The organism is Halomonas sp. HMF6819, assembly GCF_044335525.1.
In the GTDB taxonomy this organism is placed as follows: Bacteria; Pseudomonadota; Gammaproteobacteria; order Pseudomonadales; family Halomonadaceae; genus Vreelandella.
On sequence record NZ_JBIQVY010000008.1, the window covers coordinates 1 to 95,346 of the forward strand.

The following is a 95,346-nucleotide window of genomic DNA, read 5'->3' on the forward strand; positions in this document are numbered from 1 at the left end:
AAGCGACGCGGTGCGCCGCGTCGCTGGCTAAAGCCTGCTCCTACAAGAGCGGGTTGAAATGGCTATCACCAGTTAACGACAAATGCTTTCCAGCGCTTCCATCAGGCTATCCATTTCATCGTCGGTGCCGATAGTGATGCGCAGGAAATTGCCCAGAATATCCGTGTTGAAGTGGCGTACCAGAATGCCGCGCTCGCGAAGGCCTGCGAAGAGCTGGGCGCCTTGAAAGTCGGGGTGCTGCGTCAGCACGAAGTTGGCTTTTGACGGCAGTACGTCGAAACCAAGCGCTTCCAGGCGTTCGCGAGTACGCTCGCGAGTGGCGATCACATGGTTACGGCAGGCGTCGAAGTGCGCCTGATCCTTGAGCGCCTCGATGCCTAAAAGACTGGCCAGGCTATCCACCGGGAAGGAGTTGAAGGAGTCCTTGACGCGCTGCAACCCCTTGATCAGCTCCGGCGAGCCGATAGCGTAGCCCAGCCGCAGGCCGGCAAGGCTTCTTGATTTGGAAAACGTACCGGTGACCAGCAGGTTCGGATAGCGCCTGGTGAGCGCGACGGCGCTGTCGGCGCCGAAATCGACGTAAGCTTCATCGATCAGCACTACGCGATCCGGTACCCGCTCTAGAAGTGCCTCGATGCTTTCGAGCGAGTGGGCGTGGCCGGTGGGGGCATTAGGGTTGGCCAGAATCACGCCGCTACGCTCGGCGCTCGCGGTCAGGGCGTCGAGGTCGACTTCCCACTGAGCGTTGAGCGGGTGCTGGCGAAGTTCGATCCCGTACAGCTTCGCGTAGACCGGGTAAAAGCTATAGGTAATGGCCGGCGCATCGAGCGGCGCGCCGTGACAGAAAAAGGCCTGGAAGGCGAAGGCCAGCACCTCATCGGAGCCGTTGCCGACAAAGGTCTGCTCCAGATCGACGTCGAACGTATCGGCCAGAGTTTGTCTGAGCGCGCGCGAGGTCGGGTCCGGGTAGAGGCGCAAGTGGTCGGTGGCGTAATCGCGCAGCGCCTGACCCACGCCCGGGGCCGGCGGGTAAGGGTTTTCGTTGGTGTTGAGCTTGATTAGACGCTCGACGGGCTGTTCGCCGGGCACGTACGGGGTCAGCGACCGAACGGCGGGGCTCCAGAATTGGCTCATGAGGGACACCTGGTGGCTCTTGCAAGGAGCATTATGGTGGCCCGAGCCACGATCAAGCGCAAGATGCCTGCATGACTATTGCAGGCGGCTGTTTTGTCTGGCGATTATTTGACACGATTGCAACGCATCGAGGGGTGGGCGTCGCACCTTGTAGCGGTTATGCTGTCATAAGCGCACGAAAGAAATGTATGTCCAACACGAGAAGGAGACACCCAATGCAATTTCGGAGTTTGCTAGCCGGTTCGGCTATGTTGGCACTACTGGCGGGCTGCGCATCGGGCCAGACCGACCAGCAAGGCCAGGATGCCCCCGCCATGAGCGCGTCTCAGGCCACCTACCAGGGAACGCTGCCGTGCCGTAACTGTGACGGCATCGACCTGAACGTGACCATGGAAGGCGAGGAGACTAGCGCCCCGCAGGAGCGGACGTTCGATCTGACGGCAAGCTATCGTAACCACCCCCAGACCCCGCCGGACGAAAATTACTCCGGTAACTGGGAAGTGCTGACCGGTACGCCGTCGGATGCCAACGCGACCGTCTATGAGCTGACGCCCAACGGCGATGGCCAGATTTACTACTTCCAGAAGATCAGCGAGCAAACCCTCGAGCTGATCGACCCGGAACGTCGTCGCTTCGAAAACGGCGAAATGCTGCAGCTGCAGCGCCGGTAAGCGCTTAGGCGATCAACGTCACGGCGTATGCGCCGTGAGTGTGAAAGGCGGCCCAGAGCCGCCTTTCGTGTATTTGCCCGGCACCGGAAAGTGGCCACCGGGCGGTAAGCAAGACAGGAGCAGCGCGGCGTGGCCAAAGTCAAAAGCGCTTATGTGTGCACCGAGTGCGGAGCCGAATACCGCAAGTGGCAGGGGCAGTGCTCGAGCTGCCAGGAATGGAATACCCTGAGCGAGGTACGTTTGGCGAGCGCCCGGCCCGGCGCCGGCGCGCCCGCTCAGGGGCGAAGCGGCTACGCCGGAGATCTTTCCCGCGACGTGGTCGATCTGAGCAAGGTCGATTTGAGCGAGGTGCCGCGGCTAAGCTCCACCTTCGCCGAGTTCGACCGCGTACTGGGCGGCGGGCTCGTGCCAGGCTCGGCGGTGCTGCTGGGCGGAAACCCGGGGGCGGGCAAGTCGACACTGCTTTTACAAACCGCCTGCAAGCTCGCTCAAACGCGGCGCATCATGTACGTCACCGGTGAGGAGTCGCTCTCCCAGGTCGCCATGCGCGCCCACCGCCTGCAGCTTCCCACCAGCGGGCTCAAGATGCTGGCCGAAACCAGCGTAGAGACGATTCTCGCCGTTGCCGAGCGTGAAAAGCCGGAAATACTGGTGATCGACTCGATTCAGACCATGCACCTCGAGGATATTAGTTCCGCCCCCGGCGGCGTCGCCCAGGTGCGCGAATCCTCGGCGGCGCTGACCCGCTTTGCCAAGCAGAGTAATACGGTGCTGCTGCTGGTCGGCCACGTGACAAAAGATGGCACCCTGGCCGGCCCCAAGGTGCTCGAGCACATGATCGACGCCTCGCTGCTGCTCGAAGGCGGCGCCGACTCGCGCTTTAGAACCCTGCGCGGGCAAAAAAACCGCTTCGGTGCGGTCAACGAGCTCGGTGTATTTGCGATGCTCGAGCAGGGCATGAAAGAGGTCAAAAACCCCAGCGCGATCTTTCTCTCCCGCCAGGAGGAGCAGGCGCCAGGGAGCCTGGTCATGGTGGTGTGGGAAGGCACGCGGCCGATTCTGGTCGAGGTGCAGGCGCTGGTGGATGAGTCGGCACTCGGTAATCCGCGCCGCGTGGCGGTGGGGGTCGATCAGAACCGGCTGGCGATGCTGCTCGCCGTGCTCAACCGCCATGGTGGGCTCTTCACTGGCGACCAGGACGTGTTTTTGAACGTGGTCGGCGGGGTCAAGGTGCTGGAAACCAGCGCGGATCTCGCGGTGCTGCTGGCGGTGGTGTCGAGCCTGCAAAATCGGGCGCTGCCGAAGGAGCTGGTGGTGTTCGGCGAGGTAGGGCTTTCCGGCGAGATTCGCCCGGTACCCAGCGGCCAGGAGCGCATCAGCGAGGCGGCCAAACACGGCTTTTTGCGCGCCATCGTGCCCCGCGCCAACGCGCCGAAGCAGCCGCCCAAGGGCATGGAGGTCATCGCCGTGGACAAGCTCAGCGACGCGCTCGAAGCGCTTTGACGTCAAAGCCTTTGGATCAGGCTGTGCTATTTTTTCAGTATCCGCCTTTTATCAGCGGCTTATAAAAACGAATGATGACGGGGCCTTTGGCGGGCGCCGATCAGTTTCAAGGAGAGATACGATGAGCACCATTCGACTCACTCAGTACAGCCACGGCGCCGGCTGCGGCTGTAAGATCGCCCCGGACGTGCTCGACAGCATTCTGGCCAAGGCGGGCCCGAGCGCCGGCCACAAGCAGCTCATCGTGGGCAACCAGGGCCGTGAAGACGCCGCCGTGTTCGATTTGGGCGACGGCCGGGGCATGATCTCGACCACCGACTTCTTCATGCCGATCGTCGATGACCCCTTCGATTTTGGCCGTATCGCCGCGACCAACGCGATCAGCGATATCTACGCCATGGGCGGAACGCCGGTCATGGCGCTGAGCATTCTTGGCTGGCCGGTCGACAAGCTCGCCCCGGAAATCGCCGGCGACGTGGTGGCCGGCGCCCAGGGCGTGTGCCGCGAACACGGCGTGGCGCTGGCCGGCGGTCACTCCATCGACTCCACCGAGCCCATTTTCGGCCTCGCGGTCAACGGGCTGATCGAGCTCGACCAGCTCAAGCTCAATAGCGGCGCCAAACCCGGCGACCTGCTCTTTTTGACCAAGCCGCTGGGCGTGGGCCTTTTAACCACCGCCGAAAAGCGCGGCCTGCTGGAAGCGGGCCACCACGGCCTGGCCCGCGAAACCATGCTCAAATCCAACCGTATCGGCGTGGAGCTTGCCGGGGTGAAGGGGCTCAACGCCATGACCGACGTCACCGGGTTTGGCCTGGCCGGCCATCTCAGCGAAATCTGCAGTGCCAGCAACGTCATGGCACAGATCGATTTTCGCCGTCTGCCGCGTCTTTCCGAGGCCGAAGCCTATCGCCGCCAAGGCGCAGTGCCCGGCGGAACGCTCAGAAATCACGAAGCGCTGGGTGGGCAGCTCAAGCCGATGGACGAAGCCCACTGGCAGTGGCTGTGTGACCCGCAAACCTCCGGCGGGCTTCTGCTCAGCGTCGACCCGGCCTGGGAGGACGATGTGAAGCGCATTGGTCGCGAGCACGGGATCGAGCTTCAGCCCTTCGGCACCATGAAGGCGCGGGAAAGCGACGCGCTGATCGATGTGGTCGGCTAAATGAGCAGCGATGTACCCGCCACGACCCATCTGATTAACACGGGCACGCCGCTAATCGACGTGCGTGCCCCGATCGAATTCGCCCAGGGGAGCCTTCCCGGGGCGGTCAACCTGCCGCTGATGGTCAACGAGGAGCGCCATCAGGTCGGTATCGCCTACAAGGAGCAGGGGCAACAAGCGGCGATCGCCCTTGGCGAGCGTTTAGTGAGCGGCGAGGTCAAGCGCGCACGTATTGCGGCCTGGCGCGAGTATCTGTCACGCCACCCGAACGCGGTTATTTACTGCTTTCGTGGCGGCCTACGCTCGCAGATCGCCAAGACGTGGCTTGCCGAGGAGGGCGTCGACGTGCCCCGTATTACGGGGGGCTGGAAAGAGATGCGCCGCACACTTTGCGAGCGTATCGACCAGGCCGCCGAGCAGCCCATGCTGGTGGTGGCGGGCTTGACCGGCTCCGCCAAGACGGTCTTGATCAACCGTCTCGCAAACGGTATCGACCTTGAAGCGTGTGCCAATCACAAGGGGTCGGCGTTTGGCCGTCAGGTCGAGGCGCCCACGACGCAGATCGATTTCGAACACGCCCTGGCGTCCCAACTGCTGAGCCGGCCCGACAAGCTGGTGATGGAAGACGAGTCGCGCCAGATTGGCAACGCCAACATCCCGCTCACCTTCTGGCACGCCATGGAAAAAGCGCCGCGCATCCGCGTCGAGATGCCGCTGGACTGGCGGCTGGATCAGCTTCGCCATGATTATATCGAAGCGCTGGAAGCGGCCTTCGTGGCCCGGTTCGGCTTCGAGCAAGGCCGCGCGCGAATGAAAGAGCAGCTTTCCAACAGCCTGAAGCGGCTGGCCAAGCGGCTGGGTAACGCCCGACTGCAGCGCCTTCAGCGCCTACAGGCGCTGGCGTTCGACGCCCACGACCGGGGCAACACCCAGGCCCACGAAGCCTGGCTCGGCCCGCTTCTGACCGAATACTACGACCCGCTCTACCGCTATCACTTGGAGCGGCGCCAGGACGCCCCGGCAGAGCTTCACGTGGGCGACTGGGAAAGCTGTCTGGACGCCGCCCGGCATTGGAGCGTCTAGGCGCGGGCCAGCCACTGCAGCATGACGCGATCAAGCAGCGGCGCCAGGTCGTGAAAGCGCTTGGGTATCTCCAGAATGGCCGCTTCGCTTTGCAGGTAGCGCTGGCCGGCGGCCGTGGCTGGTGCGGCGGGCGGGTACTCGAAAAGCTCGGTGGCGCTTTTGGCGGTGACCTCGAAGTGACACAAAAGCCCCACCACTCGCCCGGCGTCCCAGGCAAAGCCTTGAAGCGGCGCGGCGTCACTGCCGCCCAGCGGCAGGGCGGCATCCGGCAGGCTGAACACGTAGCGGTGCCACATGAACGCCTCGAAGCGCTCGGGAAGATCGAACGGGCTTTCCGGGGCGAGCGTCACGCCGTGCCAGCCGGTTTCCGGATAGGTGCCCGGGGCGATCACTGCCTCCAGCGCCTCGGCAATCCATAGCGCTCCCAGGCCGATGCCGAGCACCGGGCGCTGGCCGTCCAGGTAGCGGTTCAGAAGTTTTTTCTCCGCCCGGGCCCAGTCGGGTGGGGTTTGAATCAACTCATCCGGGCCGTCCAGCACGATGAGCGCGTCGCACTCGCCGGGGCGCGGGGTCAGCTCGCCGTCGAACAGATGAAAAACCGTATAGCTGTGGCCCATGCTGTCGAGCCAGTCGGTCAGGCGGGCGGGGCCGTGTTGCGGGCCGTGCTGTAGCAGATGAATATGCATGGTAATCTCCTCGCCGGCCGGTCGTCGCGTCATGGTCGCGTTTGCGAATGTGCGACGATAACGTATCGCCTTATCTTCACCAACACCGTTTTCACCGATATCTTTTTCATCCCTACCATTTTCACCGATATAAAGGCTCAGGAAATCAACATGGTGGCCAAACCCTCCGGATTTTATCAGCTTCTTCAAACGCTTCCGCTGACTGCCCAGCAGGCCTTCATGGCTGCGCTTTGCGAGCGCTTGATCCCCAACTATGCGCTGTACGAGCAAACCACCGGCCACGGCGACAGCCACACGCTTAAAACCGTGCTGAGCCTGGTGTGGGAGCGCCTGCAGGTGCCGGGTGCCAGCATCGACTTCGCCCGCCAGGCCGAGAAGCTGGCCGAGTGCGAGCCGCCGGAAGACGACGACAGCTTCGGCGCGCGACGAGCGCTGGATGCGGTGGTCGCGGTGAATGCGCTGCTCGATACGCTACAGGGCGACGCGGGGGAGGCGGTGCTGGATGTCAGCCGCACCTCGCGGGCCGGCGTGCGCGCCTTCATCGAGCTGACCGAAGGCGAAGTGGACGCCCAGAAGCTTGCGCTGATCATCCGCGACCACCCGCTCATGGAGGACGAAAACGACTTTCAGGACGCGGTGCTCGAGGCGGTCAGCGCGCCGCTCGACAGGGCCGCGCTCAAGGAGCTGCGCGTGCTCGGACGCAACGGCGGGGTCAGCAACCTGGGGCTGAGTCTGGAGGACGACGACGCCTGACACTTAAGCCAAACGCGCTTGAGTAAGGCAAAAAGCCCAGAGCGTTGCGGTGGCAAGGGCTCTGGGCAGGGGCGTGAGAAAGATGTGAGAGAGGCGTGAGGCGGATAGCGAAACCTGCGCTAAAGGCGCATTTCGATACCGCGCTCGGCCATGTAGCGCTTGGCTTCGGGAATGGTGTATTCGCTGAAGTGGAAGATGCTCGCCGCCAGCACCGCGTCGGCGCCGCCTTCGAGCACGCCATCCACCAGGTGCTGCAGGTTGCCCACCCCGCCGGAGGCGATCACCGGCACGCTCACCGCCTCGGAAATGGCGTGGGTCACGCCCAAATCGAAGCCGCTTTTGGTGCCGTCGCGGTCCATGCTGGTTAAAAGCAGCTCACCGGCGCCGAGTGCGACCATCTTCTTCGCCCACTCGACGGCGTCGAGCCCGGTGGGCTTGCGCCCGCCGTGGGTGAAGATTTCCCAGCGCGGCGCCTCACCTTCGTTTGATACCTTCTTGGCGTCGATGGCGACCACGATGCACTGGCTGCCGAAACGTTCGGCAGCCTCGAAGACGAACTCCGGATTGGTCACCGCGGCGGTGTTGATCGACACCTTGTCGGCGCCGGCGTTGAGCATGGTGCGAATGTCGTCGCAGGTACGGATACCGCCGCCCACGGTGAGCGGGATGAACACCTCGCCAGCGATGCGCGAAACCATGTCGACGGTGGTGGCGCGCTCGTCAGAGCTTGCGGTGATGTCCAGAAAGGTGATCTCGTCGGCGCCTTGCTGGTTATAGCGCTTGGCGATCTCCACCGGGTCGCCGGCATCGCGGATGCCGACGAAATTCACGCCCTTGACGACGCGGCCGGCGTCGACGTCCAGACACGGGATGATGCGCTTGGCCAGGCTCATGTTCGACCTCCGGTCAGTTCATCGCTCAGACGCTGGGCGTCGCGCACGTCAAGGCTCCCCTCGTAGATGGCGCGCCCGGTAATCGCCCCGAGAATGCCGCTGTCGGCGACGTCGCACAGCGCCTTGATATCGTCGAGGTTGGTCACTCCGCCGGAGGCGATCACCGGAAGGCCGCCTTCGCGGGCAAGCTCGGCGGTCGCTTCGATGTTCACCCCCTGCATCATGCCATCTCTTGCGATGTCGGTATAAACGATGCTGGAGACGCCGTCACCGGCGAAGCGCTTGGCAAGCTCGGTAGCCTTGATGGTGGAGACTTCCGCCCAGCCGTCGGTGGCCACGAACCCGTCCTTGGCGTCGAGCCCAACGATGATGTTGCCGGGAAAGGCGCGGCACATCTCGCCGACGAACTCGGGCTCCTTCACTGCCTTGGTGCCGATGATCACGTAGGAGACGCCGGCGCTCAAATAGTGCTCGATGGTGTCAGCGCTTCGAATGCCGCCGCCGATCTGAATCGGCAGGTTCGGGTAGGCGCGGGCGATGGCGGTGACCGCTTCACCGTTGACCGGTTTGCCCTCGAAGGCGCCGTTGAGATCCACCAGGTGTAGGCGGCGCGCGCCGGCCTCTACCCAGCGACCGGCCATGGCGACCGGGTCGTCGCCGTAGGAGGTCGAATCCTCCATGCGGCCCTGCTTCAAGCGTACGCACTGGCCGTCTTTGAGATCAATGGCGGGAATGACTAGCATGATGAATCCTCTCAGGGCGTCCAGGTAACGAAGTTTTCGAGCAGGCGAAGACCGGCCCGCGCGCTTTTTTCCGGGTGAAACTGCACGGCGAAGGTGGCGTCGCGCCCAATGGCCACGTGCGCCTTCACGCCGCCGTACTGGGTCGTACCGAACACGTGGTCGTCAACCGTGGCGTTGACGTAGTAGCCGTGCACGAAGTAGAAACGCTCGCCGTCCTCGATGCCTTCCCACAGCGGGTGGTCGTGGTGCTGGGTGAGCCGGTTCCAGCCCATGTGGGGCACCTTCAGGCGCTGCTCCTGCTCATCGCGCATATCCAGCGGGAAGCGGTCGACGCTGCCCTGGAAAAAGCCCAGGCAGTCGACGCCGCCGTTCTCCTCGCTTTTCTCCATCAGCATCTGCTGACCCACGCAGATGCCTAGAAGCGGCTTTGCCTGGCGGGTCAGAATATCGTCGACCAAACCGCGTAGCTCGGTGCGCTCAAGCTCGCCGATGCAGTCGCGAATCGCGCCCTGACCTGGCAGCACCACGCGGGTGGCGCCCAGAATACGGCGCGCATCGCGGGTGATGATGACGTTTTCGTGAGTTACGTGTTCAAGCGCCTTGGCCACGGAATGCAGGTTGCCCATTCCATAATCGATAACGGCAATGGTCATATTGCGCTCCTTACAGGGGTGGGCGGATAACGGTGGGCGAGGGCGTCTGGCGAGAAGCGCTCAGCATCAAAGCGTTCCCTTGGTCGAGGGCATTTTACCCGCCATGCGCGGGTCCTCGGAAAGCGCCATGCGCAGCGCCCGGCCAAAGGCCTTGAAGATGGTTTCCGCCTGGTGGTGGGCGTTTTCGCCCTTGAGATTGTCGATGTGTAGCGTTACACGGGCGTGATTGACGAAGCCGTGGAAGAACTCGCTGAACAGCTGTGTGTCCATCGACCCGATGTTTGCCCGCGTAAAGGTGGCGTTCATGAATAGCCCGGCGCGGCCGGAAAAGTCGATCACCACGCGCGAAAGCGCTTCATCGAGCGGAACGTAAGCGTTGCCGTAGCGCACGATGCCGCGCTTGTCGCCCACTGCCTTGTCGAACGCCTGGCCCAGTGTAATGCCCAAATCCTCGACCGTGTGGTGGTCGTCGATGTGCAGGTCGCCTTTGACGTCCATGGTGATGTCGATCATGCCATGACGCGCGACCTGATCCAGCATGTGATCAAGAAACGCCACGCCAGACTCGCCCTTCAAATGGCCTTCGCCGTCGAGGTCGATGGTAACGGTGATCTGCGTTTCGTTGGTGTCACGGCTGACCGTGGCAGTTCGCGCTGACATGTTGCATCTCCTGCGCTTGCGCGCATAGTGGGGCGGCGAGGCGTGAACGTCCACGCCCGACCTTGGACATAATAGCGAGCCAAACGGCCATTATAGAGAATCGATGACCCCATCCGCTACAATGCGCGAAAGGTCGCCGATTTCAGCGGGCAAGGGCGGCGCAAACGCAGCCAGGAGGATTGATCATGCCGGTGACGCTTTTGTATGTCGATCAGACCCGCTGGGAGGCGGACGGCGCCGTACGCCAGGACCTGGCGCGTATTTATGCCGATGCTCCCCTGGAGCGGATACGCACTCAGACGGTCACGCCGTTCATCGAGCAGCACCTGGCCCAGCCGCCGCGCCAGTTCTTCGCCTGCGCCCGGTTCAACGGCCATCTGCTGGGCGCGGTGGCCATCCATGAAGCTGATGATCGCGCCTGGTGGCTTTCGGAGCTTTGCGTGAAAAGCTCGGCCAGGCGGCGTGGCGTCGGCTCCCGCCTTATGGCACTGTTGGGCGAGCAGGCTAAAGAGGATGGTCGCACGCTTCGCATCGATGCCGGCTCGCTGCCGCTGGCCGATCGTATCCTGTTGTCCAAAATCGGCTATCGGCCTTTTTCTACGCCACAGGCGGCCGGTAGCGGTGCCTTGGGTGGCAGCGGTATTCATGAGTATGTCGAGCTAGACCCACAAGGGAACGGGTGATGAAACAGTTATTGCGTATTTTGCTGGCCGCGGTCGGCATTCTGGCCATGGTGGCCGTCGCCGCCGTGGTGTATGTCACCACCTTTTTGGATCCCGAGGATTTCAAACCGCGCCTGGTCGAGGTGGTCAAGGAGCAAACCGGGCTCAATTTGGCGCTGGAAGGGCCGATCACCTGGTCGTTCTACCCGCGCATCGGCGTCAGCGTCTCCCAAGCCCGCGCCTGGCTTCCCGAGCAGCCCGTCGAGGAGACCTCCTTCGCCGCCGTGGATAGCGCCGAGGTCAGCGTCGCCTTTGCCCCGCTGTTGCGCGGTGAAATCGCCATCGATGGCCTGACACTGGACAGCGTACGCCTGAACCTCGAGCGAGACGCCGACGGAGAAGGCAACTGGCAGCCGCTCGTGGAGCGCCTGGCCGAGCAGAACAGCGAATCCGCCGAAACCGTGCTGGCGCCGGCCAGCGCCGGGCCCCACGTCGACGCGGGCAATCTCTCGGTGGTGCTCAACATCGCAAGCGTTGAGGTGCGAAACGCCGACATTCGCTATCGCGATGCGCCCAATCAGGCGCTTTGGCGGCTGCAGTCGCTCGATATCAACGGCAGCAACGTCAACCCGTCGCGCGCGTTTCCGCTCAAGGCGATGTTCACCCTGACCCGGCACAACCGGCTGGACGCCGAAGCGCTCGAGCGCGCCCCGGCCTTTACCAGCGAAATGAGCCTCGAGACCCGCGTGCTGCTGGGCCTCGACGACGAACGCGTTACCTTCGAGAATTTTCAGCTCTCTACCCGCTCGACCACCGCAAGCGAAGAAGAGCCGCAGCAGCTCAGCCTAAAAGCCGCCGAAATGATTGGCTGGCTTGGTGAGCAGCGCTTTAGCGTCAGCGACGGGTTAATCGAAACCGGCCTGCGCCACCCGGAAAACTGGCAGGGGGGGCTGGCGATGGCGCTGGCGTTCGCCCTGGAAGGCGACTGGGGCGCGCAAACCGCGCAGCTTCGCGACGCCGAGCTCACTGGCCCCGATGGTTTGCGCCTGAGCGGCCATCTCAACGTCGAGCAGTTTTTGGACGCCCCGCAGTATCAGGGCCAGCTCAACGCCGCGCCCTTTACGCTGCGCCCCTGGCTTTCGCGCATGGGCGTGTCGCTCAACACTGCCAGTGAAGCCGCGCTGAGCGATGTCGCCATGACCAGCCCCATCGAGGGCAACCTCGAGCAGATCGCGCTGCCCCAGCTCTCGCTGGTGCTCGACAACAACACCTTTACCGGCGAGTTGGCCGCGGCGCTGGACGGCAGCGCCCTGCGTTTCGATCTTGCCGGTGATCACCTCGATCTGGATTACTACCTGCCGGGGCCGGTCACCGCTCAGCAGGCGAGTCACGGCCTCATTCGCCGCGCCTTCGCCCAGGAAGAGAACCCGCTGCTGCCCCAGGCGTGGCTTGCCGCGCTGGATCTGGAAGGCGACCTGGAAGTAGACCGGCTCGAGCTTGCCGGGCTCACCTTTGACGATACCCGGCTAGCGCTTCGCGGCGAGCAGGGCCTTCACCGGCTGACCGGGTTCGAGTCGCGCTTCTACGACGGCACGCTCGAAGCGACGGGCTCGATCGACGCCCGCGAGCCGGTACTCGCGTGGCAGCTCGCGCCCACTATCAGCGGCGTGCAGGTCGCGCCCATGATCGAGGCGTTCAGCGAAGAGCAGTCGCCGCTTCGCGGGCGCTTCAACCTGCAGGGCGAGCTCACCACGCGCGGCAACACGCGCGACGTGCTGACCAGTAACCTCAACGGCGAGCTCGACGCGCGCCTCAACGACGGCGCAATCCTGCAAACCAACATTTCGCAGCAGGTGTGCGAGCTCGTCGCCAAACTCGAAGGTGAGGGCACGCTACGCGACTGGAATCCGGATACCCGCTTCGATCGTTTCGACGCCACCTTCAACGTGCGCAACGGCGTCGTGACCAGCGACGACCTGATGGTGACGCTGCCGGGCATCGACATGCAGGGCAGCGGCGAGCTGAACCTCACCAGCATGAACTTTCTGACTCACGCCAACGCCCGGCTGGTGGATACCGCCGACGCCGCCTGCAACGTCAACCCGCGCCTTCAAGCGCTGGCGCTGCCGGTACTGTGCGAAGGCCACCTCGATGACGACAAGTCTCAGTGGTGCCGGCTCGACCGTGACGCCTTCCAGGCTTCAGTCGTGTCGCTCTTGCAAGACGAGGCCGGCGCGCAGATCGAAGAGCGCCTTGGCGAGACCCTGGACGGGCTCAACGACCGCCTCGGCGAAGAGAACGTGCGCGAACTGCGAAACGGCATTCGCAGCCTCTTCGACTGATTGCTCTATCCTTTTGGAGCGCCGGCCTCTGCGCCGGCGCTTTTTTTCCTGCATTACCCGCGGAGTGTTTTCACCCCATGGCCGAGACGCCGACGCCGTGTTTGACGGCTTTTGAGTTCCAACGCCGGCTGCTGGCCTGGTTCGACCAGTACGGCCGCCACGACCTGCCCTGGCAGTCGCCGCGCAGCGCCTACCGCGTGTGGATTTCCGAGATCATGCTGCAGCAAACCCAGGTCACGACCGTCATTCCCTACTTCGAGCGCTTCATGGAGCGCTTCCCCACGCTAATCGCACTGGCCAACGCCGACCAGGACGAGGTGCTGCACCTATGGACCGGGCTTGGCTACTACGCCCGCGCCCGCAACCTGCACAAGGCCGCCCAAACCGCGCGTGACGAACACGAAGGCGAGCTGCCCGTCGAGAGCGTCGAGGCGCTTATGGCGCTGCCCGGTATCGGCCGCTCGACCGCGGGCGCCATCATCGCCCAAAGCCAGGGCGCTCGCGCGCCCATTCTGGATGGCAACGTCAAACGCTCGCTCACAAGGCTTCACGCCGTGCCCGGCTGGCCCGGTAAGCCCGCCGTCGAGCGCGCGCTGTGGTCACTAGCCGACTACTTTACCCCCTTTGATCGCCTTGCCGACTACACCCAGGCGATCATGGACTTCGGCGCCACGCTCTGCACCCGCGCCCGGCCGGACTGCGTGATCTGCCCGTTCAACGACGTGTGCGCTGCCTATAAAGAGGGGGCGCCGCAGCGCTATCCCGAGTCCAAGCCGAAAAAGACCTTGCCCACCCGCGACACGCTGATGCTGGTGCTGCGCGACGAAGAGGGCCGCGTATGGCTCGAGCAGCGCCCGTCGACCGGGCTTTGGGGCGGGCTTTGGAGCTTGCCCCAGTTCGACGACCGCGCCGCGCTCAGCGATTGGCTCGAGGCCTTTACCGACAGCGCGATTATCGAGCCTGCGCTTCCCGGCTTTACCCACACCTTCAGCCACTTTCGTTTGGCGATCATCCCGCAGCCGGCGCGCTGCGCAGGAATCAGCGGCGTGCGCGAGAAGGGCGTCTGGTTCGACCCGATGGACCCGCCGGCGCTGGGCCTGGCCGCGCCGGTCAAATCGCTTTTGAAACAGCTCGCGCCGTTTTCGCTTGATCCCACCCCGGGGCCCTGACCCATACTCAGGGGCAACTCACCCATCAAGGAGCACCTTCATGAGCAACACCGTTTTCTGCCGCAAGTACCAGCAGGAACTCCCGGCACTCGCCTTTCCGCCGCTGCCCGGCAAGAAAGGCCAGGAGATTCAGGCCACGGTTTCCCAAAAGGCTTGGGAAGAGTGGCAGGCGCTTCAGACCCGCCTGATCAATGAAAAGCATCTCAACATGCTCGAGCCGGAATCGCGCCAATACCTGATGACGCAGATGGAGCGCTTTCTGGACAACGAAGACACCGACCAGGCCGAAGGCTACGTGCCGCCCAGCCAGCCCTAAAGGCCACTCCAGCGCCCGCCGGGCGGGCGTTTGCCGGCCTAGGCCGGGCAGGGCGAAAAGAGCGGGGTGTGCCCTAACCTCGTGAACGGAAAGAAAGTTTCACAAAGGTGTTGACGAAAAGCGGCGTTTTTAGTTTAATACGCACCGTTGGCAGCGGCCAGATAGCTCAGTTGGTAGAGCAGGGGATTGAAAATCCCCGTGTCGGCGGTTCGATTCCGTCTCTGGCCACCACACTGCTGGGGTATCGCCAAGTGGTAAGGCACCGGTTTTTGGTATCGGCATTCCCAGGTTCGAATCCTGGTACCCCAGCCATTGCCAACAAGATTTCTTGTTGACTGACTCGCTTCACGCAAGCCAGTCAAATGTTCAAGAAAACGTGAAGCGCCGACATAGCTCAGTTGGTAGAGCAACTGACTTGTAATCAGTAGGTCCCGGGTTCGACTCCTGGTGTCGGCACCATTTAAAACAATGGTAAAGCTAAAACGTTAAAGAACACGAAAAGCCGCCTTATAAGGCGGCTTTTTTGTATGCGCAATTCATGCCCTTCAAGCGATAAACCCTCCTGCACGAATGTTTCTTCTCCTCTCGCGGTTTTGGAAGGTCGCTAAAGATAACGCCTTATCTTAGTGTAATCAGTGTGTCTGCGGCGCTTTCAAGCGCTTGTGTAGCCCACGCCTACGAGTCCACCTATCAGGTTTTCAGTCGTCCTCAGAAGCCCGATATACCCCCATTTTGACTCTGTTTCGTCTACGATTGTGTGATATCTTCGAGTTGAATCTTAATTAGCCTCTGTGCTGGTCTTCGGGAGCCAATGTGGGATAGCTAACCATTTGCTAAAAGTGGCCGAAGAACACGCTATGGCTGATGACAGGCGAGACGAACGAGGAATGCGGTCAAGTGAGCCCCTGGATCGAGAGGGCGCGAAGCATGTTGAAGAAAGCGGGGACAGATACCGATTATCAAAGCGGGCAGTGAATAACTGGTTTCACAGCGGCAAGGGTTGTGGGTAAGGGGGCAAGGGGGATGGGAACAGGAGAAGCAGCACAAGACCTATTTAGTCATCTTATAAAATTGGCCATCCTGTTCGCTGGGGTGGCCATTTTGTATATATGGCTTGAAAACAAATTACTAAAGAAGCTCAAGAAAAAAAGAGGTAAACGATAATGCAAGGGAATGACCAGAGTTTTGCTAACGCATGGGGAGAGCTTGAGGCAAGCTTGCAGCAAGTCTTGTACTACGCGCTGCTAAGCGATCTTTTTATGTTTATAGCAATATCAGTTTTTGTTGGTTGCTGTTGTGTAATCGCGGTGAACTTTAAACGATATGTTAGTGAAAGCTCTAAAGTTAAACGGGTAGAAAAACAGTATTATTCAATTCGTACTGAGCGTGAAAGACTTGAGGCTAAAAAGTTAAAGCTCGAACTCGGGCTAATTGACGATATAAATAAGCTAACCTCATAAAAACTAAACAGGTGAGTTGCTATGAACAAGAAAGATGTAGTTGTTATGGGGTCTAATGAGCCTCAGAAAAAAACAGCTTTTATAGTCACACCTATCGGAAATGATAATACGAGTGTGAGAAGGGCGACAGATGGCTTAATAAAGTCTGTGCTAGAGCCAGTTCTTTTAGAGTTTGATTATGAGTCAAAAGCCTCACATCAAGAAAATGATTTAGGCTCAATATCGGTAAAAGTAATAAAGCATTTGCTAGAAGATGATTTAGTTATTGTTAATCTTTCTCACTTAAATGCTAACGTGATGTATGAGTTAGGAATCAGGCATGCTACTGGGAAGCCAGTAATCCTTATCTCTGATAAAGATACCGAGCTTCCATTCGATACAAGAGATCAAAGAACCATATTTTATAGCAATGATATGATGGGCGGCATTGAACTAACAAAGCGTTTACACGCAATTCTAAGCGATGAGCAGAAGTTGTTAAGTAATGAAAGTAATCCTATATATATGGCGGCTTATGATAGTGTTGTTACAAAATCAATTATGGATAAAGTTAATAAAGCTAGTGTTAGTAGTGAAGAAAAAGATTTAGTTGAGCTTGTCTTAAGCAAAATGGATAAGATAGAGAAAAATATTAATGGTAGACATGCTAATTATCCTATAAATGAAAGTAAATTTGATGGTGTTTTTTCATCTTTTATAAGTTATGTAAAAAACTCTATTGATAATTTAGGCTTTATTCGACATAACGGGTATTTATATGCAGGCTGTGACTTTAAAACTATATTGGATATATCCAGTAAAGAATTAATGAAAGAAGGTTTTGTCGTAGGTGATACATATGAGTTTGAGGGTGTTTACGTATTAAAAGTGAAAAGTTCCGATGTTCAAGAGGCATTCAAGTTTGAAAGAATTATAAGAGAGAACATATTGCCATTCTGATGGCACGACAGTGTCCACAGAAACATGCCAAAACGATTTTTCGACTGTACGTAAGTGACTGAATAATGCGTTTTTGTGCTAGTGTGTGCCGCTAGGGCAGGTTCTTGTAATCAGTAGGTCCCGGATTCGACTCCTGTGTCGGTACCATTGAAAATTTTTACAAAGCAAAGCGTTACAGAACATGATTAAGCCGCCCTTAGGGGCGGCTTTTTCGTATGTGTCTACAAAGTGTCCACGGTGTGGATACCCCATCTTTCAGTTTCAGAAAATTTCGACGTGCGATTCATGGTCGCGATAAATCACGGCCACCACCAAAGATTGGGCGCTCCTTTCATGGCCGTACTGAGCGCTCGCTGGTACATCCGAGTTAAATGCGTTAAAAAATCCCAAAAGCAAAGGAGGGCGAGTATGCAGTGGAAAAAAGCATTGGTGATGAGCGCGGTATATCTATGTTCCGGAGCCGCTATAGCCGATATGCCAGAGCAGTATGAAACCGTGGAAGAACTGATGGAGGCCCATCAGGATTACACGGCTGCAAACCACACCTTCCATATGTGGTTCCCTCAATATCCTCGTTTTCGGCTTTCGAGCTTAACGACCGCGAACGAGCCCGAAAGCGTCACCTACTATAACAACTGGCGTGCGGCGGCTTATGGGATCTATGACGTCTTTGCGCATACGTCCATACCGCGCGTGACCGTCACCGCTGTACCTTATCGGGAGGCGTCTTCTGAAAAAGCCGATGACGACGACTTTTTGAACGATTACTCCATCCTCATTCAGATAGACCGCGACCAGGCGCTCGACGCCCTTTCAGGGCTTATCGACGTGGACTCGCTGACCGCTGTGAAGACCAAAACCGAGCAGGGCTGGGAGTGGTCCGAAGACTTTCTCGACGTCTACTACGAAGACAGAAGCCCCGGACTCGACGCGCTGATCGCCGAGTTAAAACCTTACTGTAATAACGCTTGTGAATAGCCCTGTGAACGGCCGTTTCATGACACGCCTGGCGTTGGCCTAAGGGTTCAGGCCAACGCTCTCAAAACCTAAATCTTGATGTCGTAGTCGACGTACTTGTGCATCAACTCATCGTAGGTGCCGTCTTCCTTGATGGCGCGCAGCGCCTGATTGAACTGCTCGGCCAGGGCTTCGTTGCGGCGGTTGAAAGCGGCCGCCACGCCGTGGCCAAAGTAGCTTTTGGGTTCGCGGACCAGGTCTGAGCTGGTCACGAACTCGCTTTCATCGCCGTTCACGTTGAGCGAGGAAAGCGCGAGAGGGTAGTACATGAACGCGGCATCCAGGCGGCCCGCCCTCATATCCACCGCGATGTCCTCTCCCGTGGTGTAGCGGGTCACGTCGACCAGGTCACCGTACGTATCGGTAATGTACTCATCGCGGATGGTTCCCCGTTGTACGCCCACCTTGAGTCCGTTCAGCGCGTCGCGGTCGTTAACATCGATCTCGTGTCCTTCGGCGGTCACCCATACGCTGGGATTGCTGTAGTACGGTTCGGAAAACAGAATGCGCTCCTGACGCTCTTCCGTAATCGCCATGGACGACATCACTACGTCGTACTTACGCGCCATCAGGCCCGGGATGATGCCATCCCAGTTCTGCTCCACCCACTCGCACTCACGTTCGATACGTCGGCATACTTCGTTACCCAGATCGACTTCGAAGCCGGTGATGGTGCCGTCAGGCAGGCGGTATTGAAAAGGTTCGAACGGCACATCCACCGCTATCCGTAAAGGATCATCGGCGTACGTTGGCGCGCCAACGGCGAGCGATGCCAACAGGGCAACCACACAAACGGGTCTGCGTAACATGGGCCTATCCTCGTTATAGTCGTTATGAGAGCTGGCTGAATAAGTTATCACGCTAATTTTTGAGTCGCCATGCTCGAAAAGGCAAGCCTCTTTTCAGGTGCCGCTAGTCGCTTACCGATGAAGCAACACCACGATACCGGCAGTGCAGCTCATATACCGCCCGAGCCAGCGCCTCATCCGGCCCGCTGACCGGCATTTTCGGCGCTACCTGCTCGATGGTCAGCGGCGCCACCGGCGGACTTTCGAGCCCCCACGCTTTGTGCCAGGCAGCAAGCTGTTTGGAAGAGCTGGCGTAGACGATGGGGCCAAGGCCGGCCCAAGCGTGGGCGGCGGCGCACATGGGGCAGTGTTCACCGGAGGTGAACACCGTAGCCGTGCGCCGCGCTTCAGCGTCCAGGTGCTGCGCTGCCCAGCGGGCGAGCTCGAATTCCGGGTGCTGGGTGGCGTCAACGCTGTTGATCTGGTTTCGGGCCTCGCGCAGCACAACGCCCTGCGCGTCGGCGAGCACCGAGCCAAAGGGCTCGTCGCCGGCCTCGAGGGCCTGCTCGGCGAGGGCGACGGCGCGCTGGAGTAACTGATGGCGCTGGGTGGCATTCATGGAAAGCTCCTGTTCGAACGGGCCATTAGGCCAAGCGTAGCACCTGAGCGTTGCCTTGAAGCGAAGGGGGCGATTTCGACCCGCACGTTGGGATATTTCGACTATCTTTCATGTTCCACCGCGAGCTTGGGGTTGGCTCTCCAGCCTTGCGGTAAAGGCTTCAAAAGCGCTTGGCCACACGTGGGCAAGGTCGTTGAGGAGCGGTTGGCGAACAGGATGTTTACCTCGATAGATCAAAAGGAATCGAAGACCCCATGACTCAAACACACACGCCCGAAACCCTTATCCAGCGTAGCGTCGAGCTGGCGCTTAATAACGTCGAATCAGGGGGAAAACCCTTCGCCTGCATCGTCGTGGATCGACACTCCGGCGAGATCGTGCATGAAGCGACCAATCAGGTGTCGCAAAGCGGTGATCTCACCGCGCATGCCGAGATAACCGCCATCCGTGAGCTGGCCTCCAAGGGTAGAACCGATCTTAACGGGTGCGATGTCTACATTACCGCTTACCCGTGCCCCATGTGTCTTGGGGCGCTGTATTACGCGGCCCCGGAACAGGTGTACTTTGCCGCCACGCGCGAGCAGGAAGGCGAGCACTACGAAGACGGCGGGCGCTACATGACGCTCGAAACGTTTTATGACGAGTTCGCCAAACCCATTGCCCAGCAGAACCTGCCTTTCACGCAGATGAGCGTCGAGGACCCCACGGCGCCGTTTCGGCTCTGGACTCATCGCCATAAGGGCTGAAATCGGCAGTGGCCAAGCGCTGCTGGCCACTGTTGCTTGAAAATGTTGCCCGGGTAGCGAGGCGCTGTCCGGACGCTGTAACTAAGGAGAGGGCGGCTTGCGCCCTCTGCGTCGCCAAGTGGCGATGAGCGCTACAAGCAGGCAGGTCAGCGCCGGCGCCAGTACGTCCAGTATCGAATCCAGGTGCCACCCTTTGTACACACCTTCGAACAGGCCCACCGGCTGGGTCTGGCCCCACTCCCAGCCGCGCGCAACGGCCAGCCGGTACTCGTGCTGGGCGATCTCGTGGCCCAGAAACATCGCCACGGCCAGCGCCCCGGACACCCACAGCGTGACGCGAGGCAGCAGCGCGAGCAGAAGCTGAATGCCGAGGCCGATCAGCACGTGTTCCAGGTGGCTCATGTTCATAAGACGACCGTTAACGGTGAGGCAGGCTTCAGGCATCAATGCGATCACACAGTGAAAGGCATTCGGGTGACATGAAGCGCCGGGATAAAGATGTTGAAAGCATCGCGTGCAATCGGTTCGCCTGATCCATGTGCTTGGCGGGCGCCGCACGATACAAAAAAACCGGCTCCTGAAAGAGCCGGTTGCGTGATGGAAGCGAGCCTCAGGAGTTAAAGCGCTTCGATCTTAGACTTCTGCTCTTGCAGCAGCGTTTTGGCCGACTGGAACTCGGCGAGCTTGGCGCGCTCTTTGTCGATGACCGCGGCCGGCGCCTTGGCGGTGAAGCCTTCATTACCCAGCTTCTTCTCGACGCCGCCGATCAGCTTGTCCTGCTTCTCGATCTCTTTGTTCAGGCGCGCAAGCTCCGCGTCCTTATCGATGAGATCCGCCATCGGCACCAGCACTTCCATATCGCCGACCAGTTGGGTGGCGGACAGCGGCGCCTCACTCGGGTTGGCAAGCCAGGTCACGCTTTCGAGCTTGGCCAGTTTCGACAGGAATAGGCGGTTGTTATCGAGGCGCTCCGCGTCCGCCGGCTGGCCCTTGGTGAGCAGCACGTCCAGCGGCTTGCCCGGGGCGATGTTCATCTCGGCGCGGATGTTGCGCACGGCGATGATCACACCCTTGAGCCACTCGATGTCGCGCCCGGCCTGCTCGTCGATGCGGCTTTCGTCCGCCTGCGGCCAGGCTTGCGTCATGATCGAGGCGTCACCGCCCGGATGACGGCCGGCCAAGGGGGCCACGCGCTGCCAGATCTCTTCGGAAATGTAGGGCATCATCGGATGCGCCAGGCGCAGGATGGTTTCGAGCACGCGCACCAGCGTACGGCGAGTGCCACGTTTGGCCTCGAGCGTGGCACTTTCATCCCACAGTACCGGTTTGGAAAGCTCCAGATACCAGTCGCAGTACTCGTTCCAGACGAACTCGTAAAGCGCCTGGGAGGCGTGGTCAAAACGATACTCGTCCATCGCTTTGGTAACCTGGGCCTCGGTCTTTTGCAGCTCGGAGATGATCCAGCGGTCCGCCAGCGAGAGCGTCACGGCTTCGTCACCGGCGCCGCAGTCTTCGCCTTCGGCGTTCATCAGCACGTAGCGCGAGGCGTTCCACAGCTTGTTGCAGAAGTTGCGGTAGCCGTCCAGACGGTTCATGTCGAACTTGATGTCGCGCCCGGTGGTGGCCTGGGACAAAAACGTGAAGCGCAGCGCGTCGGTGCCGTGGGGCTCGATGCCGTCCTTGAACTCGTCCTTCGTCGCCTTGGCGATCGCCTTGGCTTTCTGCGGCTGCATCATGTTGCCGGTGCGCTTTTCCAGAAGCGCGTCAAGGCTGATGCCGTCGATCAAATCGATCGGGTCGAGCACGTTGCCCTTGGATTTCGACATCTTCTGGCCTTGGCCGTCGCGCACCAGGCCATGCACGTAGACGGTCTTGAAGGGCACCTCGCCGGTGAACTTGAGCGTCATCATGATCATCCGGGCAACCCAGAAGAAGATGATGTCGAAACCGGTCACCAGCACGCTGGTGGGGTGGAAGGTCTCGAGTTCCGGCGTCTTCTCCGGCCAGCCCAGCGTGCCGAAGGTCCAGAGGCCCGAACTGAACCAGGTGTCCAGCACGTCCTCGTCCTGTGTCAGCGTGATATCGCCGCCCAAGCCGTGTTTCTCGCGAGCTTCCTCTTCGGTGCGCGCCACATAAACGTTGCCCTGCTCGTCGTACCAGGCGGGAATGCGGTGACCCCACCAGAGCTGGCGCGAGATGCACCAGTCCTGCAGGTCACGCATCCAGGCGAAGTACATGTTCTCGTAGTTCTTCGGCACGAACTGGATGTCGCCGTTCTCGACCGCCTCGATGGCGGGTTTGGCGAGCTGATCGACGGCCACGAACCACTGATCGGTCAACAGCGGCTCGATGACATCCCCGGAGCGGTCGCCATAGGGCAGGGTGTTGTTGACGCTTTCCACCTCGACCAGCAGGCCGAGGGCATCCATGTCGGCGACGATCTGCTTGCGCGCTTCAAAACGATCCAGGCCTGCGTACTTGGCGGGCAGGGTGGCGTCTTCGTTCGGCTGGGGCTGGCCCTTGAGATCGAAGATCTCGGCGCGCTCCAGAATGGTCGCATCCTTGGAGAACACGTTGATCAACAGATGGTTCTGGCGCTTACCGACTTCGTAGTCGTTGAAGTCGTGGGCCGGCGTGATCTTGACGCAGCCCGAGCCCTTTTCCATGTCCGCGTGCTCGTCCGCAACGATCGGAATGCGCCGGCCCACTAGCGGAAGCTCGATGAACTGACCGATCAGCGAGGCGTAGCGGGCGTCGTCCGGGTTCACCGCCACGCCGGTATCGCCTAAAAGCGTTTCCGGGCGAGTGGTGGCGACGACGATATGATCGTGGCCGTCGGCGGTTTGCACGCCGTTGGCCAGCGGGTAGCGGAAGTGCCAGAAGCTGCCCTGCTGCTCCTTGTTCTCGACTTCCAGATCCGAGATCGCAGTGTGCAGCGTCGGGTCCCAGTTGACCAGGCGCTTGCCGCGATAGACGAGCTTCTCCTCATGCAGGCGCACGAAGACTTCCTGCACCGCCTTGTAGAAGCCGTCGTCCATGGTGAAGCGCTCGCGCGACCAGTCAACGCTGGCGCCCATGCGGCGCAGCTGGCGGGTAATGTGGCCGCCGGACTCCGCCTTCCACTCCCAGATCTTGTCGGTGAACGCCTCGCGCCCGAGATCATGGCGCGTCTTGCCCTCTTCGGCGGCGACCTTGCGCTCGACCAGCATCTGGGTCGCGATCCCCGCGTGGTCGGTGCCCACCTGCCAGAGCGTGTTGTTGCCCTGCATCCGTTTCCAGCGCGTCAGGGTATCCATGATGGTGTCCTGGAACGCGTGGCCCATGTGCAGGCTGCCGGTCACGTTGGGCGGCGGAATCATGATGGAGAAGGGCGCGCCCTGGCCTGACGGCGCGAAGCGGTTGTCCGCTTCCCAGCGCGCGTACCAGCGGGTTTCGATCTGTTCGGGTTGGTAGGTCTTTTCCATGGAGCGACTCACAAACGATGCCTTCTCGAGCCACGCCCGAGGTAAGCATGAAATTCATAAAGGGAGCGAAAAATGGCGGCCAGTATAGCGCGATATGGAGGTGGGCGTCAGGCGTGCGTCCCCAGCAGAAACTCGGTGACGTTGCGCACCAGCACCTCGGGTGAACGTTCAGCGGCCGCTTTCAGCCTGCCCAGAGAAGCAAGGGTATGTGCCAAGGTAATTGTCCAACAGTCTGTTGGACAATTACCTTGCTTAACCAGGCCCTAACTCAAAACGGTATCAGCCGATCTTGTGCGGCACCACCTCGTGGCCAAGCTCCTTGTAACGCTGCCAGCAGGCGCGCTTGGCGATGAGCACCTGCTGGTGCTGGTTGATGATCTCCGCTACGCGGGTAAAGCGCTCGATACCCTCGGGAATCTCCGGGTGCAGGTTCAAAAGCGCGGTCTCTTCACGGGGGGAAGGCAGTTCGCCAAAGCCAAGCGTGATGGGGACGCTCGCGGCCAGGTCGCTGCCTTCGATCGCGTGGGGCAGGTAGGCATCATCGCGGAAGGTCCAGAGCGCGTCGTCGGCCTGTTCGGCGAGTGCCTGGTCTTCACAGTGCAGGTGCAGCCGGTAGCCCTTGCGGTGGATGGTGTCTGCCAGTTTGCAGGCAAAGGCGAGCCGCGCCTCCAGGGTGGTGTCCTGAAGAATGTAGAAGTCGATTCGCGCCATGGGGCTTCTGCCTTGCAAGGGTCGGTAGGAGTGAAGCGCCGCCGCGCGAGGCGGCGGCGGGAGGGGTTACACCAGTTGGGTCAGCCAGCCGTGTTTGTCGTCGCTGCGGCCATACTGGATGTCCAAAAGCGCCTTGCGGATGCGCATGGCCACCTCGGAACCACCGTCGCCCTTAACGCGGATGCGCTCGTGCTCGGTTACCAGCTCGCCTACCGGGGTGATGACCGCGGCGGTACCGCAGGCGAACACCTCGGTGATCTCGCCGGACTCGGCGCCTTCGCGCCACTCGTCGATGCTGATGGGGCGCTCTTCCGGCGTCAGGCCCATGTCTTTAGCCAGCGTGAGCACCGAGTCGCGGGTCACGCCTTCGAGGATGGTGTCGGTCAGGCGCGGGGTGACCAGGCGGCCATCCTTGTAAACGAAGAACAGGTTCATGCCGCCAAGCTCTTCGAGCCACTTGCTCTCGGCGGCGTCCAGAAACGCGACTTGGCCGCAGCCGTGGCTTTCGGCTTCCTTTTGCGCGGCAAGCGAGGCCGCGTAGTTGCCGCCGCATTTGGCAAAGCCGGTGCCGCCGGGGGCGGCGCGCTTGTAGGTCGACGACAGCCAGATCGACACCGGATTCACGCCGCCCTTGAAGTAGGAGGCCGCGGGTGAGGCGATAACGTAGTAGTCGACCTCGTGGCTCGGGCGCACGCCAAGAAACGCCTCCGAGGCGATCATGAACGGGCGCAGGTACAGGCTGCACTCGTCGGCGTCGCTTTGCGGCGTGGGCACCCAGGCGCTGTCCTGGGCGAGCAGCGCCTGAACCGAACCGATGAAATCCTCATCCGAGAGTTCGGGCAGGGCCAGGCGGCGGGCACTACGGCGCATGCGCTCGGCGTTTTTCTCCGGGCGGAAGGTCCAGACCGAGCCATCTGCGTGGCGGTAGGCCTTGATACCCTCGAAGATTTCCTGGCCATAGTGCAGCACCGCGGCGGCCGGGTCCAGCGTGAGCGGGCCGTAGGGGCGCACCTGGTGGCCGTGCCAGTCGGCGTCGACGGTCCAGCGGACGTGGGCCATGTGGTCGGTGAAGTGGCGGCCGAACCCCGGGTTTTGAAGAATGCTTTCGCGAATGTTCTCCGCCGTGGGCAGGTTGGACGGCAGGATTTCGAAACGATTGGCTGAACTGGCAGTGGGCACGGCGTGTGGTCTCCGCAAAATACCCCCGCAGGGGCTGACATTAAAAAGAGGGAAGGCGCCCGGGCTTGCGGGCGCCTTATGGCCTTCAGGTTTAACGGTTGTGATCGCGAAAGGCAACCGTTAGGCGATCGAGGCGGGTTATTTCACCCCGGTTTCGATCTGGGCATCGGTTTCGCGATCCAGCAGGTACTGGGTCAAAAGCCCGACCGGCCGACCGGTGGCGCCTTTCTGCTTGCCCGAGTGCCAGGCGGTGCCGGCAATATCCAGGTGCGCCCAGGGGAAGTGATCGGCAAAGCGCGAGAGAAAACACGCCGCGGTGATCGTCCCCGCCGGGCGCCCGCCGATGTTGGCCAGATCCGCGAAGTTGGAGTCGAGCTGCTCCTGGTACTCGTCCCAAAGCGGCAGATGCCAGGCGCGATCCCAGGCGCCTTCGCCGGCTTCCAGCACGTCGAGGGCCAGGTCGTCGTCGTTGGATAAAAGCCCGGTGGCGTGGTGGCCCAGGGCAACGATAGCGGCACCGGTGAGCGTGGCGATATCGATGACGCTGGCAGGCGTAAAGCGCTCGGCGTAGGTGAGCGCGTCGCACAGCACAAGGCGCCCTTCGGCGTCGGTGTTGAGCACTTCCACCGTCAGGCCCTTGAGCGTTTTGACGATATCGCCGGGCTTGGTCGCCGCGCCGTCGGGCATGTTCTCGGCGGCGGCGACGATGAACACTGCGTTGATCTTCGGCTTGATCTCAAGCACCGCCTTGACGGTGCCGAACACGCCGGCCGCGCCGCCCATGTCAAACTTCATCTCGTCCATGCCCTCGCCGGGCTTGAGCGAAATGCCGCCGGTATCGAAGGTGATGCCCTTGCCAACCAGCACGTGCGGCGCCTCGTCGGCATCTTCGGCGCCCTGGTAGCGCATCACGATCAGCCGCGAGGGCTCAACGCTTCCCCGGCCGACGGAAAGCAGCGCGCCGGCGCCGAGCGCCTCTTCGTCCAGAATCTCGACCGATAATGCGCCTTTGGAATCCCGCCCCAGGGTTTCGGCCTGCTCGGCCAGGTAGCGCGGTGTACAGACGTTGCCTGGAAGATTACCCAGCGTACGCGTGAAGTTGATGCCCTGGCCGATAGCCGTGCCGACTCGCGCGCCGTATTTGGCGCTTTCCACCTCGGCGCTGTCGGTAACGATCAGGTGAAGCGCGGTCAGCGTCGCCTTCGGTGCCGGCTGGGATTTGAACTGGTCGAAGCGATAAAGCGCGCGCTCGGCGGCTTCCAGCGTCTTGCGTGCCTTCCAGGCGGTGTCGCGCTCAAGTACCACGTCGGTAAAGGCCACGCTCGCATCGTCGATGGGCAGCTTTACCAGCGCCGTCATGGCGGCGTCGAGCGCCTTGAGAAAGGCCGCTTCCTGGCATTTTTCGCGCGCGCCAAGGCCCACTAGCAAGAGCCGCTCGGCGCCCAGGCCCGGGGCGAAGGGAATCAGTTGAACGTTACCCAGAGCCGCATCGAAGTCGCCGCGTTCGAGGAGTTGACCGATCAGCCGCTCGCTCGCGTCGTCGAGTTTCGCCACACACGGCAGTAACTCGCTATCTTTATAGACGGGCAGCACCAGGCAGGCCGTCTCGGCTTTGGCGGGATTGGCCGTTTGAACGGAAAATTCCATGACGTCTCCAACAAGACAAGCATCGAGGGATTCGCGATAATACCGCGATCGTACGTCGCTATCGTACGCTGGATTAGTGTACCCAAGCCATGGGCTCATTGCATGGCAACCTTGCAGGACTGGCCGGAGAGCGCGTTGATTTTATTTCGGTACTTGACTCGTGAAGTGTTACTCACCATGTCGGCGGTCGCCGGCATTTTGCTGCTGGTCATCATGGGTAGCCGCTTTATTCGCTACTTCGCCGATGCCGCCGAAGGCGACTTCCCGGTCACCATTCTGGGCAGTTTGATGTTCTATCATTTGCCAGGATTCATGGAGCTGATCCTGCCGTTGGCGTTCTTTCTCGGCATCCTGCTCGCCTACGGCCAGCTCTACATGAACAGCGAAATCACCGTGATGGTCGCCTGCGGCATGAGCCCCACGCGGCTTTTACGCGTGACGCTGTTGCCAGCGTCGATCGTGGCCATTCTGGTGGGGCTTTGCAGCCTGTGGCTGACCCCGGCGGGTTCGCTTCTGACCGAGGCGACCATCGAAGAGCAGCAGAGCCGCCTCGACGTGTCGGTGCTGGCGCCGGGGCGCTTTCAATCCTTTGGCAGCGGGCGCACCGCCTACATCAGCGGCTTCAGCGATAACGGCAACCGCATGCAGGAAGTGCTGGTCCACGAGCAGGCCCAGGCCGAAGAGGGCACGCACAGCTACGTAACCCGGGCGCGCTCGGGGTATCAGGAAACCAGCGTCGACACCGGCAGCCGCTTTCTGGTGCTGGAAGAGGGCGAGCGCTACGGCGTTACCCCCGGCGTGCAGGCAGCGGAGCGGCTGGTGTTCGATCGCTATACGCTGCGTCTGGGCCTGAGCCGCGACCGCCAGGAGCTCGACTCGCTGGAGTTCGCCACGACGCCGGAGCTTTGGCGCGATCCCGCCCCCCGCGCCCAGGCGCAGTTTCAGTGGCGCGCCGGGCTTCCGCTGATGGTGTTCGTGCTGGCGCTTCTGGCCCAGCCGCTTTCTCAGGTCAATCCGCGCCAGGGGCGCTTTGCCAAGCTCTTGCCCGCGGTCTTTTTGTACGTCGCCTATTTGAGCCTGCTGCTGGCCGCGGTGGACGCCATCGGCAGCCAAACGCTTGCCGCTACGATCGGCGTGTGGCCCGTTCACGGGCTGTTCTTGCTTCTGGGGGGCCTGCTGATCTGGCGCTCGCAACGTAAAGGAATGCGCTAATGTTTAGTGCCTTGAACCCTTTCGATCGACTGGATCGCTACATTGCCCGCAACGTGTTGGGCGCCATCATCATCGTGCAGTTCGTGCTGCTCGGTCTCGATATCACGATCGCCTACATTGGGGATCTCGGCGACACCCAAGGCAACTACTCGGCGCTGGACGTATTGGTCTATCTGGGCATGCGCCTGCCTTGGCGGTTTTATCAGTACGCGCCGGTGGCAGTGCTGATCGGCGCGCTGATAGGACTTGGCACCATGGCCTCGAGCAACGAGCTAACCGTGATGCGCGCCGCTGGGCGCTCGCTGGGGCGCATTTTGTGGGGTGTGATGAAGCCGGTGCTGGTCGTGGTCGCGGTGGTGCTTTTGGTGGCCGAGTTCGTCAGCCCCCGCACCGAGCAGTTCGCCGAGGCCTGGCGGCTGGAGCAGCGCCAGGGCGAGGGAACGCTGCTGCAAAGCCGCAGCGGCTGGCAGTTCGAAGGCGACAGCGTCTACCGCTTCGGCGCCATTCGCGCCGACGACGTGGTGCTCGATTTGACCCGCTACCGCTTTGAGGATCGCCGCCTGGTCGAGGCCACCCGTGCCGATCGCGCCAGCTGGGAGCAGGGCGCCTGGCAGCTCGAAGGCGTCAGCACCACGCGCATTTTCGAGGACCGTACCGAATCCGAGTATTTTGAACAAATGCCGTGGGAGACCGATCTAACCCCGACCCAGCTCGAACGCCTGTTGCGCGACATCGAAAGTCAGGCGCCCAGCGAGCTGTGGGCCTACGCCAATTTCCTGCAAAGCCAGGGCCAGAGCGCCGAGCAGCCGCTGCTTTACTTCTGGCAGAAGGTGCTGATGCCGCTCACCATGGGTTCGCTGGTGCTGATCGCCGCCTCCTTCGTGTTCGGCCCATTACGCACCGTTGCTGCCGGAACGCGGGTGTTCTATGGCGTCGTCACGGGGCTGGTGTTCAAGTACGTGCAGGACCTGCTGGCGCCGGCTTCGAGCATTTTCGGCTTCTCGCCGGTGTGGGCGGTGCTGGTGCCGACGCTCGTGTGCGCCGTGGTCGGACTCTTCTTCCTGCGCCGTAACGGCTAGCGCCCAACAGTCTGTACTGGCCGGGCCGTTTTGAAGCGGCCCGGCTTTTTTTTGCAATTTTTTTGGCCCCGTCGAAGCTCCTAACTTCCTGTATTAGTGCCATTAAAAAAGGGTCCGTTAAAAACTGCTGCTAAAGGGCATTGGATGACACTTGATAACTCCTATGCGAATCATTTACATTCACCTCACGCTTTTGTTGAGGTGATGTCATGTACGTATGTATGTGCAAGGGAGTTACCGACCACCAGATTCGCCGGGAAGTCAGCGACGGTGCGCGCAGCTGGCGCGACGTGCGTGAAGCCACCGGCTGCGCCACCCAGTGCGGCAAGTGCGCCTGCCTTGGAAAATCGATTACCCGTGAAGCGCTTCAAATAGAGCGTGAACAGGCCGATATGGGTCTCGCTTACGCCGTATGACGCGAATCACTATTGTTTGATTTGCCTTTAGCAAACGTTTGATTTGCTTGAATTTTTAATATCCTCGTCTATACTCTCATTCAACTGGGAGTACGCCCTTTATGCCGCTGCTCCTTTACTAACGTAACTGCTTGATTGATCGAAAAACCTTTGACGACAAAAAAGCGGTTCAGCTAAATAAAGGTGATACATGAAAGGCGATCCCAAGGTCATCCAGCATCTCAACATCGCGCTCGGCAACGAGCTCGTTGCGATCAATCAATACTTCCTGCACGCCAAAATGTACAAGGACTGGGGCCTCAAGGCGCTGGCCAAATGGGAGTACGATGAGTCCATCGAAGAGATGCAGCACGCTGATAAAATCATCGAGCGCATTCTGTTCCTGGAAGGCCTGCCCAACCTGCAAGACCTTGGCAAGCTGCACATCGGTGAAAACGTCAAGGAAATGCTCGAGTGCGATCTCAAGATCGAGCACGACGGCCGCAACGACTACATCGAAGCGATCACCTACTGTGAAAGCGTGAAGGACTACGTGACCCGCGACATGCTGCGTGATCTGCTGGCCGATGAAGAAGAGCACATTGACCACATCGAAACCGAACTCAGCTTGATCGACAAGGTCGGTATCCAGAACTACATGCAGCGCCAGATGCAAATGGCCGGCGAAAACGAATAATCCTTCGCCCGCCCAATAAAAAACCCCGAACCTGATTCGGGGTTTTTTTATGCCTGAAGAATGGGTGGGGGCGTGCCCCGGTGGCGATGCCGCCGGGGCTGGTGGTTAACGCTCGCCAGAGACGAACCCGGCAAAGCCGTGGCTCGATTCGGGCACCGGCTCGTCCACCGTGAAGGTGGCGCGGCTCAGGCGGCGTACGCGTTTCATGAACAGCGCGATGCATACTAGCGTGCCGAGCGCTGCCACGACGTAGCTAATCTGCAGCGGCAGGCCAAAACCGATCGGCGCGAAGGCAAGATAGGTAAAGGTCGCCATGGTCATGAACACGGCAGGAATCGCCGTGATCAGGTAGGGCTTGCGCGACAGCACCAGGTACATGGTGCCCACCCACAGCGCGATGACCGCGGTGGTCTGGTTCGCCCAGGAGAAGTAGCGCCACAAGAGCGTGAAGTCCATGTGGGTCAGCGCGTAGGAGATTACGAACAGTGGCAGGGCGATCATCAAGCGCTTGGCGATCGGCTTTTGTCCGATTTTCAGGTAGTCGGCGATGATCATGCGCGCGCTGCGAAACGCGGTGTCGCCAGAGGTAATCGGCAGTACGATGACGCCCAGAATGGCCAGCGTGCCGCCCACGGCGCCCAGCATGACAGTAGAGACTTCGCTCACGACCGCGGCCGGACCGCCGGCTGCCAGCACATCGGACAGCGACTGGTCACCGTAGAACAGGCTCATGGCGGCGGCGGCCCAGATCATCGCAATCACGCCTTCGGTAATCATCATGCCGTAGAAGATGCGACGGCCGCTGATTTCGTTCTCCGTGGTGCGCGAGATGATCGGCGTTTGGGTGGCGTGAAAGCCAGAGAGCGCGCCGCAGGAGATGGTTAAAAACAGCAGCGGGAAGATCGGTGCGCCGTCAGGGTGCATGTTCTGGAAGGAAAGCTCCGGAATCGGCGCGCCGGTGACGACCAGGCCGATGCCGATACCGGCGGCGCTGAAAAGCAGCAGCGCGCCGAAGTAGGGGTAGATGCGCCCGATCACCTTGTCGATCGGTAACAGCGTGGCGATCAGGTAGTAGGCGAAGATCGCCATCGTAATGCCGACCAGCGACATCGAGGTCATGTTCGCCAACAGCGTCGCCGGCGAGGTCACGAACACCGTACCGACCAGTAGCAGCAGTAGTAGGGCAAAACCGTTGACCACGTGCTTCATCGCCTTACCGAGGAACTTGCCCGCCAGCTGCGGCAGGTGCGCGCCGTGGTTACGAATCGAGATCATGCCGGTCAGGTAGTCGTGTACCGCACCGGCAAAGATGCAGCCGACCACGATCCAGACGAACGCCACGGGGCCGTATAGAGCGCCCAAAATCGGGCCGAAGATCGGGCCTACCCCGGCAATATTGAGTAGCTGAATGAGCGAGTTGCGCGTGGGGTTCATCGGCACGTAGTCGATGTTGTCGCGCATGCTAAAGGCCGGTGTCGGACGCTTTCGGTCGGCGACGAACACCCGATCCACGAACTTGCCGTAGGTGAAATACCCGACTATTAGCAGCAGTATCGATGCGATGAAAGTGATCATTGGGGTTACCCGGTGGTGGTCGGTGGCGAGGGGCAGATCGCGCGGGCGCTCGACCCGCGTGTCCAAACCCGCTGAATGTATCTGGTCGTGCGTGGATACGCTCTACGACTTTAGTTTCCCTTCGGGCAAATTGACCCATTGAGTGCCCACAAAAAAACGGGCAGCCTTTGGGCTGCCCGTTTCATGCGCGCTTCGTGGGTCGTTTGGGGTCAGGAAGTGGCCGAGGTGGTGCCGCACAGCATACGCGTGCCGCCGCCGCCCAAGTGCGGCTCGTCTTCATAGGTGTCGCCGCCTTCATGGATGATCAGCGCGCGGTCGGTCATGTCGTCCATGCTCAGGCGCGGTGCGAGTACCGGCAGGTTGGCTTCGCCGTCTTCGTTCACCGTCAGTACCGGCAGATCACCCAGGTGGCCGTCACCGTAAGGGCCCTGGTGAGTGTCGGTGCCTTCCGGGTCGTAGTGGCCGCCGGCGCTCTGGGCGGCGGTCATTTCACCATCATCGTTTTCGGCAGGTTCACAGCTTGAATTCTGGTGCAGGTGGAAGCCATAAACGCCAGGCTCGAGCCCGGTGATGGACGGGGTGAGCATGACGCCGCCGAACTCGGAGCTTTCGATGGTCACGGTACCCATGGCGTCCTGAACGCCTTCAGCGGTGACTTCGTGCATGTTCACTTCGAGCGCGGCGTCCGCGTCGTTGGTCTGTGCCTGGGCGGTCGTTGCCAGCAAAAGCGCGGCGGCGATACCGGTCAAAGGGGTCGCTAAACGCATGTCGTTTCTCTCCTTTCCTGTTCCGTGGAAGCCCCCGAAGGGGGTTCATAAAAGGTAGCTTCTTAAGCGTGCGAACGCCAACGACGAGCGCTAGTGACAACCGCTGGCGAAGCCGCGACAATGGCGCAACTTTTTTCGCGGGGAAGGCCATGGCGGCGCTACGCATTCTTTATCAGGACGAGCATCTGGTGGCCGTGCACAAGCCAGCCGGGCTTTTAGTACACCGCTCCAAGCTCGCCCGGGGCGAAACCACCTTCCTGCTACAGACGCTGCGCGACCAGCTGGGCCAGCGGGTTTACCCGGTTCACCGGCTGGACCGGCCGACCTCCGGCGTGATGGTCATGGCGCTCTCTTCCGAGGCCGCCAGCAAGCTAAGCCTGGCGTTCAACGAGCGCGAGGTCGAAAAGCGCTATCTGGCAGTCGTGCGCGGCAAGGCGCCTTTTGAGGAGACGCTCGACTACCCGCTGCGCGAAGAGGACGGCAGCCGCCCGAAAGCCGAAATGCCCGCTCTCAAGGCGCGCACCGATATTCAGCGCCTCGATAGCGTGGAGCTTCCGGTGCAGGTGGACCGCTATCCGGTGGCGCGCTACTCGCTGGTACAGGCCAGGCCGCTCACCGGGCGGCGCCACCAGATCCGCCGACACCTGTCGCGCCGGGGCTATCCCATCATTGGCGATGCCAAGCACGGCAAGAGCGTGCACAACCGGTTTTTCGCCGATGAACTCGGAACGCCCGGGCTGTTACTCGCCGCCAGCCAGCTCTGTTTCGAGCACCCTTGTCAGCCGCTGCGCCTGCGCATCGACTGCGCGCTGGAGCCGGCGATGGCGGCGCTGTTCGAGCGCCTTGGCTGGGCGGGGCATCTGCCGCGGGACCGCGTGCGCATCGACCCCGTCACGCCCAACGCTGATACCGCGCCCTGACCCGTTCATTACAGAGAGCCCTGCATGTCCATTGACGCCTCCATTGCCCCTTCGTCGGACGACGCTTCTGACTATGTTTCTGACTACGATTTCCGCTTTGGCGGCATTCGCCGCCTTTACGGTCAGCGCGCCGCCGATGCCTTTCGCTGCGCTCACGTGGTCGTGGTGGGCGTTGGTGGGGTAGGTAGCTGGGCGGCGGAGGCGCTGGCGCGCTCCGGTATCGGCACGCTCACGCTGATCGATCTCGACGACGTGTGCGTTTCCAACGTCAATCGCCAGCTGCACGCCCTCGATGGCACCATCGGCCGGCCCAAGGTCGAGGTGCTGGCCGAGCGCTGTCGCCTGATCAACCCCGCTATCGAGATCATCGCCGATACCGCCTTTGTGACGCCGACGAACTTGGCCGAACGTATCCCCGAAAGTGCCGATTACGTGGTGGATGCCATCGACAGCGTGATCGCCAAGGCCGCGCTGATTAGTTGGTGCAAGCGGCGAAAGCTTCCGATCATTGTCACCGGCGCGGCGGGCGGGCAGACCGATCCCACCCGTATTCAGGTGGCGGATCTCACCCGCACCGAGCACGATCCGCTGCTCGCCAAGGTGCGCGCGCGCCTGCGCCGGGATTTCGGCTTTTCACGTAACCCCAAACGGCGCTTCTCGGTGGCCTGCGTCTACTCCGATGAGCAGCTCGTCTATCCGGGCAGCGACGGCGAAGTGTGCCTGCAAAAGCCCGCAAGCGGCGAAGCCACTCGGCTGGACTGCGCCTCAGGCTTCGGCGCGGCCACCTTCGTCACCGGCACCTTCGGCTTCGTGGCGGCCTCGAAGGTGCTCGAGCGGCTGGCGAAAAACGCCCGCCTCGACGTCAACGCGACACCTGAGGAGAACACCCCATGACCCCACCCGTTCCCGGCATCTACCGCCACTATAAAGGCGCACTTTACGAGGTGCTTGGCACCGCGCAACACAGCGAAACCGAGGAGCCGCTGGTGGTCTACCGGGCGCTTTACGGCGAGTATGGCCTGTGGGTAAGGCCGCTTGCCATGTTCATGGAAACCGTTGAGGTACAAGGCCAGCAGCAGCCGCGCTTCGCGCTCGAAAAGGCGTTTTAATCACTCGGCGCCCGGCTATCATTCGCTGCCCATCAGGAGCCCGCATGAAAACATTCCAGCACTCGCCCGCCGTTCAACCAGGCCAGCCTGAGGTGGCGGGCTTTTACGACCCGCGCACCGGTAGCGTTCAATACATCGTCAGCAACCCGGCCACCAAGGCCTGCGCGATCATCGACCCGGTGCTGGATTTCGACGAGAAATCCGGCGCCACCGCCACCTACCACGCCGACGAGCTGCTCGACTACGTGGCGAAACACGAGCTACGCGTCGAGTGGATACTGGATACCCACCCCCACGCGGATCACTTCTCCGCGGCGCAGTATCTAAAGAAAAAGACCGGAGCGCCGACCGCGATCGGCGAGCACGTAACGAAAGTGCAGGCACTGTGGAAGGAGATCTACCACTGGCCGGAGATGCCCACGGACGGGCGCCAGTGGGACCGGCTGTTCGCCGAAGGCGATACGTTCCAGATTGGTGAGCTAAAGGCGCGGGTGATGCACTCGCCGGGCCATACGCTGGCCTCGATCACCTACGTGGTAGAAGATGCGGCGTTCGTTCACGACACGCTTTTTCAGCCGGATTTCGGCACCGCCCGGGCGGACTTCCCCGGCGGCGACGCCCGCGCGCTGTGGCGCTCCATTCAGCAGATTCTAAGCCTGCCCGACGAGACCCGGCTGTTCACCGGCCACGATTATTGCCCGGGCGGTCGCGCCCCGGCCTGGCAAAGCAGCGTCGCCGAGCAGCGCGAGCAAAACCCGCACCTGGCGGAACAAAGCGAGGCGCAGTACGTGGCGTTTCGCCAACAGCGCGACAGCGAGCTGCCCATGCCCAAGCTGATTCTGCACGCACTGCAGGTCAATACTCTGGGCGGGCGTCTGCCCGAGCCGGAAGCCAACGGCAAACGCTACCTGAAAATTCCGCTCGACGCGTTGGGTGAGGGTCGCTGGACGTAGCGCTTACTCGACCGGCTCAGCGCGCGTGCAGCGTAATGCGCGTAAGCTCTGACGGCTTGCCCAAACGCAGGGCGAAACCGGGCCAGAGCGCGGTGCCGCTGTTGAGGTATAGCGTCATGCCGTCGAGCGCGTAGAGGCCCGAAACGAAGCCTTCGTTGGCGCGCGCCACCAGCCGATCGAACCCCACCATCATGCCGCCGTGGGTGTGGCCGGAAAGCTGCAGATCGACACCCTGGCCAGCCGCGCGGCGCGCGTTTCGCGGCTGGTGGTCGAGCAGGATGACCGGGGCGCCGGGAGGCGCTCCTTCGAGCGCTTTGGTAACGTCCGGCCCCGTATCGCCGTGCTCGGCGGCGGAGGCGTCGTTGACCCCGGCCAGCACCAGCGCGGCGTCGCCGCGCTTGATCACCACATGCTCGTTGGAAAGCGTGCGCATACCGAGCGTGCGGTAGTGCGCCATCCATGTCTCATAGCCAAAGTAGTACTCGTGGTTGCCAGTGCTTGCGAACACGCCGTCGGGGGCGGTGAGTAAGGTAAGCGGGGCGACATCGTCACGGCGTGCTTCCAGAGTGCCGTCGATCAGGTCGCCGGTGATCAGGATGACGTCCGCGCCGAGCGCGTTGGTTTTCTCGACTACGTCTTCCACCCAAGGCGCTTGGAACAGCCGGCTGATGTGCAGGTCGGTCAGATGCACGATCTCATAGCCTTCGAACGCCTCTGGCAGCCCGTCGATGGCGATATCGACCTCCTTGAGGGTCGGCACCCGCGCGGCCTGGCTCACGGCGAAGGCGGCCACGGCTAACGCCACTAGGCTTAGCGCGTAGCGAAGCGCGGCGGGGATACTGAGCTTGCGGCGTTTGATCAGCGCCAGCACCAGGGTGAGCGCATCGACCGCGAGCTGCATCAGCGCCAGAAAGAGCATCGCCCCAAACAGCGTATTGACGAGCAGCACCACCGCTCGAGGCACCTCCGGCGAGAACATGCTGCCAAAGGCGAGCTGGGTCAAAAGGTGGTGCTGCGAGACGAGCAGCAACATCGCCGAGAGTACGACCTTACTCCAAAGCGGCCAAGCCAAGGGCGCCAGTACCCGGAGAATCACGATCAGGCAGGGCAGTGAAATCAGCAGATGAAACATGAGTGATGCTCGTGGTGGCGCATTGGGGCGTGCCAGCAAACCACGAAATCAACGCCTTGGCAAAAGTCTCGATGCCGCCGCATCAACGCCGGGATATCAGGCCTCGTTGTCGGTGGCCTGTAAAAGCGCCGCCGCGCTTTGCCCGGCGACGGCGCCCAGCACGACGGCACTCAATAGACCGTTGCCCGAGAGATAGCCGCTATCGCCGGCGCCGGAAACGCCCCGCGCTGCGCCGCCGCCGGCGAACAGGTTGGGCAGCCTCTGGCCGTTGGTATCCAGCACTCGTGCCTGGGGATTCACTTCGAGTCCGCCCTGGGTGTGAAACAGCGCTCCGGTAACGCGGACGGCGTAGTAAGGCGGTGACAGCAGGTTGGCGGGTTCGAAAACGCGGCCGAACGTGTCCGGTGTCTGCGTTCGGGAGTGGCGATGCATATCGTCGACGGCCGACTCCAGTGCGGCGAGCGGCAGGTCGAGGCTTTCGGCCAAGGCCTCTAGCGTGTCGAAGGCGCGTATCGCGCCGGCGTCAAAGGCGTTACGGTAATCCTCGAACTCAAGCGCGTTTTCATGAATACGTTCGTCGAAAATATTCCAGGCGATGCCCTCGGGCTGGGCGAGTACGTTGGCGGCCTGCTCGGAGTAGCCGCCGTGCTCGTTGGAGAAGCGCTCCCCCAGCACGTTGACCTGCAAGCCGCCCTGCATCATCAGTGCCCAGCTGATCAAAATCTGGTGCGGGGTGGCAAGCGAGCCGTGGCCCTGGCAGGCGGCCAGGTCCTTCGTGCTCGCACCCATCGCCTCGCCCCAGAGCAGCGCATCGCCCTGGTTGCCCTCGTGGCCGTAGTAGAGCGCCTCCTTGAGCGAGGGAATGTGGCGCTTTACCAACTCGGCATTTCCGCCGTATCCGTTGCAGGCCAGAATCAGGGCGTCGCAGCCAATACGCTCGCGACTGCCGTCGGGGCGTGTGATCGTCACGCCGCGCACCCGTTGGGCCTCGTCCACGTGCAGGTCCTCGACCCGCGCTTGGGTGAGAACATCCACGCCGGCACGCTCGGCGGCGTTCAAAAGTGCGCCCATTAGCTCCTCGCCGGTGCGCCGAGGCGTGGCGTGCATACGCAGTCGCCGGTGGCCGGGGTAGAGAAAGCCATCGACCAGCTCAAAAGGCACGCTGTGATCGTTGGCCAGCCACTCCACGGTCGGCCCCGATTGCTCGGCCAGCAGCTCGACGATCGCTTGATCGGCCTCGAAGCCGTTCTTGCGCTGAATATCCTCGGCCATGAGGCCGGGGGTGTCATCGACTTCCAGTGCCTTTTGAAAGCGAGTGCCAGCGGCGGGAATGAAGCCTTGTGACATCGCGGTGCTGCCGCGGGGCAGCGCATCGCGTTCGAGCACGGCGAGTTCAATACCCGCCTCACGCGCCTTGAGCGCCGCCACCAGCCCACAGGCGCCGGCACCGATGATGAGAAGCGGTAGGTGAAAATCGAAAGCCTCTGACGCGTGACAGGAGCGAACGGCCATTAGACAGCTCCCTTTTCGTCGTTGGGTTGAGCTTTCTTGAACGCGTCGAGAATTTCGCCCGCCGGCGCCTGCCAGACCTCCTCATGTTGGGCGATATGGGCGAGCACCTCTTCGAGACAGGCAATCCGGTGCGGCTGGCCGACGAGCCAGGGGTGAAGGTTGAGTGTGAACAGGCGAGCGCCGGCGTGCCGCGACTCTTCGAGTAGAAAATCGAACGCGTCCTTCACCTGCGCAACCCAGGAATCCTCCGAGTGAAGGTTCTGGCTCATGACGAACTGATCCTCGATCTCGGTGGTAAGCGGTATCATGGTGAGCTCGCCCGCGGCGGTTTTCCAGGCGTAGGGCAGCTCGTCGTTGACCCAGTCGGCGCAGTACTCGATGCCATTCTCGGTCAAAAGATCCGGCGTGTTGAAGCTCTGGTGCTTGGCGGGGCTGAGCCAGCCGCGAATGCGTTGGCCGGTCACGCGGTTAAGGGTCTCCACCGAGCGCTTGACCAGCTCGGCCTCTTCCTCGACGGGCTGGCCGCCGTAGTGCAGGTGATCCATGTTCCAGCCGTGAGCGATGAATTCGCCGCCGTGCTCTTGAAGGCGCTTGACCAGATAGGGCGTCTGCTCGGCGAGCTGGGCATTGATCGCGTAGGTCGGCGTGATGGCGTACTGCTCGAGGGCCTTGAGCACCCGATAGACGCCCACCCGGTTGCCGTAATCGCGCAGCGAAAAGTGGCGCAGGTCCGGATAGGGCATGGTCATGCCGTTGGGCACCTTGAACGGCTCGCCGCGCTGGTTGAGCGGGTAGAACTGCAGCGACACGTTGATCCAGACCGCCAGTGTCTTGCCACCGGGCCAGGTGATGGGCGCGCGCTCACCGAGCATCGACCAGTCATAGCGGTCGTGGTCGTAGCCATAGCGGCGCAGCGGGTACTCCAGGTAGTCGTCGTTGAGTGCCATGGTATCAAGTCTCCCTGAGTGCGGTGGCGCTCTGCGCCTGAATGCTTTCAAGCGCGGCATCGAAATAGTGCGCCCGGTAGTACTCGGCGATTTCCCGGCCGGTCGCCACCCACACGTCCGAATGGCCAGTGATGTACTCCAGCGCCTCCTCGAACGCCTTGATGCGGTGAGGGCAGCTCACCTGGTAGTTATGGGTGGGAATGCACATCACCGTGCCGGACTCGGCGCCCTCCTGGTACAGGCGGTCGAAGTGGCGCTTGAGCATGGTGGCGTACTGGCGCGGTTCGACCTTGTTCACCGCATACACGATGGTGTCGTTCATTTCCATGGAGTAGGGCACTGAGATGAAGCGCTTGCCGGAACGTACGTTGACCGGTGTGGGTTGGTCGTCGTGGAATAGATCGCAGGTGTAGAGCCCGCCGCGCTCACCGAAGAGTTCCTCGCCCACCTCGGCGAAAAGGTCCAGCGTGCGCTCGGAGTGCGACAGCGCCGGTGCCAGATACCCAGCGCAGGCCTGGCCGGTATGGCGATGGATGGTTTCCATGCTGTCACGGATCATTGCGCGCTCCTGGGCCTCGCTCAGGCCGTAGGTGTAGCGCGTGTTGTAGATGCCGTGGCTGAAGAACTCCCAATCGCGCTCTTGGCACATACGGATGATGTCCGGATGGTGCTCGCAAAGCGCCGTCGAAAGCGAGACCGAACCGCGCACGCCGTACTTGTCCAGAAGCGCCATCTGGCGCTGATGGCCCACCCGGTTACCGTAGTCGCGGATGCTGTAGCCGGGCACCGAAGGGTGCGGGTGCGGCCAGGGTTTGCGGCTGGGGTTTTGCGGTGGGTCGAGCTCATAATATTCGATGTTGGGCGCGACCCAGAAAGCGACTTTTGCGCCACCCGGCCACTCGATTTTGGGACGCTGGTCATAGGCCCAGTAGTCGTACACGCCAAGGGATTCTTTCATTGTTTGCTCCTCAGCCTTCGAGCCATGCCAGCACGTCGGCCACCGGCATGACGTCCGCGTATTTAAGGTGCAGGTCGGTCAGGTTGGCGTAGTGGTAGCTCTCGTGTTTATCCGCTACGCACTCCATCGGCACGATGGTGCGATAGCCCCGCGACAGGCTCTCGACGGCGGTGGCGCGAATGCAGCCCGAAGTTGAGCCGCCGGTAATGATCACGGTATCCACCTGATGCCACACCAAAAGCGACTGCAGCGGCGTTTCGAAAAAGGCCGAGGGCATGCGCTTGGTGTAAATCACATCACGCGCGTGGTCGATCTCGACGCGTTCGTCGAACTCGGCGCGCTCGGAGCCGTACTTGATGTTCTGCAGCGAATCCGGGGTATCGGTGCGCGTGCCCCACACGCCGGCATCCTCGGCGGAGTCGAGAAAGGCCACGTGGGTCCAGACCACCGGCCAGCCTTTCGCGCGAAAGCCGCGGGCCAGTTGATTGGTGTACTCGAGCTGTTTCGGGTCGGTCTCGTAGGCGGTCTTGAACAGATCCGTGCGGGTGTAGGCCTTTTGCGGGTCGACGTTGACGAGTACCGCTTTCTTGCCAAAGCCGAAAGGCACCCGCTGCGGGTTTGCCATGACGTCATGAAAGATCTCTTTGGCCGTCTTGTCCGTCGTCTGCATGGTTGTCTCCTGACATGGTTATTTTTAAAGCGTCGTTTTTCGAACGGGGCGTTGTTTAACCCCCTCTTTATTGGAGCGAGCCGCCTGCCATCAGCGCTCTTCGTAACGCTCACCCAGCTCGAGCATTTTCTGGGTGCCCAGGTAATCGTTGAGCTCTTTGAAATCGAGCATCTGGTCGCGAAAGGCGTCGGTGGTGCCGTCCTGCTTCAGCGTGGCGAAAAAGCGGCTCGCCATGTGGGTGATCGCGCGTACCAGCGCCCCGGGGAAGATCACCAGCGAGAAGCCGAGGGCTTCCAGCGCCTGAGCGTTTTGCAGCGGCGTGTCGCCGCCTTCGACCATGTTGGCCATGATGGGCACCTTACCCTTGAACCGGGACATGATCTTGTCGATATCCTCGTCGGTACGGATGCCTTCGATGAACAGCATGTCCACGCCCGCCTCGAAATAAGCTTGGGCGCGCTCGATGGCACTATCGGTGCCTTCGACGCCCAGCGCATCGGTACGCCCGATGATGAGCGTGTCTTCGCTTTGCCGGGCGTCCAGTGCCGCATGCAATTTACCGACCATTTCGCCTTTGGATACCAGGGTCTTGCCCTTGAGGTGGCCGCAGCGCTTGGGATACGTCTGGTCCTCGAGCTGAATGGCGTTAGCGCCGGCGCGCTCCAGAAGGCGCACACTTCGCATCACGTTCATGGCGTTACCAAAGCCGGTATCGCAATCCACGACCACGGAAAGGTTCGTGCGCTCGCGAATATGCGACATGGCGGTGCAAATTTCGGTGATGCTCAAAAGGCCGATATCCGGCCGCCCCAACTGGGTATAAGCGAGGCTGGCGCCGGAGAGATAGACCGTATCGAAGCCGGCCTGCTCCGCAAGCGAAGCGCCAAGGGCATCGAACACGCCCGGGGCGACCACGATGGAAGGATCCTGCAACAGGCGTGTGAGACTCGGTGGGGAGATGGTTTTTTGTGTCATAAGGCTCTCTTTAGAAGGGGGAAGTGCCCGCAGGGGCAAGGTGGGGGCGCGCAAGCGCCAGATCGTTCCAGACCTGCTGGCGGATGATCAGGCCATCTTTTAGCTCGAAGCGGTCGATAAAGCGCACGCCCGTGGACGTCGTATCATCCAGCCAAGTCACGTCGAGTACGCCGTGGCAGATGACGATGGACTCGAGTGGCGTGACGCAGTGATCCACGCCGTGAAGGGTCTTGCTCACGTGTTGGTAACGACTGCCTGCCCAAGCGACGACGTCCTCAAGGTTTGCCATCGGCGCTGCCCCAGGGAACTCCAGCACGACGCGCTCGGCGAGAAACCGCTTGGCTTTCGCCAAGTCTCGCGCTTGCATGGCGGCGAGAAACGCGCGCACCTGCGTTTTATCGCTACCGCGCCGCTCGCTTGCGTTACTCTCCATGGCTGGCCTCCTGGCCGGGTTGCCGCTACGAAATGCCCGCGATATGTGTTACTCAGGGCGTGGCAGAGCCGTGTTCTGAGCTCATGGTTCTGGCCACGTGCTGTTGGTCACGGGCATGGGAATCGATGAGTCGTTTAAATGTATTAAATTTGATACATTTTTATGTCTACAAAGTGGGGCGCGTCAAGTGCGCTGGAAAATTTTTTGACGATGTGGGGGAACAAGGATGAGCGAGGCAAATACCTCGGCCGTGGGAGGGACGAAGTCGCATCGCATTTATTTGCTGCTCAAGGATGCCATTCTCAGCGGCCGCCTTTCTCCGGCCGAAAAGCTTCCGGGTGAGAACCGGCTGGCCGAGCAGCACGGCGTATCGCGAGTGACGGTGCGCCGCGCCATCAAGGCGCTGCAGGCGAGCGGCCTCGTCGAGCGCAAGGCCGGGGTAGGTACGGTGGTGCTCAAGCAGCCGCTGGAGGCCACGGTGATGACGGCGAACGTCTCGAATCTAATGCCCAACATGGTGAAGATGAGCCAGGCCTCCCAGGTGCGGCTGCTGGAGTTCGGCTATGCACCACCGCCGGAAATGATCGCCGAGCGTCTGGGCATGGCCCCGAACACCAGGGCGCAGCGCTCGGTACGCGTGCGCATGGTAGACGGCAATCCGTTCTCCTACCTGATCACCCACGTGCCCGAAAAGATCGCCCTGCACTACAGCGAGGCGGATCTCGCCAATACGCCGCTGTTCGTTCTGCTCGAGCGCAGCGGTGTTAACGTGGATCACGCCTCGCAATCCATTTCTGCAACGCTTGCAAGTCACGATCTCGCCCAAGCGCTGGAGGTGTCGGTTGGCTCGCCGCTGATTTCGCTGACGCGCGTGGTGTTCGATGAAGAGGGGCGGGGCGTCGAGCATTTGGAGGCTTTCTATCGCCCCGACCGCTACCGTTTCCAGATCGATCTCGAGCGCAATGGCGACGACAGCTCACGCTATTGGGAGCCCAGAGTAGGAGGCATGCCTACCGATTCGACGGCATGAAACGCTTTACGAACGTGTTTTGGATGTATTATTTTTAATACCGGTTATAAATTTTAAAAAATACATTTGACCGGTGCTTCAGATTTGCGCTAGTTGTAGATGAAGCTGTGTAGCAAAAGCTGTAGAGAAAAAGCTGTAGAGAAAAAGTGGTAGCCATTCCCCCGTCGACCCAAGACAGGCTGGAAGCTGCCCAGGGCGTGACGACCGCCCCCACTAATAAAACGGTGCCGCATCAGTGGCACAGGCCGGGACAGCGAACATCATGAGCACTCCCCAAACGCTATTCGACAAGGTGTGGTCCGCCCATGAGGTGCACCGCAGCGACAGTGGGCAAAGTCTTTTGTGGATCGACCGCCACTTCGTCCATGAAGGCTCCTTTCATGCCTTCAACAAGCTCGAAGAACGCCATCTGCCGGTGGCCAGGCCCGCCCTGACCTTTGGCATTGCCGATCACTACGCGCCGACGCTATCGCGCACCCTCGATGAGGTGAATGATCCCAAGGTTCGGTCCATGATCGAACAGCTCACCGACAATACCGCCAAACACGATGTCACGCTGTTCGGGCTCGATGACCCGCGCCAGGGCATCGTTCACGTCATGGGCCCGGAGCAGGGGCTGACTCAGCCCGGGCTCGTCATGGTCTGTGGCGACAGTCACACAGCGACCCATGGGGCGTTTGGCAGCATCGCCTTTGGCATTGGCGCCTCCGAGGTCGCCCATGTGCTGGCCACCCAAACGCTTTGGCAGACCAAGCCCAAGGTAATGCGCATCACTTTGAAAGGGCAGCTCTCGCCCGGGGTGACGGCCAAGGATATCGCGCTGACCTGGATTTCACGGCTGGGCGCCGACGGCGCGCGCGGCTTTGCCATCGAGTATGCCGGCGAGGCGATCCGTTCGCTTTCGATGGAAGCGCGTTTGACGCTTTGCAATCTGTCCATCGAGGGCGGCGGCCGGTGCGGCATGATCGCGCCGGATCAAACCACCTTCGACTATTTGAAGGGCCGGCCCTACAGCCCGAAAGGCGAGCTTTTTGATCAGGCCTGCGCGTACTGGTCCACGCTTTATAGCGATGCCGACGCCGTTTTCGATCAGGACGTGGTCATCGATGCCTCGGAGATTGCGCCCACCGTCACCTGGGGTGTCTCGCCGGAGGAAGCGCTGCCTATCGATCGTTACCTGCCGACGCTCACGGGCGATATCGAGGAAGCCAGGGCGCGCCAGATTCGCGATAGTCTCGACTACATGGGGCTTTCGCCGGGTCAGAAACTCACCGATATCGCCATCGATCGAGTGTTCATTGGCTCCTGCACCAATGCCCGTATCGAAGACCTGCGCGCCGCCGCGGCCATTTTGAACGGGCGTAAAAGCCGCGTGCCCGGTGTCGTGTCACCCGGGTCTACCCAGGTCAAGGCGCAGGCCGAAGAGGAGGGTATCGATCGTATCTTCATCGACGCCGGGCTCGAGTGGCGCCATTCGGGCTGTTCGATGTGCGTGGGCATGAACGGCGACATGGTCCCCAGCGGTGAGCGCTGCGCCTCGACCACCAATCGTAACTTCAAGGGGCGCCAGGGCCCGGGGGCGCGCACTCACCTGATGTCGCCCGCCATGGTCGCCGCCGCCGCCCTCGAAGGGCGGCTGACCGATATTCGTACGCTGGCGCCAGGCGCCCACACCGACGGGGGGCACTCATGAAACCCATCGAGATTTTAGCCACCACTGGCATCGGCTTGCCGCACGCCAACGTGGACACCGACCAGCTGATTCCCGCGCGTTTCATGAAGGAGCCGCGCAGCGTCGGCTACGGGCAGTTTCTTCTGTTCGACGTGCGTCGCGACGCCCACGGCGCGCCCTCACCTGACTATCCCCTCAACCAGCCCGGCGCCGATGAGGCCGAAGCGCTGGTGAGCCGGCGCAATTTCGGGGCGGGGTCTTCGCGGGAAGCGGCGGTTTATGCGCTAGTCGACGGCGGTTTTCGCTGTGTGATCGCGCCGAGTTTCGGCGATATCTTCGCCTCCAACGCGGTCAATAACGGCCTGCTGCCTGCGGTGGTCAACGAGGAAGATGCCGAGCGTTTGCTAAAGGCGCTTGGCGAGGTGGCGCCGGTCGAGGTGAATCTACGCGAGCAGCGCATTCGCGTTGGCGAGCTCGAGGTGGCCTTTACGATCAACTCGGTCTGGCGCACCAAGCTGCTCAACGGCTGGGACGATATCGACATGACCCGTCAACATGAAGGCGATATCGAAACATTCGCCGCCACCTACGCCGAGCGATTTCCCTGGGCGCAGCCCTACCCGGGGGGCGCGCCTTTGATCGGCAAAGGGTAGGGGTGATTGAAAGAGGCCTCGGCGATTCAACCTTCTTCGGAAAGCGCCATGCCTCAACGGTTATACAGTATCGTCACGTACGCTAATAGCCATTCCAATGAACAGGCGTACCGGCAATCGACAGTCGTACCAATGATAATATCTACAGGAGACTCCCCATGAAAAAAGCCCCCTTGACGCTCGGCATAGTGGCCGCGCTAGCCTCCGTTCCGGCGCTCGCCGTCGATCAAATCAACGCCGTTCACGCCTTTCCGCCGTCGCTGATCTATACCCAGAGCTTTCTGGAGTTCGTGGATAAAGTGAACGAGCGCGGCGAAGGTGTCGTTCAGATCAACGTACGAGGCGGCCCCGAGGTCATTGGTCTTTCCGAGCAGCCGGAGGCGGTGCGCAACGGCGTCGTGGATATGGCCTACACCGCGGCAAGTTTCTACGCCGGCACCGTGCCCGAACGCGATGCCATGGTCGCCTCGAACACCAATGCCATCTACGCCCGCGAAAACGGTGGGATCGACCTGCTCAACGAGATCCATCAGGAGAAGATGGGCACTTACTATCTGGGCTGGTTCGATAGCGGCGTGAGCTACAACCTCTACACCATCGACGAGCCGGGCCTCGATGAAAACGGTGACCTGGATATTTCGGGGCTTCGGCTGCGCAGTAACCCCGTGTATGACGCCTTCTTCCAGGACTATCTCGGCGCGCAGCCGATCAGCCTGCCCACTACCGATGTCTATTCAGCGCTCGAGCGCAGCGTCGTGAACGCCACGGGCTGGACGCAGATCGGACTGAAAGATCTCAACTGGGACAGCTTTCTGAACTACCGGATCGACCCGGCATTTTTCTCTACCGACATGGGTGTGATCGTCAATCTGAACAAGTGGAACCAGTTGAGCCCCGAGTCTCAACAGATTCTTCAGGAAGTGGCGATCGAACACGAGCGCGACAGTGCCGAGCAGATGGCCGAGCGTGCCATCGAGCAGCAGGCCGAGCTCGAAGAAGACGGGATGAACGTCGTTACTTTGGAAGGTGAGGCGGCCCAGCGCTATGCCGATGCCGCCCGCGAAGCGACTTGGGCGCGTATGCGAGGCCAGATGGAGCGTCACCCGATGGGCCTCGAGCATTACGATGAGCTGATCGAAAAGTTCAACGACCTATAAACTGGCCAGCTTTTAACGCACTCAAGACGCCGGTCATTGCCCGGCGTCTTTCTGCAGGACTCCAACTGCCTCGGGGTTTCTATGCGCTATGCACAACGCGGCTATTTGCTGCTGCTCAACGGCATGGCACTGCTTGCCGCCATCATGCTGGTATGGCTGATGGTGGCGGTGGTGCTCTCGGTCGTGATTCGTAATCTGGGGCTACAGCCCTCGGCGTGGTTCTTTCTCTCCACCGAGTACGCCATGTTCTACCTGACGCTTTTGGGTGCGCCCTGGCTTGTGCGTCAGAAAGGGCACGTGCACATCGAACTGCTCACCTCGATACTGCCGCCGGCCATGCTCAATATTCTCAGCCGTGCGGTTGCGCTGGTCTGCGTGCTGGTCAGTGTGGTGCTCGCCTGGAAGGGGCTGGATCTGTTTTTGCTCAATATCGAACGCAGCGATTATGACGTGCGCGCGTTTTTCGTACCCAAGTGGATACTCACCATCGTCTTTCCGGTCAGCTTTACCCTGATGGCGGTCGAGTTTGGCCGCTTCGTCATCGGCCCGGAGATTCTTCACAGCGGCGAAGCGGGGATCAAGGAATGATGGAATGGTATTTTGCGCTGGCGTTTCTACTCTCGCTGATTCTTTTCTTCATGGCGGTGGGCACGCCTATCGCGCTGGCATTTTTAGCGGCCAACGTCATCGGGGCCTGGCACTTCATGGGCGGGCAGGCGGGCATCGTACAGATGCTCAACAACGGTTTTGGCGCGCTTTCGAGCTTCAACCTGGTGCCGATTCCGCTGTTTCTCTTGATGGGCGAGCTTTTCTTTCGTACGGGGCTCGGCATGAAGATGTTTAACGCCGTGGATCAGCTGATGGGCAAGGTGCCCGGCCGGCTCTCCTACGTCACCGTGGTGGGCGGTACTGCCTTTTCCACGCTCAGCGGCTCCTCCATGGGATCGACAGCGCTAATGGGCTCGCTTCTGGTACCCGAGATGGAGCGCCGGGGCTACAAGAAGAAAATGGCGATCGGCCCCATTCTCGGGACCGGGGGGCTGGCGATCATCATTCCGCCGTCGGCGCTGGCGGTGCTTCTCGCCACGCTTGCCAAGATCGACATTGGCGCGCTGCTCATCGCCGGCATCCTGCCGGGGCTGACCTTGGCCGGTTTTTACATGGCCACCATTTTCATCCAGACCCGGCGCGATCCTGACGCTGCCCCGGTTTACGAGCTCGAGCCGGTGCCGCTAGCGGCCAAACTCAAGCTGATCGTCACCGATATTCTGCCCATGCTCAGCGTCATGGTGATCATCGTGGCGCTCATGCTGATCGGTTTCGCCACGCCGTCGGAGGCGGCGGCCTTCGGTGCGCTCGGGGTCATCATTCTGGGCTTTATCTTTCGCTGCATGACCTGGGCGGCGTTCACTCAGTCGGTGATCGGGGCGCTTAAGGTCACGCTGATGGCGTATCTGATCGTGTTCGGCTCGGCGACCTTTAGCCAACTGCTCGGTTTCTCCGGTGCCTCTGGCGGGCTCATTCAGTGGGCCACCAGCTTCGATCTATCGCCCATCCTGATGTTGATGGCGATGTTCGCCGTGCTGCTGGTGCTAGGCACCTTCATGGAGCAGATCTCGATCATGATGCTGACCGTGCCGATCTTCTTCCCGCTGGCCCAGGCGCTTGGGTTCGATTTGATCTGGTTCGGCGTGGTCGTCCTGCTGGCGCTGGAGATTAGCTTCTCCACGCCGCCGCTGGGGCTTTTGCTCTTCGTCATGAAGGGCGTGGCACCGCCGGGTACCACCATGCGAGAAATCTACTCCGCCGCCATTCCCTATATCCTCTGCTCGATGCTGCTGGTGGCGCTTCTGGTCATCTTCCCGAGCCTGGCTACCTGGTTGCCTCGGATGCTGTGAGCGAAGCAAAACGTTAAAGAGAGGCGCCAGCCTCTCTTTTTTATGGTGGCGTCTTTATCGGTGAGCGTATGGCGGTGTTTCGTCCGCTATGCGCTCCTGCCAGCGATCCCAAGGCGGTACGTCGCCCAGCTCTTCGAACAGGTGCTCCAGAAAGGCGCTGACCTTGGGCGCGGTCAGGCGTCGCTGGCCGTACAGGACGTGAATGTCGCGCCGGGTAGGGGCCACTTCGCCACGCCACGCTTGCAGCACGGGAGTCAGCGCTCGACGGGCGAGCTCGTCGGCGATCAGCCAGGTGGGGAACATCACCAGCCCCTGGCCCATCAGCGCCGCTTGCAGCAGGCTCTCGGCGCTATTGCTGTAAAGCGAGCCTTCGACCTTGCAGATTAGAGGGCTGCTGGCCTCCGGTTGCTCGAAATACCAGCGCTGGCGCCCCATTTCACCCTGGTAGAGCAGGCAGTCGTGCTGGCAAAGCGCTTCGGGCGTCTGCGGTGCGCCGTGGCGTTCAAGGTAGGCGGGGGCGGCGGCCACCACGTAGTTCATGGGGGCCAGGCGCCTTGCCACCAGCGTGGTGTCCGAAAGCTCGCCGACCCGAAAGGTGATGTCGATACTCTCTTTGACCGGGTCGGTCAGCTGATCGGTTAGCATCAACTCCGCTTTGATAGCAGGGTAGCGGCGCTGAAAACGGTGCAGGATTGGCACGATCTGGCGTTGGCCGAAGGCGACCGGCGCATTGATGCGCAAAAGCCCGGAAGGCTCGCTGCCCGGCGCCTGCAGCGCCTCCGTTGCCAGGTCGAGCTGACCAAGGATTTCGCGGATATCGCGGTAATAACGCTCACCGGCTTCGGTCAGGGTTACCGCCCGGGTGTGGCGGTAAAAAAGCTGCTGGCCAAGCGACTCTTCCAGCGCCGTTATCTGACGTGAGATGGACGATACCGCGCGGTGAAAGTGGTGGGCGGTCGCCGTGAAGCTGCCGGTGGCGGCGACACGTTCGAACACGCGTAGAGCGTTGAGATCCATCGGGTTGCACCTGATGCAATAAATATTTGCGATTTTTCCAATTGTAGCAATTAACGTCTCTTACCAGAATGAATGTCATCGCTCGCCGTGAAAAGGTCACAAGGCCTCGAGAAAAGCGGGCAGTACACGTTCATCGAAGGAGGCATCATGCGTAAAGGTAATGCGCTCGTAGTAGGCGCCACCGGCATCACCGGAGGCAATCTGGCAAGCTATCTCAACGCCAGCGGCTGGACCGTTTACGGGCTGTCGCGTCGTGCGACCGAGCAAAGCGGTGTCATTCCCGTCACCGCCGATCTGCTCGACCGCGAGGCGACTGACAAGGCGCTGGCCGACCTGCCCATCACCCACGTGTTCTACTGCACCTGGATCAAGCGGGACAGCGAAAAGGAGAACGTCAAGGCTAACGGCGCCATGATGCAGAACCTGCTCGACGCCTTGCAGGACAGAAAGATCCAGCACGTCTCGCTGGTTACCGGCACCAAGCAGTACCTGGGCTCTTTCGAGAGCTATGGCAGCGGTAAGGTGGAGACGCCGTTTCGCGAGTCCGCACCGCGCGTGCCTGGTGACAACTTCTACTACGCCTTGGAAGATACGATGTTCGCCGCCGCCGAGCGCGACGGATTTAGCTGGAACGTGCACCGCCCGCACACGGTGATCGGCTATGCGGTGGGTAATGCCATGAACATGGGCACGACGCTGGCCGTTTACGCCTCGATCTGCAAGGAAACCGGCCAGCCGTTCACCTTCCCGGGTTCGCAAACCCAGTGGAACGCGCTGACCGATTTGACCGACTCGCTGGTACTGGCGCGCCAGATGGAGTGGGCGGCCACGACGCCGGGCGCGCACAACGAGGCGTTCAACACCGTCAACGGCGATATCTTCCGCTGGCGCCGGATGTGGCAGGAAATCGGCGAGTTCTTCGAGCTGGAGGTGGCCGAATGCCCCGCCACGCCGCAGCCGCTGGAAGAGCAGATGAAGGATAGCGCCGGTGTCTGGCAGCAGATCGCCGAGAAGCACGATCTGGCCGAGCCGGATGTCGCCAAGCTGGCTTCCTGGTGGCACTCCGATGCCGACCTTGGCCGCGAGCAGGAGTGCGTCAACGACGTGACCAAGATGCGCGATTTCGGCTTCGACCACTTCCGCGAAACCCGCGCCGCGTTTTTCGATCTGTTCACTCGCCTGCGGGCTGAGCGTCTCATTCCTTGAGACGTGTTTAGTGAATAAGCAAGGGGGCCTAATGGCCCCCTTTTTAGTGCGTTCATTTCCGCTTTAAGCAACGACTAATCTTGTCGGCGCTGTGCAACGAGCATCACGTATCGATCACCATATTGTCTGATCGAAAGGTTACTGCCACAGGGTGTCGTATTGCTGCCAATAGCGATCCAGGTCGCGCTCCTGGGTGATGGTGTAAAGGTCGTACCGGCGGCTCAAACGTGCGCCGCCGTCGCGGGTGAGCGGCTGCCACCTAAGCGTCGTGCTATTGCGGCTAGAGAAGGTAAAAAACGCATCCAGCGGAATGGTGAGATAGAGGCCCTTGTCGAAGCTGCCCTCGCCAAAATCATCGCCGGCATCGGTCAGGGTGCCAAAGGCGCCTAGGCGAACGCCGGAGTCGAACTCGCGGGAAAGATCCAGCGTGGCGCCTATGTCACCGGCCAGGTAACGACCCACGCTCAGTTTGGCCAGCACGTCTTCCACGCCGGTTTCCACATAGGCGTTGATGTGGCCTGTCCAAACGCTGTAATCACGTAGGTCGAATCGCTGGTCGAAGTCGCGTTGGCGCACCCAGTTGATGTCCGCGCCGAGCGCCCAGGGAGCGTCGAACTCGCGGTACAGCCACTCGGCACCGACGCCGGCGTACATCATTTCCAGTATCCCCCCATAGCCCATGGCGTATACGTTATCGCTCACCTTGGCCGTGCGCGTGTACTGCAGGTTCTCGATACCGAAGGGCGACTCCGACAGGTAATCCCCTACAAATGTACGCACCCTGGGGAGCCGAGAGTTGGCAATATATTCGTAGTTGCCCAGGTTATCCGCCACTGTCCAGGCCATGCTGCCGGAGAACCAGCCGTTGGGGTCGGTTTGATACTCGGCGCTGAGCTGGGCTTTTAGACGGTAAAGGTAGCCATCCGGGCCGCCGAAGTTTTGATCGAGCCGGGGTCCCAACTGCCAGTTGAAGCGCTGAGCCGGCGCTTGATGCAGCGTCTCGCCGGCACCATTTTCTAATCTGGCATGGGTATAAATGCCGTATCGATAGGCGTACTCATGATCGGCCGAGGTCGTTGCCTGTACGAACTGCTCACGGTCATGAACGCTTTCGCGCAGCGGCAAGCCTCGCTCCTCCCAGTCAAAGCGGAACGTTTCGATCTCCTCATCGGCCTGGGCGTTCAGGATGCGGTTCGCGCGCCCCTCGCTTTGGGCCAGAGAGCGAAAGCGCCCGGGCCTGGCGGTAACGGTTAGGCTATCGCCCTGGCGGGAGATGCGCTCCACCTGCATGCCGGCATTTTCGTTGAGCCTTTGGCTGGCCGCGGCCCAGCTTGCCTGCGGCGCGGCGTCCAGCGGCTGTGGAGGTGGGTCGTTTTTTAACTGGTCAAGCCCGTTGAGGTCGAGGTTGAAAGTGATGCCCGCCATGGCCGTATTGCCGCGCTGCCACCCGGTATGTAGCTCCACATTGTCGCTAATGGCCAAGCGCGCCCCCACGTTGAAGCGGCTATCCTGAACCTGATCATTGTCCTGGGGTTCATTGGAGTAATCGTTGCCTTCGTACTCGAACTGCAGGATCAAGGGATCCCAGGGTGTCTGGTACTCTACACCGCCGAAAACCGCCGCGGGCCCCGCAAAGTACTGGCCGAAATTGAGCTCGCCGCCGCCTGAGCCGCTGTTGGCCGAACGATTATCGAAGCGATCCGCCAGCCAGCCAAAGGGAGAGTCGATATCGCTTGCGGCCCCCAGGTAGCCCCAGCCCAGCCCTGCGGTGAAATCGAAATTACCCCAGCGTTTACTGGCGGCCACATATTCGGCGCCAAACAGCGTGGTACCGCCTATATCGCGTGCGCCCACGGCCAGCTGTGGCCAGTAGCGGGTTTCTTCCAAAAGCCTCAGTTTGGCATCGAAACCCTTATCCAGGTTGCGGTCATACAGCGGGCCTGGCCGGTTCTCAACGGAGACGTAGCGAAAACCGCCTTCGAACCAGCGGGTGGGTTGGACAAACACGTTATAGCGTCGATAGGGTTCGGTGCGGCTAGCGCTCACCGACATTTCACCTAGCGGGTTCATGCGCGCGGTGGGCGTTTGCATAATGCCCACACCGCCGAAATCGCTTTGACCATGGCCCAGCTGCCCGGCCAGGCCATCGGCGGCGGCCACGTTGGGCAAAAAGAAAGCGACCAGCGTGATGCGCGCCAATACAGGTGGTTTTGGCGCAGGTAAGTAACCGCGAAAGAAAGAGGGAGCCAAAAAGTGAACTAGGGAGCGTGCCATTGAGTACATTGATCGCCAGGGAGTTGAGCGGCCAACACGCCTGGCAGCCGCTGATTGATGATATCCGGTTCTTCCGTCGTGCCGGGAAAGGCAAACGCACCCATCAGCCCTTGCCGATTAGGCAGCTCGATGAGCAAGCGGCTGCCGGGGGCAAGAGGTGTTGCCTCGTGGTTCCAGGCCGCAATGCCTCGTCGTAATACATTGCCTTGGGGCGTTATCAGATACGCATGGTCAACGTTCTTGAACGCGTGTTCTGGCAGCGCTTTTTTAACATCGTCGATCGTCATATTGGGTCGCCAAGCGGCTCGACTAACGCCCTGTAGACCCCAGACCTCGACCCAATCAGGAATATCGCAGACGCCCCAATAGGCCACGTTTCCCAGCAGCGGCGCCTCGCGCAGATGAGTGCCCAATGCCAGTAAGTCCAGCCGCTGAGGGCTTCGCACCGCCTCATTTTCCAAACTGCGCAGTGCTTCCTGCCACTTCAAAAGCGCCTGAGCGTAAATCGTATTACCTGTCACTTGGGCACTTATTACTAACGTGCCCAGCTCTTCGGTCAAGTAGCGCCGCTGTTGTGGTTGGCGCTGCTGGTCGGGGAGCAGGAGAGCATAGGCATGGCTCCAACTGATGGGCGTCGCCTGTTGAGAGAGTGTTTCCAGCCAGGCATCGGCCAACGTGCGCTCGCTCGGTTCGGTGGCGTGGCTCGCTTGCGTCATGCCTGACACAAGAGCGCCCGCCAGCAGCGCCTTGATCACCAGACGTTTAGCGTAAAAAAAGTGCGCTCGAGTAGTGGCGCGATCAATCGTGGTTCTCATGGTTCTCGCTTAAAGCAGCACGGGCAGTTGGACGGGGCGATGACTATCAGCGCCGTAGTGGCGAATTAGCTATCCCACCAGGGGCGAGCCACTTGCCATTTGATGTCAGGGCCACCGGGCCAGGCTAATTCATCCACTTCCCACAGCCTTTGTGTCGCGGGGTCTTTCCACCACTGAGCCCTGGTCGTTCGGCCGTTATCCCAGGTATACGTGACGTCGCAGGGCTGAAGCAGCAGCTCGGTCAACAATAGCGCACGTGCTCGAGGTGCTTTGCACGTCATATGCCCCTCAGCGCGATGAGCATGGCTGAGCCCATCGGTATCGACCCAGTGGCGTTCTATCCAGAAGCGGGGTTGCGAACGCTGCCAGGGCAGTTCGCCGGCCGCGGCAAGAGAATCAGCAGTGGCCGAGCGGTCAAGATAATAGCGCGTGGTCAACAAGTCTCCCTCTGGAGTGGACACTGCATGTAAACCACCACTTTCCAGGCTTAAAAAGCCACGTTGGTGGGGCCAGTGCGTTTGCGTACCGGTTTGAGCGCCCAATACCAGCAGGCCGCGCTGGGTAGAGCCATCGAACGCTAAAGAGGCATACGGTATCCTGTCTGCCTGAGAAGCCGTTGCCCGGCCCTTGCTCGGATCCAGTGCCACGATGGCTTGGCCTATAGGAGAGCTTTCGAGCACACTACAGCCTGCTATTGCTACTAAACTGATGGCGCCCGTCACCGTCTTGAGCGCTTGCATACGGCTTTTTCTTTCGCCATTGAAAACACGAGTGAAAAACGGGGAAGCAGGACGCATAAAAGCCGCTAAAAAGCGGCTCTTGCACATCTCCATGTCGCGATTAGCCCGGCGCGATTTTATGTATTTCAAGCGTAGCCTCAGCGCGTTCCGGTCGTACCCGTTGTACCGCTGGTGCCACTCGTACCGCTGGCGCCGGATGACTCTGCGGCGATACCGGCTGCCACCTGGGAGGGCGTGCTGGTGGTCAAGGTGGTCGCACTGGTGTTCAACGCGCCAGACAAACCGCCCGGTGCGGCGCCTCCTGCCGTAACGCCTGCGCTAGCCGACGTGGTGGTTGTGCTCTGGCCGGCAGCGCTAGAGCTTGAGGCGTTGCTAGCTGGGGCAGAGCCGCCAGGCTCGACACCGCTTTCGATCGATGTTGCGCTATCAGGCGTTGTTTGCGCCGAGGCTAGCGAAGCGACGAGCACGCCTCCTGCGACCAATAAAATCAATGCTTTTTTTAACATTGCTCTATCTCCAGATAAAGTGAGTAGCCGCCATTTTGGCTTATAAAGCATGCAGGTATTGTGTTGCTCATGCGAGTATCGGAAGCCTGATCCAGTCATAAGAAGCGGCGGCCACAGATTTGGATTGAATGGTAACCCGTAAATATCCTGGAGAATAGATCCAGGCTAACATTCAAGCCGTTTATCGGTAAGCCTAAATGATGATTTATCCGTTTAAGAAAATGAAGCGTAGTATTTGATTCGGAAAATATGCCGAGTTTTAAATAAGTAAATTCTTTTATAAGGTTTTTTTACTTAGAGAGTTATGGGCCGTTAAGTGGATATGCATTAAAAGGGTTTTGTTAATCATAATTGACCCTCGCTTAGAGATCGAAATCAATACGTTATCGCTGGCAAGCAAGAGACTACGCTTTAAAGCTCTTTTTAAGGCGTTTTTGGACAGGCTAGAAGGCTCCCATGAAATGTTTTCCATGCGTCATGCATTATTAGTAGTGACGTGGTTGTGCAGACTAGTCCTGCTGGTGTCTTGCGCAAGCCTGTAGCGTGTTTAGAGACATTGCGGCTGGTTTAGCACAGCAGATTTAGGTAGCATTGCCGCTCATTTAAGAGCGTGTTTCAAAGTATTCAAGGTATCTGCTGGCGCTAGCCGTGCAGGTGGATTTTTTTACATCGAGTAAAACGGATGTTTCAGCCATATCTCGTCTTCCGCCCTTTGCGGCGGCTATCTCTTGCTGCGGTTTACCTGAGCGCTCTTGCCGGTGTGCTGACGCTTTCCGGCTGTGCGCTGGCGCCGGGCGGGCACCTTGATGCCAATACACAAGCCGCGCCCATCGATAATCTAATTGATGTTCAGCCCATTACGCCGGGGCTTTTAGCGACCATGCCTCAAACAGGCAACCGCGCTACGCCCATGCCAGACGAGCTTCGCCAGGCAATCGATGAATGGGAGTACCGGATCGGCGCCGGCGATGTGCTGAGTATCATCGTATACGATCATCCTGAATTGACCATTCCCGCCGGCAGCGAACGTGGAGCGGAAGAGGGCGGCAATCGAGTACGCAGCGACGGCACTATTTTTTACCCCTTCGCTGGCCGTGTACAGGTTGCCGGGTTGACCCTCGAAGAGGTGCGCGAACTGCTGACTCAGCGCCTGAGCGGCGTTATTCAAACGCCTCAGGTGGACGTTAGCGTCGCTGCTTTTCTCTCACAGAAGGTGCAGGTAAGCGGTGCCGTAGCAAATCCGGGTAGCGTACCCGTCACGACCGTACCGCTCACCTTAATCGATGCCGTGAGCCAGTCGGGGGGCGCGACCGAGCAAGCGAACTGGCACGAGATATATCTGACTCGAAACGGCGTAGAGCAGCGCCTTTCTCTGTTCAGGCTGCTGCGTGAAGGTGATCAAACCCAAAACCGGTTGCTGCGAGATGGCGATGTGCTGCACATACCCAGCGCTGAAAGCCAAGCGGTTTCCGTTATGGGGCAGGTGAATTCGCCTGGTAATGTTCGTTTGGGTAGCGAACGGTTATCGCTGTCTGATGTGCTGTCACTGGCGGGCGGCGTCAATGAAGTCACCGCCGAACCTTCGGGCATCTTTGTCATTCGCGGTAATGAACTGGGCAGCGACCGCTTGGCGACCGTTTATCAGTTGGATATAAGCAATGCCGCTGCCTTCGTGCTGGGAAGCAGGTTTGGAATGCAGCCCAACGACGTGGTGTACGTGACCACCGCGCCGATTGCCCGCTGGAACCGTGTGATCAGTCAACTCCTGCCGTCCGTTCGCTTGCCAGGCTATGCCGCAGGCAGTATTTCCGACTCACGTGATCTGCAATAAAACTCTGATATAACGTCGCCATAACGATTCGAAGCAGGATAGTCACCGCCATGTTTCAGCATATTTTAGTGGTATGTGTGGGCAACGTATGCCGTAGCCCCGTGGCGGAGGCCATGCTTCGAAAGCGCTTGCCGGGCAAGCAGTTTTCGTCTGCCGGGTTGGGCGCGCTGGTAGGTAGCCAAATCGATGCCAATGCTCGTGCCTTGGCTGAGAAGGACGGGGTCGAGATGGGTGACCATCAGGCTCGCCAGCTTACCCGAGAGATGCTCGATCGCGCCGACCTGGTACTAGTCATGAGCGACCAGCAGCGTCTGGCTGTCGCAGAGCTTTCCCCAGCCGCGCTTGGCAAAACGATGCGGCTAGGACAGTGGCTTGAAAATGGTCGGGGCAAGGATATCCCTGACCCGTATCGAAAAAGTGCGGAAATATTTCAGCACGTTCACCAGCTAATGGATCAGGCCGTACAAGCCTGGGTCTCGAAGCTGGCGTAACGTCGCCCCTGAATAGCCAAAATGGATGTAGCCAAAGCATGAGTGATGTGACGGCCCAGCGCCCTGTTGGAAACGATAGTGATGAAATCGATTTAGGCCGCCTATTCGGTCTGCTGCTGGACAAAAAGTGGTGGATTGTGGGAATCACCGGGATATTCGCCGCTATTGGCGTTCTCGTGGCCTTGAGCGCAACGCCTGTTTACCAGGGGGATGCGCTGGTACAAGTCGAAAAGCGATCGTCGATCAACCCGCTGGAGGGGTTGGGCGACATGCTGGGGCCGGAGAGTGAGTCCTCGACGTCTGCCGAAGTGCAGATTTTGCAGTCGCGCATGGTGCTAGGCCAAGTGGTCGATCGCATCTCGCTCGATACCGTAGTAACACCTAATACGCTCCCCCTTATTGGCGGCTTCATTCAGCGCCGCGGTATCAATCGGCCTGACTTCATGCAAGGCCACGCAAGTGTATGGGGTAACGAGAGTATCGATGTCGGCCGACTCGAAGTGGACGATGCCTACCGTGGTATGCCCTTCACCCTGAAAGTAGAAAACGAGTCTGCCAGCGAGTACTCGCTATGGTTAAACGGCGAGCGTTTGGGTAATGGCCGGGTAGGCGAATTTAGCAGCTTCCTTGAGGGCGCCGTACAGGTGAGCGTGGTAGAGCTCTCTGCTACTCCGGGCGCTGAATTCATCTTGACCAAAGCGGTTCGCTCCAATGCTATTAACCACTTGAGAGGTAATCTGAGCGTAAGCGAGCAGGGTGGTGGTGGACGTGGCGGCAGTACCGGCATCTTCAAACTCACTTTGAAGGGTGAAAATAGGCAGGCTATTCGCCGCTCTCTTAATGCAGTTATAGAAACGTTTTTGACCCAAAACGTCGAGCGGCAATCCGCTGAGGCCGAACAGCGCCTGGCGTTTTTGGAAGAGCAGTCGCCGGAACTGCGCGAGCAGCTCAACTCCGCTGAAAACCGTCTCAACGAATACCGGGTCAACGCCGAAAGCGTGGATCTTAACAGCGAGTCTCAGGCAGCAATCAACCGCTACATCGCGTTGGAGCAAAACCTCAACGAACTGGAACTTCAGGAGGCGGAGCTGTCTCAGCGCTTCACTCCAAACCACCCGAGTTACCAAGCGCTTTTACGCCAAAAGCGACGTCTACAAAACGATTTGGATCAGTTGGACGAGCAGGTCAGCCAGCTTCCTGAAACCCAGCAGGAGATCGTTCGTCTAACGCGCGAAGTGGAAGTGACGCAAGCCATTTACGTTAACGTGTTGAACAAAACCCAAGAACTACAGATGACCCGCGCCGGCACCGTGGGCAACGTGCGTATCATCGATGACGCCCTCGTAGGCGGTGGCCCTATTGCGCCGAGAAAATCGCTCATCGTAATAGTCGCGACACTGCTTGGGGGAATGTTGGCCGTTGGAGGAGTGCTGGCGCTGGGACTTCTTCGCCGGGGAATAGAATCCGCCGAACAGATCGAGCAAAGCGGATTGCCGGTATATGCAACGATCCCGCTATCGGAAGCGCAGCAGAAACTGGTACGTAAAGTAAAAGGTAAAAAAGATAAACGAAGCCATCAGGTCATCAGCGGCATTTTGGCCAAGCACGACCCTACCGATCTTTCCATAGAGGCGCTGCGTGGTCTTCGTACTAGCCTGCATTTCGCGATGATGGAAGCCAAAAATTCATGTTTGATGATCACCGGTTCGAGCCCCGGTATCGGTAAGAGTTTTATAGCGGTGAACCTGGCCGCCGTGTGCGCTCAGGCAGGGCAAAAGGTCCTCGTAATTGATGCGGACATGCGCAAGGGCCACATTCATCATGCATTTGGTGGGCAAAGCGCCGAAGGCCTTTCTGACGTACTTTCTGGTCGCAGTGGCTGGCAAACACAGGTGCGCGCAAGCCAAGTAGAGGGGCTGAGCTATATGTCTCGAGGCATCGCGCCGCCTAATCCCTCCGAGCTATTGATGAGCCAGCATTTCGCTCAGCTACTTAGTGAAGCCGAGCGGCAGTTTGATCTGGTGATCGTGGATACTCCGCCAGTACTGGCAGTGACCGACCCCGCCGTGGTGGGTAGTCATTGTGGTACGACCTTGTTATTGGCACGTTTTGAAATCAATACGTTGAAAGAGCTACAGCACGCAGCTCGCCGACTGGAAGCGGCAGGCGTAGTGGTGAAAGGTGCCATTTTGAATGCCATGGAGAAAAAGGCGGCCAACAGTTACGGCTATGGCTACTACCAGTACAGCTATAAATCAGTCAACGAGTAAACCCTCGCTCGAACGGCCTGGCTGGTTTGAAAGCTCAAGTCAGGCCGCTCGAGCATCAATAATGCGCCTGGTTAGCGCCCTGGGAGCTATAACGAATACTGCGGCCCTTTGGGCCCGCGGTGGGAAAGCGTAGCGAGGCACAGGGTACGGTTGGAGACGCGGGATTACATCCTGGTGATTTTTGCGCAGTAGCCTATCAGGGATGTGTTTCTTCAAGACGTTGAACAAGGCTACGAGATAGTAGGTCGCCTCCCATCAACCGGGTGTGGAAGTTTCATGAGTATTATCGACGGTATGGCGCTATTAATTGATGAATAGTCTAGCTCTGGGCAAGCTGCGCGTACGCGCGAGTAAATTCAGCAAAAGTAGTTTCGTGCGCAACGTTGTTGCCGTGGCAACGGGCATCGCAGCGGCTCAGGCCATTTCGCTTGCTTTTATGCCGCTTCTTACTCGGCTTTACGGCCCCGAAGCGTTCGGTGCGCTCGCCGCATTCACGGCAGTGATCAATATCATTTCACCCATTGCCACACTTGGCTATGCCAATGCGATCGTGATGCCGCAAACCGAGGAGGGGGCTACGGCGGTCGCTCGGCTGTCACTCGTTTGTGCTTCTATCATGGCACCGGTCGCGCTTGTGATCGTTTTGCTTTTTCGCGCACCGATTGCCCACTCGTTGGGGCTGGAAGCAGCACCGTACTTGTTGTATCTGATACCCGTGGCTTTACTGTTAAGTGCACTATTGTCAGTGGCAAACCAGTCCGCGATTCGAGAGGGGCTTTTCAAGCAAAAGGCGCGCTCCTACGTAGCCAGTACGTTTTTAATGAATCTGGGCAAATTGGCCGGTGGTCTTTTAGCCCCTCACGGCTTGCTGCTGATTATTATCATGATAGGGGGCAAGGCGCTTAACTTCACCATGTTGCTTTCCCGCGTCCCCAAAAAAGGCGCTTTCGAGGTGCGCCGCTGGTTCGGACGTGCAGGTATTCGCAAGGCCGCGATCGAACAGCGTGATTTTGTGCTCTATCGCATGCCGCAAAGCATGATTAATGCAGCGTCTCTCGGACTTCCGGTGCTCGTCCTGACTTCCTTGTTCAGCGCTTCCATTGCCGGGCAATACTCCATCACCACATTGGTTCTCGGCGCGCCGATCATGCTGCTTGGGCAATCCGTGCTGGAGGTTTTTTTCCCCCGCGTCACAGAAGCCGTTCGTCGAAATCCCGCGAACGCGTTGCCGTTGATACAGCGTGCCACGCTTGGGATGGCGTGCATCGGGATTGTTCCCTTTGGTGTCATCGCTTTATGGGGGGACATCTTGCTTCCCTGGTTCTTTGGCGATGAATGGCTGCGTGCTGGTGAATACTCGCGTTGGGTTGCCTTATGGATGGCTAGCGTTTTAGCGACCCGACCCGCGGTCTCTTCAATGCCGGTATTGCGCATGCAGGGAACACTTCTCATTTATGAAGTCGCTATTACTGCTGCTCGGGTACTGTCGCTTTTCATTGGCGCCAATCTCGGGAACGACCTCGTCGCAGTAGCGGTTTTTGCGCTCGTTAATGTAGCAGGATACCTGGTGCTTCTCTTACTCGTTTTGAGAAAGGCAGCGGCAATAAAACGGAGAGGCAACGATGCTTACATCACTTAAAAGTAAAATACCCTTATCGATCAAGCAAAAATTGCAAGGCGTGCTGTCTGCACGACGCATGCAGCTTCCCGACGCGCCACGCTGCTTCGTCTTTTTGGCAGCGGACTATGGAAACATAGGCGATCTTGCGATCACGGCTGCGCAACAAAACTATCTTTCGCGGCACCTGCCCAACCATCAACTCGTATCGGTGCCCATTAGCGATACACGGGCAGTGATTCGCTCGATACGCAAACAAGCGGTCAAGGAAGACGTCGTCACGATCATCGGTGGCGGCAACATGGGGTCTTTGTATCCTGATATCGAAGCGTTGCGACAGCTGGTCATTCGTTCCTTTCCACGCAATCGGGTGGTGTGTTTCCCCCAGACGCTTGATTGGGATGACTCCGAGCAGTCTCAGCGTGCGGTCGACAGAATCGTGCGGGTATATTCGAGGCATCAAAACCTTTATCTACACGCGCGCGAAGCCGTGAGCTTTGAAAAACTCAAAAAGCTGTTTGCCGACCATAAAAAGCCGGCAGTGCGTTTTGTTCCCGATATCGTTCTCAGCGCGACGGCCGTCGATTTCGGGGTCAATAATAGTGTCGAGCCACGTGGAGCGCTGCTTTGTTTGCGAGACGATCGTGAGCGTTCGTTAGGCGATCATCAGCATCAAACGCTTTTGAAAGCTCTCACCGATGCAGGACTGGTGACCGAGGTAACCGATACCCATGCAGGTGGCTCGCGCCTTTCTTCAGAACGCTGTGCCGAATTACTGCAGGGAAAACTCAGTCAGTTTCAAAGTGCGCAGCTTGTGGTAACCGACCGCCTTCATGGCATGATCCTGGCCGCACTGGCGGGAACTCCGTGCCTGGTTTTACCCAACTCCAACCATAAGATTCGTCAAACCTGGACAGACTGGTTGCGTGATGTTCCTCAAGTACGCTTTTTAGAGCTTGGCGAGCTTTCCAATATCGACGGGATCGTTCAAGACGTTCTCGCCATCCCGCGTCGCGAGCCTGCACACCCAGTGATAGAACCCGCACATTATAACGATCTCCGTATGGCGGTTGCTGATTCATGATTTCTGACACCTCTCCACTGGTATCCATTATTGTTCCCGTTTTCAACGTTGAGTTTTATCTCGACGAATGCCTGGATTCGGTTCGTCGCCAAACCTACGGCCGCCTTGAAATCATCGTGGTAGAGGACTGCTCGACCGATGGATCGCTGGCCAAGCTCGATGCCCACCTTGAAGACGACCGCGTACGCGTGATTCAACACGACACGAATTCGGGGTTGTCGGCGGCACGAAATACCGGTATCGAAGCCGCCCAGGGTGAGTTTGTGCTGTTCGTGGATTCGGATGATGCGATCGCACCGGAACTGGTCGAGACATGCCTTGCTCGAGCGATCGAAACTGAGGCTGATGTGGTGATGTTCGATTTTGCTGTTTTCCATGACGGCGAACCGCTGCCGGGGAGCGACGGGCGTATCGATATGCATCAAGCACGCTCGCTTACCGAGGTCGAATACTTCAAACTTCCGCATTTTGCTTGGCTGAAGTTCATTCGAGCTGAGCTTCTGGATGATCCACGGTTACGGTTCCCGGTAGGGCATTACTACGAGGATTGGCCGTTTCATTGGGAACTGGGATTCTTGACCCGAAAAATCGAACGCATTCCCAATCGCTTTTATCAGTACCGGCAGCGCTCGGGTTCGATCACCGCCGCCGGGGATCGCAAGCTTTTGCACATCTTCTCGGCACACCGGCTAATTCTCGACATCGTTGAGCGCCACTCTGCCTCGGTGGGCGTTCGGCAACTACTGGCGACTAAAATTTACCGTGGCATCTGGTTTGTGGTGATGACGATTCAACATGACTTTCTGAAAGAGGCCTTGCTAGCCGCGCGCAATCACCTTGCCAGCACTCGAAAAGCGCGACAAAGCGCATCACCTGCGCCCAGGGTTAAAGTGCTGTTGGCCGCCCTTCGACTGCCTAAGCCTTTCGCCTATAGCTCTATTCGCTCCCTTCGTGCGGCGTTGTCCAGGCTTTCATCTTATCGCCGCAATGCCACGTCGTCTGCCTAGTCACCGAACGGGATATCACTGCTTTATGGCTCAGTACGTATTTATAAAATTTCGAGACCCGACTGTATCGGGGAGCGCGCTTTCTCGACTCGAGAGCATTTGTGAGATGTTGACGCCCCATTCGCTTCAGGGACGCTGTAACCACATCGTCGCCGAGTGGCCGGGTGGCTCGGGCGGCTATTACGCCATTCAAAATAGCGATAGCGTATCCGATCAAGCTGCCGGGCAACTGACCATTGGGTGGGTAGCCTCTGATGAGGATGAAGAAGCGTCAATGGAGCGTCACAGCGTGCAGGCAGACGGTTCTTACGCGGTTATTCAGGCGAATACTCAGGAAGTATCTTTTTTTACTGATCAGTTCGGCTCTCGCACGCTTTGGTACTACATGGATGACGAAATGCTCGTCGTCTCCACTTCGCAGCGAGCGATCGTTCGATTCAAGGGCGCATTCGCTCCCAATCAAGCGGCCACCGGCTGGTTTCTTTCCTCCGGTTGCCAAGGCCCCTTCGCGGCCTGGGATGAAAAAATCGTACAGGTGAAACCTGGTCTTGAGTATGTTCTGGATGTGAGTCAATGGCAGATCGACGCTCGTCCAAAACCGGGCATTGCGCTGCCACAATCGGGTAAAGAGTCGTCTCAAAACTACCTGGACCAGTTCGAATCCCAGGTGATCGATACGATCAAAAAGATCGTGGGCTCCCATGAAGCTGGTGAGGTGTTGTTGCCTTTGTCCGGCGGTTTGGATAGCCGGCTGCTACTGGCGCTTTCACGAGAGGCCGGCGTGGCTTCCAACGTCGAGCTGGTTAACTGGGGCATCGAACAGCGAGACACGGTTTTCGATGACAAACGCGCAGCGCAGCGTATTGCCGATACCTACAGAAAACCGCTTTTGGATCGGTTTCTGCCTACGCAAGGCGGTGACTACGACGATGTGCTGGACAGATTTGTAGAAGCCTCGGAAGGCAGGATTGATCACTTTAATGCCTATACCGATGGCTTCTCCATGTGGGATGAGTTTTATCGCTCGGGTTTTCGTTGTGCGCTACGGGGAGACATTCCTTTTCCGACCGCCATCTATGCCGATCAGCTTTCTGCAAGGCAGCAACTGGGGTTTGCCACGTTCGAGGATTATGCGAACACACGGCATTTTTCAGCGCTCTTCGACCAACGCTCAGCGTCACTTGATGTCGCGTTGTTACCCGGAGAAACGCTGGTTCAATGGCGGGATCGCCTGTATGCCAGCTATCGCATCCCCATGGTGGTTTCGGCATTCACCGATCTAGTGAGTGGCCATGTTGAAAATTACTCTCCCATGATGAGCTGGTCGTTGTTCAAGGCGTACGTTGCGCTTCCCGACCATGCCAAGGGGGATAAAAAACACATTAGAACGCTTTGGAGAAAGCACGATCATAGCGGCGTGCCGTCGCATGCCGAGGGGTCTCTAGCGTCTCCGGTTTCGTTTTTTCAAAACACAACCGGACGTCGATTCATGAATGACTACCTGACGACGCTTCGCCAGAGTCAGCGCTTTCCCACCCCGGTGCTGGATATGGCATCCGCACCCTCCGAAGAGAACGATCAACAGACCCCCACACGATCAGCTAAATTGTTGCGAACGGGGCGTAGCTGGGTCTCCAGACACTTGCCGCGAAGCCTCAAAGCTTATCTCAAGGCCAAGCGACCTTATAGGCTATCGCCACAAACATTGGCTTACCGTTTGGTTCTCGTGGATAAAATTTTAAACATGTATGAGGCCGACGCAAAACAGGGAGCTGTCCAGCGCCCGAACGCTCAGGGAACCGCTCATTTGGCTCAGGGAAAATCGTGATGGCGTTAGCACGTGTACTGCATGTCGTCGGCCGCATGGACCGTGCGGGGGCAGAAACCATGGTGATGAACCTGTACCGTGAAATCGACCGCAGCCGGTTTCAGTTCGATTTCGTCTACTTCACCGATGAGCGCTGCGATTACGATGACGAAATAGAAGAGCTGGGCGGACGTATTCATCGAATCAACGCGACTAACCCAGTCTCCCGCTTTTGGAAACTCTATCGTTTGCTATGCAGCGGTGTCTGGAAGACGGTCCATTCACATACGCTTTTCAGCAGTGGCCTGCACTTGATGGCTGCTCGTATGGCCGGTGTACCTTGCCGGGTCGCACACTCTCACAATACGCAAGATGCCAATAGCGCAAGCCGGGCTGGCCGGCTTTATCAGCGTGTAGCCAGACGCCTCATTGTCATGTCGGCCACACGTTTCGTCTCCTGTGGCAGGGCGGCCTCGAATTATTTGTTTCCCGGTAGAAAGGACGTGGTGGTTATCCCGAATGCCGTCGATATCGAGCGGTTTTCACAGGCATCCGGTATAGCGGTGCGCAACGAGCTCAAAATTAATAGCGGGGAGATAGTGATCGTGCAGGTGGGACGCTTCATGCCCGTTAAAAATCATGAGCGTTCGATTCTCATTGCGAAGGCACTAAGGCAAAAAGCAGTGGATTTTCAGTTGCTCCTGGTTGGCACTGGACCTGAACAGGACCGTATTCGGGACCTGATCCTTGAACATCGTCTTGAAAGCCACGTACAAGTGCTCGGTTTGCGAACCGATATCCCCGAATTGATGGCGGCTGCAGACGTAATGCTAATGCCATCGCTACACGAAGGCTTCCCAGTAGTATTGGTCGAGGCTCAGGCGGCGGGATTGCCAGCAGTGGTTTCCAATGCTGTCTCGCCAGAAGTGGAATTGGGCATGGACATGGTGCGTTTTGTCGAGCTTGAGGCTAGCGATGCCGATTGGGCGCAGACAATACTGTCCGCGGCGACCGCGGACCATCCTGAAAAGCATGTACGCCACAGGATTCTGGAACAGGCAGGGTTTTCATCCGCGGCGGGTGCGCGCCGGCTCGAACAGGTATATAACGCTGCATGATTGCGTATTTGCTGCTACTGATATTCGTCACTATTAACACCTGCGTATGGCGGCGCGCAGGAAGCTCCGGTGTGCGTCGGCTGGGCCTTTTTTTTACCGGCACCGCACTGGTGTTATTCGCGGGGCTGCGTAATAGGCGAGTCGGTACGGATACCGGTACTTATATACGTCATTTTTACGAAAGCGATAGCTTTGATATCGTTATTGAGCGACAGGATACCGGCTACTACCTGCTGTCCTGGATTGCCAGAACGCTCTCCGAGTCCTACTCGATGCTGCTGGTCCTGATCGCGCTCATCGTTGTCAGTTGTTATCTAACAACTATTACACGCCTGGTGAAGCGTTATGAAACCGGGGTCTACCTTTTCGTAACCTTGGGCACCTACACCTTTTTTTTCAACGGCGCGCGTCAAGGTATTGCCGCAGCGATCTGTTTTCTTGCTATTCCATTTTTACTTGAGCGGCGCCTGTGGCCCTACATAGCGTTGGTGGCATTCGCTGCGCTGTTCCATAGAACCGCTCTGATTGCGTTGCCTCTTTACTGGCTAGCTACGACACAGGTGCGCTGGCAGCGGCTGGCCATTCTCGGATTCACTACCGTGATAGCGGTCGCTTTTTTGAGCGTATTTGTTGGGTTGGCATCGGAGCTTCTTAGTGACCGATTTTCTACCTATGCAGAAGCGGGAGAGGGGGGAGGCGAAGTCACGGTGGCTTTCCTGTTCGGACAAGGTGTCATGCTCTATATCTTTAAGCGCTATGTTCCCGATCCTAACGGATGGTACGCACGGTTGCTCAATATCTACTTGATTGGTCTGGTCCCGACGCTGGCCTCGACCCTGTCGAGCGTTAATCCATCGGGAGTACTGCGACTGCATTTGTATTTTAGCTCTATGTCGATACTTTTATGGCCCATGGTGTTTCAGCAGCTTGGCACCACAACGACGCGCATTCTTTTGGCGATGGGGTTTTTGTGCGTCACCGCTATGTACTTCGTCCTAACGACGTCCACGTTTAGCAATCTTTCTCCTTACTCCTTCAATATGGATATCTTTGTATGGTAGATAAAGCGCTGCCTCCAGTATCGATAGGGCTTCCTTTTTACAATTCAGAGCAGTTTCTGCTCGATGCCATCAAGTCGGTCTTTGCACAGACTCACCAGGAGTGGGAGCTTATCCTCGTCGACGATGGTTCTACCGATAAGTCGCTCGATATCGCTCGTTCTATCGACGATCCGCGCGTTCGTGTCTACTCGGACGGAAAAAATAAAAGGCTGGCAACCAGGCTGAATGAAATCAATTCTTTAGCGAAATACGATATTGTCGCAAGAATGGATGCAGACGATCTCATGGATACGGATCGTATCCGAAAGCAGCTCGAATGTTTAATGGAACACCCTGAGCTTGATCTGGTGGGAACGGGCGTATGTTCATTGACCGATGACGGGGAGCCTGTCGGTATTCGCTGTGTTTCTCCAAACCACCATATAACAGAAAAGGCGCTTTTAGCTGGGCAGGCGGGTATCGTTCATGCATCGATTCTCGGGCGTAAAGAGTGGTTTATGCGAAACCGATACCGAGAAGATCTCCCCAAGTCGCAGGATACCAATCTATGGATACGCTCATTTTCGAAAGATGATTTAAACATCGCTATCATTCCCGAGCCTCTTTATTACTATCGGGAGGATGGCAATGTCACCGCCAATAAGTTATTGCTTGCCTATCGGGTAGGGCGTATCTCAATACGTGAAGATGCCAAGGGGCGGTTTACGAACAGGGTGCGTACTAAAGGGCTAATGGCACTGTATGCCAAGTCAAGCGCTGTGACGTTGCTGAACTGGTTGGGAAAGATGGACGTCATTCGGCGCCGGCGAAATCAGCAGGGCATTGAAGCAGCAGAAAAAGCGAAAGTCCTGAGTGAAATTCAGACCGTTCAAGCGTTGCAACTTCCTGTCAATCAAGCGCACATGGCCGAAAAATCATGAAGCGTCTCTGTTTGGTGGTGACGGACGCGATATCATTTAACGTACTGTATCGTGGGCAGCTCGAACATTTGAAGGCGCAAGGCTTTCAGCTCACGCTTTTATGCGGCGGGTCCGCCGATGAAATCGAGCTGCTTCGGCGGCGTGACGTTGGGAAGGTCGTGCCTATCAAAATGGTGCGCCCTCCGCGGATAGGAGCAGATTTGGCCGCTCTGCTCCAACTGCTGTTTCATTTTTTACGCTTTCGTTACGACATGGTTCTCGTGGCCACTCCCAAAGCAATTCTGCTTGGCTCGATAACGGCCTGGTTGACGCGTCAATCTCGACGCGTGGTGTTTTTCAAAGGCCGGGTATATGAGAATTTTTCGGGTTTTTCCCGATCGCTGTATTTAACCTTCGATCGTATCGCCGTATTTTGCGCCCACGAGGTGCTTTTCGTATCGCGCTCCTTGATGGCCGAGTACCGCCATGCCGGCGATTTTTTCACCCGCAAGGGGCGCGTCCTGGGTGGCGGCTCCAGCAACGGTGTAAATGCTGATCATTTTGATCCGGCAAACGTTAGTAATGATACATTGCAGGAACTAAAAAAATCGCTCGGCATTGAGCCAGATGCGTTCGTTGTGCTCACGGTTGGCCGTATCTCGATGGAGAAAGGGCTGGCCGAAATGGAGGCGTTAACAAAACGCGCCGCGCAGTCGAACGAGAATATCCGCTTTGTGATGGTCGGGCCCATTGAGGCGGGCTGTGAGTCAGTGTTAACGCGTATCCAAACGATCGGTAATGTGAGCCATGTAGGGTTCACAGACGATGTTTCTGCGTATTTTGCCATCGCGAACGTACATCTGTTTCTTACGCACCGAGAAGGGTTTGGCAACGTCGCAATCGAAGCGGCGGCCATGGGCGTCCCTACGGTTGGTTTCGATGTGGTAGGCGTGCGCGATAGCGTTGCAGAGGGCGTAAGCGGAGTGCGTGTTCCTTTTGGTGACGTTGAAGCTGTTTGGCAACATATCGAGCGCATGCGGCGTAATCCAAAAGAGACCGAGCAAATTTACTCGAATGCACGGCAGTGGGCATTGGAAAACTTCGACCAGCATCGCGTTTGGGAGTTGTTTGAACGCTACTGTTTGCGTTGATCCGGGGCTCTCGTTCGGCTGATCAGAGGCTTTGCAAGCGAAAAGACGTGTGGCATCAAATCACTATCTTTGGAACCGTTTTAAAAGCCCTAACCTTGCTCGATTTCGTTCGGACCGTGTTACGCAGGGCGACGCTCGAAACGAATAGCCGCGTTGGCGAATTATCATCTTCATTTATATACGTCGGGTTTACCAATGAAACGACTGTTTGATTTCCTCGTGTCTCTGCTCGCCCTGAGCTTGCTTTCTCCCGTGCTTTTGGTGGTGGCGTTGCTGGTTCGTGGCAAGCTGGGTTCCCCCGTTCTGTTTCGCCAGATTCGTCCGGGCCTCCATGGAAAACCGTTTGAGATGGTTAAATTCCGTACCATGAAAGATGCGTATGATGCTCAGGGTCACCCGCTACCGGATGATCAGCGCCTGACTCGTTTTGGTAATTTTCTACGTGCCACTAGTCTGGACGAGCTGCCGGAGCTTTGGAATGTGCTCAAGGGCGATATGAGTCTGGTCGGTCCTCGGCCGCTTTTAATGGAGTATTTGCCGCTTTACAGCGCCGAGCAATACCGGCGTCATGAAGCGCGACCCGGCGTAACCGGTTGGGCACAGATTAACGGCCGTAACGCTATTTCCTGGGACGACAAGTTCAAGCTGGACGTATGGTATGTAGACAACCACTCTCTTTGGCTCGATTTGAAAATTCTGATGCTTACTGTGAAAAAGGTGCTGGTGAGAGATGGCATCAGCGCAGAAGGTGAAGCGACCATGACCAAATTCACGGGAAGTGGCAAATGAAGCGCTTGGCCATTTTGGGCGCCAGCGGCCACGGTAAAGTCGTTGCGGAGACGGCGTCCCTATGCGGCTGGCAGCACATACTCTTCTTCGATGATGCCTGGCCGAGCTTGCAAAGTAACGGTCTTTGGCCCGTTATTGGCGATACCCGGGCATTATTGGAGCAGTTGCACGATTTCGATGGCGTCATCGTAGGTATCGGCAATAATCACGTGCGGTTGAAAAAAACGCGAGACCTCAAGGCCCTCGATGCTCCCTTGATAACGCTCGTCCACCCCTCGGCTTATGTCAGTAGCACTGTGGCGTTGGGTGCAGGTAGCGTCATATTTGCAGGAGCCGTCATACAAATCGATAGCCGTGTGGGCGAGGCGTGCGTGGTCAACACGCGAGCCAGTATCGATCACGACTGCCTCCTGCACGACGGCTCACACGTGTGCCCTGGTGCTTCATTAGCCGGCGCTGTCACGGTTGGCGAAGCCAGCTGGATAGGCATTGGCGCAAGCGTGATACAGCTGTTGAATATTGGCCATAACGTTACCGTAGGAGCAGGGGCCGTCGTTGTCTCTGATATTTCAAATGGCCAAACGGTAATTGGCGTGCCTGCCCGACCCGTGATTCGATGAGTCGCTCTTCCCCTTCATTCAATTATTTTAAAATCAGGTGATCGCATGCTAAGTGGCCCTTTTTCTCCATGGCCCTCCTTTTCCGAGGAAGAGTCTCAAGCGGTGCAGCGTGTCCTGCTCTCCAACCGTGTTAACTACTGGACAGGCCAGGAAGGTCGTCAGTTCGAACGTGAGTTCGCTCAGTTTGCCAACTGTGGATACGCGATTGCAGTTTCCAATGGCACGACAGCCCTGGATTTGGCGTTAAAGGGATTAAGTATTGGTGAGGGAGAAGGGCGAGGTAAGGATGAGGTAATTACCACATCGCGTACTTTCCTGGCGACGGCTTCCAGTATCGTTACAGCGGGCGCGGTTCCGGTTTTTGCCGACGTAGACCATGCTTCACAGAATGTTACCGCGATGTCCATCGCCGAAAAGATCACGCCCAATACACGCGCGATCATCGCCGTTCATTTGGCAGGCTGGCCCTGTAACATGGAGTCCATCATGGCCTTGGCTAGCGAGCACGGTTTGCACGTTATCGAGGATTGCGCCCAGGCTCATGGCGCCACGTTCAAAGGCCAGAGCGTCGGTAGCTTTGGCCACGTCGGCTGCTGGTCGTTTTGTCAGGATAAAATCATGACGACCGGTGGTGAAGGCGGCATGGTCACCACCAACGACGAAGCGCTTTGGCGAAAAATGTGGGCCTATAAGGATCACGGTAAAAGTTGGGAAGCGGTTTACGAACGTGAGCACCCGCCCGGCTTTCGTTGGCTACATGAAAGCTTTGGAACCAACTGGCGGCTGCCGGAAATGCAATCCGCTATCGGCCGTATCCAACTGACCCGCATGCCGGAGTGGAAAGCGGCTCGCCAAGCCAATGCCAAGCGGATCTGGCAATCCGCTAGTGAGTCCGATGGGCTACGCGTGCCTTTGGTGCCCGAGTACATCGAGCACGCCGCCTACAAATGCTACGTATTCGTCGAACCCTCTCAACTCCAACAGGATTGGGACCGTGATCGCATCATGAATGAAATCGTGGATCGCGGCGTGCCATGCTTTTCCGGTTCCTGCTCTGAAGTCTATTTGGAAAAGGCGTTCGACGGCACGGGCTGGCGGCCTGAAGAACCGCTAACTGTCGCCAGGGAACTGGGTGAAACCAGCTTGATGTTTTTGTGCCACCCTACGTTGACGGAGAGGGAAATTCAAAAAACCTGTGACACGATTAGCGAAGTAATGAGCCTTGCCACTCAAAAGGGAGCCAACCCATGACTATCCTTGTAACCGGTGGGGCGGGATATATTGGTTCGCACACAGTGTTGGCTCTCCTCGAAGCTGGGTACTCTGTCGTCGTACTGGATAATCTTGCCAACGCTTCACGTGAGTCACTCGCTCGAGTAGAAGCGCTCACCGAAAGGACGCTTACGTTTGTGGAGGGAGATATCCGCGATAGGGGGTTGTTGGATCGCCTGCTGAACGAGCACGAATTTAGCGCAGTCATCCATTTTGCCGGTCTCAAGGCCGTGGGCGAAAGCGTGAGTCAGCCGCTCGCCTATTACGAAAACAACGTTTCCGGAACCGTAACGCTTTGTCAGGCCATGCAGGCCGCGGGTGTTTTTAAGCTTGTATTCAGTTCGTCAGCGACGGTATACGGGGATGAGCATCCCATGCCGCTACATGAAGGGCTTCCTACCGGTAAGCCTACCAATCCGTATGGTCGATCAAAGCTCATGGTCGAAGAAGTCCTTCAGGACCTTGCACACTCTGATACGCGTTGGTCGGTCGCGCGCTTGCGTTACTTCAATCCGGTAGGCGCGCACGAAAGCGGTCAAATAGGCGAAGACCCTCAGGGGATTCCAAACAACTTATTGCCTTATGTTGCCCAGGTCGCGGTTGGGCGCCGCGACTGTTTAGCCGTTTACGGCAGTGATTACGCTACCCCGGATGGTACCGGTGTACGCGATTATATTCATGTCATGGACCTGGCAGAGGGGCATCTGTGCGCACTGAACACGTTACTGAATAACAAGAATGATTGCTATACGTGGAATCTGGGGACAGGCCAGGGGTATTCGGTGTTGGAAGTTATCGATGCTTTTGAACGCGCATCGGGCGTAACTATTCCTTATCGTATTGAATCCAGGCGGCCCGGTGACGTCGCGACTTGCTGGTCGGATCCCACCTTGGCAGAGCGTGAATTGGTATGGAAAGCCAAACGTGATTTAACCACCATGATGGTCGATACTTGGCGCTGGCAACAGAGAAATCCCCAAGGGTATCGTTAGTACAGCGGGTTAATAAGCATCAAATCTGCGCTTATCATAAAGGAAGTGTCATGTACTTTTTAATAAGCCAGTGAGCGTGGAAGATTTTTTGCTTTTATTATTTAGCACCATGGATCTGCCCGGCAAAAGGTACATATCTAATAAGTCAGGGTAGGTCCTGAGAACTAGAATTTTGTTGTGACAGGCGTGGGTTTTACAGTGTTTTCCCGCGCGTTGTTTTGCTTACGCTTACATGGCCTGGAATTAGTGTTTTGCCACACTTTTTTAAAAAAGTGTGAAAGCGTTGATGATGTGAAATCGAAAGCTTTAAAGAGCTGTAGTGCTCGTGTGGCTGGCGGTTTAGTATTGCCGTATTGGTGAGATATCACTATCTCATTACTCTCATGCTCATTGAAAGGAAGCGTCCGTGCTTAATATTGATAACGTCCATCTGGGGGTCATTGGTCTTGGTTATGTGGGCCTGCCACTGGCCGTCGAGTTTGGTAAAGTCTTACCCACAGTAGGGTTCGATATCAATAAGAGGCGCGTTACTGAGTTGCGCGATGGCATAGACCATACTCTGGAGGTCGAGCCCGCGCTGATGGCGGAAGCCAAACAGCTTAGCTTTGCCAGCGAGCTCGAAGCACTGCGCGCGTGTAACGTCTATATCGTGACCGTCCCCACGCCGATCGATGCCAGCCGTCAGCCCGACCTCACCCCGCTGATTAAAGCCAGCGAAACGCTAGGTCAGGTGATTTCCAAGGGCGACGTGGTGATTTACGAAAGCACCGTGTATCCCGGGGCCACTGAAGAGAAGTGTATTCCTGTCGTCGAGCGGGTGTCCGGGTTGGTGTATAACCAGGATTTCTTTGCGGGCTATAGCCCGGAAAGGATCAATCCGGGTGACAAGGAGCACCGCGTCACCACCATTAAAAAGGTCACCTCGGGCTCTACCGCCGAAATCGGAGAGTTCGTCGATGCGCTTTATCGTAAGGTCATCGTGGCTGGAACGCATCTGGCCAGCAGTATTCGGGTCGCTGAGGCCGCCAAGGTGATCGAAAACACGCAGCGCGACATCAATATTGCCTTGATCAACGAACTGGCGCTGATCTTTAATCGACTGGATATCGATACCGAAGAGGTCTTGCAAGCGGCAGGCACAAAGTGGAATTTTCTTCCTTTTCGCCCGGGGTTGGTAGGGGGACACTGTATCGGTGTGGATCCCTACTACCTCACGCACAAGGCCCAGCAAGTCGGCTATCATCCGGAAATGATTCTGGCAGGGCGCCGTTTGAACGATGCCATGGGCGCCTACGTGGCAGGCCAGTTGGTCAAGCAAATGATCAAGCGGCGCATTCACGTTGAGGGCGCGCGCGTTCTGGTGCTGGGGTTGACCTTTAAAGAGAACTGCCCTGACCTTCGCAACACGCGTGTCGTCGATATTCTAGCCGAGCTGGCCGATTACGGCGTCTGCGTCGATGTGTATGATCCTCAGGTCAACAAAGCGGAAGCCGAAGCTGAATACGGTATTACTCCCGTCGAGAGCCCCAAGGCGGGTGCCTATGATGCGATGATACTGGCCGTTGCGCACCGGGAGTTTTGTGAGCTGGGCGCGCAGGGTATTCGTGTCTGGGGTAAGCCTGAGCATGTACTTTACGATTTAAAATACGTGCTGCCGAAACATGACGCCGACCTGCGACTGTAAGTCGAGCGCTTCGATGTAAAACGATCTCACCACGTATCAAGGAATGTAATGAGTCGAATTGTATCGCTCCAGGCCGAGCTGAAGGCCACTTCTCGTACCTGGCTTGTGACCGGTTGTGCCGGTTTCATTGGCAGTAATCTAATCGAAGCGCTTTTGAAACTCGATCAACGCGTGGTGGGATTGGATAACTTCGCCACCGGTTTTCAGGCAAATCTGGATGAGGTGCGTTCTCTGGTAAGCGCCGAGCAGTGGGCACGCTTTAGCTTTATCGAAGGAGACATTCGCGATCCCGATACCTGTCGCGCGGCCATGCAGGTCGATGGGCAGTCGGTCGATCACGTATTGCATCAGGCCGCGCTTGGCTCCGTGCCGCGCTCGATTGAGGACCCGCTCGCGACCAACGCGGCTAACATCACGGGTAATCTGAACATGCTGGTGGCGGCCAAGGACGCCGAAGTAAGAAGTTTTGTATATGCAGCATCGAGCTCTACCTATGGCGATCATCCAGCGCTACCCAAGGTGGAAGAGTGCATAGGCAAACCGCTATCACCGTATGCCGTTACCAAGGTAGTGAATGAGATGTATGCTGATGTGTTCGCTCGCACCTACAATTTTAAAGCTACTGGTCTGCGCTACTTCAACGTTTTTGGAAAACGGCAAAACCCCAATGGAGCCTATGCAGCGGTCATTCCCAAGTGGGCCGGCGCCATGTTGCAGGATGAAACACTTTTCATTAACGGCGATGGCGAAACCAGTCGTGATTTCTGTTATATCGCTAACGCCGTGCAGGCCAACCTGCTGGCGGCGACCGCGGAAGACGAAGCGCAGGGCGAAGTGTATAACGTAGCCGTGAGTGGCCGCACAACGTTAAATCTATTGTTCGAATACTTGCGCAACGGGCTAGCTGAGCAGGGTGTCAGTTATACACAAGACCCGACGTATCGGGATTTCCGAGCAGGTGACGTGCGCCATTCTCAAGCGGATATCACCAAGGCAGCTCGCTTGTTGGGCTATGCGCCCAGCCACACCATCGTCGACGGTATTGGCGAAGCCATGCCCTGGTATCTGAACTATTTTCAGCAATAGAGTGCCATGGCGACTTAAATTGCTTGAAAGTATCGAAGGCCATCCGTTTGAAGCTCGCAGCGGTGGGTGCCCTTTGAATAGAAAGCGCCAATGAAGGCTGCCATGTACGATTTAATAAAAAGCCTTGCGTCGCCGCTTTTAATGCCCTTGCCGATAAGCATGGCCTTGCTGTTCTTGGGGTTAGGGTTGGTTTGGCTAAAACGTTTGTACTCGGGGCGTGCGCTATTTGCCTTGGGGCTGACGGTTCTACTCCTGGCTAGCTGGGCACCGATTGCAGAGCGCTTATTGGCGCCGATCGAAACGCGCTACCCGGCGCTTTTGGATGTCGCTGAAGTAGAGGCTCCTGCTGCGATAGTGGTACTGGGCGGAGGCTGGCAGCCGCAGGCGCCTGTTTCCAGCGTAGCCAAACTGAGTGAAAGTTCAGCGCTTCGCCTAATGGAAGGCATACGGTTATGGCGTGAATTACAGGATGTGCCGCTAGTCGTGTCAGGGGCCGCCCGTGATACTTCGATAGCGCCAGTGGCTCGGGGTTATCTCGAAGCCGCGCATGCACTAGGTGTGCCTCGGCAATCCATACGCGTACTGGATTGGCCAACCGATACCGGCCAGGAAGCCCGGGCGGTTCGTGATTTAGTAGGGCAGGGCGCGCCAGTCATACTGGTCACCTCTGCTTCCCATATGCCGCGTGCCATGCGCCACTTTCAAGCGGTAGGGCTTTTACCTGTCGCTGCCCCTACCCACTTTTTAACGCAGTTCGAGTCGGCTCATAGCGTTCGCTACTGGATTCCTTCGGCGAGCCATCTATACAAAACCGAACGGGCGCTGTACGAGACGCTTGGGCTTTTAATGGTCGATGTTGAGCATTAGCCATCTCTTCTAACGCTAACAAGCTCCCATGTGTTTAAAACTGATGATGCTGCGAAACACTTCCCTGGTTTTTCTGGGCACTAGCTTTTTGATCGCTGCGCCGCTGCTCCTGCCCAATGGCGGATGGTTAGCGTTGGGCGCGCTAGCCGTTTTAGGTGGTTTTGAATTAGTCAGCAGGCGCTTTAAAGAAGCCACTAGGCTGGCTCGATACCTCATCCTGTTACCCGTTTTTTGTGCGGCAGCCACCCTGCTGGCTTGTGCTGTGCAAGGGCCTCAGACGTGGCAGGACGAATGGCCTCGGCTACTTGTTTTACTGCTGAGCGTGTTAACGGTTTGTGCCTTGCCCAGGCTTTATGTAAGCGCCGCGAGCGTGTTTATGGCGTTCGCCGTGACCGGAGCCGCTGTGGGTGCGTGGGCATTATGGCAGGTCGCAGGGCAGGGCGTTGAGCGGGCAAGTGGGCAGGCCCCTTTTCACGCTATTCTGTTTGGCAACTTTTCGCTCGCGGCGGGGGTTGTCTGTTTGGCTGGGTTGCCTTGGGCATGGCGGCAGCCTAAACGCTGGGGCTGGGTAATGCTAGTAGCAGCAGGAGCATTGGGAGGGCTTGACGCTTCTCTGCTTTCCGGTACACGGGGTGGCTGGCTGGCGCTGCCGTTGACTGTATGGATGCTCTATCGCGCTTATGCCCGGCAGTGGCCCTTGCGCTTGCGCGGGGGGATCGTGGTCGTGATCGCCGCGCTGGTCATTGGGCTTTACGCGCTGCCCCAGACCGGTGTACAGCAGCGGGTGAACAGCGCGATGGGTGAAAGCCTTGATTACCTGAATGGCGAGGCGCACGGATCGATCGGCGTTCGTCTCGAGCTCTATCGAGTCACTCTGCAGTTGATTGCGGAGCGGCCGTGGTCGGGCTATCGCCTACAGGAGTATCGCGATGTCTTGAAAACGCTCAACGAGCAGGGTCGTGTAAGTAGTGGTGTCGCCGAGCACTGGCATGCTCACAACGACATTCTGAATGCCTGGTTACGCTATGGTGCGTTGGGGGGGCTGGCGACATTATTACTGTACGTGTCGCCGCTTTGGTTTTTTGCGCGGCGGCTACACGGGGGATACCTGGATCGGGATCCACTAGCGCTAGCAGGCTGTCTACTGGCGCTACTATTTTTTGATTTTGGCTTGAGTTATGCCTTCTTCGCCTATCCGATAGTACTGGCCGCCTATTGGGTTTGGTTGGTGGTGTGCGTGGCAGCCGTTGTAAAGCGTCATGCACATTCTAAAGGGCCTTTCCACACGTCTTAAAAAACAACTGCCGAATAAAACGTCATTTTTTAACCTGGATTGGCGTTAAAAAATAAAGTAATAAATTGCGATTAATGGCTGTGCTTGTACTACTTAAAAGGTAATGGCTTGATTAGAAAAATCATACGATAATTTATAAAAAATAAAGGCTAAAGAAATTATAATACCTGTCGCGTGGGCTTGAACGATCAAGCGCTCTTCGCTGGATGTAATGCTGTTGTCATACTGGATCCGGTATAAAGAAATGCCCTCCTGATACTTATCTTATCAGCTCGCCTTAATGGGCTCGAATAATATCTAAGCTGGATACTTTAATATGCAGGTAACTTGCTAAATTTAAACGATCAGCATACTTATCTGCGTGTGGACAGCATTGATTTTAAACTGCTCAATAGTACAAGGATGTAGGCAAAGGTATGATAAAACTAATCCGAAACAGTACGTAAAACTGCTCCAAACACCGTAGTGAACGGTTAAATGCCGTATCGAAAGCTCGTGAATTCGGGCGCTCGTTGAGCTGAATTGGAGTCGACTGCTATGTTATCGCGCTTATTGCACCCCTTGTTTCGTCTGCCAAGACCTCAAAAACGCCTGATTCAATTAGTGGTTGATGCCGGGCTGATAACGGTTAGCTTTCTGCTGGCCATGTTCTTGCGGCTAGATGGTTGGTCCTTTGTGTCCAATTCCAACGTCTGGCTGGTCTTACCTGCCATTATTCCTATTAGTCTTTTCATCTTTGCACGACTGGGATTCTACCGAGCAATCATCCGCTTCATGGACATGCAGGCGGCGACGACCGTTCTAGCCGGCGTATTAGCATCCACGATGGTACTGATCGTGGTCAACTACGTTGCGCTTTTGCCCATTCCTCGTTCGGTACCTTTCATTTATGCAATGCTTGCCATGCTGACCATTGGCGGCGTGCGGGCGGTACTTCGTTCGCTTTATACGCGCGGTCAAGTGCGCTACAAAACGCGCGTTTTGATTTATGGTGCGGGCAGCTCAGGGCGGCAGTTGGTAGTCTCGTTTCGTAACGGCAATGAATACGAGCCGGTATGTTTCATCGATGACGATGCCGACGTACAGCGCTCCTCTATTCAGGGGCTGAAAGTTCACCATCCTCGCGCCGTTCAAGGGTTGATCGATGTCTACGGGGTAGAAAAAATCCTGCTGGCCATGCCCAGCGCTTCGCGCGCTCGCCGGCGCGAGATCCTTGAGTCTCTGGAGGGGATCACTGTACCTGTACAAACCGTTCCTGGAATGGCCGATGTGATCACCGGGCGGGCAAAAACCACGGAAATTCGTGATGTCGCCGTCGAGGATCTGTTGGGCCGCGATCCCGTGCCGCCGGACGCCAGTCTGATTGGCGCTAATATTACCGATAAGGTGGTGTTGGTCACCGGCGCCGGGGGGTCCATTGGCAGCGAGCTGTGTCGACAGATTCTACGCCAGCAGCCCAGCAAACTGCTTTTGTTAGAGATCTCAGAATATAACCTCTATTGCGTTGAGCAGGATTTACGCACACTTGCTCAAGCGGAAGGACTGGACCACGTAGAGGTGATGGCGTTACTTGGGTCGGTGCAGCATACCGAGCGCCTTCAGTCCGTGATGACCTACTATCAGGTGCAAACGGTTTATCACGCGGCGGCCTACAAGCACGTGCCGATGGTCGAACACAATGTCGAAGAAGGGTTGGTTAACAACGCCATAGGCACGCTGAACTGCGCGCGCGCGGCGGTAGAATCCGGTGTCAGCGATTTCGTGCTGGTCTCGACCGATAAGGCCGTGCGGCCCACTAACGTTATGGGGGCGACCAAGCGCTTGGCAGAACTGGTGTGCCAGGCCATGTCCAACGCTCAGAAAGACACTCGTTTTTGCATGGTGCGTTTTGGTAACGTCCTGGGTTCCAGCGGCTCTGTGGTTCCCATGTTTCGCCGCCAGATTGCGGCAGGCGGGCCGGTCACCGTTACTCACCCTGAGATTACGCGTTATTTCATGACCATTCCTGAGGCTGCCCAGCTGGTTATCCAAGCGGGGGCAATGGCCAAAGGCGGCGACGTTTTCGTTCTGGATATGGGCGAGCCGATCAAAATTACCGATCTGGCCACTAAGATGGTGCGGCTGTCCGGGTTCGACCCTTACGTGAACCAGCCGAACCAATCGGGGCATTCGATCAAGGGCGATATCGAAATTCGCTTCACCGGTTTGCGGCCAGGCGAAAAACTCTATGAGGAGCTGCTCATTGGCGAGCGCGTTCGGCACACCTCGCACTCGCGCATCATGACGGCTCACGAGGTCTCGCTGACCTTGCAGGAGACCGAGCGGTTGATGGAGGAGCTCGTGCGTGCTTGTCAACAAAGCGACTCCAGACGCCTCCAGCAGCTGTTGATCGACGCGCCCTTGGGCTATGCCCCCAACAGCGAGCTGGTGGATCACCTGTGGCAGTGCCCGGAACGCAAGGAGGCCGTTTTGACCGCCAGACACGGCGATTTCGACAACAGCCCGGCCTGGCATAGCGCTGCTTAAACGTTAGCGCTCGAAACGCCGGTAAGCTTGGATAGCGCATCGAGCTAACCGGGTAACACAAGAGCCGTTCGCTCTACACGCTGATCTCTTTTGGCGGTAGAAGGTGAACGGCTCTTTTTTTATGCTTAAACGGCATGGCCAGCGATAGCCGGCAGAACCCGAAGGCAGCGGTCGGCGCGAGTGGAATGAATCCGGCGTCAGATCACTGGTCTCACCCATGCGTCACTCGCGAATATTGTCGATGGTTAGTCGAGCCCCACTGCCCGTAATACGACCGACTACTCCCAGGTTGGAAACGGATCCGGCAGCGCTTTCCATGCCTCGATCCCCTCCAGCAGTTCCTCCTCGCTCAAAAGGCAGCCGTCCAAAGCGGCGCGCATGCGGGCTTTATTCATGTTCTGGCCGATGAATACCAGCTCTTGGCGCATGTCGCCGAAGGGTTCGACCCATTTTTCTTCGATGAAGCCCCGGTACTCCGGGTCCGTGGGCCAGCGCGATTCGGGGATCGCTTTCCAGAACATGCCGGCGACGCCGTGATGGGCGATGCCACCGGCCTGACTCCACTGACCCGCCCACTGTGGGCGGGTGGCTAGCCAGAAAAAGCCTTTCGAGCGCAGCAGCCCCTCGCCGAACCACTCCGAATGCAAAAGCTCGAAAAATTTGGCCGGGTGGAAGGGGCGTCGCGCGTGGTAGGCGAAACTCGAGATGCCGTACTCCTCTGTTTCCGGCACGTGCTCGCCGCGCATCTCCTTGAGCCAGCCCGGCGCGCGCTGGGCGCGCTCGAAATCGAAGCGTTTTGTATCGAGCACCTTATCCAGCGCCACCTGACCTTGGCGAATCGGCACGATCTCGGCGTCCGGGTTCAGGGATGTGAGCACTGCTTTTAGCGATTCGAGTTCACGCTCGCTCATCAGGTCGGTTTTGCTGACCAGCAGCACATCGCAAAACTCGATCTGATCGACCAGCAGATCCGCCACGTTGCGCTCGTCTTCTTCACCCAGGCTCTCACCCGCCTCTTCGAGGCTCTGGGCCTCCTGATACTGGGTAAGAAAATTGGCGCCATCGACAACGGTAACCAGCGTATCCAGACGCGCGACGTGAGAGAGGCTCTGGCCCTCCTCGTCCTCGAAGGTGAAAGTTTCGGCCACCGGCAGCGGTTCGGAAATGCCGGTGGACTCGATCACCAGATAGTCGAAGCGGCCTTCGCGGGCGAGCTTTCCTACCTCGACCAGCAAGTCCTCGCGCAGCGTGCAGCAGATGCAGCCGTTGCTCATCTCGACGAGCCGCTCATCAAAGCGGTTCAGCGCTACTTCGTCATCCGCGCTTTCCGGGCCGCCACGTACCAGCGCGGCGTCGATGTTGACCTCGCTCATGTCATTAACGATCACTGCCACGCGGCGGCCTTCTCGATTGGCCAGAATGTGGTTGAGCACGGTGGTCTTGCCGGCGCCGAGAAAACCCGAGAGCACGGTGACGGGAAGGGGGGGGAAGTCAGGCATGGTCAATCTCTCTTTTTAAGTATTATGTTATAGTATAGCAATTAAGAGGCGATTAGAAACAGAGGCGATTAAAACATGGTGTCTTCAACATACACGCGCCATGGCGCTAGAGAATGCCCCGCCAAGCGGGGCAGATGGGATTCAGAAGCGCTTGTACTGGGTGGGGCAGTAGCCGCGCTGCACGGCGGGTGAGCGAAGCGCGCGGTGTTTAGTGGCGCGAGCGGTAACGCGTTGGCGCCAGAGCTTGAACGAGCCGGGTTTGAGCGCGTGGCGCATGATCTCGACCATATCGGGCTCAACCAAACCGTAGAGACTTTCAATGGCTTCAAACGGAGTACGATCCTCCCAAGCCATTTCGATGACGCGGGAGCGGTCCTCTTCGGGGAGTCGGTTGAAACGTTGGACGGACGCTTTGGCCATGGTCACACCTTCTAAAATTGCGGTGGTCAGGATCACAACTAATTGTTTGGACAAACCCCGCGGTGCTGCGTTTGTCTAAACGCTAAGGACTACTTTTCGTTCGGCACCTTATGATGAAGGCGCGCCGCCAGGCTTTCGGTGATATCGAGAATGAGCTGGCGATCCTGCTCCTCGAGCGGTGCTAGCAGGCCTTTCATTCGGCTCGCCTGGTCGTCAGTCTGAAGGCTCACTTCACCCAAAAGCTCGGCGGTTTCGCAGTTGAAAATCGTGGAAAGCTGTACCAGACGTATCACGTTGGGAATCACTCGCCCCCGCTCGATGCGAGAGACGGCTTCGTTACCTATTCCCAGCCGCTCCGCCACTTCTTCCTGGGTCATCTGACAACGCACGCGCCGTTTGGCGATTGCACAGCCGATATGACTGGCGATATGTTCCCGTTCTTTTTTCGTCACGTTGTCCTCCCAATGATAAAGAATGGTTAAGGACCCACCTATTGACATGAAGGACTAAGCAAGTTGAGTATCAACTCAATGAGTTGATAAGGGATAATTAAATTTATTGAATCAAATCATTGGCGCTGGCTATTTGGGGCAGGGGAGCGTGGTGAGACGCGGATAGTCTTTGGTCGGCCATGCGATAAATTCGTCACGTCTTGGGTCAAGAAAGAGCGCGAGAAGCCGATATAAGGGCCAACGATTTTGAGGGTGGGTGAGTCGCCAATGAGAACTTTCATGCCAGCTGCATAGTTAAATTGTTATACTCGTATTAGTCATGTGTTGGAAAAAATAGCACCGCATTGGCGCACTGGGGCTGACGGTCCTCAATGCGGGTACGAGGCATCGGTATCGACGCCGTTAACGGATCAACTTCGAGGCGTTCAACTTCATGCTCTCAGACTCTGCGCCCAGTATCCTGCAGCAGCTCTCCAGAAGCCTTCTTCGCAGCAGCCGTGAAGAGTTCTTCGAGCAATTGACTCACTCGTTGTCAGCGCTTTTGGGCGTCGACCACGTGCTGGTCGCGCGTATCGATGCGCATCAAAGTCTCGTTTCTCCGGTAACGCTCTACTCCAACGGCCAGTGGCTTTATAAGGCGCCGTTTCCGATCAAGGGAACCGCCTGCAGCCAAGTGACCCCGAGTAGCGAGTTCTTTGCCGAGGCGGGCATTTGTTCCCGTTTTCCCAAGGATGCGCAGCTGGCCGCGCTTGATGCCCAAGGGTACCTGGGCGTGCCCATGCTGGACGCCGATGGCAACTGGCTCGGGCTGATGGCGCTGATTCACTCCTCACCCTTGACGCTTCCCGATTTTGCCGTCGATACGTTGAGAATCGCAGCGTCGCTTGCAAGTTTCGAGCTCTCTCGTCGCTTGGCCGGCGCCAACGCCAATGTGCGTATCGCCGGCCATCGACGGGCGCTCAAGCTTTTAAGCGAAGGTGGCGAGGCGGTGTTCAGTGCCCAGAACGAAACCGCGCTCATGCAGAGCTGCTGCGACGTGGCCGTCGGCACCGGCGGCTACGCCGCTGCCTGGATCAGTCGCCCGGACCTCCAGGGTCGCGCCGATTCGCTGAGTGTGAGGACGATGGCCGACCGGGACGGCCAAGAAATCGCCTGGTGCAGTCCGCGCCAGCTGATGATCAAGCGCTACAGCCGCGCGCTGAGCCAGGCCGCCTTCGCGACCGGTAAGCCGGTCTTTATCACCGAGTCGGATCAGGCCGGTGGCGTCAACGAAACGGTCGCCTCCACCTTGCGCGCTTTAGGTGTTAAAGCGTTCATCGCGCTACCGCTGATGTTTCGCGATACGCCTTTGGGCGTGCTCAGCTGCTACCACGCTCAGGAAACGGATATTTCGAAAAAAGAGCGTAAGGTGCTGGGCGATTTGGCCAACGATATTGCCTTTGGACTGGACAGCATCCTGCGCCGCCAAAACGAGCAGCGCATTCAGCACGCGGTGGCCCACGTTGCGACGGCGGTTTCGGCCAACCACGGCGAAGCGTTTTTATCTCAGCTCACCGCCCACATGGCGGCGGCGCTCGATGCCCAAGTGGGGTTCATCGCCAAGCTCGACGCCCTGGAGCCGGGCGTGGCGTCGATGGTGTCGCTCAATATCAGAGGCGAAGAGCAGCCGGGAATTCGCTATCGAATAGACGGCGTGCCCTGCGAAGACGTGATCGATCATAAAGAGTGCGTGGTGCTCGAGAACGCCTCTGTCCGTATGCCCGCCGAGTCCAACGGTGAGCTCGACTGGGTCAACGGCTATATCGGTCGCCGGCTCGACGATGCCCAGGGCAACCCGATCGGCGTTGTCGGCGTCATGTTCGAACAGCCCCTGGAGGACACCCATATCGCCCGCACGGTGCTGCAGATTTTTGCCGCGCGGGTCGCCTCGGAGCTTTCGCGCCAGCAGGACGAGAGCCGTATTCGCGAGCTGGCCTACCGCGACGAGGGCACGCGCCTGCCCAACCGGGCGGACTTCATGCAGCGACTGGTGCAGCACGTGGGGCAGACACCACCGCAACGCTTGGCGCTACTGCTGTTGGGCCTCAACCATTTTAAGGAAATCAACGATATCGCCGGTCATTACGTTGGCGATCTGGTGCTTAAAGAGGTCGCCAAGCGGTTCTCGACGGTGCTGAAAGAGCGCCACTATCTGGCAAGGCTGGGCGGCGACGAGTTCGTGGTGCTGTGTCTTGACGCCGGCCAGCGTGAGGCGGTCGAGATCGCCACCCGGCTTCAGGACGCGCTCATGGAGCCCGTGGTCGTTGAGCAGCATACGGCGGAAGTCAGCGCAAGCGTTGGCGTATCGGTGTGCCCCGAGCAGGCGCGCACCGCCCAGGGGCTTCTTCGATACGCCGATATCGCCATGCATCAGGCCAAGCGAGCGCCGTCGGGCGCGCGGCTGTTCGAGCCCTGGATGGAGCAGGTCATGCGCGAAAAGCTCGACATGGCCAAGCGGCTCGCCATCGCCATCGCGGACAACACCCTGACCCTGAACTTTCAGCCTCAGGTTAACCTGCGCACCCGCGAGCTGATCGGCGCCGAAGCGCTTTGTCGCTGGCAGGACGAGGTGCTGGGCTTTGTCTCGCCCGGTGATTTCATTCCGTTGGCCGAAGAGCGCGGCATGATGGTCGCGCTCGGGCGCTGTGTGATCGAGAAGGCGTGTCAGCAGCTCTCCCAGTGGAAACGCCAAGGGGTTTCGCTTTGCGGGCAGCTTGCGATCAACGTGGCGGCGGATCAGTTCGACGACAACGACCTGATCGATACACTGTTCGAAAGCTGCAGCCGCTATCATATCGCCCCCTCGATGCTGAGTCTGGAACTCACCGAGAGCGGCATCATGGTCAACCCGGAAGAGGCCGTGGCCATCACCCGCTACTGCAAGGAGCAGGGGATGGGCCTGGCCATCGACGACTTCGGCACCGGCTACTCCTCGCTTGCCTACCTCAAGCGCTTCGCCGTGGACAAGATCAAGATCGATATCTCCTTCATTCGCGACATGCTGGTGAGTGAAAACGACCGGGTCATCGTCGCTACCATCATCGCCATGGCTCACACTCTGGGGCTCGAGACGATCGCTGAAGGCATCGAAAGCCAGGCGCAGATCGAGCCGCTGCTCGAGATGGGCTGCACGCAAGGGCAGGGCTATCTGTTCGACCGGCCGCTTACGGCGTCGCAGTTCGCAACCCGCTGGCTTCAGTCCTGATCTGAAGCGCTCGCCCTTGAGCGCCTGAACTGTTTTGCCTACGCCGGATTTGCCGAAACTTGATAGGCGAAGTCTTCGGTTGGCGCTAAGGTGAACGGAAGAGAGTTCACATACGGCGTCGGCGCCCGCCGGCGAGGCCAAGCGCACAGGGGGCAATCATGACCAGGGCTTACCATACCCAAGTAGGGAGTCGTCGCTACGGCTTTTCGAATCTGGCCGAGCTGATGGCCAAGGCCACGCCGGCCCGCTCCGGCGACCGGCTGGCCGGCGTCATGGCCGAAAGCGCCGAGGAGCGCGTGGTCGCCCAGATGGTGCTGGCCGAGCTTCCACTTTCCACCTTTCTCAACGACGCGCTGGTGCCCTACGAGGACGACGAGATCACCCGGCTGATCATCGACGATCACGACGCCGGCGCCTTCGCGCCGATCAGCCACCTGACGGTAGGCGATTTTCGTAACTGGCTGTTATCGGATCAGGCCACGCCCGAGGTGCTGCAAAGCGTGCGCGCCGGCATCACCCCGGAAATGGCCGCAGCGGTGAGCAAGCTGATGCGCAACCAGGATTTGATTCTGGTGGCCAAAAAATGCCGTGTCGTCACCGCCTTTCGCAATACCATCGGCCTGGAGGGGCGGCTCTCCACTCGCCTTCAGCCCAATCACCCGACCGACGATGTCACCGGGATCGCGGCCAGCATCCTCGACGGGCTTTTGTACGGCAGCGGCGACGCGGTGATCGGCATCAACCCGGCCACCGACAACGTCGCCCAGAGCGTGAAGCTGATGCGCCTGATGGACGAGGTGATTCAGAAATACGAGATTCCCACTCAGTCCTGCGTGCTCACCCACGTGACCAATACGCTGGAGGCGATCGAGCAGGGCGCGCCGGTGGATCTCGTCTTTCAGTCGATCGGCGGCACCGAGGCGACCAACAAGAGCTTCGGCTTCGATCTCGCCACCCTGGCCGAGGCCGAGGCCGCGGCGCAGTCGCTCAACCGCGGCACGGTCGGGCGTAACGTCATGTATTTCGAGACCGGCCAAGGCAGCGCGCTCTCGGCCGATGCCCACCATGGCCTCGACCAGCAGACCTGCGAGGCACGCGCCTACGCCGTGGCGCGCAAGTTCAACCCGCTGTTGGTTAATACCGTGGTTGGCTTCATCGGCCCGGAGTATCTGTTCGACGGCAAGGAGATCACCCGCGCCGGGCTCGAGGATCACTTCTGCGGCAAGCTCCTGGGCGTGCCCATGGGGTGCGACGTCTGCTACACCAACCACGCCCAAGCCGACCAGAACGACATGGACAACCTGCTCACGCTTCTGGGCGTGGCCGGCTGCAACTTCGTGATGGGCATTCCAGGCTCCGACGACATCATGCTCAACTACCAGACCACCTCGTTTCACGATGCGCTCTACGCCCGCCGGGCGCTGGGTCTCAAGGCCGCACCCGAGTTCGAGCAGTGGCTCGCGCGCATGCAGATTTTCGACGATATCGACACCCACCGGCTGAGCGAGCACGTCCCAAGGGCCTTCGCGCAAAGCCTGCGCCACCTGCCCGGGGAGGCAAGCCATGAGCAGTGATCACACTCCCATGTCCTCCAAGGATGCCTCCAATGAAAGCCGCGACGCCGGCGTGGTGGACAACCCCTGGGCCACGCTTCGTGCCTTCACCGATGCCCGCATCGGCCTCGGCCGCGCCGGGGTGAGTCTGCCCACCCATAAACTGCTGGAGTTTCAGCTCGCCCACGCCCAGGCCCAGGATGCGGTGCACTGCCCGCTGGATATCGAAGCGCTGACGGCGTCGCTTGACGAGGCGCTTGAGCTCGACACCGCGCCGCTTGCGCTAAAAAGCCGGGCGACGGATCGTGCCACCTACCTCCAGCGTCCGGATTACGGCCGCCGGTTGAGCGACGAGGATCGCGAGCGCCTCGAAGCGCAGGCGGACAACACCGAACCCAGCGACCTGGCCATCGTCATCGTCGACGGCCTCTCGGCGCTGGCGGTGCAGCAAAACAGCGCGCCCTTTCTGACGGCGCTCGACCAGGCCCTGGCGAAGGATACAAACGACTGGCGCTTGGCGCCGGTCACCATCGTCGAGCAGGGGCGCGTGGCCATTGGCGACGAGATTGGCGCGCTGTTGAACGCTCGCGCGGTGCTGGTGATGATCGGCGAGCGGCCCGGGCTCAGCTCGCCGGATAGCCTCGGGCTCTACATGACCTGGGCGCCGGAGGTGGGGCTCAGAGACGATCGGCGCAACTGTATCTCCAACGTGCGCCCGGCGGGGCTCGACGTCGATCAGGCGGCGCGCAAACTCCTGCTGCTGCTCAAGGAGGCGCGCGAGCGACAGCTTTCCGGGGTCAAACTCAAGGATCGAAGCGAAGACGACGTAGTCGAGGGCATCGGCTCGACGCGTAATTTCCTCGTCGCCGACTGAGACGGCCAGACGCTTTACACCGCGCGCACCACGGGCTAAAACGGGGCGTGATCTGACGAGGAGAGCGTTATGTGGATAGACGAACCCGCTGACGGCCGCCACCAGGACGCGGGGACGCTGCCGCACCTGGTGGTCTTTACCGGCTCCGGCATCAGCGTCGAAAGCGGCATCAAGACCTTTCGCGCCAGCGACGGCCTCTGGGAGGAGCACTCGGTCGAGCAGGTGGCTACGTTCGATGGCTTTCGCGCCGACCCCGAGCGCGTGCTCACCTTCTACAACCAGCGCCGAGCGCAGATTTGCCGGGCCCAACCCAACGCGGCACACAAGGCGCTGGCCGCGCTCGAGCAGGACTGCTTTAACGTCTCGATCATCACCCAGAACATCGACGATCTGCACGAGCGGGCGGGCTCGCGCAGCGTGCTCCACCTTCACGGCGAAATTTTGAAAGCGCGCTCCAGCGTCGATGCGAGCCTTCGCTACCCGGTGTCCGGCGATATCGCCCTCGGCGACGTCTGCGACAAGGGTAGCCAGCTGCGCCCGGACGTGGTCTGGTTCGGCGAGTCGGTGCCGCTGTTCGAACAGGCCTGCGCGCTTGCAAGCCAGGCGGACTTCTTTCTGGTGGTGGGTACCTCACTCGCGGTGATGCCCGCCGCCTCGCTTTTGTCCTATATCGGAGTCGACACACCCTGCGCGCTGATCGACCCGGACGCCGATGCGCTTAGCCCACCCGGGGTGCGGGCGATCAACACCACCGCCGGGGAAGGGGTGCCGGCGCTGGTCGAGCGCTGGCGCCGCCAGAAAAATTTCGAGCCTGGCTGAGTCGTTGTTGCCACCGTCATACTGAATGACCGGTATTCGTGGCAAAATGGGATCGGGTTGATGGCGATTGGTTAAAGGAAACGAGGAATAAATGCATGAGGGATGACACCATGGACGTCGAGGTGCTGGATCACCCCGACGCCGAGCGCGCGCGCTTCACTTTGGCGCCGTCCTTGACGACGCGAACGCTGGCGCCGGCACAGATTCCCGTCATCGACCTTGGCCCACTGCTCGATCGAAGCGACCCGATGGGTGTTGCCAACGCCATTGGCGAGGCGTGTGAGCGAACCGGCTTTTTCTATGTTCGCGGGCACGGGATCGACCCCAGGCTCATCGAGCAGGCGTTCGCCATGGCCGCCGGTTTCTTTGCGCGCCCTTTCGCGGAAAAAGACGCCCTCAATATCGTCGGCTCGGGGCTCTCCTTGCGCGGCTACACGCCACTGTTTGGTGAGAACGTCGACCCTGGCAAAAGTCGCGACTTGAAAGAGAGCTTCGATCTGGGACTCGATGAGGCCGAGGTCTCGCCATTTTTTGGTCCCAACCGGATGCCGACCAGGCCCGAGGCGTTTCAGGCGGTGTTCGAGCGCTACTACGCCGAGATGCTGGCGCTTGGGCATCGTCTGATGGGCGCCATTGCACTGAGTCTCGGGCTAGCGGAAGATTACTTTGCTCCGCGCCAGAGGCGGCCGGTGGCGATTCAGCGGCTGCTGCACTACCCCTGCCAGGCCGGCACGATCGAAGAAGAAGAGATCGGTATCGGTGCCCATACCGACTACGGGCTGTTGACCATTCTGGCGCAGGACGCCGTGGGCGGTCTGCAGATTCGCCACCGCGATGGGGGTTGGATCAGCGCGCCGCCCATCGAGGGCGCCTTCGTGATCAATATCGGCGATATCGTGCAGACCCTCACCAATGCTCGCTACGTGTCGACGCTGCATCGGGTGGTCAATACCAGCGGCCGGCAGCGATACTCGCTGCCGTTCTTCTTCGATCTCGACTACGATGCCGTGGTCGAGGTGCTGCCGAGCTGTACCAGTGAAAGCGCCCCGCCGCGCTACGCCCCTTACTCTAGCGGCGCGCACAAGTTTTCCCGTTACGCCGCAAGCTATGCCCATCTGCGTGACGTCCAGAGCGTGTGCCCCCCGTCAGAGTAAGCTCGATAGGCTGGCGCCGACAGTAAAACGTCGAGCCGCGTGAGCGGTTGATGCCAGCGGATTCGTCACGCGAGCGGCGCTGCTTTATACTCGGCGCCCTTTGATCGAATGGGTGCGCCGATGTCCGCTTTTGATACGTCCTCTGAACCGGATTCGCTTGCCGAGCGTGCGCCGCGGCGCGAATTCAAAGCGCGCGGCAGCTTCGTGATTCGCTGTGAAGGGTGCAACCTACCCAAACTCAACTGCCTCTGCCCTTACAAGGTGGGCGTGGAGAGCCACGCCCAGGTATGGCTTTTGACCCACTCGCTCGAGCACTTGAAACCCACCAACACCGGGCGGCTGATCGGGGACGTGCTGAGTGAAACTCGCGTCTTCACCTGGGCGCGCACCGCGCTCGACCCCGAGCTCGAAGCACTATTGCAGGATGCGCGCTACGCGCCGTTTCTAATCTTTCCCGACGACCAGCCGGACTACGCCGAGCGCGTGGTGGGCATCGATGCGGTACACGCGGCGAAGGCGAACGACCGGGTTCCGGTCTACGTGATTCTCGACGGCACTTGGCGCCAGGCGCGGCGCATGTTTCGCAAAAGCCCGTATCTGGATGGCCTGCCGGTGCTGCCGCTTCACACCGAGCGTGCAACCCGCTACCGCCTTAGAAAGCCTGCCTCGAAAGCGCACCTGTGCACGGCCGAAGTTGCCACCGAGCTTCTGCGTCAGGGCGGCGATGAAGAGGCGGCAAATGTGCTCGACGACTACTTCGACGTGTTCAACGAAAGCTACGCGGCGAGCCGTTTCTATCGCAAAATCGACGCGCCCACCCCGGCAATGGAGCGGCTATTGGCCAAACGGGCGGGCGTTTAAAGGGCCTGGGCTGGTGTCAGGCGCTGGCCTGAGCCGGCAGCCAGCGGCGCAGCACCTTGCGTACCCAGTACCAGCGGTTGATCAGAAGCGCCAAAAAGATCAGAGCGCAGCCCGACAGCTGTAGCGGGGTCATGGTTTCACCAAACCACCAGGCGGCGATCAGCGCGGTCCACACCGCTTCGAGCATCAGGATGACCGAGGCATGGCTCGGCGTCGTCATGCCTTGCGCCTTGATCTGCAGGAAGTAGCGAAGCGAGCTTGCCAGCACCACGCTTGCCAGAAACCAGCCCAGAATCGGCGTGCTCAGCGCCATGGGCTGGCGCTCGAAAGCAAACGACACGAGCGTCAGCACCGCGCCCACCGCCAGAAGCTGTAGCGTGGTCAGCGGAAGTGCCGCGACGTTGCGCACCACCCGCGTATTGACGTTGATCAGAAGCGCAAAGCAGAGCGCGGCGCACACCATCAAAAGCTGGCTGGGCTCGATACGAAAGCCCGCGTTGAGCGACAAAAGCCCAAAGCCCGCCAGCGCCACGGGCAGGGCGATCCAGGTCGTGCGTGGGGGCGTATCGCCAAACAGTATGCCGAGCACCGGCACCATCAGAATTCCCAGACTCGTAATGAAGGCGCTTTCGCCCAGGTGCGAGGAGACGCTGAGTCCCATAATCCAGAAACCGGTCGCCAGGCTGAACAGCAGCCCGACGAACAGGCTTCGCCGCACCCGGCGAGCGGGCAAGCGCGAAAGCGAAGGCCAGGCAAAGCCCAGAAGGATCAGCCCGGCCAGCAGAAAGCGACTGCCGATGAACAAAAGCGGCGGCATGCCGGCAAGCGCTTCTCTAGAAAAGATCCAGCCGCCGGCGGCCATCAGCGTCACCAGCAAGAGCAGGGCATCCGCCTGCCAGGGCGCACGCTCGATTCGGTTCACGCCGCGCTTCCAAACAGCGCCCCGGCGATTCTAAAGCCTGCCACCCAGGTACCCACCGCCGAGCCGAGCGTGGCCAGAATGAACACCAGCAACGTGCGCGAGACGCGGTTTTTCCACCAGCCGCTGAGTTGGGTGACATCGTGTCTGAGCGAGGAGAAGTCGCGAACCTTGGGCTTTCGCATGTAAAGCTCGACGCCGGCGGCCACGAACCCGGCGCCGATGGTCGGGTTGAGCGAGGTCAGCGGGGCGGCGAAGAAGGTGGAGATGACCGTCACTGGGTGGGCCAGCGCCACGATCGTCGCGCCGCCGGACAGGATGCCGTTGATCAAGAACCACTCCAGCACCAGCTGCCAGCCAAGCTCGGTGTTGCGCGAAAAACCGATCGCAAAGCCGGTGATGACCAGCGCGGTGATCAGCCAGGGCAGCGCCTTCCAGAGCTTTGACGGCGGCGGCGTATGTTCGAGCGCCTCGCGCTCGGTGGTCGGGTTCTCCGGCAGCGGCGCCTCGAGATGCTCGGCGGTGCCTTTCAGGTGTCCGGCGCCGAGTACCACCAGCACGTTTTTATAACGCCCGGGCGGGGCTTGCTCGGCAAGGCGCAGCGCCATGTAGCGGTCGCGTTCGCGAATGAGCGGCGTGTAAAGGCTCTCCGACTCACTGGCGAACTCGCTGAAGGTCGCCTCCAGCATGTCGCCCTCCTTGAGCTTTTCGATCTCCTCCTTCGAGACGTCTTGGCGCGACATGACGCTGCCGATCAGCCCTGTGAACAGCGACATGCGCTGCCACCAGGGCACGTTGCGATATATGCGCTTGAGCGTCACGCCGACGTCGCGGTCGATCATCAAAAGCGGCAGGGCGTGGGTCTGGCTTGCCTCCACTGCAGCGCGCATCTCGGCGCCGGGCTGAATGCCGGACTGCTCGGCGATGCGCTGCTGAAACGCACCGAGGGCCAGGCTCGCCGCCACCATGCCCGCCTTGCCTTGCTTGAAGACCTGAAAAAGATCCTGCTCGCCCATGGCGTCCGGGTTGGTCATGCTGTGGTGGCGGGCGTCGCAAAGCTCGATGGCCACGGCGTCGAAGGCGCCGCTGTCGAGGAGTCGCGTCACGTCATCGGCGCTTTGGGCCGACACGTGGGCGGTGCCCAGGAGCGTATAGCGGGTGCCTTCGATCTCGATGGCCTTGAGCGGGCCGCTGGTCGCGGGCAGCGTCTCGAACTCGCGGCCCATAGGGGTGGGAGCGTCGTGCGTCATGGGTGTCTCGCTAACAAAAGGTGGCCCCCGGGCGGCGCTAGCGGCGCCAGAATGCGGGGGTGAATAGAACCAGTACGGTAAAGATTTCCAGGCGGCCCAGCAGCATCGCCACGACCAGAATCCACTTGGCGAGATTGGGCATGTCGCCGTAGTGTTCGCTGGCCTCGCCCAGCGCCGGGCCCAGATTGTTGAGCGCCGAGCCCACGGTGGACCAGGCGGTGATTTGATCCACCCCGGTGGCCATCACACCGACCAGCATCAAAAAGAACAGCATCACGTAGGCGGAGAAAAAGCCCCACACGGCCTGGGCGATGCTGTCCGGCACGCTGACCTTGCCGACCTTCACCGCGATCACCGCGTTGGGGTGGATCAGGCGCATGACTTCGCGCATGCCCTGTTTCAAAATCAGGATGATGCGGATTACCTTCATGCCGCCGGCGGTAGAGCCGGAGCAGCCGCCGATGAAGGCGGCGACGAACAGCATGAACGGCAGCGCACCTGGCCAGGCGGAGAAATCCGCGACCGCAAAGCCCGCGGTGGTCGCCACCGATACCACCTCGAACAGCGCGTGGCGCAGGCTGTGCAGGGTGTCGTAGGTGTCGGTGAACCAGAGCGTGAAGGCGGCGATGAGCACCAGCCCCGCCAGAAACAGCATTAGAAAGCGCGCTTCCGGGTCCTCGAAGTAGTGCAGCAGGCGCTTTTCACGCCAGGCGATGAAGTGCAGGCTGAAGCTGAACGCCGAGATCAGCATGAAGGCCACGCAGATCAGCTCGATGGCCGGGCTATTGAAGTAGCCGATGCTGGCATCGTGGGTAGAGAAGCCGCCGATCGCGACGGTCGAAAAACTGTGGCCGAGGGCGTCGAACCAGCTCATGCCCGCCAGCATATAGGCCACCAAACACGCCATGGTCAGCGTGGCGTAGATGTACCAGAGCGCCTTGGCAGTTTCGGTAATGCGCGGGGTGAGCTTGGAGTCCTTGAGCGGCCCGGGGATTTCGGTGCGGTAAAGCGCCATGCCGCCAACGCCCAAGGTCGGCAAAATCGCCACCGCCAGTACCACGATCCCCATGCCGCCGAGCCACTGCAGCTGCTGGCGATAGTAGCGAATCGATTCCGGTAGAAAGTCGATGCCGGTGATCACCGTGGCGCCCGTGGTGGTTAGCCCGGAGAACGACTCGAACACCGCATCGGTGAAGTGCAGCGCATCGGGGCCGAAGAGCATCAGTGGAATCGAGCCGAAAAACGCCAGCACCGTCCAGAACATCGCCGCGATGATGAAGCCGTCGCGAATGCGCAGCTCCTTGCGCGCGCGCCGGTTGGGCAGATACAGCAGCACGCCGGTGATCACGGTGATGGCGATGCCGCTGGCGAAGGCGTACCAGACACCGTCGCGAAACCAGAGCGATATCAGCATCGGGGGCAGCATGGTGAGGCTGAACAGCATCAAGAGCAGCCCTAGAATGCGTAAAATGACCCTCAGACTCATGGAATCCCGCGGCTCCTGGCCAATGTTGTTAATAACATGGGGCGCTTAA

Annotated in this window: 87 protein-coding genes and 3 tRNA genes; 58 read left to right on the forward strand and 32 right to left on the reverse strand. The window is 59.2% G+C overall.

What is annotated here, in order from left to right:
* Positions 1 to 72 precede the first annotated feature (72 nt).
* Positions 73 to 1,134 (reverse strand): histidinol-phosphate transaminase, encoded by a 1,062-nt coding sequence (gene hisC, locus ACGLWX_RS16955; protein WP_396241487.1) that lies wholly within the window; start codon positions 1,132 to 1,134, stop codon positions 73 to 75.
* A gap of 215 nt (positions 1,135 to 1,349) precedes the next feature.
* Here hisC and ACGLWX_RS16960 point away from each other — a divergent pair, with 215 nt between their 5' ends.
* From ACGLWX_RS16960 to mnmH, 4 genes are all read left to right on the forward strand, one after another.
* Complete coding sequence (locus tag ACGLWX_RS16960) at positions 1,350 to 1,805, forward strand: copper resistance protein NlpE N-terminal domain-containing protein (RefSeq protein WP_252109597.1); 456 nt, start codon at positions 1,350 to 1,352, stop codon at positions 1,803 to 1,805.
* A 129-nt stretch (positions 1,806 to 1,934) separates the two neighbouring features.
* Positions 1,935 to 3,308: a DNA repair protein RadA gene (gene radA / locus ACGLWX_RS16965; RefSeq protein ID WP_252109598.1), complete on the forward strand. Its 1,374-nt coding sequence runs from the start codon at positions 1,935 to 1,937 to the stop codon at positions 3,306 to 3,308.
* Positions 3,309 to 3,429: 121 nt separating this feature from the next.
* The gene (selD, locus tag ACGLWX_RS16970; RefSeq protein ID WP_396241489.1) at positions 3,430 to 4,467 is read left to right on the forward strand and encodes a selenide, water dikinase SelD; all 1,038 of its coding nucleotides are present in this window, start codon (positions 3,430 to 3,432) and stop codon (positions 4,465 to 4,467) included.
* Entirely contained in the window at positions 4,468 to 5,550 is a 1,083-nt protein-coding gene (gene mnmH, locus ACGLWX_RS16975) for a tRNA 2-selenouridine(34) synthase MnmH (RefSeq protein WP_396241491.1), read from the forward strand.
* Here mnmH and ACGLWX_RS16980 read toward each other — a convergent pair.
* A complete protein-coding gene (locus tag ACGLWX_RS16980) occupies positions 5,547 to 6,236 on the reverse strand; it encodes a type 1 glutamine amidotransferase (protein ID WP_396241493.1) in 690 nt (229 codons plus the stop codon). The genes mnmH and ACGLWX_RS16980 overlap by 4 nt on opposite strands.
* Before the next feature lie 150 nt (positions 6,237 to 6,386).
* Here ACGLWX_RS16980 and ACGLWX_RS16985 point away from each other — a divergent pair, with 150 nt between their 5' ends.
* Positions 6,387 to 6,989 carry a YjaG family protein gene (locus ACGLWX_RS16985; protein WP_396241495.1) on the forward strand — a complete coding sequence of 201 codons (603 nt, stop codon included), beginning with the start codon at positions 6,387 to 6,389 and terminating at the stop codon, positions 6,987 to 6,989.
* Positions 6,990 to 7,108: 119 nt separating this feature from the next.
* Here ACGLWX_RS16985 and hisF read toward each other — a convergent pair whose 3' ends face one another.
* From hisF to hisB, 4 genes are all read right to left on the reverse strand, one after another.
* Entirely contained in the window at positions 7,109 to 7,882 is a 774-nt protein-coding gene (gene hisF / locus ACGLWX_RS16990) for an imidazole glycerol phosphate synthase subunit HisF (RefSeq protein WP_396241496.1), read from the reverse strand.
* Positions 7,879 to 8,625, reverse strand: coding sequence for a 1-(5-phosphoribosyl)-5-[(5-phosphoribosylamino)methylideneamino]imidazole-4-carboxamide isomerase (gene hisA / locus ACGLWX_RS16995; protein ID WP_252109604.1), 747 nt, complete (start codon positions 8,623 to 8,625; stop codon positions 7,879 to 7,881). The genes hisF and hisA overlap by 4 nt, the downstream gene beginning before the upstream one ends.
* 11 nt (positions 8,626 to 8,636) lie before the next feature.
* Positions 8,637 to 9,278, reverse strand: coding sequence for an imidazole glycerol phosphate synthase subunit HisH (hisH, locus tag ACGLWX_RS17000; protein ID WP_396241498.1), 642 nt, complete (start codon positions 9,276 to 9,278; stop codon positions 8,637 to 8,639).
* 66 nt (positions 9,279 to 9,344) lie between these two features.
* Positions 9,345 to 9,938, reverse strand: a complete 594-nt coding sequence (hisB, locus tag ACGLWX_RS17005) for an imidazoleglycerol-phosphate dehydratase HisB (RefSeq protein ID WP_396241500.1) — start codon at positions 9,936 to 9,938, stop codon at positions 9,345 to 9,347.
* Between the two features lie 185 nt (positions 9,939 to 10,123).
* Here hisB and ACGLWX_RS17010 point away from each other — a divergent pair, with 185 nt between their 5' ends.
* The 10 genes from ACGLWX_RS17010 to ACGLWX_RS17055 all read left to right on the forward strand — a co-directional run bounded on the left by ACGLWX_RS17010 (position 10,124) and on the right by ACGLWX_RS17055 (position 17,804).
* Positions 10,124 to 10,621 carry a GNAT family N-acetyltransferase gene (locus ACGLWX_RS17010; protein WP_396241502.1) on the forward strand — a complete coding sequence of 166 codons (498 nt, stop codon included), beginning with the start codon at positions 10,124 to 10,126 and terminating at the stop codon, positions 10,619 to 10,621.
* On the forward strand, positions 10,621 to 12,942 hold the full coding sequence (locus ACGLWX_RS17015; RefSeq protein ID WP_396241504.1) for an AsmA family protein: 2,322 nt from the start codon (positions 10,621 to 10,623) through the stop codon (positions 12,940 to 12,942). The genes ACGLWX_RS17010 and ACGLWX_RS17015 overlap by 1 nt, the downstream gene beginning before the upstream one ends.
* Positions 12,943 to 13,019: 77 nt before the next feature.
* Positions 13,020 to 14,111 (forward strand): A/G-specific adenine glycosylase, encoded by a 1,092-nt coding sequence (mutY, locus tag ACGLWX_RS17020; protein WP_396241506.1) that lies wholly within the window; start codon positions 13,020 to 13,022, stop codon positions 14,109 to 14,111.
* Between the two features lie 40 nt (positions 14,112 to 14,151).
* Positions 14,152 to 14,427: an oxidative damage protection protein gene (locus ACGLWX_RS17025; protein ID WP_252109610.1), complete on the forward strand. Its 276-nt coding sequence runs from the start codon at positions 14,152 to 14,154 to the stop codon at positions 14,425 to 14,427.
* Between the two features lie 155 nt (positions 14,428 to 14,582).
* Positions 14,583 to 14,658 (forward strand) — tRNA-Phe (locus ACGLWX_RS17030).
* Positions 14,659 to 14,664: 6 nt separating this feature from the next.
* Positions 14,665 to 14,739: transfer RNA gene (locus tag ACGLWX_RS17035), tRNA-Gln, on the forward strand.
* A 71-nt stretch (positions 14,740 to 14,810) separates the two neighbouring features.
* Positions 14,811 to 14,886 (forward strand) — tRNA-Thr (locus ACGLWX_RS17040).
* Positions 14,887 to 15,590: 704 nt separating this feature from the next.
* Positions 15,591 to 15,887, forward strand: coding sequence for a hypothetical protein (locus ACGLWX_RS17045; protein WP_396241508.1), 297 nt, complete (start codon positions 15,591 to 15,593; stop codon positions 15,885 to 15,887).
* A gap of 21 nt (positions 15,888 to 15,908) precedes the next feature.
* Entirely contained in the window at positions 15,909 to 16,826 is a 918-nt protein-coding gene (locus tag ACGLWX_RS17050; RefSeq protein ID WP_396241510.1) for a hypothetical protein, read from the forward strand.
* 408 nt (positions 16,827 to 17,234) lie between these two features.
* A complete protein-coding gene (locus tag ACGLWX_RS17055; protein ID WP_396241512.1) occupies positions 17,235 to 17,804 on the forward strand; it encodes a hypothetical protein in 570 nt (189 codons plus the stop codon).
* A 68-nt stretch (positions 17,805 to 17,872) separates the two neighbouring features.
* On the opposite strand, the gene ACGLWX_RS17060 is transcribed toward ACGLWX_RS17055, so the two are convergent.
* Both ACGLWX_RS17060 and ACGLWX_RS17065 read right to left on the reverse strand, forming a co-directional pair.
* On the reverse strand, positions 17,873 to 18,652 hold the full coding sequence (locus ACGLWX_RS17060; protein WP_396241514.1) for a transporter substrate-binding domain-containing protein: 780 nt from the start codon (positions 18,650 to 18,652) through the stop codon (positions 17,873 to 17,875).
* Positions 18,653 to 18,755: 103 nt separating this feature from the next.
* Entirely contained in the window at positions 18,756 to 19,250 is a 495-nt protein-coding gene (locus ACGLWX_RS17065) for a nucleoside deaminase (RefSeq protein ID WP_396241516.1), read from the reverse strand.
* Between the two features lie 254 nt (positions 19,251 to 19,504).
* Between ACGLWX_RS17065 and ACGLWX_RS17070 the strand changes: the two genes are divergently transcribed.
* Positions 19,505 to 19,996: a nucleoside deaminase gene (locus ACGLWX_RS17070; protein ID WP_396241518.1), complete on the forward strand. Its 492-nt coding sequence runs from the start codon at positions 19,505 to 19,507 to the stop codon at positions 19,994 to 19,996.
* Positions 19,997 to 20,077: 81 nt separating this feature from the next.
* On the opposite strand, the gene ACGLWX_RS17075 is transcribed toward ACGLWX_RS17070, so the two are convergent.
* The 5 genes from ACGLWX_RS17075 to ACGLWX_RS17095 all read right to left on the reverse strand — a co-directional run bounded on the left by ACGLWX_RS17075 (position 20,078) and on the right by ACGLWX_RS17095 (position 26,997).
* Positions 20,078 to 20,404 carry a hypothetical protein gene (locus ACGLWX_RS17075; protein ID WP_396241520.1) on the reverse strand — a complete coding sequence of 109 codons (327 nt, stop codon included), beginning with the start codon at positions 20,402 to 20,404 and terminating at the stop codon, positions 20,078 to 20,080.
* A gap of 209 nt (positions 20,405 to 20,613) precedes the next feature.
* A complete protein-coding gene (locus tag ACGLWX_RS17080) occupies positions 20,614 to 23,460 on the reverse strand; it encodes a valine--tRNA ligase (RefSeq protein WP_396241522.1) in 2,847 nt (948 codons plus the stop codon).
* A 279-nt stretch (positions 23,461 to 23,739) separates the two neighbouring features.
* Entirely contained in the window at positions 23,740 to 24,171 is a 432-nt protein-coding gene (locus tag ACGLWX_RS17085) for a DNA polymerase III subunit chi (protein ID WP_396241524.1), read from the reverse strand.
* Positions 24,172 to 24,237: 66 nt separating this feature from the next.
* The gene (locus ACGLWX_RS17090) at positions 24,238 to 25,350 is read right to left on the reverse strand and encodes a branched-chain amino acid aminotransferase (protein ID WP_396241526.1); all 1,113 of its coding nucleotides are present in this window, start codon (positions 25,348 to 25,350) and stop codon (positions 24,238 to 24,240) included.
* A gap of 138 nt (positions 25,351 to 25,488) precedes the next feature.
* Positions 25,489 to 26,997, reverse strand: a complete 1,509-nt coding sequence (locus ACGLWX_RS17095; protein ID WP_396241528.1) for a leucyl aminopeptidase — start codon at positions 26,995 to 26,997, stop codon at positions 25,489 to 25,491.
* 135 nt (positions 26,998 to 27,132) lie between these two features.
* Between ACGLWX_RS17095 and lptF the strand changes: the two genes are divergently transcribed.
* The 4 genes from lptF to bfr all read left to right on the forward strand — a co-directional run bounded on the left by lptF (position 27,133) and on the right by bfr (position 30,380).
* Positions 27,133 to 28,209, forward strand: coding sequence for an LPS export ABC transporter permease LptF (gene lptF / locus ACGLWX_RS17100; RefSeq protein WP_396241620.1), 1,077 nt, complete (start codon positions 27,133 to 27,135; stop codon positions 28,207 to 28,209).
* Positions 28,209 to 29,288: an LPS export ABC transporter permease LptG gene (lptG, locus tag ACGLWX_RS17105; protein ID WP_396241530.1), complete on the forward strand. Its 1,080-nt coding sequence runs from the start codon at positions 28,209 to 28,211 to the stop codon at positions 29,286 to 29,288. The genes lptF and lptG overlap by 1 nt, the downstream gene beginning before the upstream one ends.
* 209 nt (positions 29,289 to 29,497) lie before the next feature.
* Entirely contained in the window at positions 29,498 to 29,704 is a 207-nt protein-coding gene (locus tag ACGLWX_RS17110; protein ID WP_252109622.1) for a (2Fe-2S)-binding protein, read from the forward strand.
* Between the two features lie 190 nt (positions 29,705 to 29,894).
* The gene (gene bfr, locus ACGLWX_RS17115) at positions 29,895 to 30,380 is read left to right on the forward strand and encodes a bacterioferritin (protein WP_252109623.1); all 486 of its coding nucleotides are present in this window, start codon (positions 29,895 to 29,897) and stop codon (positions 30,378 to 30,380) included.
* Between the two features lie 105 nt (positions 30,381 to 30,485).
* Here the strand turns inward: bfr and ACGLWX_RS17120 are convergent, their stop codons facing one another.
* Together ACGLWX_RS17120 and sodC are read right to left on the reverse strand one after the other, a co-directional pair.
* Positions 30,486 to 31,955 (reverse strand): carbon starvation protein A, encoded by a 1,470-nt coding sequence (locus ACGLWX_RS17120; protein ID WP_396241532.1) that lies wholly within the window; start codon positions 31,953 to 31,955, stop codon positions 30,486 to 30,488.
* A 209-nt stretch (positions 31,956 to 32,164) separates the two neighbouring features.
* Positions 32,165 to 32,722, reverse strand: a complete 558-nt coding sequence (gene sodC, locus ACGLWX_RS17125) for a superoxide dismutase [Cu-Zn] SodC (protein WP_396241534.1) — start codon at positions 32,720 to 32,722, stop codon at positions 32,165 to 32,167.
* A 149-nt stretch (positions 32,723 to 32,871) separates the two neighbouring features.
* On the opposite strand from sodC, the gene ACGLWX_RS17130 reads away from it, so the two are divergent.
* The 4 genes from ACGLWX_RS17130 to ACGLWX_RS17145 are packed head-to-tail and all read left to right on the forward strand — an operon-like array spanning position 32,872 to position 35,704.
* Entirely contained in the window at positions 32,872 to 33,642 is a 771-nt protein-coding gene (locus ACGLWX_RS17130; protein ID WP_396241536.1) for a pseudouridine synthase, read from the forward strand.
* A gap of 24 nt (positions 33,643 to 33,666) precedes the next feature.
* Positions 33,667 to 34,536, forward strand: coding sequence for a tRNA cyclic N6-threonylcarbamoyladenosine(37) synthase TcdA (gene tcdA, locus ACGLWX_RS17135; RefSeq protein WP_396241537.1), 870 nt, complete (start codon positions 33,667 to 33,669; stop codon positions 34,534 to 34,536).
* Positions 34,533 to 34,751: a DUF1653 domain-containing protein gene (locus tag ACGLWX_RS17140; protein ID WP_252109628.1), complete on the forward strand. Its 219-nt coding sequence runs from the start codon at positions 34,533 to 34,535 to the stop codon at positions 34,749 to 34,751. The genes tcdA and ACGLWX_RS17140 overlap by 4 nt, the downstream gene beginning before the upstream one ends.
* A gap of 44 nt (positions 34,752 to 34,795) precedes the next feature.
* Positions 34,796 to 35,704 carry an MBL fold metallo-hydrolase gene (locus ACGLWX_RS17145; protein ID WP_396241539.1) on the forward strand — a complete coding sequence of 303 codons (909 nt, stop codon included), beginning with the start codon at positions 34,796 to 34,798 and terminating at the stop codon, positions 35,702 to 35,704.
* Between the two features lie 16 nt (positions 35,705 to 35,720).
* On the opposite strand, the gene ACGLWX_RS17150 is transcribed toward ACGLWX_RS17145, so the two are convergent.
* The 7 genes from ACGLWX_RS17150 to ACGLWX_RS17180 form a co-directional block, all read right to left on the reverse strand.
* Positions 35,721 to 36,836: a metallophosphoesterase gene (locus ACGLWX_RS17150; RefSeq protein WP_396241541.1), complete on the reverse strand. Its 1,116-nt coding sequence runs from the start codon at positions 36,834 to 36,836 to the stop codon at positions 35,721 to 35,723.
* 96 nt (positions 36,837 to 36,932) lie between these two features.
* The gene (locus tag ACGLWX_RS17155) at positions 36,933 to 38,348 is read right to left on the reverse strand and encodes an FAD-dependent oxidoreductase (RefSeq protein WP_396241543.1); all 1,416 of its coding nucleotides are present in this window, start codon (positions 38,346 to 38,348) and stop codon (positions 36,933 to 36,935) included.
* On the reverse strand, positions 38,348 to 39,295 hold the full coding sequence (locus ACGLWX_RS17160; RefSeq protein WP_396241545.1) for a polysaccharide deacetylase family protein: 948 nt from the start codon (positions 39,293 to 39,295) through the stop codon (positions 38,348 to 38,350). The genes ACGLWX_RS17155 and ACGLWX_RS17160 overlap by 1 nt, the downstream gene beginning before the upstream one ends.
* A gap of 4 nt (positions 39,296 to 39,299) precedes the next feature.
* Positions 39,300 to 40,253 carry a polysaccharide deacetylase family protein gene (locus tag ACGLWX_RS17165; RefSeq protein ID WP_252109633.1) on the reverse strand — a complete coding sequence of 318 codons (954 nt, stop codon included), beginning with the start codon at positions 40,251 to 40,253 and terminating at the stop codon, positions 39,300 to 39,302.
* A gap of 10 nt (positions 40,254 to 40,263) precedes the next feature.
* Positions 40,264 to 40,923 (reverse strand): isochorismatase family protein, encoded by a 660-nt coding sequence (locus ACGLWX_RS17170; protein ID WP_396241547.1) that lies wholly within the window; start codon positions 40,921 to 40,923, stop codon positions 40,264 to 40,266.
* Between the two features lie 90 nt (positions 40,924 to 41,013).
* Positions 41,014 to 41,898 (reverse strand): oxaloacetate decarboxylase, encoded by an 885-nt coding sequence (locus ACGLWX_RS17175; protein WP_252109635.1) that lies wholly within the window; start codon positions 41,896 to 41,898, stop codon positions 41,014 to 41,016.
* Positions 41,899 to 41,908: 10 nt separating this feature from the next.
* Positions 41,909 to 42,331, reverse strand: a complete 423-nt coding sequence (locus tag ACGLWX_RS17180) for a nuclear transport factor 2 family protein (protein WP_396241549.1) — start codon at positions 42,329 to 42,331, stop codon at positions 41,909 to 41,911.
* Between the two features lie 226 nt (positions 42,332 to 42,557).
* On the opposite strand from ACGLWX_RS17180, the gene ACGLWX_RS17185 reads away from it, so the two are divergent.
* From ACGLWX_RS17185 to ACGLWX_RS17210, 6 genes are all read left to right on the forward strand, one after another.
* Positions 42,558 to 43,361, forward strand: a complete 804-nt coding sequence (locus tag ACGLWX_RS17185; protein WP_396241551.1) for a GntR family transcriptional regulator — start codon at positions 42,558 to 42,560, stop codon at positions 43,359 to 43,361.
* A gap of 262 nt (positions 43,362 to 43,623) precedes the next feature.
* Positions 43,624 to 45,054 (forward strand): 3-isopropylmalate dehydratase large subunit, encoded by a 1,431-nt coding sequence (gene leuC / locus ACGLWX_RS17190; RefSeq protein ID WP_396241553.1) that lies wholly within the window; start codon positions 43,624 to 43,626, stop codon positions 45,052 to 45,054.
* Entirely contained in the window at positions 45,051 to 45,686 is a 636-nt protein-coding gene (leuD, locus tag ACGLWX_RS17195; protein ID WP_396241555.1) for a 3-isopropylmalate dehydratase small subunit, read from the forward strand. The genes leuC and leuD overlap by 4 nt, the downstream gene beginning before the upstream one ends.
* 158 nt (positions 45,687 to 45,844) lie before the next feature.
* A complete protein-coding gene (dctP, locus tag ACGLWX_RS17200; RefSeq protein WP_252109640.1) occupies positions 45,845 to 46,843 on the forward strand; it encodes a TRAP transporter substrate-binding protein DctP in 999 nt (332 codons plus the stop codon).
* Between the two features lie 81 nt (positions 46,844 to 46,924).
* On the forward strand, positions 46,925 to 47,431 hold the full coding sequence (locus ACGLWX_RS17205; protein WP_252109641.1) for a TRAP transporter small permease: 507 nt from the start codon (positions 46,925 to 46,927) through the stop codon (positions 47,429 to 47,431).
* Entirely contained in the window at positions 47,428 to 48,741 is a 1,314-nt protein-coding gene (locus ACGLWX_RS17210; RefSeq protein WP_396241557.1) for a TRAP transporter large permease subunit, read from the forward strand. The genes ACGLWX_RS17205 and ACGLWX_RS17210 overlap by 4 nt, the downstream gene beginning before the upstream one ends.
* A gap of 54 nt (positions 48,742 to 48,795) precedes the next feature.
* On the opposite strand, the gene ACGLWX_RS17215 is transcribed toward ACGLWX_RS17210, so the two are convergent.
* Positions 48,796 to 49,758, reverse strand: coding sequence for a LysR substrate-binding domain-containing protein (locus tag ACGLWX_RS17215; protein WP_396241559.1), 963 nt, complete (start codon positions 49,756 to 49,758; stop codon positions 48,796 to 48,798).
* 147 nt (positions 49,759 to 49,905) lie between these two features.
* Between ACGLWX_RS17215 and ACGLWX_RS17220 the strand changes: the two genes are divergently transcribed.
* Positions 49,906 to 50,964 carry an SDR family oxidoreductase gene (locus ACGLWX_RS17220; RefSeq protein ID WP_396241561.1) on the forward strand — a complete coding sequence of 353 codons (1,059 nt, stop codon included), beginning with the start codon at positions 49,906 to 49,908 and terminating at the stop codon, positions 50,962 to 50,964.
* 138 nt (positions 50,965 to 51,102) lie between these two features.
* On the opposite strand, the gene ACGLWX_RS17225 is transcribed toward ACGLWX_RS17220, so the two are convergent.
* The 3 genes from ACGLWX_RS17225 to ACGLWX_RS17235 all read right to left on the reverse strand — a co-directional run bounded on the left by ACGLWX_RS17225 (position 51,103) and on the right by ACGLWX_RS17235 (position 54,886).
* Positions 51,103 to 53,163: a YjbH domain-containing protein gene (locus ACGLWX_RS17225; protein WP_396241563.1), complete on the reverse strand. Its 2,061-nt coding sequence runs from the start codon at positions 53,161 to 53,163 to the stop codon at positions 51,103 to 51,105.
* Positions 53,164 to 53,222: 59 nt separating this feature from the next.
* Positions 53,223 to 54,053, reverse strand: coding sequence for a capsule biosynthesis GfcC family protein (locus tag ACGLWX_RS17230; RefSeq protein WP_396241565.1), 831 nt, complete (start codon positions 54,051 to 54,053; stop codon positions 53,223 to 53,225).
* A gap of 65 nt (positions 54,054 to 54,118) precedes the next feature.
* Positions 54,119 to 54,886 (reverse strand): hypothetical protein, encoded by a 768-nt coding sequence (locus ACGLWX_RS17235; protein ID WP_396241567.1) that lies wholly within the window; start codon positions 54,884 to 54,886, stop codon positions 54,119 to 54,121.
* A gap of 141 nt (positions 54,887 to 55,027) precedes the next feature.
* Here ACGLWX_RS17235 and ACGLWX_RS17240 point away from each other — a divergent pair, with 141 nt between their 5' ends.
* The 21 genes from ACGLWX_RS17240 to ACGLWX_RS17340 all read left to right on the forward strand — a co-directional run bounded on the left by ACGLWX_RS17240 (position 55,028) and on the right by ACGLWX_RS17340 (position 80,766).
* Positions 55,028 to 55,345, forward strand: coding sequence for a hypothetical protein (locus ACGLWX_RS17240; RefSeq protein ID WP_252109648.1), 318 nt, complete (start codon positions 55,028 to 55,030; stop codon positions 55,343 to 55,345).
* A 636-nt stretch (positions 55,346 to 55,981) separates the two neighbouring features.
* Entirely contained in the window at positions 55,982 to 57,130 is a 1,149-nt protein-coding gene (locus tag ACGLWX_RS17245; protein ID WP_396241569.1) for a polysaccharide export protein, read from the forward strand.
* 50 nt (positions 57,131 to 57,180) lie between these two features.
* Entirely contained in the window at positions 57,181 to 57,621 is a 441-nt protein-coding gene (locus ACGLWX_RS17250; RefSeq protein WP_396241571.1) for a low molecular weight protein-tyrosine-phosphatase, read from the forward strand.
* Between the two features lie 38 nt (positions 57,622 to 57,659).
* Positions 57,660 to 59,891, forward strand: coding sequence for a polysaccharide biosynthesis tyrosine autokinase (locus ACGLWX_RS17255; protein ID WP_396241573.1), 2,232 nt, complete (start codon positions 57,660 to 57,662; stop codon positions 59,889 to 59,891).
* A gap of 310 nt (positions 59,892 to 60,201) precedes the next feature.
* Positions 60,202 to 61,530 (forward strand): lipopolysaccharide biosynthesis protein, encoded by a 1,329-nt coding sequence (locus ACGLWX_RS17260; RefSeq protein ID WP_396241622.1) that lies wholly within the window; start codon positions 60,202 to 60,204, stop codon positions 61,528 to 61,530.
* Positions 61,514 to 62,593 carry a polysaccharide pyruvyl transferase family protein gene (locus ACGLWX_RS17265; protein WP_311962090.1) on the forward strand — a complete coding sequence of 360 codons (1,080 nt, stop codon included), beginning with the start codon at positions 61,514 to 61,516 and terminating at the stop codon, positions 62,591 to 62,593. Before ACGLWX_RS17260 ends, ACGLWX_RS17265 begins: the two co-directional genes overlap by 17 nt.
* Positions 62,590 to 63,600: a glycosyltransferase family 2 protein gene (locus ACGLWX_RS17270; protein ID WP_311960167.1), complete on the forward strand. Its 1,011-nt coding sequence runs from the start codon at positions 62,590 to 62,592 to the stop codon at positions 63,598 to 63,600. Before ACGLWX_RS17265 ends, ACGLWX_RS17270 begins: the two co-directional genes overlap by 4 nt.
* A gap of 106 nt (positions 63,601 to 63,706) precedes the next feature.
* Positions 63,707 to 65,428 (forward strand): hypothetical protein, encoded by a 1,722-nt coding sequence (locus ACGLWX_RS17275; protein WP_396241575.1) that lies wholly within the window; start codon positions 63,707 to 63,709, stop codon positions 65,426 to 65,428.
* A complete protein-coding gene (locus tag ACGLWX_RS17280; protein ID WP_396241577.1) occupies positions 65,428 to 66,525 on the forward strand; it encodes a glycosyltransferase family 1 protein in 1,098 nt (365 codons plus the stop codon). Before ACGLWX_RS17275 ends, ACGLWX_RS17280 begins: the two co-directional genes overlap by 1 nt.
* A gap of 71 nt (positions 66,526 to 66,596) precedes the next feature.
* Entirely contained in the window at positions 66,597 to 67,586 is a 990-nt protein-coding gene (locus ACGLWX_RS17285) for an EpsG family protein (protein ID WP_396241579.1), read from the forward strand.
* Positions 67,580 to 68,506 (forward strand): glycosyltransferase family 2 protein, encoded by a 927-nt coding sequence (locus ACGLWX_RS17290; protein ID WP_396241581.1) that lies wholly within the window; start codon positions 67,580 to 67,582, stop codon positions 68,504 to 68,506. The genes ACGLWX_RS17285 and ACGLWX_RS17290 overlap by 7 nt, the downstream gene beginning before the upstream one ends.
* Positions 68,503 to 69,636 carry a glycosyltransferase gene (locus ACGLWX_RS17295; protein ID WP_396241583.1) on the forward strand — a complete coding sequence of 378 codons (1,134 nt, stop codon included), beginning with the start codon at positions 68,503 to 68,505 and terminating at the stop codon, positions 69,634 to 69,636. The genes ACGLWX_RS17290 and ACGLWX_RS17295 overlap by 4 nt, the downstream gene beginning before the upstream one ends.
* 195 nt (positions 69,637 to 69,831) lie before the next feature.
* On the forward strand, positions 69,832 to 70,425 hold the full coding sequence (locus ACGLWX_RS17300) for a sugar transferase (RefSeq protein WP_396241585.1): 594 nt from the start codon (positions 69,832 to 69,834) through the stop codon (positions 70,423 to 70,425).
* Complete coding sequence (locus ACGLWX_RS17305; protein ID WP_396241587.1) at positions 70,422 to 71,045, forward strand: acetyltransferase; 624 nt, start codon at positions 70,422 to 70,424, stop codon at positions 71,043 to 71,045. Before ACGLWX_RS17300 ends, ACGLWX_RS17305 begins: the two co-directional genes overlap by 4 nt.
* A gap of 45 nt (positions 71,046 to 71,090) precedes the next feature.
* Positions 71,091 to 72,296 carry a DegT/DnrJ/EryC1/StrS family aminotransferase gene (locus tag ACGLWX_RS17310; RefSeq protein WP_396241589.1) on the forward strand — a complete coding sequence of 402 codons (1,206 nt, stop codon included), beginning with the start codon at positions 71,091 to 71,093 and terminating at the stop codon, positions 72,294 to 72,296.
* Entirely contained in the window at positions 72,293 to 73,309 is a 1,017-nt protein-coding gene (gene galE, locus ACGLWX_RS17315; RefSeq protein ID WP_396241591.1) for a UDP-glucose 4-epimerase GalE, read from the forward strand. The genes ACGLWX_RS17310 and galE overlap by 4 nt, the downstream gene beginning before the upstream one ends.
* Before the next feature lie 406 nt (positions 73,310 to 73,715).
* Complete coding sequence (gene tviB / locus ACGLWX_RS17320) at positions 73,716 to 74,993, forward strand: Vi polysaccharide biosynthesis UDP-N-acetylglucosamine C-6 dehydrogenase TviB (protein ID WP_396241592.1); 1,278 nt, start codon at positions 73,716 to 73,718, stop codon at positions 74,991 to 74,993.
* 48 nt (positions 74,994 to 75,041) lie between these two features.
* Positions 75,042 to 76,079: an SDR family oxidoreductase gene (locus tag ACGLWX_RS17325; RefSeq protein ID WP_396241594.1), complete on the forward strand. Its 1,038-nt coding sequence runs from the start codon at positions 75,042 to 75,044 to the stop codon at positions 76,077 to 76,079.
* Between the two features lie 90 nt (positions 76,080 to 76,169).
* A complete protein-coding gene (locus ACGLWX_RS17330) occupies positions 76,170 to 76,946 on the forward strand; it encodes an ElyC/SanA/YdcF family protein (RefSeq protein ID WP_396241596.1) in 777 nt (258 codons plus the stop codon).
* 28 nt (positions 76,947 to 76,974) lie between these two features.
* On the forward strand, positions 76,975 to 78,240 hold the full coding sequence (locus ACGLWX_RS17335) for an O-antigen ligase family protein (RefSeq protein ID WP_396241598.1): 1,266 nt from the start codon (positions 76,975 to 76,977) through the stop codon (positions 78,238 to 78,240).
* 537 nt (positions 78,241 to 78,777) lie between these two features.
* Positions 78,778 to 80,766, forward strand: coding sequence for a polysaccharide biosynthesis protein (locus ACGLWX_RS17340; RefSeq protein WP_396241600.1), 1,989 nt, complete (start codon positions 78,778 to 78,780; stop codon positions 80,764 to 80,766).
* A 278-nt stretch (positions 80,767 to 81,044) separates the two neighbouring features.
* On the opposite strand, the gene zigA is transcribed toward ACGLWX_RS17340, so the two are convergent.
* The 3 genes from zigA to ACGLWX_RS17355 all read right to left on the reverse strand — a co-directional run bounded on the left by zigA (position 81,045) and on the right by ACGLWX_RS17355 (position 83,137).
* Entirely contained in the window at positions 81,045 to 82,265 is a 1,221-nt protein-coding gene (gene zigA / locus ACGLWX_RS17345; RefSeq protein ID WP_396241602.1) for a zinc metallochaperone GTPase ZigA, read from the reverse strand.
* A gap of 141 nt (positions 82,266 to 82,406) precedes the next feature.
* A complete protein-coding gene (locus ACGLWX_RS17350) occupies positions 82,407 to 82,685 on the reverse strand; it encodes a TIGR03643 family protein (RefSeq protein ID WP_252109670.1) in 279 nt (92 codons plus the stop codon).
* 89 nt (positions 82,686 to 82,774) lie between these two features.
* Entirely contained in the window at positions 82,775 to 83,137 is a 363-nt protein-coding gene (locus ACGLWX_RS17355; protein WP_252109671.1) for a helix-turn-helix domain-containing protein, read from the reverse strand.
* Between the two features lie 433 nt (positions 83,138 to 83,570).
* Here ACGLWX_RS17355 and ACGLWX_RS17360 point away from each other — a divergent pair, with 433 nt between their 5' ends.
* The 6 genes from ACGLWX_RS17360 (at position 83,571) to ACGLWX_RS17385 (ending at position 91,642) form a co-directional block, all read left to right on the forward strand.
* On the forward strand, positions 83,571 to 86,381 hold the full coding sequence (locus tag ACGLWX_RS17360; protein ID WP_396241604.1) for an EAL domain-containing protein: 2,811 nt from the start codon (positions 83,571 to 83,573) through the stop codon (positions 86,379 to 86,381).
* 158 nt (positions 86,382 to 86,539) lie between these two features.
* Positions 86,540 to 87,955: an ethanolamine ammonia-lyase subunit EutB gene (locus tag ACGLWX_RS17365; protein ID WP_396241606.1), complete on the forward strand. Its 1,416-nt coding sequence runs from the start codon at positions 86,540 to 86,542 to the stop codon at positions 87,953 to 87,955.
* 10 nt (positions 87,956 to 87,965) lie between these two features.
* Positions 87,966 to 88,808: an ethanolamine ammonia-lyase subunit EutC gene (gene eutC / locus ACGLWX_RS17370; RefSeq protein ID WP_396241624.1), complete on the forward strand. Its 843-nt coding sequence runs from the start codon at positions 87,966 to 87,968 to the stop codon at positions 88,806 to 88,808.
* Positions 88,809 to 88,877: 69 nt separating this feature from the next.
* Positions 88,878 to 89,627 carry an SIR2 family NAD-dependent protein deacylase gene (locus ACGLWX_RS17375; RefSeq protein WP_396241608.1) on the forward strand — a complete coding sequence of 250 codons (750 nt, stop codon included), beginning with the start codon at positions 88,878 to 88,880 and terminating at the stop codon, positions 89,625 to 89,627.
* A gap of 95 nt (positions 89,628 to 89,722) precedes the next feature.
* A complete protein-coding gene (locus ACGLWX_RS17380; protein WP_396241610.1) occupies positions 89,723 to 90,781 on the forward strand; it encodes an isopenicillin N synthase family dioxygenase in 1,059 nt (352 codons plus the stop codon).
* Positions 90,782 to 90,901: 120 nt separating this feature from the next.
* A complete protein-coding gene (locus tag ACGLWX_RS17385; RefSeq protein WP_396241612.1) occupies positions 90,902 to 91,642 on the forward strand; it encodes a tRNA-uridine aminocarboxypropyltransferase in 741 nt (246 codons plus the stop codon).
* Positions 91,643 to 91,658: 16 nt separating this feature from the next.
* Here the strand turns inward: ACGLWX_RS17385 and ACGLWX_RS17390 are convergent, their stop codons facing one another.
* From ACGLWX_RS17390 to ACGLWX_RS17400, 3 genes are read right to left on the reverse strand one after another with little or no spacing between them, the layout of a single operon-like run.
* On the reverse strand, positions 91,659 to 92,564 hold the full coding sequence (locus ACGLWX_RS17390) for a DMT family transporter (RefSeq protein WP_396241614.1): 906 nt from the start codon (positions 92,562 to 92,564) through the stop codon (positions 91,659 to 91,661).
* Positions 92,561 to 93,811 carry a TraB/GumN family protein gene (locus ACGLWX_RS17395; protein ID WP_396241616.1) on the reverse strand — a complete coding sequence of 417 codons (1,251 nt, stop codon included), beginning with the start codon at positions 93,809 to 93,811 and terminating at the stop codon, positions 92,561 to 92,563. Before ACGLWX_RS17395 ends, ACGLWX_RS17390 begins: the two co-directional genes overlap by 4 nt.
* A gap of 37 nt (positions 93,812 to 93,848) precedes the next feature.
* Complete coding sequence (locus ACGLWX_RS17400; protein WP_396241618.1) at positions 93,849 to 95,297, reverse strand: TrkH family potassium uptake protein; 1,449 nt, start codon at positions 95,295 to 95,297, stop codon at positions 93,849 to 93,851.
* Positions 95,298 to 95,346: the final 49 nt, after the last annotated feature.

Bases quoted from the DNA above. Each gene is read 5' to 3' on its own strand.
- hisC (WP_396241487.1), bottom strand. From the start codon at position 1,134: ATGAGCCAATTCTGGAGCCCCGCCGTTCGGTCGCTGACCCCGTACGTG.
- ACGLWX_RS16960 (WP_252109597.1), top strand. From the start codon at position 1,350: ATGCAATTTCGGAGTTTGCTAGCCGGTTCGGCTATGTTGGCACTACTG.
- selD (WP_396241489.1), top strand. From the start codon at position 3,430: ATGAGCACCATTCGACTCACTCAGTACAGCCACGGCGCCGGCTGCGGC.
- mnmH (WP_396241491.1), top strand. From the start codon at position 4,468: ATGAGCAGCGATGTACCCGCCACGACCCATCTGATTAACACGGGCACG.
- ACGLWX_RS16980 (WP_396241493.1), bottom strand. From the start codon at position 6,236: ATGCATATTCATCTGCTACAGCACGGCCCGCAACACGGCCCCGCCCGC.
- ACGLWX_RS16985 (WP_396241495.1), top strand. From the start codon at position 6,387: ATGGTGGCCAAACCCTCCGGATTTTATCAGCTTCTTCAAACGCTTCCG.
- hisF (WP_396241496.1), bottom strand. From the start codon at position 7,882: ATGAGCCTGGCCAAGCGCATCATCCCGTGTCTGGACGTCGACGCCGGC.
- hisA (WP_252109604.1), bottom strand. From the start codon at position 8,625: ATGCTAGTCATTCCCGCCATTGATCTCAAAGACGGCCAGTGCGTACGC.
- hisH (WP_396241498.1), bottom strand. From the start codon at position 9,278: ATGACCATTGCCGTTATCGATTATGGAATGGGCAACCTGCATTCCGTG.
- hisB (WP_396241500.1), bottom strand. From the start codon at position 9,938: ATGTCAGCGCGAACTGCCACGGTCAGCCGTGACACCAACGAAACGCAG.
- ACGLWX_RS17010 (WP_396241502.1), top strand. From the start codon at position 10,124: ATGCCGGTGACGCTTTTGTATGTCGATCAGACCCGCTGGGAGGCGGAC.
- ACGLWX_RS17015 (WP_396241504.1), top strand. From the start codon at position 10,621: ATGAAACAGTTATTGCGTATTTTGCTGGCCGCGGTCGGCATTCTGGCC.
- mutY (WP_396241506.1), top strand. From the start codon at position 13,020: ATGGCCGAGACGCCGACGCCGTGTTTGACGGCTTTTGAGTTCCAACGC.
- ACGLWX_RS17025 (WP_252109610.1), top strand. From the start codon at position 14,152: ATGAGCAACACCGTTTTCTGCCGCAAGTACCAGCAGGAACTCCCGGCA.
- ACGLWX_RS17045 (WP_396241508.1), top strand. From the start codon at position 15,591: ATGCAAGGGAATGACCAGAGTTTTGCTAACGCATGGGGAGAGCTTGAG.
- ACGLWX_RS17050 (WP_396241510.1), top strand. From the start codon at position 15,909: ATGAACAAGAAAGATGTAGTTGTTATGGGGTCTAATGAGCCTCAGAAA.
- ACGLWX_RS17055 (WP_396241512.1), top strand. From the start codon at position 17,235: ATGCAGTGGAAAAAAGCATTGGTGATGAGCGCGGTATATCTATGTTCC.
- ACGLWX_RS17060 (WP_396241514.1), bottom strand. From the start codon at position 18,652: ATGTTACGCAGACCCGTTTGTGTGGTTGCCCTGTTGGCATCGCTCGCC.
- ACGLWX_RS17065 (WP_396241516.1), bottom strand. From the start codon at position 19,250: ATGAATGCCACCCAGCGCCATCAGTTACTCCAGCGCGCCGTCGCCCTC.
- ACGLWX_RS17070 (WP_396241518.1), top strand. From the start codon at position 19,505: ATGACTCAAACACACACGCCCGAAACCCTTATCCAGCGTAGCGTCGAG.
- ACGLWX_RS17075 (WP_396241520.1), bottom strand. From the start codon at position 20,404: ATGAACATGAGCCACCTGGAACACGTGCTGATCGGCCTCGGCATTCAG.
- ACGLWX_RS17080 (WP_396241522.1), bottom strand. From the start codon at position 23,460: ATGGAAAAGACCTACCAACCCGAACAGATCGAAACCCGCTGGTACGCG.
- ACGLWX_RS17085 (WP_396241524.1), bottom strand. From the start codon at position 24,171: ATGGCGCGAATCGACTTCTACATTCTTCAGGACACCACCCTGGAGGCG.
- ACGLWX_RS17095 (WP_396241528.1), bottom strand. From the start codon at position 26,997: ATGGAATTTTCCGTTCAAACGGCCAATCCCGCCAAAGCCGAGACGGCC.
- lptG (WP_396241530.1), top strand. From the start codon at position 28,209: ATGTTTAGTGCCTTGAACCCTTTCGATCGACTGGATCGCTACATTGCC.
- ACGLWX_RS17110 (WP_252109622.1), top strand. From the start codon at position 29,498: ATGTACGTATGTATGTGCAAGGGAGTTACCGACCACCAGATTCGCCGG.
- bfr (WP_252109623.1), top strand. From the start codon at position 29,895: ATGAAAGGCGATCCCAAGGTCATCCAGCATCTCAACATCGCGCTCGGC.
- ACGLWX_RS17120 (WP_396241532.1), bottom strand. From the start codon at position 31,955: ATGATCACTTTCATCGCATCGATACTGCTGCTAATAGTCGGGTATTTC.
- sodC (WP_396241534.1), bottom strand. From the start codon at position 32,722: ATGCGTTTAGCGACCCCTTTGACCGGTATCGCCGCCGCGCTTTTGCTG.
- ACGLWX_RS17130 (WP_396241536.1), top strand. From the start codon at position 32,872: ATGGCGGCGCTACGCATTCTTTATCAGGACGAGCATCTGGTGGCCGTG.
- tcdA (WP_396241537.1), top strand. From the start codon at position 33,667: ATGTCCATTGACGCCTCCATTGCCCCTTCGTCGGACGACGCTTCTGAC.
- ACGLWX_RS17140 (WP_252109628.1), top strand. From the start codon at position 34,533: ATGACCCCACCCGTTCCCGGCATCTACCGCCACTATAAAGGCGCACTT.
- ACGLWX_RS17145 (WP_396241539.1), top strand. From the start codon at position 34,796: ATGAAAACATTCCAGCACTCGCCCGCCGTTCAACCAGGCCAGCCTGAG.
- ACGLWX_RS17150 (WP_396241541.1), bottom strand. From the start codon at position 36,836: ATGTTTCATCTGCTGATTTCACTGCCCTGCCTGATCGTGATTCTCCGG.
- ACGLWX_RS17155 (WP_396241543.1), bottom strand. From the start codon at position 38,348: ATGGCCGTTCGCTCCTGTCACGCGTCAGAGGCTTTCGATTTTCACCTA.
- ACGLWX_RS17160 (WP_396241545.1), bottom strand. From the start codon at position 39,295: ATGGCACTCAACGACGACTACCTGGAGTACCCGCTGCGCCGCTATGGC.
- ACGLWX_RS17165 (WP_252109633.1), bottom strand. From the start codon at position 40,253: ATGAAAGAATCCCTTGGCGTGTACGACTACTGGGCCTATGACCAGCGT.
- ACGLWX_RS17170 (WP_396241547.1), bottom strand. From the start codon at position 40,923: ATGCAGACGACGGACAAGACGGCCAAAGAGATCTTTCATGACGTCATG.
- ACGLWX_RS17175 (WP_252109635.1), bottom strand. From the start codon at position 41,898: ATGACACAAAAAACCATCTCCCCACCGAGTCTCACACGCCTGTTGCAG.
- ACGLWX_RS17180 (WP_396241549.1), bottom strand. From the start codon at position 42,331: ATGGAGAGTAACGCAAGCGAGCGGCGCGGTAGCGATAAAACGCAGGTG.
- ACGLWX_RS17185 (WP_396241551.1), top strand. From the start codon at position 42,558: ATGAGCGAGGCAAATACCTCGGCCGTGGGAGGGACGAAGTCGCATCGC.
- leuC (WP_396241553.1), top strand. From the start codon at position 43,624: ATGAGCACTCCCCAAACGCTATTCGACAAGGTGTGGTCCGCCCATGAG.
- leuD (WP_396241555.1), top strand. From the start codon at position 45,051: ATGAAACCCATCGAGATTTTAGCCACCACTGGCATCGGCTTGCCGCAC.
- dctP (WP_252109640.1), top strand. From the start codon at position 45,845: ATGAAAAAAGCCCCCTTGACGCTCGGCATAGTGGCCGCGCTAGCCTCC.
- ACGLWX_RS17205 (WP_252109641.1), top strand. From the start codon at position 46,925: ATGCGCTATGCACAACGCGGCTATTTGCTGCTGCTCAACGGCATGGCA.
- ACGLWX_RS17210 (WP_396241557.1), top strand. From the start codon at position 47,428: ATGATGGAATGGTATTTTGCGCTGGCGTTTCTACTCTCGCTGATTCTT.
- ACGLWX_RS17215 (WP_396241559.1), bottom strand. From the start codon at position 49,758: ATGGATCTCAACGCTCTACGCGTGTTCGAACGTGTCGCCGCCACCGGC.
- ACGLWX_RS17220 (WP_396241561.1), top strand. From the start codon at position 49,906: ATGCGTAAAGGTAATGCGCTCGTAGTAGGCGCCACCGGCATCACCGGA.
- ACGLWX_RS17230 (WP_396241565.1), bottom strand. From the start codon at position 54,053: ATGAGAACCACGATTGATCGCGCCACTACTCGAGCGCACTTTTTTTAC.
- ACGLWX_RS17235 (WP_396241567.1), bottom strand. From the start codon at position 54,886: ATGGAGATGTGCAAGAGCCGCTTTTTAGCGGCTTTTATGCGTCCTGCT.
- ACGLWX_RS17245 (WP_396241569.1), top strand. From the start codon at position 55,982: ATGTTTCAGCCATATCTCGTCTTCCGCCCTTTGCGGCGGCTATCTCTT.
- ACGLWX_RS17250 (WP_396241571.1), top strand. From the start codon at position 57,181: ATGTTTCAGCATATTTTAGTGGTATGTGTGGGCAACGTATGCCGTAGC.
- ACGLWX_RS17255 (WP_396241573.1), top strand. From the start codon at position 57,660: ATGAGTGATGTGACGGCCCAGCGCCCTGTTGGAAACGATAGTGATGAA.
- ACGLWX_RS17260 (WP_396241622.1), top strand. From the start codon at position 60,202: ATGAATAGTCTAGCTCTGGGCAAGCTGCGCGTACGCGCGAGTAAATTC.
- ACGLWX_RS17265 (WP_311962090.1), top strand. From the start codon at position 61,514: ATGCTTACATCACTTAAAAGTAAAATACCCTTATCGATCAAGCAAAAA.
- ACGLWX_RS17270 (WP_311960167.1), top strand. From the start codon at position 62,590: ATGATTTCTGACACCTCTCCACTGGTATCCATTATTGTTCCCGTTTTC.
- ACGLWX_RS17275 (WP_396241575.1), top strand. From the start codon at position 63,707: ATGTTGACGCCCCATTCGCTTCAGGGACGCTGTAACCACATCGTCGCC.
- ACGLWX_RS17280 (WP_396241577.1), top strand. From the start codon at position 65,428: ATGGCGTTAGCACGTGTACTGCATGTCGTCGGCCGCATGGACCGTGCG.
- ACGLWX_RS17290 (WP_396241581.1), top strand. From the start codon at position 67,580: ATGGTAGATAAAGCGCTGCCTCCAGTATCGATAGGGCTTCCTTTTTAC.
- ACGLWX_RS17295 (WP_396241583.1), top strand. From the start codon at position 68,503: ATGAAGCGTCTCTGTTTGGTGGTGACGGACGCGATATCATTTAACGTA.
- ACGLWX_RS17300 (WP_396241585.1), top strand. From the start codon at position 69,832: ATGAAACGACTGTTTGATTTCCTCGTGTCTCTGCTCGCCCTGAGCTTG.
- ACGLWX_RS17305 (WP_396241587.1), top strand. From the start codon at position 70,422: ATGAAGCGCTTGGCCATTTTGGGCGCCAGCGGCCACGGTAAAGTCGTT.
- ACGLWX_RS17310 (WP_396241589.1), top strand. From the start codon at position 71,091: ATGCTAAGTGGCCCTTTTTCTCCATGGCCCTCCTTTTCCGAGGAAGAG.
- galE (WP_396241591.1), top strand. From the start codon at position 72,293: ATGACTATCCTTGTAACCGGTGGGGCGGGATATATTGGTTCGCACACA.
- ACGLWX_RS17325 (WP_396241594.1), top strand. From the start codon at position 75,042: ATGAGTCGAATTGTATCGCTCCAGGCCGAGCTGAAGGCCACTTCTCGT.
- ACGLWX_RS17330 (WP_396241596.1), top strand. From the start codon at position 76,170: ATGAAGGCTGCCATGTACGATTTAATAAAAAGCCTTGCGTCGCCGCTT.
- ACGLWX_RS17335 (WP_396241598.1), top strand. From the start codon at position 76,975: ATGTGTTTAAAACTGATGATGCTGCGAAACACTTCCCTGGTTTTTCTG.
- ACGLWX_RS17340 (WP_396241600.1), top strand. From the start codon at position 78,778: ATGTTATCGCGCTTATTGCACCCCTTGTTTCGTCTGCCAAGACCTCAA.
- zigA (WP_396241602.1), bottom strand. From the start codon at position 82,265: ATGCCTGACTTCCCCCCCCTTCCCGTCACCGTGCTCTCGGGTTTTCTC.
- ACGLWX_RS17350 (WP_252109670.1), bottom strand. From the start codon at position 82,685: ATGGCCAAAGCGTCCGTCCAACGTTTCAACCGACTCCCCGAAGAGGAC.
- ACGLWX_RS17360 (WP_396241604.1), top strand. From the start codon at position 83,571: ATGCTCTCAGACTCTGCGCCCAGTATCCTGCAGCAGCTCTCCAGAAGC.
- ACGLWX_RS17365 (WP_396241606.1), top strand. From the start codon at position 86,540: ATGACCAGGGCTTACCATACCCAAGTAGGGAGTCGTCGCTACGGCTTT.
- eutC (WP_396241624.1), top strand. From the start codon at position 87,966: ATGTCCTCCAAGGATGCCTCCAATGAAAGCCGCGACGCCGGCGTGGTG.
- ACGLWX_RS17375 (WP_396241608.1), top strand. From the start codon at position 88,878: ATGTGGATAGACGAACCCGCTGACGGCCGCCACCAGGACGCGGGGACG.
- ACGLWX_RS17380 (WP_396241610.1), top strand. From the start codon at position 89,723: ATGAGGGATGACACCATGGACGTCGAGGTGCTGGATCACCCCGACGCC.
- ACGLWX_RS17385 (WP_396241612.1), top strand. From the start codon at position 90,902: ATGTCCGCTTTTGATACGTCCTCTGAACCGGATTCGCTTGCCGAGCGT.
- ACGLWX_RS17395 (WP_396241616.1), bottom strand. From the start codon at position 93,811: ATGACGCACGACGCTCCCACCCCTATGGGCCGCGAGTTCGAGACGCTG.
- ACGLWX_RS17400 (WP_396241618.1), bottom strand. From the start codon at position 95,297: ATGAGTCTGAGGGTCATTTTACGCATTCTAGGGCTGCTCTTGATGCTG.